This window comes from Cytobacillus oceanisediminis (assembly GCF_007830235.1).
GTDB classification, from domain to species: domain Bacteria; phylum Bacillota; class Bacilli; order Bacillales; family Cytobacillaceae; genus Cytobacillus; species Cytobacillus oceanisediminis.
In genome coordinates, this window is the sequence record NZ_VLKI01000005.1 from 172,405 (window position 1) to 287,747 (window position 115,343).

Here is a 115,343-nt window from a genome sequence, read left to right on the forward strand (position 1 = left end):
CCCAAGCAGCATTTTACCCAGCCTCCTCCAAGGTATACGGAAGCAAGACTGGTAAAGACTCTTGAAGAGCAGGGCATAGGACGTCCGTCAACCTTCGCTCCGACGCTGGATACGATTCAAAAACGCGGATACGTCGCTTTGGATAACAAAAGGTTTATTCCCACTGAGCTTGGTGAAATTGTCCTCGAGCTTATCCTGGAATTTTTCCCGGAAATTCTTGATATAGAGTTTACGGCCAAGATGGAAAAAGACCTGGACCATGTTGAAGAAGGCAAAGTAAATTGGGTGCAGATTATCGATGAATTCTACGGGGATTTTGAAAAGCATCTGGAAAAAGCAGAAAAGGAAATGCAGGAAGTTGAGATCAAAGATGAACCTGCTGGAGAAGATTGCGAGAATTGTGGAAGCCCTATGGTTTTCAAAATGGGGCGCTACGGAAAGTTCATGGCCTGCAGCAATTTCCCTGACTGCCGCAATACAAAACCAATCGTTAAGGATATTGGAGTCAAATGCCCGAAATGCAAAGAAGGAAATATAATAGAAAGAAAAAGCAAGAAACGCCGGATTTTCTACGGCTGTGACAGATTTCCTGAGTGTGACTTCCTTTCATGGGATAAGCCGCTGCCAAGAAACTGTCCGAAATGCGACAATCTTCTTGTTGAGAAAAAGCTCAAAAAAGGTGTCCAGGTTCAATGCGTTGAATGCGACTACAAAGAAGAAAAGCAAAGTTAAGGGTGGGCTTAATGCTCACTCTTTTCTATTGCAGGGTGTGGAATCCAGATTCATTCCAGATGACGTTTGTGCCTTTTTATAATGCTTGAAACTTTTTTATTTTTAAAACGTATTGTAAAATAGCAAAATGAATAAGAACAGGGTAAAGTAAGAGAGACTGTTTTTAAATAATAAATTTTTAATTCGTAATGATCATAAGTATTTGTGGAGGTTCGTATTATGACAGATATAGCAGTAAATGTAATAGGTGCAGGACTTGCAGGCAGTGAGGCCGCATGGCAGCTTGCAAGCAGGGGCATTCAAGTTCGTTTGTATGAAATGAGGCCTGTCAGGCAGACTCCTGCACATCATACAGATAAATTTGCAGAATTGGTTTGCAGTAATTCACTGCGTGCCAACACTTTAACAAACGCTGTTGGAGTACTTAAAGAAGAAATGCGTAAGCTAAATTCAGTTATCATTCATTCAGCAGACAGCAGTGCGGTACCGGCTGGCGGAGCGCTTGCTGTTGACCGCCATGATTTTGCCGCACGCGTAACGGAACAAGTTAAGAACCACCCGAATGTAACAGTAATAAATGAAGAAGTAACAGATATTCCAGAGGGCCCGACAGTCATCGCTACTGGCCCCCTTACTAGTGAAGCTTTATCTGTAAAATTGAAGGAGCTTTCCGGGGAAGATTATCTTTATTTCTACGATGCAGCCGCACCAATCATTGAAAAAGACTCGATTGATATGGACAAAGTCTATCTTAAATCCCGATATGACAAGGGAGAAGCTGCATATTTGAACTGTCCGATGACAGAAGAAGAGTTTGACCGTTTTTATGGAGCTTTGACATCTGCTGAAACGGTGCCATTAAAAGAGTTTGAAAAAGAAATCTTTTTCGAAGGCTGTATGCCAATCGAGGTAATGGCAAACCGGGGAAAGAAGACCATGCTATTTGGCCCAATGAAGCCAGTAGGTTTAGAAGATCCGAAAACAGGAAAAAGACCTTATGCGGTCGTTCAGCTGCGCCAGGATGATGCCGCCGGAACGCTTTATAATATTGTTGGCTTTCAGACGCATTTGAAATGGGGACCGCAAAAAGAAGTAATCCGCCTCATACCAGGACTTGAAAATGCAGAAATTGTGCGGTATGGAGTCATGCACCGCAATACTTTCATCAACTCTCCAAAAGTGCTGCGTGCAACGTATCAGTTTAAAAACCGCGATGATCTCTTTTTTGCGGGACAAATGACTGGTGTAGAAGGTTATGTGGAATCTGCAGCAAGCGGACTCGTTGCAGGCATTAATGCGGCAAGGCTTGTAAAAGGGGAAGCTCTTATAGAGTTCCCTCACGAAACGGCGATTGGAAGCATGGCACGATACATTACCACGGCAAATCCAAAAAGCTTTCAGCCGATGAATGCAAACTTTGGTTTATTCCCTGATTTGCCTGTAAAAATAAGAGGGAAAAAAGAAAGAAATGAAAAGCATGCTGAAAGAGCATTAGAAACAATTCAGAACTTTATGAAAAATTTGTAAATTATGTTGCGTGGGCTATTGAATTGTGATACTATTTAGTAGCCCTTGCGAGGTGGATATATATGAATCAAAATGTGAACGTTTCTTTAAAGTTGTTTATTGAATATTTACAAATTGAAAAAAACTATTCACAATATACTCTTGAACATTATCAACATGACATTAAGGAATTCCTTATGTTCATGTCTGAACAAGCGATACCAGATTTGAAAACGGTAGAATACCCTGATGTCCGGGTATTCCTGACCATGCTTTTTGAAAAAAAGCTGGCCCGCAAATCGGTAGCCCGAAAGATTTCAAGCCTAAGAAGCTTTTTTAGATTCCTGCTGAGAGAAGAATTTGTGGCTGAAAATCCTTTCGCACTTGTTTCCATTCCAAAAGCTGAAAAAAAGCTGCCTGAGTTTTTCTATGAAGAAGAATTGCAGCAGCTGTTTGAGGCCTGTGATGAAAGCACCCCACTTGGGCAAAGAAACAAAGCGCTGCTGGAACTATTGTATGCAACAGGTATGCGTGTAAGCGAGTGCAGCCAAATTCGGATTAAGGATTTGGATATGTACTTATCTACTGTTTTAGTGCATGGCAAGGGTAGCAAAGAACGGTATATCCCATTTGGCAGCTTTGCGCAAGATGCACTCGAAACATACATAACCAATGGGCGTAAAGAATTATTGTCCAAAGGGAGCTCTACAGAGAATTTATTTCTGAATGCACGCGGAGGACCGCTAACAGCAAGAGGCATCAGGGAAATTCTTAACAAGCTTATTGAAAAATCAACTTTAACAGGCAAGATTCACCCTCATATGATGCGCCACACATTTGCGACACACTTGATGGCAAATGGAGCAGATATGAGAACAGTTCAGGAATTGCTTGGACACGCATTTTTATCTTCAACCCAGGTATATACGCATGTTACAAACGAATATTTAAAGAAAACATATATGGCCCATCATCCGCGGGCGTGACAATAAACGCATTATATAGCTGATGGATTGGCAGAAAGAAAGCTGTGTTAAAGCTAAATGTTGATTTAGCACTGTGTTTGATTGGAGCGGAAGGCACGAACTCCTCGAAAATGCATTCGCATTTTCTTCGTGCGGTGTTTATTCGAAGAGGTTTGCTCTAAGTCCTGCGGAGAATAGCTTACCATGGGAGACGCCGCAGGGCGGAGGGCGCGGAGAAGCGTCGAAAGCCCGGAGTTCGCTGAGTGCCTGCAGCGGAAATTAACACACAAGTTTAAACAGAGCCAAAATAATAAGCTAATGCTCCAAAGGAGGAGTCTTTCATGTCTGAATTTCATGCTACAACCATATTTGCTGTGCATCATAATGGAGAATGTGCGATGTCCGGTGATGGCCAGGTAACCTTTGGCAATGCAGTTGTGATGAAACACACAGCAAGAAAAGTGAGAAAGCTTTTTAATGGTAAGGTACTGGCAGGATTTGCAGGATCAGTGGCCGATGCATTTACATTGTTCGAAATGTTTGAAGGAAAGCTGGAAGAATACAATGGAAACCTGGAGAGGGCTGCTGTTGAGCTTGCTAAACAGTGGAGGAGCGATAAAGTTCTGCGCAAGCTTGAAGCGATGCTTATCGTCATGAACACGGATAGCTTGCTGCTGATTTCAGGTACGGGTGAAGTCATTGAACCGGATGATGGGATATTGGCAATTGGATCAGGTGGCAACTATGCTCTGGCAGCTGGGCGCTCTTTAAAGAGATTTGCGGGAGAACATTTATCTGCAAAAGAAATTGCAAAGGCGTCACTTGAAATGGCTGCTGAAATATGTGTATATACAAACAACAATATCATTGTGGAAGAACTCTAACAAAAGGAGTGCTGTTACATGGGTAAAGGAACAAATTTAACTCCCCGCCAGATCGTTGAACGATTGGACCAGTATATCATTGGACAAAAAGATGCAAAAAAGGCTGTTGCCGTGGCTCTTCGAAATCGCTATCGCCGCAGCTTGCTGGAAGAAAAGCTGCGTGATGAAATCAATCCAAAAAATATTTTGATGATTGGGCCTACTGGTGTAGGTAAGACTGAAATTGCCCGCCGTATGGCAAAATTGGTTGGTGCCCCTTTTGTTAAAGTCGAAGCAACGAAATTTACAGAAGTAGGGTATGTGGGAAGAGATGTTGAATCAATGGTCAGAGATCTTGTGGAAACATCCGTGCGCCTTATTAAAGAAGAAAAAATGTCCAGTGTAAAAGAAAGAGCGGAAGAGAGTGCAAACCGCCGAATTCTTGAACTGCTTGTGCCTGGTGCTAAAAAGGCAGCTAACTATAAAAACCCTCTTGAAATGCTATTTGGAGGCGGAAATGATCAGCAGCAGCAACAGGAATCTTACCAGACAGAAGATTTTAACCTGCAGGAGAAGCGTAAGATTGTAAAAGAAAAACTTGCGCTTGGTGAACTCGAAGATGAGGTTATCACTGTTGAAGTGGAAGAACAGCAGCCTTCCATGTTTGATATGCTGCAGGGCTCCGGAATGGAACAGATGGGTATGAATATGCAGGATGCTCTTGGCAGCCTGATGCCTAAGCGCAGGAAAAAGAGAAAACTGACGGTGCGTGAAGCAAGAAAGATATTAACAAATGAAGAAGCCCAAAAGCTTATAGATATGGATGAAGTCAGCCAGGAGGCGGTATTCCGTGCTGAACAATCCGGAATTATCTTCATTGATGAAATCGATAAGATCGCAAGCAAAAACAGCGGAGGTTCTTCAGCGGACGTTTCAAGGGAAGGTGTTCAAAGAGATATTCTGCCTGTAGTAGAAGGTTCTACAGTGGTAACTAAATATGGTTCTGTCAAAACAGACCATGTTCTATTTATTGCTGCTGGAGCATTTCATATGGCAAAGCCTTCTGACCTCATCCCTGAATTGCAGGGCCGTTTTCCAATCCGTGTAGAGCTTACTAAGCTTACCGTGGAGGACTTCTATAAAATTTTGGTAGAGCCTGATAATGCTCTTATAAAACAATATGAAGCTTTATTGGTAACTGAAGGTATACAAATTGAATTTTCTGACGATGCTATTCGTAGGATTGCCGAATTCGCATTCGACGTTAACCAAAATACGGATAATATCGGAGCAAGACGTCTTCATACCATAATGGAAAAGCTTCTGGAGGATTTGTCCTTTGAAGCGCCAGATATCACAATGGAGAAAATCACAATTACTCCTCAATATGTTGAGGATAAGCTGGGGGTCATTTCACGGAATAAAGATTTAAGCCAATTTATTCTTTAATGGGTTTGTTTGAAGAGGCAATTCATAGGGTAGACGAAAATAGAATCCTGAATGTTAGTAATAATTTTTGAAGCAATAAGATAATTAATCTTAACAAAATAAATGTTTATTGTTTGTAGCAAATAGGAGGAAATACAATGGATTTATTAACAAAAACAAGAAAAATTAATGCAATGCTCCAAAAAGCAGCCGGAAAACCGGTTAACTTCAAAGAAATGTCAGAAACTCTAAGTGATGTAATTGAAGCGAATATTTTCGTAGTCAGCCGCAGAGGAAAACTGCTTGGATTTGCTGTAAATCAGCAAATTGAGAACGAGCGAATGAAGCAAATGCTGGCAGACCGCCAATTCCCGGAAGAGTATACGAAAAATCTATTTAACATCCAGGAAACTTCTTCTAATCTGGATGTGGATAGTGAATATACTGCATTTCCTATCGAAAACAAAGATCTTTTCGCAAACGGTTTTACTACAATTGTTCCGATTATCGGCGGTGGTGAGCGTCTAGGAACGCTTATCCTTGCAAGATTGCAGGAGCAATTCCATGATGACGATTTAATTCTTGCTGAATATGGTGCAACCGTAGTTGGTATGGAAATTCTTCGTGAAAAAGCGGAGGAAATTGAAGAGGAAGCGCGCAGCAAAGCAGTCGTTCAAATGGCTATTAGCTCCCTTTCTTACAGTGAACTTGAAGCGATTGAACATATTTTCGAAGAGCTTAATGGCAACGAGGGACTTCTTGTTGCATCAAAAATTGCCGATCGTGTTGGAATTACGCGCTCTGTAATTGTAAATGCTCTTAGAAAACTTGAGAGTGCAGGAGTAATCGAGTCCCGCTCACTTGGAATGAAGGGTACTTATATTAAAGTATTAAACGATAAGTTCTTAGTTGAACTAGAAAAACTTAAATCAAACTAAACTGCAAACCCGTCAATATTGACGGGTTTTTTTTGTTACAAATATATTACAAATACAGTTGGTAAATATATGTAATTGTGTATAAATTGGTAAGTAAAACGACTCATCCTTTGTATTGTTCGAAATTTAGAAAATACAACTATGAGTCAAAAGTCTTATATAATATTCAGGTTCAAAATTAATTAAAGCCAATAAGGAATAGGAAGAACAAACATTGGTAATATTTTGAAAATATAAATAAAACTTTCAGCATATTTTAAAAATTTGCCGAAAATAGGACTAAAGAATCATTAAAATTAACCTGATGTACATAGACATATTATTTCATATTCATTACAATAATGTTTATGATGACATAATTTGTCCATTATCACCAAAATTCTACAAGAATTACCAGGTTTTTAGAGTTTCTAAAATTTGAGGTGTGAGCATTGAAACTGTTTTCAGGAACCATATCCACAATTGAACATGCTTTAGATTACTCATCACTTAAGCAAAAGGTAATATCGCAAAATATAGCAAATGCCGATACACCAAATTATAAAGCGAAGGACGTTAGCTTCAAAGAAGTCTTCCAGCAGGCGGTTAATGGATCTTTGGAAGCGAATAAAAGCGGTTCCAGACATTTTGATTTTAAGGGAAGACCATCTTCTGCACAGGGTGTAGTGACAAAAAGGAATGTTTCGTATAACCATAATGGAAATAGCGTGGATCTTGATAAAGAAATGTCGGATTTAGCAACAAATCAAATTTATTATAATGCAATGATTGAAAGAATGAGCGGGAAATTTTCAAGTCTGCAGAATGTTATAAGGGGAGGAAAATAAGAATGTCCATATTTCACAGTATGAATAACACAGCATCGGCCCTAACAGCCCAAAGGCTTCGTATGGATGTGATTTCATCCAATATGGCAAATGCAGATTCCACCAGGAGTGTAAACGGGGAAGGACCTTATAGAAGAAAATCAGTTATTTTAGAGCCTAAAGAAGGGCAATTCTCCTCCTTTTTGAATAAGGCAATGAGTAAAGGCGGAGGAACCTCCATCGGGAATGGAGTAAAGGTGTCCAGAATTGTGGAGGACAGGGAAACACCGACTAAACTGGTCTACGACCCCACTCACGCTGAAGCGGATGAAAATGGCTACGTTGAGATGCCAAATGTGGATCCGCTAAGAGAAATGGTGGATCTGATAAGCACAACAAGATCTTACGAAGCGAATGTAACTGTTTTCAATGCCTCAAAAGGTATGATGATGAAGGCGCTAGAAATAGGCAAATAGGGAGAGTATTGAATGAATAAAGTAACTTTTATGCCTGTACATACTTTAAAACCGGCTGAAAACGCAAAGACCCATACACATACATCATACGCAGCACAGCAGAGTTTTTCGTCGGTATTAAAGCAAACAATTGAAAAAATTAATGAAGCCCAAATCCAGTCAGATGTTATGACAGAAAAACTGGCAAGGGGAGAGAATATTGATCTCCATCAAGTAATGATTACTTCGCAAAAAGCGAGCATCACCATGCAGGGTGCGCTTGAAGTTAGAAATAAAGTAATTGAAGCTTATCAGGAAGCAATGAGAATGCAAGTTTAATAGTAAAACAGAAGCAGCATCGGCTTCTCGGAAAGCTAAAAGCTGTGTAAATTGAAAAGCTGAAAAAGTCCAATTTATGGGCGAGCTTTTCAATTTTTTAATGTGGTACATACGATTAAAGCTAAAAACTAGTGAATTGCGGTTATTAGCTTAGACAGAATAACCGGGGGATTGTGATGAATGAATCGTTTCAAAGAAATGTAGTAAAAGTGAAAGAATATTGGGGCAGCAGAACAAAAAAACAGAAAAACATTTTAATCAGTTCCGTTGTTTTCTTTATATTGCTGATTATAGTTGCTTCTATTCTAGCAACCAGGACAACTCTCGTTCCTTTATACAGTAACCTGACTCCATCTGAAACAGGCACTATCAAAGAAAGCTTGGATAGCAGAGGGATCCAATCAGAAATAACAGATGGCGGTACAACCATTAAAGTACCAGAAGAGGTAGTGGATACTCTAAAAGTTGAGCTTGCTGCCGAAGGAATCCCTAAATCAGGGAGCATTGATTATTCATTCTTCAGCCAAAATGCCGGAATCGGCATGACGGAAAACGAATTTAATGTCCTGAAACTGGATGCCATGCAATCTGAGCTTGCCAATTTGATGAAAGGAATCGACGGAGTCAATGATGCAAAAGTAATGATCAACCTTCCTGAGAAAGGGATTTTCGTGAATGACCTTTCTGAAGAGGCATCTGCATCCATCGTCCTTAACACCAAACCGGGTTATCAATTTGAGGAATCACAGATTCAGGCGCTATATCACCTAGTGGCGAAAAGTATACCAAATCTTCCCACTGATAATATCGTCATTACGAACCAGTTTTTTGAGTACTTTGATTTAAAAAATAATCAAAATTCTTCACCTGGCAGCACGTTTGCGGCCCAGCATGAAATAAAAAAGGAGATTGAAAGAGATGTCCAGCGCCAGGTCCAGAATATGCTGGGCACCCTGATGGGGCAGGACAAAGTCGTTGTCTCAGTAACAGCCGATATTGACTTTACCCAAGAAAACAGAGAAGAAAACCTCGTTTCGCCGGTTGATGAAGAAAATATGGAGGGCATAGCGATCAGTGCCCAAAAGATTACTGAAACGTTTACTGGTAATGGCGAAGCAGTTGGAGGTAATCCTCAAGGAGAAAGTCCGGCAGATTCACTCGGCTCGGAATACCTGGAAGGAAACACCTCTAACGGTGACTATGAACGGATAGAAGAAACCATTAACAATGAAGTGAATAAAATCAGAAAAGAAATTGTGGAAAGCCCGTACAAAGTAAGGGATCTGGGGATTCAGGTAATGGTTGAGCCGCCGGCAGCGGATGATCCAGCCTCACTTCCACAGGAAAGAATCAACGATATTACACAAATTCTTGGAACCATTGTCCGTACGACTATTAATAAAGATGCTGCTGAAGCTGAATTAACAGACGAGGCTATTCAGGACAAAATTGTCGTCTCGGTCCAGCCGTTTAACGGCAAGGTCGAATTCCCGAACGAAACTGTTCCTGTACTGCCATGGTGGATTTATGCTGTGGGAGGCATTTTGCTGTTAATAATTGCCCTTTTAATTCTCCTTTTTGTAAAAACCAGAAAAAAACAGCAGCAGGAAGAGAAAGCGATAGCGGCAAAAGTACAGGAAACCTTCAATGTTCCTGATGTAAATGAAGAACATGAAACAGAAAGTACAATGAGGCGCAAGCAGCTGGAAAAAATGGCGAAGGAAAAACCTGAGGATTTTGCGAAACTGCTTCGCACCTGGATTGCTGAAGACTAAGGAGGAATAAAAAATGCCAAAAAGAGAGCAAAAAGAGTTAACAGGTAAACAAAAGGCGGCTATTCTTCTTATTTCCCTTGGTCCTGATGTAGCTTCCTCCGTTTATAAACATTTAAGTGAAGAAGAAATTGAAAAATTGACACTTGAAATATCGGGTGTCCGCAAAGTTGATTCTATTGCCAAAGAAGAGATACTTGAAGAATTTCATCAAATTGCTTTGGCCCAGGATTATATATCACAGGGCGGAATCGGATATGCGAAAACAGTTCTTGAAAAAGCCCTGGGAACAGAGCAGGCTTCAGCCATCATCAATAGGCTTACGTCTTCTCTGCAGGTCAGGCCGTTTGATTTTGCCAGAAAAGCGGATCCTGCGCAAATCTTAAATTTTATACAAAATGAACACCCGCAAACAATTTCTTTAATCCTGTCTTACCTTGATCCGCCGCAGGCAGGCCAAATTTTATCAGAACTGCCGCAGGAAATGCAGGCGGATATTGCCAGGAGGATTGCCGTAATGGATAGCACTTCTCCTGAAATTATTAATGAGGTTGAACAGATTCTTGAGCGAAAGCTTTCTTCGACTGTTACTCAGGACTATACGCAAACAGGCGGGATCGAATCGGTTGTCGATGTGCTTAATGGTGTTGACCGCGCTACAGAAAGAACCATCTTGGATGCATTGGAAATTCAGGATCCTGAACTAGCTGAGGAAATCAAGAAAAGAATGTTTGTATTTGAAGACATTGTTACTCTCGATAATCGTGCAATACAGCGTGTGATTCGCGATTGTGAAAGTGAGGATCTCCTGCTTTCACTGAAGGTCTCCAGTGATGAAGTGAAAGAAATTGTCTTTAAAAATATGTCCTCAAGAATGGTTGAGACTTTTAAGGATGAAATGGAGTATATGGGTCCTGTAAGACTGAGGGATGTTGAAGAGGCGCAATCAAGAATTGTCGGCATCATCCGCAGACTGGAAGAGTCAGGCGAGATCATCGTTGCCCGCGGTGGAGGGGATGATATTATTGTCTAGGTTAATAAAATCATTTCCACCCAAGCTGGTCCAAGAGGAAAAGAAAGTCATCTCTATAAAAATACTGAAAAATCATCAAAATACGGCAGATCATGAGCCAGAGGAAAATTTTAAAAGAACAGATGAGCAAATCGAAGCAATGCTGCAGGGAGCACGCCAGGAAGCTGAGGCCATTGTTGAGGCTGCTAGATCAGAAGCCGAAAAAAACTATCAGCATATTAATCGGCAAAGGGAAGAGCTTGAACAAGAAAGGCAATCTGTCTTCGAGGAAGCCCGCCAACAGGGCTTTGCCGCTGGGGTTGATGAAGGAAGGCAAAGCGGCTTCGACGAATATAGGAGCGTGATTCAATCAGCTAAAGAGGTTGTTCATTCAGCAAAACATAACTATCACCAGCATATTGAATCGTCAGAACGGACGATTTTGAATGTAGGAATGAAAGTTGCAGGAAGAATTCTTGGTCAAGTTTTAGATCAAAACAGCGAGCAATTTCTTTCCGTTGTGAAAAGGGTGCTTAAAGAAGCAAGGGAGTACAGAGAAATTCAACTCCATGTAAATCCTGTCCATTATGATCTATTACTGTCACACAAGGAAGAGCTGATTATGGTCTTTCCAAAAGAAACGGATTTATATATCTATCCAGATGAGGAACTCAGCCAAACAAGCTGCATTATAGAATCTGCCAACGGAAGAATTGAAGCCAGCGTAGATAGCCAGCTTGAGGAAATTAAAAGAAGGCTTTTCGAAATGCTGGAGAGTGAAGAACAATGAAGCTGGAGGAACTGATCGATCAGATTGAAAAAATTGATAGCTATAAGAGGTTTGGGAGTGTAAAGAGAGTAGTAGGGTTAATGATTGAATCGCAAGGGCCGGAAAGCTCGGTTGGAGATGTGTGCTGCATCCATATTGGAAAGGGCCGCACAAGAAAAATTCAAGCTGAGGTTGTAGGATTTAAAAATGAAAGTGTGATTCTCATGCCCTATACAGATGTTCAGGATATATCTCCCGGCTGTCTGGTAGAAGCATCCTCCAAGCCTCTCGAGGTGAAAATCGGAACGGCTTTAATTGGTCAGGTTATTGATTCCCTGGGGCAGCCTCTCGATGGCTCACAGCTGCCTAAAGGCCTCACGCCTGTACTAACCGAACAATCACCGCCTAACCCATTGAAACGGCCTCCAATCTCAGAACCTATTGAAGTTGGAGTACGGATGATTGATAGTATGCTGACTGTAGGGAATGGCCAAAGAGTTGGAATTTTTGCGGGAAGCGGAGTCGGTAAAAGTACACTTCTCGGAATGATCGCCCGAAATACCAATGCAGATTTAAATGTTATAGCTCTAATAGGGGAGCGGGGCAGAGAGGTACGTGAATTTATTGAGAGGGATTTGGGTCCTGAAGGCTTGAACAGATCAATCGTTGTGGTGGCTACATCTGACCAGCCAGCACTCATGAGAATTAAGGGCGCCTATACAGCAACTGCTATTGCAGAGTATTTCAGGGATAAAGGCTTGAATGTCATGCTCATGATGGATTCGGTTACACGGGTGGCCATGGCGCAAAGGGAGATTGGCCTCGCAGTCGGCGAGCCGCCAACCACAAAGGGCTATACACCTTCCGTATTTGCTGTCCTCCCTAAGCTTCTGGAGAGAACCGGAACAAATGAACATGGTTCCATTACTGCATTTTATACTGTGTTGGTTGACGGGGATGATATGAATGAGCCAATCGCAGATACAGTCAGGGGAATTCTTGATGGCCATTTTGTTTTGGATAGGGCGCTTGCCAATAAAGGCCAATATCCAGCTATAAATGTACTTAAAAGTGTAAGCAGAGTAATGAACCATATTGCAGATTCTGATCATATCAAATCAGCTGAAAAAGTGAGAGAAATGCTGAGCACTTATATAAATGCTGAGGATTTAATAAATATTGGGGCCTATAAGCGGGGGTCATCCATAGAAATCGATGAAGCGATCCGGTTATATCCTTCGATTATCTCTTTCTTGAAACAAGAAACGCATGAAAAAATTTCTATCTTGGAAAGCGTTGGCCAATTGAAAGGAATAGCTGGAAAAGGAGAATAACAAATGCAGTATCAATTTAAATTCAACAAAATTCTTCATATAAAAGAAAGAGAAAAAGATCAGGCATTTGATGTATATAGTCAGGCAGTCAAGCGTTTTGAAGAAGCAGCAGGGAAATTATACGAGCTTCTTAAAAAAAAGGAAGATCTGGAGGCCTATCAGCAATCAAGGCTTACGATGGGACTGCCAGTGCAGGAAATCAGGCATCATCAGCACTTTGTAGATAGCCTTGAAAAAACGATTGATCACTATCAAAAAATGGTAGCCAATGCACGCAGCCAGATGAACTTTCAGCAAGAAAAGCTACTGGAAAAGAATATAGAAGTAAAAAAATATGAAAAAATGAAAGAAAAAGATTTAGCCAGCTTCATGGAAAGTATAAAGCAAACAGAAGGCAGGCAAATGGATGATATCTCGATTCAGCATTTTATGAATCGAGGAAATTAGGTGGTTAAATGGAAAGAATGCCAGAAGAACAAGGATCTCAAAAAGCAAGTAAGTTTCAATGGTTTTTATTTGCTTTCTTTATTCCAATTTTATTTGCTGTAACTGTAGCACTCTTGGTTTTTACATTATCAGGAAATAACATCTTTGAAACAGCTAAAGAGTATGGCCAAAAAATACCTTTACTTTCTTCTATTATAAATGGAGAAAGGTCTATTTCAGAAGAGGTTATGGAATCACAGCTTATTGAATTGGAAGCAGAAATCAAAGATCGTGAAGCAAGGATATCCCAGCTGGAAAGCCAGCTTGACAGCAAGAAACTGGAAATTGAAAGAGCGGGGCTGGAAAAACAGCGCCTGGAACAGGAAATTGAAGAACTGACAGCTATCAAGGAAGAAAATAAACGGGCTTTTAAAGATATAGTGAAAACCTATGAATCAATCTCTGCCAAAAAAGCAGCACCTATCCTGACAGAAATGAAGGATGAAGAAGCTGTAAAGATTTTATCAAATGTTAAGGCAGATACTTTGGCTGCGATTATGGAGAAGATGAATCCTGAAGATGCAGCGCACTATACGGCACTTCTCACTGCAGCTAAAGAGAGTGATGTTCAAAATAATTGATTTAAGACTTAATAAGAGGCTTGAAAGGAGGTGAAAAAGTGGAAATTAGCGGATTAGGATTAATACATTCACAGTATTCCCCGGAAAGCAAAGCTTCTCTTCCAGGAATAGGGACCAGCGGTTTTGCCAGTTTGTTTTCAAACCTGGTAGGTGGCGGGGAAAGCATAGCAGCTCATTCAGCAGAAAAGGGAATGACAAGTGAGGAAGTAGAAGAAATAAGCCACTTTCTGGGGCTTATCGATTTATCCCAATTGGAAAATGGGCATGAACTCATTGAGAAAGCTGTTCTGCAAACAGAAACAAGTAATGTGAGTATAATAGCTGAACAATTAAACCTTTCAAAGGAAGAGCTGCTTCAGATGCTGGAAAGGTTTGCAGTAAAGCTTAGTCCTAACATTAGTTTAGAGAATTTATATCCTGATGAAGCAATTGAGAGTAATTCGTTAGAATTAAAGATCGATGCCCTGATTGCAAATATCTCATTGCTGGATGTACAGGAGTTCAGCCTGATAAAAGGAAAAGAATCAGGACAGATATTAAAAGCCTTAAAACTTTTTGACATGCTGACAGCACACCAGGATACTTTCGGCAGCAGGATTGACTTAAAAGATTTTTTAAAAGATGTTCAGGCAAAGCTCGAGGGGCTACTAAAGAATAGTAATGGATCATTTGATAAAGCTGAAACATTACAAAAAATTTTCACCCCGCTTATTGATGAAATAAACCTGCTTAAGCAAAAAAAATCTGCCGGCACTGAAAACTCTGGAGATTCATTTTCAAAAATGCTCTCAAGATTTGATGGTGGCTCACAGGGACATATTCAAATCCAGCAATTCTCAAAGCCTGAACAGCTTATGATGATGAACCAGCAGGGAAAGACTCTTACTGCAGACCAATTGATTAAGCAATTTGAAAGCATTTTATCGAAAAGCAGTTTCCTGAAAACGGGTGGAACGCAAAAGCTGTTTATAAAGCTGAATCCAGCCCATCTAGGAGGCCTTCGTATAGAGCTAATCCAAAAGGATTCGACAATGATCGCGAGAATTCTTACATCGACTGCATCAGCAAAAGAGATTTTGGATTCACAATTAAATGGGCTTAAACAGGCATTCAGTTCACAAAACTTACAGGTTGAAAAAATTGAAATCTCACAGCAAATGACCCAGGAGCGAGCATTTAATAAAGATCCAAAGCATCAGGGACAGGGACAGCAGCAAAACCAAGAAGATAAAAACCCTCAGCCTGACAGCAAATTTAATAACTCATTTGAAGAAGCACTTCTCAATACTGAAGTATAGGTGTGATGGTGAATGGCAAACATAATTGACTCATCTTTAATGCTATCAAACTATCAAAGCAAAAGTCGCAAGACAGGCTCGGATATTTTAGGCAAAGATGATTTTCTTAAAATACTTATGACGCAGCTGCAAAATCAGGATCCGATGAATCCTATGCAGGATAAGGATTTTATTGCTCAAATGGCAACCTTTTCATCTCTGGAGCAAATGACTAATATGAATAAGACAATGGAAAAATTTGTGATGTTCCAGGAGCAAAACCAGCTGATGTCTTACAATCAATTTTTGGGCAAGAATGTAACCTGGCATAAATTGGCTGAAGCAAGTGATTCAAATCAGACTCCAAGCATTGAAGAAGGGAACGGAAGAATCGTTTCCATTCAGTTTAAAGACAATAGAGCAGTTTTTATACTGGAAGATGGAACTAAGCTGGAACCGGCAAATATTTCGCAGGTGAATGAATCGTAAAAAAAGATTAGGAAATATGTTGTCCAGTTGGGTGATGGATTAAAGCGTTACATCCTCACGGAAAATAGGAAATCAATAAAAAAACAAGGAAGCGATTGGATGGATAAATTTATGTTTCGTCCGATTCACACACAGCCAGTAATCACGCAAAAGGCAAATGCCATCCATTCAGGAAAAACAACACAAAATCGTTTTTCAGCGCATTTGCAAACAGCCTTGGAGACTGACAGTAAGCTAATAGTCAGCAAACATGCCAAACAGAGGCTCCACCAGAGAGGAATACAAATAACTGATGAACGGTGGCAGCAAATCGAAAAAAAGCTGCAGGAAGCCAAAAAGATGGGCGTAAAGGAATCGCTTGTACTTCTAAAGGATGCGGCACTTATTGTCAGTGCAAAAAATAATACCGTGATTACGGCGATGGATCGCGAAGAAGCCGGAACGCAAATATTCACAAATATCAATGGAACAATTATTCTGGACCAATAAATTTAAGGCTGGACCTTCACAGGAAGCCTAAGCTGCGGACTGACAGAAGCGGCATAAACGAGAGGAGCAAACAATAAATGCTACGTTCAATGTATTCAGGAATAAGCGGAATGAAAAACTTCCAAACAAAGCTTGACGTAATTGGCAATAATATTGCGAATGTGAATACTTTTGGGTATAAGAAGGGCCGTGTGAATTTTAAGGATATGGTAAGCCAGTCTATTTCGGGGGCAACAGGAAGCGGAGATAATTCAGGTGGTATTAATCCTAAACAGGTGGGATTAGGATCACAATTATCATCAATTGATACTATCGATACACAAGGCAGTTTGCAGACGACTGGTCGTGTATTAGATATAGGTATTCAAGGTGATGGCTACTTAATGGTAGAAAGAGGAGATACAACATACTATACAAGAGCTGGAAATCTATACCTTGATGATTCAGCTAACCTTGTAACCGCTTCGGGTGACTTGGTCCTCGACAAATCTGAAAATCCTATTAACTTGGGGGATGCAACAAAGATAAAGAGTTTAAGTATTGCTAATGATGGAACGATAAATTATTTAATTGATGGTAATGATACATTACAAGAAAAAGGGCCCATCGGTGTAGCACGTTTCAATAATAATGGCGGTTTAGAAAAAATTGGAGACAACCTATATAAAAACACTGTCAACTCTGGAGAAGCAACAGAATTAAATCCAGGGGAAAATGGTGCAGGGGTACTTGTTTCGGGCACACTCGAAATGTCCAACGTAGATCTATCTGAAGAGTTCACTGAAATGATCACCGCTCAGCGCGGTTTCCAGGCTAACACAAGAATCATTACAACATCAGATGAAATCCTGCAGGAACTTGTTAATTTAAAACGATAAGTTAAGGGAGGGACAGGGCTGAGGGCCATAGCTTTTAGCCCTGATAAAGACATTGATTAAAGTATCTCGCCTGAACGGCAAAGGTTTTATTTTAAATGCCTTGTACATAGAAACAGTAGAGTCTTTTCCAGATACGACGATTACGCTCACAAATGGGAAGAAGTATGTTGTAAAGGAATCTGAAGATACGGTTTTGCAATTAATTATAAAATTCTATCAATCTGTCAATCTTCTGGGGCAACAGCTGGTGGAGGGAAATGAAAATGAAGAATAATAAGCTGTTAATGATTATGTTAATTATGCTTGTTGCGATCACCCTGGTAGGAGCTATTGCCCTAGTGGTAGTGATGAAATTTACGGGGGATGAAGGGACTAAAGAACCGACTATTGATGAAGTGCTTGAGGCTTCGGTTGATATTCCGCAAGTTACAGGGAACCTGGCAAGTGATGATTATATCAGGATCTCTTTCAAAATCCAGACTGAAAGTAAAAAAGCCAAAGAGGAACTGGAGAAAAGAGATTTTCAGGTGAAAAATCTAATCATTCAGGAATTATCTGAAATGAAAGCTGAGGATATTCAGGGGAAACAAGGCCAAATCAAGCTGCAGGAAGATTTGAAAAACAAGATTAACGGCTTAATGCAAGAAGGAAAGATCGTTAAGGTGTACATTACCGAGTCTCTCCTCCAGTGATACCCAAAAAAGAAACTGCAATTGACGGAGGTGAGGATTCATGTCGGGTGAGGTTTTATCACAAAGTGAAATAGATGCTCTTTTATCAGCACTATCAACCGGTGAAATGGATGCGGATGAGCTGAAAAAAGAGCAGTCAGAGAAAAAAGTAAAAGTATATGATTTTAAGAGAGCGTTAAGGTTTTCAAAGGATCAGATCCGGAGTTTAACGAGAATACATGAGAATTTTGCCCGTCTCTTAACAACCTTTTTTTCAGCACAGTTAAGAACCTATGTGCAAATTTCGGTCGCTTCTGCTGATCAGATACCATATGAAGAATTTATTCGGTCCATTCCGAAAATGACGGTTCTGAATGTGTTTGAAGTTCCGCCTTTGGATGGAAGAATCCTTATGGAAGTAAATCCGAACATAGCCTACGCCATGATGGACAGGCTGATGGGCGGCAAAGGTTCGAGCATTAACAAAGTGGACAATTTAACTGAGATTGAAACAAAAATTATGTCGGCTACGTTTGAAAGGGCTTTTGAAAATCTTAGGGAAGCTTGGAGTACAATAGCAGATATTGATCCGCTATTGGCTGACTTCGAAGTGAATCCGCAATTTTTGCAAATGGTATCGCCTAATGAAACAGTTGTGGTCATTTCATTAAATACGACCATTGGGGAAACAAGCGGAATGATCAATATCTGTATTCCGCATGTCGTGCTCGAGCCCATTATTCCTAAGCTGTCCGTCCATTACTGGATGCAGACCGACAAAAAGGAAAGAGAGCCTGAAGTAATCGCCAAGATTGAGCAGAACATACACAAAGCAAAGGTTCCTGTCATTTGTGAACTCGGAAGCTCAGATATAGCCATCCAGGACTTTTTATCCCTTGATGTGGGTGACGTCATTGAATTAACACAGGCGATTGACCAGCCTCTTGTCATAAAGGTCGGCGATATTCCGAAATTTTTGGGGCAGCCTGGTAAAATGAACAAAAAATTAGCGATACAAATTTTGGATACCGTGAAAGGGGGAGACGGGGATGATGAGCGATGATATGCTTTCACAAGATGAAATAGATGCTCTTTTAAGGGGAGCCGATGACAATGATGATGATTTAACAAGTTTTAAAGAGGAGTTTTTTCAAACTGAAGATTACCTGTCCCATATGGAGCAGGATGCATTAGGGGAAATCGGCAACATCTCTTTTGGAAGTTCTGCAACGGCATTATCTACTTTATTAAATCAGAAAGTGGAAATTACAACACCTGCCGTTTCAATTGTCCTGCGTGGAAAATTGTCCGAAGAGTTTCCGCATCCTTATGTGGCGATCCAGGTGAACTATACGGAAGGATTCTACGGAAGCAATTTATTAGTGATTAAACAATCAGATGCAGCAATTATTGCAGATCTGATGCTTGGCGGAGATGGAACCAATCCCTCCGAACTCATGGGAGAAATCCAATTAAGTGCCGTCCAGGAGGCCATGAACCAAATGATGGGTTCCGCAGCGACTTCGATGTCTACCATTTTTGGCAAAAAAGTAGATATCTCACCGCCTGCTATTGACATCCTTGACGTACCCCAAGGAGAAGGCACGGAGAGATTGCCGTCAGATGACAAACTTGTCAGGATTTCTTTCCGGCTGAAAATAGGAAGTTTAATAGACTCAAATATCATGCAGCTTCTTCCACTTGATTTTGGAAAAAGCCTTGTAAACGAATTATTGAATCCAGGCCAGGAAATAGAAGGTGCAACATCAAGCACTATGTCTGAAGAGCAGCCAATGCCAAAAACTCAACCGGAAGCAAACCAACATCATCAAGGTTTCGAAAAACAACCGGAAATATATGCAGGCGGCAATGAACAGACCTATCCCCAAGCAGGAAATGCAGCTGGGCAGGCATCCTATTTACAGCAGGCTATGAATCAGGCGCCGTATCCACAGCATCGGGCAGCAGTACCCAATACAGCCCAGCATACGAGCCCGCAGCACTTCGGAGGGGCCTACCAGGGCGGTGAACAGCCGAATGTCCAGCCAGCGGTATTCTCGAGTTTCGAACCATACCAGATGCAGGAAACTGGAACGAAAAATTTGGATATGCTTTTAGATATTCCACTTCAGGTAACGGTTGAGCTCGGGAGAACAAAACGCTCGGTAAAGGAAATTCTTGAACTGGCCTCTGGATCAATTATTGAGCTGGACAAGCTTGCGGGTGAGCCAGTAGACATTCTGGTGAATAACCGGTTAATCGCCCAGGGCGAGGTTGTGGTCATTGATGAAAACTTCGGTGTCCGCGTTACAGATATTATCAGCCAGAGCGACCGTATTAAAAAACTCAGATAACTCATGGAGGTAGTAAAGAAATATGGCACACAAAATTTTAATTGTAGATGACGCAGCTTTTATGCGAATGATGATAAAAGATATCTTATCAAAGAATGGCTACGAGGTAGTAGGCGAGGCTGCTGATGGTGCCCAAGCTGTTGAAAAGTACAAAGAAACACAGCCGGATTTGGTCACTATGGACATTACAATGCCTGAGATGGATGGGATAACAGCATTGAAAGAAATAAAAAAATTAAATCCGAATGCAAAAGTCATCATGTGTTCTGCAATGGGGCAGCAGGCAATGGTTATTGATGCGATCCAGGCAGGAGCGAAGGACTTTATCGTTAAACCGTTCCAGGCAGATAGAGTACTGGAAGCGATCGGCAAGACGTTGGGCTAGTGACTAATATTTTTAGAGGGTGCAAAATTGTGTTGAATATAAGAAAAATGCTTGCTTTGCTGCTTCTTATATCAATTGTTCTGCTGGGTATGCAGCCGCTGGCCCACGCAGAACAATTAAATAATAGTGTAAAGGAATGCATGGAAAATCCGGAGGAATGTGGAAAAGAAGGAATCACAACAGAAGACGAAACACCAGTACAGCAGGAAGGCGGAACGGTAGGCCTGACATTTTGGGACTTCTTTAAGATGATACTGGCTACGATCTTTACTGTGGGCCTTCTATATGTACTTCTTAAATTCATTAATAAAAAAAGCAAGGTATACAATCGTTCGCAGATTGTTGAAAATTTGGGCGGTACTGCTTTGGGTTCCAACAGATCTATTCAGCTAATAAAAGTCGGCAACCGGATTCTTGTAGTGGGGGTAGGAGAAAATATACAGCTGTTAAAGGAAATTGACGATTCGGAAGAATACAGTCAGATCATCACAGAGCACAATGACAAAATGGAACAGCTTATCCGCCCAAGCGATATTGTGACAAAGGTGATGAAAAGAACAAAACAATCAGAGGGGATCAATCAAAATACCCCTAAATTCAGTGCACTGCTCGGACAGCAGCTGGATGAAATTAAAAAGGGCAGAAGAAAGCTGTTTGATGAGATAGAGAGGAAAGGGCCAGACGAACGATGAATGAATTCATGGAATTTTTCAATAGCAGTTCTCCAGAGAATGTTTCAACATCCGTGAAGCTGTTTTTATTGCTGACAGTTCTCTCCCTTGCACCCAGTATTCTCATCTTAATGACCAGCTTTACAAGAATTGTAATTGTTCTTTCCTTTGTCAGAACGGCGCTTGCTACCCAGCAAATGCCACCGAACCAAGTATTGATCGGATTGTCCCTGTTCCTGACATTTTTTATTATGGCACCCACACTCCAGGAGGTAAATGAGCAGGCTCTTACACCATTATTTAATGAAGAAATTAATCTGGAAGATGCGTATGAAAAAGCTTCCATGCCTTTTAAAGAGTTTATGAGTGCACATACGAGACAGAAAGACTTGGCTTTGTTTCTCGAATACTCCAAGGCAGAAGCACCTTCTTCCATTGAAGATATTCCCTTAACGGCACTTGTGCCCGCTTTTGCCATTAGTGAGATTAAAACCGCTTTTCAAATCGGATTTATGATTTTTATTCCGTTTCTTGTCATCGATATGGTGGTCGCAAGCGTCCTCATGTCAATGGGGATGATGATGCTTCCGCCAGTCATGATTTCATTGCCGTTTAAAATCCTGTTATTTGTGCTGGTAGACGGCTGGTATCTTGTAGTTAAATCTCTTTTACAAAGCTTCTAAGCAGGTGAACTTTCATAATGACTCCAGAAACAGTAATATCCATTGCAGAAAGAGGGATCATCACCGTACTTTTAATTTGCGGCCCCTTGCTTATCCTGGCGCTAGTGGTTGGCTTGATCGTCAGTATCTTTCAGGCTACAACCCAAATACAGGAACAGACATTGGCATTTATACCGAAAATTGTAGCAGTCCTTGTGGGTGTCGTTTTTTTTGGCCCGTGGATGCTAAGTCATATGCTTTCGTACGCGAATGAGATTTTCTCTAATTTGACCAGGTTTGTAGGTTGATAGCATGTTAGATTTTTTGCCTGCTTTCCCTGCTTTTTTACTAATTTTTATGAGGGTGACATCTTTCTTTTTGATGATGCCCCTTTTTTCATACAGATCCATACCCGCTTCACATAAAATAGGCCTGGGTTTCTTTCTGGCCTGGATCATGTTTTTGGGAATGGAAGTGCCGTCCCTGGAAATCAGCGGAACGTATTTTCTCTTGATTATAAAAGAAGCCTTGGTCGGGCTGATGATCGGTTTTATTGCTTATTTAATGCTTTCTGCTATCCAGATAGCAGGAGGTTTCATTGATTTCCAGATGGGGTTTGCGATTGCAAATGTGATTGATCCGCAAACGGGTGCGCAAAGTCCTCTGATGGGACAGTATTTATATACGATTGCCCTTTTCTTTTTATTGACGGTAAATGGCCATCATCTCATGCTGGATGGAATATTTTACAGCTATCGTTTTATACCGTTGGAGCACTGGATTCCCTTTGGGGACGAAAATATGGCTGAGTATATAATAAGGGCTTTGAATACCATGTTCATCATTGCTTTTCAAATGTCCATACCTGTTGTCGGAAGTCTTTTCCTTGTTGATGTTGCACTTGGAGTTGTAGCCAGGACAGTGCCGCAGCTAAATGTATTTGTGGTGGGGCTTCCCTTGAAAATTGGTGTTAGCTTCATTATCCTCATCGCCGTCATGAGTGTATTGCTCTTTGCAGTTTCTCAAGCTTATGAAACGATGCTGGGCACGATGAGGGGTCTAATGGATCTAATGGGAGGTTCATGATGATATGAAGTTATTGTTATCTTTGGATCTGCAGTATTTTGCTGGAGAAAAAACAGAAAAAGCAACACCTAAAAAGAGGCAGGATTCCAGGAAGAAAGGGCAGGTGGCCAAAAGCCAGGATGTTAATACAGCAGTTGTTTTATTGGCTGTATTTCTATTTCTGCTATTTGCAGGCTCGTATTTGAAGGGGATCATTCTCTATATTTTCACGCATTCATTTAACGATTATATGATGATGGAATTAACGGAAGCGAACATCCAGGTGATTTTTCTTGATATTTTAAAAGAACTGGTGCTATTCCTGGGGCCAATTATGCTGATTGCCATGATTGCCGGTGTTGCAGCAAACTTTATGCAGGTTGGCGTACTTTTTTCAACAGAAGCAATACAGCCAAAGCTTGAAAAGTTGGACCCGATTAAAGGCTTTAAACGAATTTTTTCCTTGAGGGCCATCGTAGAGCTCCTGAAATCCATCTTGAAAATAGCCTTTGTAGGTATGGCTGCCTTCACAATTTTATGGCTGAGGATAGAGGAGATCCTTATTCTCTCTCAAAAATCAGTGGGGGCTGCGATGGCTACGATTGCAAGCCTGACAGTCCAAATGGGCCTAATAGCTTCTGCTGCCCTTTTGTTTCTGTCGGTATTGGATTACCTCTACCAAAAATACGACTTTGAAAAAAACATCCGCATGTCCAAGCAGGATGTGAAAGACGAGTACAAAAACATGGAGGGAGACCCCCTTATAAAGTCCAAAATTAAACAAAGGCAGCGGGAAATGGCGATGAGAAGAATGATGCAGGAGGTTCCCAAAGCGGATGTTGTGATCACCAACCCTACTCATTATGCCATTGCCCTAACTTATGATGAAACAAAGGGCGATGCACCCATTGTTGTAGCAAAAGGGGTAGACTTTGTTGCACAAAAGATTAAATTAATTGCAAAAGAACACGATGTCATCGCAGTGGAAAACAGGCCGCTTGCCAGGGCGCTTTACAGCCAGGCGGAGATAGGGGATGCAATCCCTGAAGAGTTTTTCAAAGCGGTCGCAGAGATTCTTGCTTATGTATACAGAACAAAAAACAAAATTTGATTCTAGTAAATATATCCCCAAGTGATCTTTAAGTAATAGCTTGTCTTTGGAAGCATGAAAAATGGCGGCCAAGGCGCTTCTGTGTAAATATATATAGTTTGAGTTTTTAGACTATGAGAGCTGTCTAGCTTCAGCGCCTACCCCCTCGAGATCACAAGCCAATCCCTTTCAGAAGGAGCACCTTCTTACAGGTCTCGACTTGTGCTTGAGGCCCGCACGATGCGGGTTATGGACGTTGCCGCAGGACAAGGAAAGCTCCGTCAGCGATACATCGCACGACCAAAAGCGGCAGCTTTTGGGAGGACGTGGCGTCTTTAGTCTGCGCTCCTCGTGAACGAGGCGCTTCCGCTTTTCTTATAAGGAGAGAAATTCTATGCCACTAAGAGATTTATCAGTTTTGATGAGTGTAATTTTAATTGTAGCCATGCTTATTATTCCTTTTCCGCCTTGGCTTTTAAGTGTACTGATTATTATTAATATTGCACTTGCGCTCATGGTTCTATTAACAGCAATGAACATGAAAGAAGCGCTTGAGTTTTCAATTTTTCCTTCCTTGATATTGTTAATGACTTTATTCCGTCTGGGCTTGAATGTATCAACAACCCGTTCGATTCTTTCTGAAGGGGAAGCCGGGAAGGTCGTTGAGACATTTGGTTCTTTTGTTACGGGGGGAAATGTCATTGTCGGGCTGGTTGTATTTTTAATTCTCGTCATCATTCAGTTTGTTGTTATTACAAAGGGATCTGAGAGGGTTTCTGAAGTTGCAGCACGTTTTACACTTGATGCTATGCCCGGAAAACAAATGAGTATTGACGCCGACTTAAATGCAGGGATGATCTCAGAGCACGAAGCTCGTGAACGGCGTGACAAAATTAGCCGAGAATCCGATTTTTACGGTTCCATGGATGGTGCGAGCAAGTTTGTAAAAGGGGATGCCATTGCGGGGATCATCATTACCCTCATTAACCTAATGTTTGGAATTATCATTGGCATGATGCAGCAGGGGCTTCCGATTGCAGAGGCAGCTGTAAAATATTCGATGCTAACGGTTGGGGACGGAATTGTCAGCCAGATACCAGCACTTTTAATTTCTACTGCAACAGGGATAGTTGTTACGAGGGCAGCATCTGATGGGAACATTGGCAAAGATATTACTTCACAGCTGTTTGCGTATCCTAAAATGCTATATGTAACTGGCGGAACCATTATTCTTTTAGGATTACTCACCCCAATTGGCATTGTTCTAACATTGCCAATCGGCGGCTTATTGATTTTTGGAGGTTATATGATAGCCCGAACTCCTGAGCCAGACAAAGAACAATTGCTGGAAATGGAAGAGGAACTTGAAACCGATGAAATGAAAAGCCCTGAAAGTGTGGTTAACTTGCTGAATGTTGATCCGATCGAATTTGAATTCGGATATGGCCTTATTCCGCTTGCTGATACGAATCAGGGCGGAGATCTCCTTGACAGGATTGTCATGATCCGCCGTCAGCTGGCTATCGAACTAGGGTTGGTTATTCCTGTTGTAAGGATTCGCGATAATATCCAGCTCCAGCCGAATGAATATAGGCTTAAAATTAAAGGGAATGAAATGGCGCGCGGGGAGCTTTTGCTTGATCATTATTTGGCGATGAGCCCGGGAATTGAAGACGACAGCATTGAAGGAATTGATACGATAGAACCTTCTTTCGGCCTTCCCGCTAAATGGATCACAGAGGAAATGAAGGAACAGGCTGAAATTTTTGGCTATACGGTCGTTGATCCTCCTTCCGTAGTTTCGACTCATATTACAGAAGTGATCAAAAGCAATGCCCATGAACTGTTAGGCCGACAGGAAACGAAACAGCTGATTGACTATGTGAAAGAAAGCTACCCGATCCTTGTGGAAGAGGTTACGCCAAACCCATTGTCGGTGGGTGAAGTCCAAAAGGTACTGGCTAAGCTTTTAAGGGAAAATGTATCAATCCGGAACCTTCCTGTAATTTTTGAAACGCTTGCTGATTTTGCTAAAACGACAAGCGATACAGACTTGCTGACTGAATATGCCCGCCAGGCCTTGGCAAGGCAAATCACTAACCAGTTTTCACAGCAGGGTGACTCGATAAAAGTGGTGACTCTTTCCGGAAAAGTTGAAAAATTAGTTGCTGATGGCATCCAACAGACGGAGCACGGAAATTATTTATCCATGGACCCAGCAGTATCACAGAATATACTGGAGTCCATTGCCTCACAGGTGGAGCAGCTTTCGCTGATGGAGCAGACACCGATCGTGCTATGTTCGCCGGCTGTAAGAATGTATGTAAGGCAATTAACTGAAAGGTATTTTCCGCAAATACCGATTCTATCCTATAATGAGCTTGAAGCAAATGCGGAAGTTCAAAGTGTTGGGGTGGTGAATGTCTGATGAAGGTAAAAAAATATATAGCATCTTCAATGCCTGAAGCAATGAAACAAATTCGGGCAGAGCTTGGGAATGAAGCTGTTATTTTAAATTCAAGAGTTGTTCATACTGGCGGAGTATTCGGCTTTTTTAAAAAAAGAAGCATAGAAGTGATGGCGGCTGTAGATCCGAAACTTGAAATAGAGAAGAAGCCTCTAACAAAGCCTGCTTCTCCACAGAAAAGGACTCCTGCTTTCCATTCGCCGAAGAAAGCAGAAGAACCAATAAGGGAAGTTACCCTGCAATCAGACATCAAGCCATCGGCTGAACTGATAAAGGAAATAAGCGACCTTAAACGAATGATGACCAATTTGGCTAACACCCAACAAAGTGGACCATCCTATCCTGAAGCAATCAAGAAATTTCAAGCTCTTCTTAATGAGCAAGAACTAGATAAAAACCTTCAGGATCAAGTTCTTTCCGTATTGCTTGAAAAATGGTATCTGAGCGGAGGAGGTGCTGTGGATACCGAATTGCTTGCATGTCTGGAAACTGAGCTAGAAAAAGAGATAGATGGAATTCCTTTTGGGGGAATATCTTTTAACAAAAAATATATCAATGTTGCAGGGCCTACAGGAGTGGGCAAGACTACCACACTGGCAAAAATGGCAGCGGAGTGTGTAATTAAGCATAAAAAAAAGGTTGCGTTTATCACAACAGATACTTATAGAATAGCAGCTATCGATCAATTAAAAATATATGCCAAAATATTATATGTCCCCCTGGAAGTTTGCTATACAATAGAAGATTTCAAGCAAGCGGCAGAAAAGCTAAAGGATAATGATCTAATTTTAATTGATACAGCAGGCCGGAATTTCCGGAATAAACAGTATGTGGAAGATTTGCAAAATGTCATTGATTTTGAAAAGGATATGGAAACCTTTTTAGTCCTTTCACTTACAGCGAAGCAGAGGGACATGGAGGATATTTACAGCCAATTTTCTATCATCGATATTGATAAACTGATCTTTACGAAAGCAGACGAAACCTCAACCTATGGAGCAATGTATAACATAATCCATAAATACAGAAAAGGTGCAGCATATATAACAAATGGCCAGGATGTCCCGGATGATATCCTTGCTGCAGAGCCGGATGTGATTGTAAAGCAACTATTGGGGACGATAAAATGAACGACCAGGCAGAGAGGCTGAGAGCCAGGCTGCTCAAAGATGACAGCCAACAACCTATGCCCAAAACATTAGCAGTCGTCAGCGGAAAAGGGGGTGTGGGGAAATCAAACTTTTCTTTGAATTTTTCTATTTCCCTATGCCAAAAAGGCGATAAAGTTTTATTATTTGACATGGATATTGGAATGGGCAACCTTGATATCCTGATGGGAAGTACGTCCAATTATTCAATCGCGGATTTCTTTGAAAAGAATAGATCTTTAAGCGATATTGTATCGGAAGGTCCCAATGGGCTCCGCTATATTGCCGGGGGGACAGGACTTTCCCATATAGTAAAGCTGGAGGATGGACAAATTGCCAGATATACTGAGGAGCTGGCTGTGCTCATGGGAAACTATGATTATGTGATTTTTGATATGGGGGCGGGAATTACTGAGGAATCCGCAAAATTCATCCTTTCAGTCCAGGAAATTGCAGTGATTACAACACCTGAACCTACCTCGATTACGGATGCCTATTCGGCTATGAAGCAAATACATCTTCTGGATGACAGTATCCCTTTTTATTTAGTCATAAACAGGGCACAAGGAGAAAAGGAAGGACAGGATACATTTAAAAGAATTTCTGATGTTTTAAAAAGATTCTTGGGAAGAGAGTCTGTTTTAATTGGCATTCTTCCTGACGACCGTAACATCCAGCAGGCGGTTAAAAGACAAATTCCTTTTATCCTCTACCAGGAAAAATCTCCTGCTTCAAAAGCTATTCATCTTATGGCTGATAAAGTCCGCAGCCGGCAAGTCCATCCGGCAGCAGGAAATAAGCATTCCTATCAATTTATATCAAAACTGAAGAGATTTCTTTTTGAAAGGCAGTGAATCAGCATGAAGAGAATCAATGTGCTTATCGTAGATGATTCGGCCTTTATGAGGAAACTTATTGCCGATTTTTTATCTCAAGATACCCGCCTGCAAGTTGTGGGAACGGCAAGAAATGGAGAAGATGGTTTAAGGAAGATAAAAGAACTAAATCCGGATGTTGTAACAATGGACGTTGAAATGCCAGTCCTTAATGGGCTGGAAGCTTTAAAAATGATTATGAAATCCAAGCCAGTCCCGGTTGTGATGCTTTCCAGTACAACGAGGGAAGGCGCTGATCATACATTTGCCGCCATGGAATATGGTGCAGTGGATTTTATTGCGAAGCCATCAGGCCCAATCTCTCTGGATTTACATAAAATAAAAGCCGAATTAGCAGAGAAAGTCGTCTCGGCCAGCAATGCCAATATAAAGAATCTGGGTAAAATTTCCTCATTTGGAAAAAAACACACGAAACTCCGACAAAATTATAGTAAAATAGAACTAAATAAATCTATTGATCAATCAAATGGTCCTGCTTTCAAAACAAATACACACGACAAACGAATTATTTGTATAGGCACATCTACCGGCGGTCCAAGAGCCCTTCAGAGAGTGTTAACAGAGCTCCCCGGAAATCTTAATGCTCCAGTCCTAATCGTTCAGCATATGCCAGCAGGATTTACCAAATCACTGGCCAGCAGGCTGAATGGCTTGTCCGAATTGACTGTAAAGGAAGCAGAGGAAGGAGACGTACTCGAGAAAGGCACAGCCTATATTGCTCCGGGTGGATTCCATCTGAAGGTGGGGAGGTCAGGGCGAGACCTGGTACTTCACTTGGATGAATCTCCTCCTAAAAACGGACATCGCCCTTCAGTGGATATCATGTTTGAATCTTTGAGTGAGCTAAAGGATTTTCGGAAGATTGCAGTTATTATGACTGGAATGGGAGCAGACGGGAGAGAAGGCCTAGCTGCAATTAAAAAAAGCGGCGAAGTAAAAGCGATTGCTGAATCTATGGAAACTTCAATTGTTTTTGGGATGCCAAGAGCCGCAATCGAGGCTGGATTAATAGATGATGTGCAAAATGTTGAACGAATTGCAGAATCCATATTGAAATTTGTTTAAGGCCGAGGGGTGCAGGCGCATGGAGATGAACCAATATTTAGAGGTATTTATTGAAGAAAGCAAGGAGCATTTGCAGGCATGCAATGAACAGCTACTTGAATTAGAGAAAAAGCCTGAAGATATTAAAATCGTTAACGAGATTTTTCGATCCGCACATACACTGAAAGGCATGTCGGCAACAATGGGATACGAGGATCTTGCAAACCTTACCCACCAAATGGAGAATGTTCTTGATGCCATCAGAAATCAGAAAATAAAAGTGAATGCAGAAATACTGGATGTTGTTTTTTTGGCGGTTGATGACCTTGAAGCAATGGTCCATTCCATTGCAGAAGGCGGAGACGGCAAAAGAGACGTTTCAGAAGCTGTTGCGAAATTAAAACTGATTGAAATGGGGCAAAACCCTGCACAGGCTGAAGCAAAAGCAGAAACTGCTGTGGCAATGGCAGAACCGTCAGCTGCTGTTAAAAGTACCTATGATGAGTTTGAATGGACAGTCATCCAGCAATCAAGGGAGCAAGGGTTTGAAATATATGAAATATCGGTTGCATTGCGGGAGGATTGTTTACTGAAGGCAGCAAGAGTTTATATGATTTTTGAAGTGCTGGAGAAAATGGGGGAAGTAATTAAAGCAACTCCTTCTGTAGATCAGCTCGAAGAAGAGCAATTTGACCAGGAATTCTCTATCACAATTGTGACCCAGGAATCTCGGGAGGATGTCCAGCAAAAGCTCTTGAAAGTGTCTGAAGTTGAAAAAGCGGACGTTGTGCCGCTTTCTCTTGATGACCTGCGCCAGCAAGAGCCTGAGAAAGAGGAAGAAGTTCGGACCCCTTCTGCAGGTTCCATAGTGGCTGAAACCCTGTCAAACGAAGGAAAGAAAGCGCCTGCAGCCAAGCAGGCAAGCAATAAAACGATTAGGGTAAATATTGAAAGGCTGGATATCCTGATGAATTTGTTTGAGGAACTTGTTATTGACAGGGGGCGGCTTGAGCAAATATCCCGGGAAGTAAACAATCAGGAGCTGCATGAGACTGTAGAACACATGTCAAGGATTTCGGGTGATTTGCAAAATATTATCCTTAACATGAGAATGGTTCCAATCGAAACAGTATTTAATCGCTTCCCAAGAATGGTAAGACAGCTGGCAAGGGATTTGAATAAAAAAATCAACCTTGAAATTGTGGGTGCAGAGACTGAGCTTGACCGAACTGTCATTGATGAAATCGGTGATCCGCTTGTTCATTTAATCCGTAATGCGCTCGATCATGGGGTCGAAACGCCTGAGATTCGTAAAGCGAATGGAAAAAGTGAAGAAGGAAGTGTCATTCTAAAGGCTTATCACAGCGGCAATCATGTCTTCATCGAAATTGAGGATGATGGGGCTGGCATTAACAAAGAAAAGGTGATCAGTAAAGCGCTTAAGAACGGCATTATTACTGAGCAAGCCGCTGCCGCTTTATCGGACAAGCAGGCTTATGAGCTAATATTCGCATCCGGTTTCTCTACTGCCGAAAAAATATCAGATGTTTCCGGGCGCGGAGTCGGCCTGGATGTTGTGAAAAATACAATCGAATCATTGGGCGGTTCAGTATCCATAGATTCAAAAGTTGGCCAGGGATCCATTTTCTCTATCCAGCTTCCGCTAACATTATCAATTATTTCTGTCATGCTGGTTGAGATTGAGGAAGAAAAGTTCGCCATTCCTCTTTCCTCCATCATCGAAACAGCCATTATTAAAAAAGGTGATATCCTGAGTGCCCACAACCAGAAAGTGATTGACTTCAGAGGAAAGGTTGTCCCGCTTCTTTCATTAAAAGAAATTTTTAATGTTCCTTCGGAGCACCAGGAAGGCGAATTTTTATCTGTTGTCATAGTAAGAAAAGGCGAAAAGATGGCTGGGCTGATTGTAGATTCCTTTATCGGTCAGCAGGAGGTCGTTTTAAAATCGCTTGGAAACTATCTAACCAATGTATTTGCCATTTCTGGAGCGACCATCCTTGGAAATGGCCAGGTTGCTTTAATTGTAGACTGTAATGCATTGATTAAATAGGACATTATGGCCCTGATTGTCCAATTATCATCGTCGTTTTTACTAATTTGAACGTTTATTAAAGGAGTGACCAGTATGACTGAGGCGGCAGCGGCAGATTTAAAATTAATCGTGTTTCAATTGAAAAATAAGGAGTATGCTATTCCTGTTAACCAGGTACGTTCTATTGAAAAGGTGCAGCATATAACAAGAGTTCCGCGAACAGCCGGCTTTGTGAAAGGGGTTATAAATCTGCGGGGGGTTGTTACACCAATCATCAGCCTTAGAAGCAGGTTTAATCTTGAGGAGGCTGAATATACCGACCAAACACGAGTCATTATTTCTGTTTTGGAAGATATGGAGGTAGGCCTGATTGTTGATTCTGCCAATGATGTAATCGATGTTTCTGCAGAATCAATTGAACCTCCACCTGAAGTTGTCGGTGCCGAAGAGGCAGATTTTATTAAAGGCGTTACAAAAATTGAAAAAAGATTAATGATATTAATAGATTTGGAAAAAGTTCTTAACCCGGATGAACTGGCAATCCAGAGCGGAACAGAAGGAATGTAAGATGAATTTTATTAAAAAAAATATCAGCGCGATGCATTTGGATGTTTTAAAAGAAATCGGCAATATTGGTGCAGGCCATGCAGCGACGGCTCTTTCTACTTTGCTGAATAAAAAAATAGATATGACTATTCCCGATGTCCGGGTCGTTTCCTTTGAGGAAATGATGGATATGGCTGGGGGTTCGGAGAATGTAGTGGCCGGGGTGTTTCTGAGAATTGAAGGAGATGCGCCGGGCAGCATGTTCTTTGTCCTGCCGCTAAAGCAGGCAGAAACTTTTATTCGTGCTTTGCCTGGATGCATTGTTTTTAAAGCAGAAGAAACACCGTACAGTGAACTAGCTTTATCTGCCCTGCAAGAGCTCGGGAATATCCTTTCAGGTTCATATTTATCTTCTTTATCAGATTTCACAAATTTGTCACTTTTTCCATCTGTGCCCATGCTTAGCATTGATATGGCAGGAGCGATTATTGGCACGGGTTTGCTGGAAATTTCCCAAGTAAGCGATTATGCCATCGTGATCGATACGGCCTTGAACGAAGAAAGCCAATCTGACGGGGATTCCGTTAAAGGCCATTTCTTCCTGCTTCCGGACCCTGAGTCCTTTCAAATCATTTTTAAAGCATTGGGAGTTCTGGATCATGGATAAGCTGCTTGAAACCGTAAAAGTTGGTATAGCTGATATGAATATCGTTAAAACGCCGAATTTAATCAGGACATCAGGATTAGGATCATGTGTAGGGGTTGTCGTATTTGATCTTAGCTTCGGGATTGCTGGGCTTGCCCATGTGATGCTCCCTGATTCATCTCTTGCTAAAGGAGCTGCCTTTAACTCAGCTAAATATGCGGATACAGCAATCAGGGAACTCGTCAGCTGCATGTCGAAGAACGGCGCGAGGTCTTCCTGTTTAAAAGCAAAGATTGCTGGTGGAGCCCAGATGTTCCAGTTTTCTTCCGGCAGTGATTTAATGAGGATCGGGCCCAGAAACGTGGAAGCTGTAAAAAAGGAGCTGGCCATTTTGAAAATTGCCATTTTAGCAGAAGATGTAGGCGGAAACAGCGGGAGAACCATTGAGTTTAACCCGAAAACAGGCAAATTAAATATCAGGACTGTCAATAAAGGTGAATTCGTGATTTAAGGGTTGCCGAAGTCCTCTTTATAGGTTACCTAATTACATCAGCTTTTAATCCATATAAGCTGATGTACTTTTATTAGTCTATCCGCTCCTGGTAAATGCCTCTCTCGATCCCCTTATTTATAAGCTGGAGACAGCCTAAATTTAATATTAATAGAGGAAATATTTTGATATAATAGCGATAATTAATAGAAATGGAAACGTTTGAGGAGGATGGCCATGGCAGAGCTAACGATTGAAGAAAATACATACTGGGCTAAATGGGTCGATTCTCGTGATGCTCAAGCGGGGAACTTTCTTGTAAAGAGATATATGCCTCTCGTAAGCTATCATGTGCAGCGAATATCAGTGAATCTTCCTAAAAGTGTTTCAAGAGATGATATTCGAAGCCTTGGTATGATGGGCTTATACGATGCTCTGGAAAAATTTGATCCTAAGAGAGATTTAAAGTTTGATACCTACGCTTCCTTTCGTATTCGGGGTGCGATTTTAGACGGATTAAGAAAAGAAGATTGGCTGCCCAGAAGTACAAGGGAGAAAGCCAAGAAAATTGAAGCAGCTATAGAAAGGCTGGAACAGCGGCTGATGCGATATGCCACTGCAGAGGAAGTTGCAAACGAGGTTCAGATGGGGGAAGAAGAAGTCTACTCTGTTATGAATGAACATTTTTATGCAAACGTATTATCAATCGATGAACAGCCTGGCGATTCTGAGGATAAAGAAGGCGGTTCATTTGCCATAAAGGATGATAAAGCGGTTATTCCGGAAGAGAAGGTTTTGAAAAACGAGATACTGGAAGAAATGGCCGAAAGAATTTCGCAATTGAATGAAAAAGAGCAGCTGGTAATCAGCTTATTTTACAAGGAAGAATTAACTTTAACGGAAATCGGCGAAGTGATGGGATTGTCAACTTCGCGAATATCCCAGATTCATTCCAAAGCTATTTTTAAGCTCAGACAGTCGCTGGAGAAGGTTTTATAAAAACTCTGCCAAGCCGCTATCTGCAGAAAGAAGGAATCAGTATGGAACTTCAGTTTCAGATTTTAGTTGATGGAAATCGCTTATCTGCCATGCTGCAGCCCTTAGACTGCAATGAAATAAAAGGGACCATTTCATCAGGAATTATAAATTCGCTTCTTGCCAGGGAGAAGATAACCTTGGAATTAATGAGGAAGCAATAAAAAGGATATGCCAAGACCCCCTTCCGGTGCAGGATCCTATCCTCATCGCTGAAGGGGTTAATGCAGAAAACGGCAGTGATGCGTATTTACTGAATGAAGTCCGCTATGAGAAAAAAACAAAAAGAGAAAAGTTTAACTTCAGAGATGTCCTTCATATTCCTTCTGTACAAAGAGGACAGATTTTAGCGTCCATTATTCCCCCAACACCTGGCACACCCGGAAAGGATATTTTTGGTAATTCCATCCCTGCAAAGAATGGCAAGCCATTAAGAGTTAAGCCAGGTAAAAATGTTATTTTAAATGGTGAGAGATTTTACTCTTTAATGGATGGCCAGGTAAGTTTCACCTCAAATTGCATTTCTGTGAATCCGGTTTTTGAGGTAAAAGGAGACTTTAACTTAAAAACAGGGAATATAGATTTTGTCGGAAATGTTTTAATTAGAGGAAATGTCCCAGCGGGTTATGAGATCAAAGCTGGCGGGGATATTATCGTTTTTGGCCTTGTGGAAGGTTCCGTTCTGAAGGCAGACGGAAATATAATTGTTTCCGGAGGAATTTCCGGCAGCCATAAGGGATCAGTTACAGCGGGAGGGAATGTTCAGGCAGCTTATCTTAACCAGGCAAGAATCAAAGCTGAACAGGATATTGTAATAAGAAAGTTTGTACTTCATAGCCAGCTGCATGCCGGAGGAGCAATCCGCTGCAGCCAAGCAATGGTGATTGGAGGAGAGCTTGTGTCCGGGACCGATATCGAAATTAAAGAATCCGGGAATCATTTATTCACTAAAACAGAGCTTCATGCCGGAATGGATACTGCTTTGGCAGAAAAGGAAAAAGCGCTTATGAATGAATATCTCATGCTGCGCAATAACCATACAAAACTGGAAAGCATTGAGAAAAAGCTTTTGGAAATGGGCAGGCTGACAGGAAGACTGACAGAGGAGCAAAAATCGATCATCCTCAAACAGCGAACGACCAAGGCCCATATACAAAGTGAACTAAAAAAAATGACTGAAAAGCTTGAAGCCCTTGAAAGGGAGAAAGAAGAAAAAATGTGCGCCTCTGTAATGATTCATGAGAACGTCTTTCCCAATACAGCTTTACATTTTGGAAAATACTCAAAGGTGATCCATCAAAGAAACAGATGTGTAAGATTCTATTTCTCAAAGGGTGAGATTTGGTTTGACCCCCTGGGCAAGGAGAAGTCTGAGCTTAATAAAGGAAGTGGCTGGACATGAGCTTGAAATCAGGTTGCACTTCCGAGAACCATTGAAGCCGGCAAGATTCAGGAACAACTCCAGCAAAGAGGCCAGGCGATGGGCGAGATTGCGGCTGAAAAAACTCGCAAGGATGAAGTAAAGAACCGCCACACTGTAATAAAACAGGAACAAAAACAAAACGTGAGCCTCGCTAAAGAAGAAAAAAACAATCACAAAGGCCGGGACGAACCTGACCAAAAAGAAAAACGAAAAAAGACAGCAGTAGAGAACAAAGCCACCCTTTTAAAGGGAAGGTTATTGATTACAGCGGATAGAGGGATCGTATGACTGCTTTTCTGTTAGCGTTAAGCCTGTTATTGAATATCATTGCACTTTTGGCATTCACCCTGCTGTTTCTCCGGCAAAACAAGCTAATGGAAACAGAGAAAAAACAGGAGAAAATGTTTAATGAAATGGAAGAGGTCATTTCCACTTACCTCGTGCAGATGAAGGAAGAAAACGATGATTTTATTAATAGGGTTTCACAGCTTAAAATAAATGCATTGCGTTTAAAAGATGAATCGAAAGAGAAACTCGCTAAAACTCAAGAAAATATGGAAGAAAGTGAAAAGCCTAACCGCCTTGCAAAGGCATCAGCCTACCAGGCAGTGAGAGCTTATAAAAAAAATACGCAGCCCGATAGTCAAGCAGATGAAAAAATGGAATTAAAGGCTGAATCTGATTCTGGTTCTGTAAATGAAGCATCTGCATTGAAAGTGGAAAAGCAGAGAGAATCTGAAGGCCAAAAACACCATGCGCCATCTCTTCTTGATAACGTTCTTTTATTGAGAAAGCAGGGGCTGACGGAGGACGAAATTGCCAAAACATTAGGCAAAGGCAGAACGGAAGTTGCATTAATGCTTAAATTTCGCCAAAATCAGCAAGAATAGCTTGATTGTCAAAAACACTTGTGCTATATTAACAAATGGTGTTAATACACACGCTTATGGATTTAGCCGGATGGTGCTGTTCACATGCAGTTGCCGGTTAAAAATGATATGAGCGGAGGAAAAAAAACCATTAGGAGGAAACACAAAATGTCAGTAATTTCAATGAAGCAATTGCTTGAAGCTGGTGTACATTTCGGACACCAAACTCGCCGCTGGAACCCTAAGATGAAGAAGTACATCTTCACTGAGCGTAACGGCATCTACATCATCGACCTTCAAAAGACTGTTAAGAAGGTAGAAGAAGCTTACAACTTCGTTAAGGAGCTTGCTGGAAACGGCGGTACAATCCTTTTCGTAGGAACTAAGAAACAAGCTCAAGATTCAGTTAAAGAAGAAGCGATCCGTTCTGGTATGTTCTATGTAAACCAGCGCTGGTTGGGCGGAACTTTAACAAACTTTGAAACAATCCAAAAGCGTATTGCGCGTTTAAAGGATATCGAAAGAATGTCTGAAGACGGAACTTTCGAAGTTCTTCCTAAAAAAGAAGTTGTTCAATTGAAGAAAGAGCAAGAGCGCTTAGAGAAGTTCTTAGGCGGAATCAAAGACATGAAGAGCCTTCCAGATGCTCTATTCATCATTGACCCGCGCAAAGAGCGCATTGCTGTTGCAGAAGCACACAAATTAAACATCCCTATCGTTGGTATTGTTGATACTAACTGTGATCCGGATGAAATTGATGTTGTAATCCCTGCAAACGATGATGCTATCCGCGCTGTTAAATTGTTAACAGGCAAAATGGCAGATGCTATCCTTGAAGCTAAACAAGGTGAAGAAGTTACAACTGCTTAATAGAAAAGCGGAAGCCCCTAGTGGCGCTGGAGCTGTACAGCTCCAGAGTGCTTTTTCTTGATTTAAAGAAGGTGATAAGAGGGAGCACCCTTTATCACCTTTTTTTAAAGAAAAGGCTGAGTTTAGTTTTCCATACAGCAATAAATGGTAAAGATATTATTACATAACTCATTAAGGAGGATCTTATAATGGCAATTACTGCTCAAATGGTTAAAGAACTTCGTGAAAAAACAGGCGCAGGCATGATGGACTGCAAAAAAGCGCTTCAGGAAACTGAAGGGGATATGGAAAAAGCAATCGACTTCCTTCGTGAAAAAGGAATCGCTAAAGCTGCTAAAAAAGGTGACCGCATTGCTGCTGAAGGTCTTTCTTCAGTTAAAGTGGACGGCAACGAAGCAGTTATCCTTGAAGTAAACTCTGAAACAGACTTCGTTGCTAAGAACGAAGGATTCCAAACTCTTGTAAAAGAATTAGCTGAGCATTTGCTTGCAAACAAGCCAGCTTCTGTTGAAGAAGCAGCAGGCCAAACAATGGCTAACGGTGCTACTTTAGAGTCTCACATTAATACTGCAATCGCTAAAATCGGTGAAAAGCTTTCTCTTCGCCGTTTTGAAATCAAAACAAAAACTGACAGCGATGCTTTCGGTGCTTACTTGCACATGGGCGGACGCATTGGTGTGTTAACTGTTCTTGAAGGAACAACTGATGAAGAAGCAGCGAAAGATGTTGCCATGCACATTGCTGCCCTAAACCCTAAATATGTTTCCCGTGATGAAGTATCGCAGGAAGAAGTAGAGCGTGAGCGCCAGGTATTGACTCAGCAGGCTCTTAACGAAGGCAAGCCAGAAAACATCGTTGCTAAGATGGTTGAAGGACGTCTAGGCAAATATTTCGAAGATGTTTGCGTAAACGACCAAGCTTTTGTTAAAAACCCTGACCAAAAAGTTGGCAAATTCGTTGAATCAAAAGGCGGGAAAATCCGTGAGTTCGTTCGCTATGAAGTTGGAGAAGGCATCGAAAAGCGTGAAGACAATTTCGCTGAAGAAGTAATGAACCAGGTTAAAAAATAATAGTAATTAAAAAACAGCGATAACAGCTATGATTCAGGGAACACTTTGTGTTCCCTGTTTTTCAAGAAAAGATTAAATTATTGTCTAGCCCGGTGCCTTTCAATGGCGCTTGCGCTTGATAACTATCTAGTTCCAGTGCCTACCCCCTCGAGGTCACAAGCCAAGCCTCTCTGAAAGGCAAAGAACGCCTTCCCGTAAGGCTAGTCTTGTGCTTGTCGGGGGTGACCAAGGCGCTTGCGCTTTTCTAATTCTACATATGGAGGTTCTTATGAGCAGCCCTAAATACAAACGCGTGGTCTTAAAATTAAGTGGTGAAGCTTTAGCAGGAGAGCAAGGTTTCGGAATAAACCCTTCTGTAATTAAATCGATTGCTGTTCAGGTCAAGGATCTGGCTGAATTAGGTGTTGAGGTTGCCGTAGTGGTTGGCGGCGGAAATATCTGGCGCGGCAAAATCGGAGAGGAAATGGGGATGGACAGAGCAAATGCCGACTATATGGGAATGCTTGCTACTGTCATGAACTCCCTTGCATTACAGGATAGCCTGGAAAATATCGGGGTAGAAACAAGAGTTCAAACTTCTATTGAGATGAGACAGGTTGCTGAACCATATATCCGCAGAAGAGCGATCCGCCATCTTGAGAAAAAGCGGGTTGTGATCTTTGCTGCAGGAACCGGTAACCCTTACTTCTCAACTGATACAACAGCTGCATTAAGAGCGGCCGAAATTGAAGCAGAAGTGATTTTGATGGCTAAAAACAATGTGGATGGAGTCTACTCTGCAGACCCTCGCATTGACAAAAATGCCAAGAAATACGACGAGCTTTCCTATCTTGACGTATTGAAGGAAGGATTGGCTGTCATGGATTCTACAGCATCCTCTTTATGCATGGATAACAATATTCCGTTAATTGTATTTTCAATCATGGAAGAAGGCAATATTAACCGCGCCGTATTGGGTGAAACAATTGGAACAATCGTTAGGGGGAAAAAATAATGCCAAAACAAGTTATTGCAGATGCAAAAGAAAGAATGACAAAAGCAATTTCAGCTTACACTCGTGAGCTTGCAAGTATCCGTGCCGGTAAAGCAAATGCTTCATTGCTTGATCGAATCACTGTAGATTACTATGGTGCTCCGACACCTGTTAACCAGCTTGCTGGAGTCTCTGTTCCTGAAGCACGTCTTTTAGTTATTACGCCATATGATAAATCAATTCTTGGCGAAATTGAGAAGGCGATCCTTAAATCTGATATTGGCTTGAATCCTTCCAATGACGGCAGTGTGATCAGGCTGGCTATCCCTCAGTTGACTGAAGAGCGCCGCAAAGAGCTTGTAAAGGTTGTTAAAAAGGAATCAGAAGAAGCTAAAGTGGCGATTCGCAACGTGCGCCGAGATGCCAATGATGATCTTAAAAAGCTTGAAAAAAATGGGGAAATCACAGAAGATGATCTTCGCGGATTCTCAGATGATATTCAAAAGCTTACTGATGAACATATTAGCAAGATTGATGCGATCACGAAGGATAAAGAAAAAGAAATCCTTGATGTTTAATTCAGTTATATATGATGAACCCTCTATCAATAGGGGGTTTTTTTACACTTTGGGAATATAAACTTTACATAATGAAGCCGGGTTTTTTGAGATGGGGAATGGAACGGCACGCGAACCATTCATATGAGGTTTACCAGTCTATTCTTAATTTTGTTTTGAATACATACTCTTTTATAGAGATATATTTTTTTATTTTTGGTATGATATTAGCATGCGGAAATAGGAAATATCATAATTTTACCAGTTAAAAATAATCTCTAAAAGATACAATTAATCTTAATTAAGCAGGACAGATGTCCAGCTTAGAGCGCACCTGCGCTTTTCTGATTTATCTTTTATCGGAGGATTAACCTATTTTAAAGGAGCAGTCATATGTTTGATAAAATGAAGTTATGGAAGTCCCAAAACAGTTCTTCCGATCTCCGAGAGAGAGTTGAAAAAATGAAGGAACTGCAAATTCCTGAACATGTCGCCATTATAATGGACGGGAACGGCAGATGGGCCAAAAAAAGAGCCCTGCCAAGAATTGCGGGCCACCATGAAGGTATGAAGGTTGTCCGGAAAATCACAAAGTTTGCCAATGAAATTGGTGTGAAAACCTTAACGTTATATGCTTTTTCTACGGAAAATTGGAAGAGGCCCAAAATGGAAGTTGATTTTCTTATGAAATTGCCTGAGGAATTTTTAGGGACTTTCCTTCCGGAGCTGGTCGAGGGAAATGTGCAGGTGAGGATGATTGGTTACATGGATCACTTGCCTTCCCATACCCGTAATGCAGTAGCAAGAGCGATGGAAGAGACAAAAAATAACACAGGGCTAGTATTAAACTTTGCGCTTAATTACGGCAGCAGGGCAGAAATACTTGAAGCAGTCAAACATGTCTTAAAAGATTGCAAAAGTGGTATAATGAATGAAAATGACTTAAACGAAGAAAAGTTTTCATCGTACCTAATGACAAAAGGGCTTCAAGATCCCGATTTGTTAATTCGTACAAGCGGTGAAATCAGGCTTAGCAATTTTATGCTCTGGCAGCTCGCATACACTGAATTTTGGTTTACAGATGTTTTGTGGCCGGATTTTGATGAAGAGCAAATGCTGGAAGCGATTGAAGTATTCCAAAACCGCCAGCGGCGTTTTGGGGGAGTACAATAAAGGTGTTGAAAATTTAATGAAGCAACGAGTTATCACAGCGATCATTTTTGGGGCGGTCCTGCTCCCGGTAATTATATATGGCGGAATGCCGATGATTATACTGGCATATTTGCTGGCGTCCATTGCGCTGTATGAATTATTAAGAATGAGGAAATTAAGTTTGTTCTCTATTCCGGGAATTATTTCTTTGTTTTTATTATGGGTTTTTCTTTTGCCTAAAGAATTCCAGCCGATCCTTGATGATTTCAATTATACTAAAATCGAGGTTGCCCTTTTTGGTGTTCTTTTATTTTTAACTTATACTGTTGCGACGAAAAATAAGTTTACGTTTGATGATGTAGCCTTCTCCATCATGTCTACCCTATATGTAGGGATAGGGTTTTATTACTTTATGGAAACCCGGTTTGCAGCCGAAGGATTGACTTATATCTTTTTTGCGCTGTTTCTCATTTGGGCAACAGATTCAGGGGCCTACTTTATAGGAAAGGCTATGGGCAAACGAAAGCTATGGCCTGAAATAAGTCCTAACAAGACAGTGGAAGGCTCACTGGGAGGAGTGATTTGTGCTCTTGCCGTTGCGGCAGTGTTTATTATTTTCACAAATATAAACGAGTCCCTGATCGGGCTTTTAATTATTACCGCAATACTATCTGTGTTTGGGCAAATAGGCGATCTGGTAGAGTCTGCTTTAAAGCGCCATTATAATGTAAAGGACTCTGGAAATATCCTGCCTGGCCACGGCGGTATCCTGGACCGCTTTGACAGCTTATTATTTGTATTGCCATTGCTCCACTTTTTTCACTTGCTGTAAACTATAGATTAACAAAATCTTTCAATCGGCCCTAAAGCATAAATTGAAAGATAAGAGATTTTATATTTTTTAATTTAGATAACTGTCCAGCTCCAGCGCCTACCCCCTCGAGGTCACAAGCCAATCCTCCCAGAAAGGTAAAGAACACCTTCCCGGGAGGCTCGTCTTGTGCTTGTCGGGGGTGAGCAAGGCGCTTTCGCTTTTCTAACAGGAGGAGACTATGAAACATATTAGCTTAATGGGTGCGACAGGTTCAATTGGGACACAGACCCTTGATATTATTAAGGGACACCCTGAGGATTTTAAGCTTGCAGCAATGTCTGCCGGCAGGAATATAGATTTGGCCAGGAAAATGATCCGGGATTTTAAGCCGGAACTTGTATCAGTTTCAGAAAAAAAATTCGCAGATACTCTTAAAGCTGAATTTCCCGGCATAACATTTACATATGGACACAATGGTTTGATAGAGGTGGCAGTTTACCCGAAATCAGATATTCTAGTTAATGCAGTATTGGGAAGTGTGGGACTTGATCCGACATTGCAGGCGATCGAGGAAAAGAAAACAATTGCAATTGCAAACAAAGAAACCCTTGTAACAGCCGGCCACCTTGTAATGGAAGCAGCAAAGCGGAATGGTGTTCAGCTTCTTCCGGTAGACAGCGAACACTCTGCTATTTTTCAATCCTTGCAGGGAGAGAAGGAGAAGAATATTGAAAGGCTAATTTTGACTGCTTCTGGTGGAAGCTTCAGAGACCGTACCCGCAAGGAACTTGAAAATGTTACGGTTGAAGAAGCGCTTAATCATCCAAATTGGTCAATGGGAGCGAAAATCACCATTGATTCTGCGACAATGATGAATAAAGGGCTTGAAGTAATTGAGGCCCATTGGCTTTTTTCCATGGAGTACAGCAAAATAGATGTTTTGCTTCACAAGGAAAGCATTATTCATTCAATGGTAGAGTTCCATGATAGCAGTGTTATTGCACAGCTTGGTACCCCGGACATGAGAGTCCCCATTCAATATGCCTTAACTTATCCTGACAGGCTGCCGCTGCCTTCAGCTACCAGGCTGAACCTTGCTGAAATTGGAAAACTCCATTTTGCAGAAATGGATTTCGGGCGTTTCCGCTGTCTGCAGTTTGCTTATGAAGCGGGCAAAGCTGGCGGTACGATGCCAGCCGTACTTAATGCAGCAAACGAAGCTGCTGTTGCTGCCTTCTTAGATGGAAAGATAACATTCCTGCAAATAGAAGACTTCATCGAAAGAGCATTAAACAACCATGATAAAATCTCCAATCCAAGTCTTGCCCAAATTCAGGAGACAGACTTGGAAACGAGAAAATATGTTAACTCGCTTCTATAAGCTTGAGTTCAAACGCTGAAAGCTGCTTCTAGGAAATTTCTCAGCCGAATGGGTGGCTGGCACGATGCGCCATGTGTTTTTTTCAGCATAATTTGAACAACCTCTAAACAAAGGTGGTTAAAACTTGAGTACAGTAATAGCCTTTATCGTTATATTTGGGGCATTGGTATTTTTCCATGAACTTGGACATTTAATTTTTGCTAAAAGAGCTGGAATCCTATGCCGGGAATTTGCTATAGGCTTTGGACCGAAAGTATTTTCATTTAAGAAAGATGAAACAGTATATACAATACGCCTTCTTCCGATCGGCGGATTTGTGCGCATGGCCGGAGAGGACCCCGAAATGGTGGAAATCAAGCCTGGATATCGCATTGGTTTGATCCTGGATGGAAGCGAAGAAGTAAGCAAAATTATTTTAAATAATAAAGAAAAATACCCGGAAGCAAGAATCATTGAGGTTGAACACGCTGATATTGAGCACGACCTTGTGATTAAAGGGTATGTGGAAGGCGAAGAGGAAGAAACACTCAAAGTGTTTAAGATCAGTCCTTCCGCCGTCTTAATTGAGGATGGGGCAGAAACACTTATTGCTCCATATGACCGCCAATTTGCTTCAAAGACATTGGGGCAAAGGACGATGGCGATATTCGCCGGCCCTATGATGAATTTTGTGCTTGCCTTTATCGTTTTTGTGTTAATTGCCTTATTGCAAGGGATTCCAACAAATGAGCCTGCACTTGGAAAATTGACTCCTGATGGTGCAGCCTATGAGGCTGGCCTAAAGGAAGGGGATATTGTCCACAGTGTTGATGGAGCTGAAATTTCAAGCTGGTCCGACGTTGTTGAAATCATCCGCCAAAACCCGAATGAAGAGCTTGAATTTTCGGTGGACAGAAATGGTGAAGAGCTAAACATTCCGGTTACACCAAAGGTTCAGGATGTTGAAGGCGAAAAAATTGGGATTATCGGTGTTTACAGCCCCATGGAAAAATCACCGTTAAAAGCCATTACCTATGGAGCAAAAGAAACATATTTCTGGACAAAAGAAATCTTTATCATGCTAGGAAAGCTGGTAACAGGGCAATTCTCTATTGATGCCCTATCAGGTCCTGTCGGCATTTATGTTTCTACAGATACAGTCGCTAAGTCAGGCATCTATTATCTGATGAAATGGGCGGGCATTCTGAGTATTAACCTTGGGATTATGAACTTGCTTCCTATTCCTGCTCTTGACGGCGGAAGATTGATGTTCTTTGCTGTTGAAGCTGTAAGGGGTAAACCAATTGACCGCCATAAAGAGGGAATGGTCCACTTTATTGGCTTTGCCCTTCTGATGCTTTTAATGCTTGTGGTCACTTGGAACGATATCCAGAGATTTTTCCTGTAAAATTCACAAACGTTTCATGAAAGAGAAGGGTAAAGTCTTCGGCCATCCGGATAGCAGCCAATGCCGATTTCCGGAAGGACAGGGATTGCCCTTCTTTTATTCAAAAACAGGTTGCAGTTGGATGCCAGTTAAACTGGCTTACATATTTGATAATAATAAATAGAGGTGCTATTAAATGAAACAGAGCATGACGCTTATTCCTACTCTTAAAGAAGTACCAGCAGATGCAGAAATACGCAGCCATCAATTATTGCTTAGAGCGGGATTTATCCGCCAAAACGCAAGCGGAATATACAGCTATATGCCATTGGCTAAAAAAGTCCTGCAAAAGGTTGAAGCGATTGTTAGAGAAGAAATGGATAATGCCGGAGCTGCTGAGCTTCTAATGCCAGCTCTTCAGCAGGCTGAATTATGGCAGGAATCGGGACGCTGGTATACATACGGACCTGAACTTATGAGAATGAGAGACCGCCATCAGCGTGAATTCGCATTGGGTGCTACCCATGAAGAGGTGATAACAAGCCTTGTTCGTGATGCGGTAAAATCTTATAAGAAATTGCCATTGGCGCTTTACCAGATCCAGACTAAATTCCGTGATGAAAAGCGCCCTCGCTTCGGACTTCTCCGCGGTCGTGAATTTATAATGAAGGATGCATATTCCTTCCATTCATCTGCGGAAAGCCTTGATGAAATGTATGACAAGCTATATACAGCATACTCCAATGTATTTAGACGCTGCGGCTTGAATTTCAGAGCAGTTATTGCCGACTCTGGCGCAATGGGCGGAAAAGACACACATGAATTCATGGTCCTATCAGATGTAGGGGAAGATACAATTGCCTATTCTGATACATCGGATTATGCAGCCAATATTGAAATGGCTCCGGTCATTGCTGAATACAAGAAGAGCGATGAGGGAGCTAAAGAACTTGAAAAGGTTGCAACAGAAAACCAGAAAACAATTGACGAGGTTTCGTCTTTCTTGAACGTTGCCAAAGAGCAATGCATTAAGTCACTTCTTTTTAAAGTAGATGAAAAATATGTTCTTGTTCTTGTGCGCGGAGACCATGAAGTGAATGACATCAAGTTGAAAAATCTGCTTGAGGCTGCCGCGGTAGATCTTGCAGGTGCCGAAGAAACAAAGCAAGTGCTGGGTTGTGCGGTAGGTTCAATAGGGCCAATCGGTGTGAAAGATATTGATGTCGTTGCCGATCATGCAGTGGAAGCAATGATTAATGGAGTATGCGGTGCCAATGAAGAGGGTGCCCATTATATAAATGTTAATCCTGACCGGGACTTCAATGTAAGCCAGTATGCAGACCTTCGATTCATTCAAGAGGGAGACCCTTCACCAGATGGACAAGGGGTAATCCAATTTGCCAAAGGAATTGAAGTTGGCCATATCTTTAAGCTGGGCACACGGTACAGCGAAGCGATGGAAGCGACTTACTTAGATGAAAACGGCAGAACCCAGCCGATGATTATGGGATGCTATGGTATAGGTGTATCACGGACAATGGCTGCGGTTGCTGAGCAATTCAATGATGAAAATGGGTTTGTTTGGCCGAGTGCGCTTGCGCCATTTGACCTTCACCTGATTCCTATTAATATGAAAGATGAAGCTCAAGCCGCCCTTGCAGAGGAATTATATTCTACGTTGAAGCAAAATCGCTATGAAGTGCTAATGGATGATCGCCAGGAACGTCCAGGGGTCAAATTTGCAGATTCTGACCTTATTGGTTTGCCAATCCGTATTACAGTGGGCAAAAAAGCTTCAGATGGCATTGTTGAAGTAAAGGTAAGGAAAACAGGCGACATGCAGGAAATCCATAAAGATCAGCTTGCAGAAAAAATTACTGAAATAATGTCAGCATTATAAACTGGACTGCTTATGTAATCTGGGCTTAAGCCAGCTGCCCTTTTTACAATAGCATTCAATCGCTAATCCTGATAAACGGGTTCCAAAACGGAATCCGTTTTTTCAATCACTAGAAAATAAATGAAGTTTTTTAGCAGAGTCTATATGTTATAATTAAGTTCGTCTGTCATTTTTGCTATGGCAATAGCGTATGTGACATTAAAACTTAACTGATATAACAATTAAAAATAGAGAACTAGATTATTGAATGGATGGGAGAGAGAAAGATGAGCGAACCGTCTAGATTCCAGCTCTTGCTCCAGCAGATGCAGCTTACCGAAGATGCCTTTGTTCAACACTTTCATGATGCCCAGATTGAAAGGGTTGTAGTGGAAAGGCATTCACGGAAATGGCATTTTTATTTTGTCTTTCCGCGCATTTTGCCTTGCAGTGTCTATAGCCGCTTTACAGATCAGCTGGAAAAGTCATTTTCCCATATTGCAGAAATCTCCTATAGCATTTCTGTGCAAAATCAGGATTTTACTGAAAAGCTTGTTCTTGAATACTGGCACAGCTGTATTCAGGAGATGGATGGCATGGCACCGCCGCTAATCAAGCTATTGAATGAACAAGTTCCTTCTGTACAGGGCAATAAGATTATCATCAAGGTGCGAAATGAATTGGAAGGCCTCTCAATTAAAAAGAAATATGCTGGCACCATTTCAGATGTACTTCAGCTATTTGGATTTCCTGCATTAGTAATTGATACAGAGGTTTCTGCAGAAGGCTCTAATGAAGAATATGAAAAGTTCATGGAGGCAAAACGGAAAGAGGACCACGAGCGCGGACTTCAGGCAGCGATTGAAATGCAAAAGAAAGAAGCCGAAGCAGAATCAGCTGACAATTCAGCTCCTCAAGGCCCTCTAACAATCGGTCTTACGATTAAAGATGATGCCGATTACCGCAAATTGATCGATATCGTAGATGAAGAGCGGCGTGTTGCGATTGAAGGATATGTTTTTGCTGCCGAAACAAGGGAGCTTCGCAGCGGCAGAACATTATTAACTTTTAAAGTTACCGATTACACTAGCTCCATACTTGTAAAAATGTTCTCGCGTGACAAAGAGGATGCGGCCCTTTTCCAGCACGTTCAAAAAGGTATGTGGCTTAAGGTCCGCGGCAGCGTACAGAATGATACCTTTGTCCGTGACCTGGTCATGATTGGCAATGATATAAATGAAATTAAGCCTATACAAAGGCAGGATACTGCTCCTGCTGAAGAAAAAAGGGTGGAATTGCATCTTCACACCCCAATGAGCCAAATGGATGCCGTTTCATCTGTGAGCGCTTTGGTTTCCCAAGCAAAAAAATGGGGGCATAAAGCAGTCGCCATAACGGACCATGCAGTAGCCCAGTCATTTCCTGAAGCATTCGGTGCCGGGAAAAAGAATGACATCAAAATTCTATATGGAATCGAAGCCAACCTTGTAGATGATGGGGTGCCAATTGCTTATAATGACGCCCATCGCAGGTTGACTGAAGATACCTATGTGGTTTTTGACGTTGAAACAACAGGTTTATCAGCCGTTTATGATACGATCATCGAGCTTGCGGCTGTAAAGATACATGATGGTGAAATCATTGACCGGTTTGAATCCTTTGCAAATCCTCATCATCCGCTGTCAGCAACGACCATTAATTTGACAGGTATAACGGATGATCTAGTTGAAAATGCACCAGAAGTAGAAGAGGTTCTGCAAAAATTCCATGAGTGGGCAGGGGACGCCGTTTTGGTAGCCCATAACGCATCCTTCGATATGGGTTTCCTTAATGTCGGCTATAAAAAGATCGGCATAGGAAAGGCCACTAATCCTGTTATTGATACGCTGGAACTTGCCCGCTTTTTATATCCGGACATGAAAAATCATCGTCTGAATACATTGGCGAAAAAGTTTGATGTTGAACTTACCCAGCATCACCGTGCCATTTACGATGCAGAAGCTACTGGTTATCTGCTTCTAAAGATGCTGAAGCATGCAGACGAAAAAGGGATTGAATTCCATGATCAATTTAATGATAATATGGGCCAGGGCAATGCTTATCAGCGTGCCAGACCATACCATTGCACGCTTCTTGCCCAATCAGAAGCAGGCCTGAAAAACCTTTTCAAGCTTGTATCGATTGCTCATCTTGAGTACTTTTACAGAGTTCCCCGAATTCCCAGATCCGTGCTGCAAAAGCATCGTGAAGGAATTCTGGTGGGATCTGCCTGTGACAAAGGTGAAGTATTTGAAGGTATGATGCAGAAATCACCTGATGAAGTGGAAGATACGGCCCAATTCTATGATTATCTTGAAGTCCATCCGAAAGATGTATATGCCCACCTCTTGGAGCTTGAACTGGTAAGAGATGAAAAAGCCCTGGAGGAGATTATCGGCAATATTGTAAAGCTTGGGGACAAGCTGGGACTTCCGGTGGTGGCTACTGGAAATGTACACTATCTTAACCCTAATGATAAAATCTACCGAAAGATTCTCGTAAATTCCCAGGGAGGCGCTAATCCGCTTAACCGCCATAAGCTGCCTGATGTTCACTTCAGGACAACAAATGAAATGCTTGATGCCTTCTCTTTCCTTGGAAAAGAGAAAGCGAAGGAAATAGTCGTTGAAAATACCAATAAAATAGCAGATATGATTGATGAAATAAAACCGATTAAAGATGATTTGTATACGCCTAAAATAGAAGGCGCAGATGAAGAGATGCGAAGTATGAGTTATGGTATGGCCAGAAAAATTTATGGAGATCGGCTTCCGGAAATTGTTGAAGCCCGCCTTGAAAAAGAGCTGAAGAGTATTATCGGGCATGGGTTCGCGGTTATTTACCTGATTTCCCACAAGCTTGTAAAAAAATCACTGGATGATGGCTATCTTGTTGGTTCGCGTGGATCAGTCGGATCCTCATTTGTCGCAACCATGACTGAAATTACAGAGGTAAACCCGCTCCCGCCGCATTATGTATGCCCTGAATGCAAAACTTCAGAGTTTTTTAATGACGGATCAGTCGGGTCCGGTTTCGACCTGCCTGATAAGGATTGCCCGAATTGCGGAGCAAAATATAAAAAAGATGGCCATGATATCCCCTTCGAAACCTTCCTCGGTTTCAAAGGGGACAAGGTTCCCGATATCGATTTGAACTTCTCGGGTGAGTACCAGCCAAGAGCCCATAACTATACCAAAGTGCTGTTCGGGGAAGATTATGTCTATCGTGCAGGAACTATTGGCACTGTTGCAGATAAGACGGCTTACGGTTATGTAAAAGCTTATCAGCAGGACAACAACCTGCAAATTCGGGGCGCGGAAATTGATAGGCTGGCTTCCGGCTGCACCGGGGTAAAACGGACAACCGGACAGCATCCGGGCGGTATTATCGTTGTTCCAGATTACATGGATATTTACGATTTCTCGCCAATCCAGTTCCCTGCAGATGACCGGACATCTGAATGGAAGACAACTCACTTTGACTTCCATTCCATTCACGATAACCTTCTGAAACTGGATATACTGGGACACGATGATCCGACGGTCATCAGGATGCTGCAGGATCTTAGCGGCATCGATCCAAAAACAATTCCTACTGACGACCCTGAAGTGATGAAGATTTTTAGCGGTCCAGAGTCTCTGGGGGTAACAGAAGAGCAAATCATGTGTAAAACTGGAACACTTGGAATCCCTGAGTTTGGTACACGGTTTGTCCGACAGATGCTTGAAGACACAAAGCCAACGACTTTCTCAGAGCTTGTCCAGATTTCAGGCCTTTCACATGGTACAGATGTTTGGCTAGGAAATGCCCAGGAATTGATCCATAATAATATTTGTAACTTGAGCGAAGTAATCGGCTGCCGTGATGACATTATGGTTTATTTGATTTATCAAGGTCTTGAGCCTGCTTTTGCTTTTAAAATAATGGAGTCCGTCCGTAAAGGTAAGGGCCTTAGCGACGAAATGGAAGCAGAAATGAGAAAGAATGAAGTGCCGGAATGGTATATTGATTCCTGCAAAAAGATAAAATACATGTTCCCTAAAGCCCATGCCGCAGCCTATGTATTGATGGCTGTCCGGATCGCGTACTTTAAGGTCCACCATCCGCTGATGTACTACGCTGCATACTTTACTGTCCGCGCAGAGGACTTTGATGTAGATGCCATGGTAAAGGGATCACAGGCCATCCGGGCTCGCATTGAAGAAATCAATGCAAAGGGACTTGATGCTTCAACAAAAGAAAAGAATCTTTTAACCGTAATGGAGCTGGCCTTGGAAATGAACGAAAGAGGATTTAACTTCCAGAAGGTAGACTTATACCGGTCAAGCGCCAGTGAGTTTATTATCGATGGAAATTCATTAATCCCGCCTTTTAATTCAATTCCAGGCCTGGGAACGAACGCGGCCTTCAATATTGTTAAATCAAGAGAGGAAGGGGAATTCCTTTCTAAGGAAGATTTGCAGCAGCGCGGTAAAGTATCCAAGACCATTATTGAGTATTTAGATAATCACGGATGCCTGGAATCCCTTCCTGAGCAAAACCAGCTGTCTCTTTTCTAGCTTAAAGAACAGGAGAAAAAATGACTTGGTATGGTCCAAACCCTTGTGCTGACAGCTATTCCATTTGCATAAAAAATTTGGTTATGGTATAGTTTTATTGGAAATACTAAGAATAACTCTCGCAAAAGGAAGAGTGGGGCAACCCACTCTTTCGTGTTGTGTACGGTTTTTTCCTAATAACTTATATAAATTTTGAAAAAACAAGAGCTAAGAATCCAAGTTAAAGGAGGGAAATGAATGAGCAAAGTGACTGAAACGGTAGAAGAATTAGTCACCCCTATAGTGGATGAGCTTAATTTAGAATTAGTCGACATTGAATATGTTAAAGAAGGGAAAGACTGGTTCCTTCGCGTATTTATTGATAAAGAAACTGGTGTTGATATTGAGGAATGCGGACTGGTAAGTGAAAAATTAAGTGAAAAACTTGATGCTGCAGATCCGATTCCTTACAACTATTTCTTGGAAGTTTCATCGCCGGGAGCTGAACGCCCTCTAAAAAAAGACAAAGATTTTGTAAAAGCAGTCGGCAAAAATGTTTTCATTAAAACATACGAGCCGATTGATGGAGAAAAGACGTTCGAAGGTGTTTTAACACAATTTGACGGCGAGACCGTTACGGTTGAAGTAAAAATCAAAACCAGAAAGAAAAGTGTGGAAATTCCTTATGAGAAGGTAGCCAATGCCCGTTTGGCCGTTATTTTTTAATGACGGCCTATTGCGGGCTTGCTTATTAAATGAAAGAAAATTGCTGTTCGGCATAAGAGGACTTCGCTTTTCCTTATCATTTTTAAAAGAGAAATAAAGGGGGATATAAATCTCATGAGCAGTGAACTTTTGGATGCTCTGACATTGCTTGAGAAAGAAAAAGGCATTTCTCGCGATGTGATTATCGAAGCAATTGAAGCGGCGTTGGTGTCAGCCTACCGCAGAAACTTTAACCAGGCGCAAAATGTGCGCATCGATTTAAACCTTGGAAATGGAACAATGAGAGTATTTGCCCGCAAAGAAGTAGTAGACGAAGTGTTTGATCCTCGTCTTGAAATCTCTGTGGAGGACGCTCAAAAAATCAATCCTAACTACCAGGTGGAAGATGTTGTAGAAATGGAAGTAACACCTAAGGATTTTGGGCGTATTGCTGCCCAGACTGCCAAGCAGGTCGTTACACAGCGTGTCCGTGAAGCGGAAAGAGGCATCATTTATTCTGAATTTATCGACCGTGAAGAAGATATCATGACGGGAATTGTCCAGCGTACAGATCCTAAGTTCATCTATGTGAGCCTTGGTAAGATTGAAGCGATCCTTCCCGCGAATGAACAAATGCCGAATGAGCACTACAAGCCCCATGACCGCATTAAGGTCTTTATCACAAAAGTTGAAAAGACAACTAAGGGACCGCAAATCTTTGTAAGCAGAACACATCCTGGACTGCTAAAAAGATTATTTGAAATTGAAGTTCCTGAAATCTATGATGGAACTGTAGAAATCAAATCTGTTGCCCGTGAAGCCGGAGACCGTTCCAAAATCTCTGTACATTCCGACAATGAAGAAGTTGATCCGGTAGGCTCATGTGTAGGGCCTAAGGGAACACGTGTCCAGGCGGTAGTAAACGAGCTAAAGGGCGAAAAAATCGATATCGTTAAATGGTCTTCAGATCCTGTCGTTTTCGTTGCTAATGCCCTGAGCCCTTCAAAAGTGCTTGATGTCATTGTGAATGAAGTTGATAAAGCGACAACTGTTGTCGTACCTGACTACCAGCTTTCATTGGCAATCGGCAAGCGCGGCCAGAATGCAAGGCTGGCAGCTAAGCTTACAGGCTGGAAGATTGACATCAAATCAGAAACAGAGGCTCGCGAATCCGGCATTTATCCGCGTGAAGAAACTTTGTTGAACTTTGACAATGATGAGTATGAAAACGAAGAGTATGATAGTGATGCAGACTTCGCTTTTCAGGATGACCTTTTAGAGGAGAAAGAATAGGGAAAGAGGTGGATGATCGTGAACAGCCGTAAAAAAGTTCCTTTGCGAAAATGTGTCGCTACCGGTGAAATGAGACCGAAAAAAGAACTCGTTCGCATCGTTCGCTCCAAAGAAGGAGAAGTTTCTGTAGACCCGACCGGAAAAAAATCAGGGCGCGGCGCTTATCTTTCCAAAGAAAAGGAAGCAGTGTTACTAGCCAAAAAGAAGAATATCTTAGCCAATCAATTAGAAGTTTCCATAGATGAATCTATTTATGAAGAACTTTTGGAGTTAATAGAGAAGGAGAAACGGCAATCCAAATGAACTCAAATAAATGGATGTCATTGCTTGGCTTAGCCAATCGGGCACGGAAAATTACTTCGGGAGAAGAGCTTGCTGTTAAAGATATCAGAAACGGCAAAGCAAAGCTTGTTTTGCTGTCTGCAGATGCATCCGCAAATACGACAAAAAAGGTTACAGATAAATGTAAATCATACGGGGTTCCTTATAAGCTTATAGAAAACCGGGAAATGCTCGGCCAAGCTATAGGGAAAGAAGCCCGCGTTGTTGTGGCAGTATTAGATGCCGGATTTGCAAAAAAGCTGTTAACGTTGCTCGATTAATACTAGCGGGGGTGAAAGTATGAGTAAAATGCGCGTTTATGAATATGCGAAAAAACATAACATTTCAAGCAAGGATGTTATTACTAAATTAAAAGACATGAATATTGAGGTTTCAAACCATATGACAACAATAGAGCCGGGTGCTGTACAAAAGCTTGACGGCATCTTCAGCAAAAAAGAGGGCCAACAGCCTCAAAACCAGCAAAAACCACAAGGGAGTCCAAAACCGGCTTCCAACAAGACTGATGATAAAAATTCATCAGGCCAAAAAGGAAAGCCTCAAAATAAATCAGGTGAAGGCAAAAGCCAGGGACAGGGCAGCCAGTCCAAAAACTTCTCCGGAAACAACCGAGGCAATAACAACAATAATAGAAACAATAATAACAACAGAAATAATAACAGAAACAACAATAAGAACAAAAACAACAAAGGTAAGCAACAGCAGCAGACACAGGCAGCCCCTGCTCCTAAGAAAGTGAAGGAGCTTCCTTCAAAAATTACTTTCAGCGAATCACTGACAGTAGCGGAACTGGCAAAGAAGCTGCACCGCGAACCTTCTGAAATTATTAAAAAGCTTTTCATGCTTGGTGTTATGGCAACCATTAATCAGGACCTTGACAAAGATGCCATCGAATTGATTGCTGGTGAATATGGCGTTGAAGTAGAAGAAGAAGTATTAGTTGATACAACTGATCTTGAAGTATACTTCACAGAAGATGAAAATGCGGAATTAATTGAACGTCCATCTGTTGTTACAATCATGGGCCACGTTGACCATGGTAAAACAACATTGCTTGACTCCATCCGCAATACGAAGGTTACTGCGGGTGAAGCTGGAGGCATCACTCAGCATATTGGTGCATACCAGGTTGAAGAAAACGGCAAAAAGATTACATTCCTTGATACACCAGGACATGCTGCATTTACAACAATGCGTGCGCGCGGTGCGAAAATCACAGATATCACGATTCTAGTAGTTGCAGCCGATGACGGTGTAATGCCTCAGACAGTTGAAGCAATCAACCATGCAAAAGCAGCAGAGGTGCCAATTATCGTGGCTGTAAACAAAATGGATAAAGAAGCAGCAAACCCGGATCGAGTTATGCAGGAACTAACTGAGCATGGCCTTGTTCCTGAAGCTTGGGGCGGAGATACAATCTTTGTTCCGATTTCAGCTATTACTGGCGAAGGAATTGACGCGCTTCTTGAAATGATTTTGCTTGTCGGTGAAGTGGAAGAATACAAAGCAAACCCGGACCGCAATGCAGTTGGTACAGTTATCGAAGCACAGCTAGATAAAGGCCGCGGTTCAGTCGCTACACTTCTTGTGCAGAACGGTACATTGAAGGTAGGGGATCCGATCGTTGTTGGAAATACATTCGGCCGTGTTCGTGCAATGGTGAATGATCTTGGCCGCCGAGTTAAAACTGCCGGACCGTCAACACCTGTAGAAATTACGGGCCTAAATGATGTACCGCAGGCTGGGGACCGCTTTGTTGTTCTGGATGATGAAAAGACAGCCCGCCAGGTTGGTGAAGCTCGTGCGTCACAGGCTTTGCAGGCTCAGCGCAGCGAAAAAACCCGCGTAAGTCTTGATAACTTGTTTGAACATATGAAACAAGGGGAAATGAAAGACTTAAACATCGTAGTAAAAGCCGATGTTCAAGGTTCAGCTGAAGCTTTAACTGCTGCCCTTCATAAAATTGACGTAGAAGGCGTAAATGTACGTATTCTTCATACGGGTGTAGGTGCGATCAATGAATCCGACATTACATTGGCAGCAGCCTTCAACGCTATCGTAATCGGATTTAATGTTCGCCCTGACAATAATGCGAAACGTGCAGCAGAAGCAGAAGATGTCGATATCCGCTTGCATCGCATTATCTATAAAGTTATTGAGGAAATTGAATTGGCGATGCAGGGTATGCTTGATCCTGAGTTTGAAGAAAAAATTATCGGTCAAGCTGAAGTCCGCCAGACTTTCAAAGTTTCCAAAATCGGTACAATTGCCGGTTCCTATGTAACGGACGGAAAAATTACGCGTAACAGCGGAATCCGCCTGATCCGTGACGGCGTTGTTATCTTTGAAGGGGAAGTTGATGCGCTGAAGCGTTTCAAAGATGACGCCAAAGAAGTAGCACAGGGCTATGAATGCGGTATTACCATTAAAAACTTCAATGACGTAAAAGAAGGCGACGTTATCGAAGCATATATTATGCAGGAAGTGGAACGTTAATGGTAATTGGCCTTGCTGCCTGTGAATGTATTATTTATGACACACATTCATTAAAAGAAAAACGGGCTGTTTTGCAGCGAATACTTACCCGCTTGAAGCAAAGATACAATGTTTCTGTATCAGAGGTGGATTACCAGGATCTATGGCAAAGAACCAAAATTGCCATTGTGGCTGTCTCGTCCACCCAGGTTTCAACGGAACATGAGCTGCAAAATGCGCTGAAAATGATTGATTCGTTCCCTGAAATTGAACGGACAATTACTGATTTAGAGTGGCTTTAAGAAGAGGTGAAATAGAAATGAGCCTTAGAGCAAATCGAGTTGGAGAACAAATGAAAAAAGAACTGGGCGAAATCATCGGCCGGAAAATAAAGGATCCGCGGGTTGGATTTGTTACGGTAACAGATGTTCAAGTTACCGGTGACCTCCAGCAGGCAACTGTATTTATTTCTGTTTTGGGTGATGAGGAGCAGAGAGAAAATACACTTCGCGGACTGGCTAAAGCAAAAGGATTTATCCGATCTGAAATCGGCCAGAGAATTCGGCTTCGAAAAACACCGGAAATCCTGTTTGAATTTGATGAATCCATTGACTACGGTAACCGTATTGAGTCATTGCTTCATCAGATTCAGGATGAAGGCCGTTCCAAAGACGAAGATTCCGCCAAAGATGAAGAATAATTTTTAATGGATAGACAATTGTCTATCCATTTTTTTCTAAAATGAGGTGATACATAAATGGAAGGAATTTTACCGCTTTTTAAACCAAAAGGAATGACATCCCATGATTGTGTCTTCAGGCTGCGTAAGATTTTAAGGATGAAGAGAATCGGCCATACTGGAACACTGGATCCTGATGTAACAGGAGTTCTGCCTATTTGCCTTGGCAGGGCAACGAAGGTGGCAGAGTACATAACAGATGCAGGGAAGTCCTATGAAGGTGATGTAACGATTGGCTTTTCCACTACAACGGAAGATGCATCAGGTGAAGTGGTGGAGCGGAAAGATGTAAATGCACCAATTACCCGAGAGCAAATACTGGCTGTATTGAAAAGTCTGACCGGTGAAATTACACAGACTCCGCCAATGTTTTCAGCTGTTAAAGTGAATGGCAAACGGCTATATGAATATGCAAGACAGGGAATTGAAGTGGAAAGGCCCTCAAGGCAAGTCCATATTTATTCGATTGAACTTTTGGATGATAGAGCTGTTTTCACAGGTGAGAACATCACCTTCCGATTCCGGGTGGCCTGCAGCAAAGGGACATACATCCGGACACTCGCTGTCATGATCGGAAGTGAACTTGGTTACCCGGCACATATGTCAGAGCTTGTAAGAATAAAGTCTGCAACTCTTACACTGGAAGATTGCCTTACTTTTGAAGAGATTGAAGATCGGGTGGAAAAAGAAACTTTTACTGAGGTTCTCCGGCCTATGGAAGCCGCGCTTTCTCATTTGCCGAAATTTCAAATAAGTGATAAAGTAGCAGAGAAAGTAAAAAATGGGGCTGTATTAACTATCCCTGATCATTTGCTTGACACCAAAGGTCCCATAGCCGTTGAAACCCTTGGCGGTGTGGTGTTAGCTATATATGAACATCACTCTCGGAAACCGGGTTTAATGAAGCCAGTAAAAGTGTTAAGAAATGATATATAAAGTCCTTGTTCAAAAAGAGGGTCTTTTTGGGCATTCTTGAAGGTCTAGGCTCTGTAGAGAAAAGGTGAAATAAACGCATGGAAGTAATTCATATTCAACACCCCCATAATATAGAAAAAAATGATATGCCTGAGATGGCAATAGCACTTGGATATTTTGATGGAGTGCATCGCGGGCACCAAAAAGTCATTCTCCAAGCAAAAGCAATTGCCGGACAAAAAGGTTTAAAAAGTGCGGTTATGACATTTGATCCCCATCCTTCAGTAGTATTGGGCAAAAGTGTTCAGCATATAGAATATATTACGCCTCTCCAGGATAAAATCAGCATTATGGCAAATTTGGGTGTCGACTATTTATTTGTCGTCCATTTTTCAAGAGAATTTGCAAATCTTTTGCCACAGGAATTCGTGGATCAATATTTAATCGCCCTTAATGCAAAACATGTGGTTGCAGGCTTTGATTATTCATATGGCCGCATGGGCCGCGGTACAATGGAAACACTTTTGTTTCATTCAAGAGGCCAATTCGAATATTCTGTTATTGAAAAGCTTTCCAATGGAGATGAAAAAATAAGCTCCACGCTTATACGAAAATACATTCGGGAAGGGAAAACAGGTGAACTTCCAGAGCTATTGGGGAGGCATTATACAACTTCCGGAGTTGTCGTCCATGGCGATAAAAGAGGGCGGACAATCGGTTTTCCAACCGCGAATATCGACCTTATAGATGAATATATCATTCCGCCGGTCGGTGTATACTCCGTAAGGCTTTTAACGGACGGCAAATGGCATGAAGGTGTATGCAATGTTGGCTATAAACCCACTTTCAATAAAGAAAAAGGGGACAAGCCATCGGTAGAAGTCCATATATTTGATTTCTCTGAAGATATTTATGGCCGGAAAGTTACCGTTGAATGGCATAGGCATCTGAGAAGCGAGCAAAAATTTTCGGGTGTTCAGGAATTGATCGGCCAAATCGGAAAAGATAAACAACAGGCACTGCAATATTTTGAGAAAAACAGGGTTTAGCCTTGCTTTTTGTCACAAAAAGTTGTATTCTTAGTAACGTACCAAATGAACCTTTGCTTGGCAAGTCGAGTCACCGACGCTTGCTCAGTAACAGGGGATTGAAAAATTAGGAGGTGAACCGGATGGCAATCACAAAAGAACGTAAAAATGAGCTAATCAATGAGTTCAAAACTCATGAAAGCGACACTGGATCTCCAGAAGTTCAAATCGCTGTCCTTACTGAAGAAATCAACAATTTGAACGACCATTTACGTACTCATAAGAAAGACCACCATTCACGTCGCGGTCTTTTGAAAATGGTTGGTAAGCGTCGTAACCTATTGACTTACCTTCGTAACAAAGATGTTGCGCGTTACCGTGAGCTAATCAATAAGCTTGGCTTACGTCGATAATCAACAGAAGCGGGATTTTTTCCCGCTTTTTTATTAGCTTTAAAAAGTTGAATTTTGTTCCAAATCATGTGCTTTTTACAAGAACTGTCTAGCTTCACAAGTAAGGCTTTGACAGAATTTCCTTCGCACGACTAAAAGCGGCAGCTTTTAGGAGGAGGCCCCATCAGCTCGAGGGACTTGTCGCCGATAAGCGGGCGCCTTACACCTTTCTTTTTGTACATACATAATCTATTCTTATTTTAGCGGACGGGAAAACTGTGCATACTATAATATGCATATTTTAATTATGATTTAAGAGCATCTAATGCTTTTCTATATAAAAAACTAATTCTGCTGCAGGTAATACTACAGCCAGGAGTATTGGCGGGTAACGCCAGTACAAGGAATCCAAGTGCTTTTGCAGGATTACTGGAAGCCAATGCAGGATAAATAATGATTGAATTGACCAGGCAGATGAGACGCCGGTCTTCAAGTGAATTGCAGAGAGGGGTAAAAATATGGGACAAGATAAACATGTCTACAGCCTTGACTGGGCTGGGCGCAAATTGACCGTTGAAATTGGCCAGCTAGCTAAGCAGGCTAACGGTGCGGCTTTAGTGCGCTATGGAGATACTGTAGTTCTTAGTACAGCCACAGCATCAAAAGAACCGAAAAACCTGGATTTCTTTCCACTGACAGTGAATTACGAGGAACGTTTATATGCTGTAGGTAAAATACCAGGCGGTTTTATCAAGAGAGAGGGCCGTCCAAGCGAGAAAGCTATTTTGGCAAGCCGCTTAATTGACAGGCCGATTAGACCATTATTTGCTGACGGATTCAGAAATGATGTACAAGTAGTCAGCATGGTAATGAGTGTGGACCAAAACTGTTCATCCGAAATGGCTGCAATGTTTGGTTCGTCATTGGCGCTTTGCGTCTCTGATATACCTTTCGGAGGACCAATCGCCGGTGTAAGTGTCGGCCGGATTGATGGCGAGTTCATCATCAACCCATCTGTGGACCAGGCAGAAAAGAGCGACATCAGCCTTGTTGTAGCCGGAACAAAGGATGCGATCAACATGGTTGAAGCTGGCGCTGAAGAAGTACCTGAAGAGATAATGCTTGAAGCTATCATGTTCGGGCATGAAGAAATTAAGCGCCTGATTGCCTTCCAGGAAGAGATTGCGGCTGAAATTGGCAAAGAGAAAATGGAAGTGGTTTTATACCAAGTTGACCAGGATCTCGAGGCTGAAGTGCGCGGCATCTGTGAGAAGGATATGATTGCTGCAATTCAAGTACAGGAAAAACATGCTCGTGAAGCTGCCATAAAGGCTGTAAAAGAAGAAATTACAGCTAAATATGAAGCAGAAGAAGCGGATGACGATAAGCTTAAGCAAATCAAGCAAATCCTTGATAAAATTGTCAAAGCAGAAGTGCGTCGTTTAATTACAGAAGATAAAGTACGCCCTGACGGCCGCGGCCTGGATGTAATCCGCCCTCTATCTTCTGAAGTTGACTTACTTCCTCGTACCCATGGCTCAGGATTATTTACGCGTGGACAAACCCAGGCGCTGAGCATTTGTACATTGGGTGCCCTTGGAGACGTTCAGATTCTGGATGGTTTAGGAATTGAAGAAGAAAAGAGATTTATGCACCATTATAACTTCCCTAACTTTAGTGTGGGTGAGACAGGGCCTATTAGAGGACCGGGCCGCCGTGAAATCGGTCATGGTGCTCTGGGCGAGCGTGCGTTGGAACCGATTATTCCTTCTGAGAAAGACTTCCCATATACAATCCGTCTTGTTTCAGAAGTATTGGAATCAAACGGTTCAACATCCCAGGCAAGTATCTGTGCAAGTACTTTAGCGATGATGGATGCTGGTGTTCCGATTAAGGCTCCAGTTGCCGGTATTGCAATGGGACTTATTAAATCAGGTGAGCATTACTCCATTTTGACTGATATCCAGGGCATGGAAGATCACCTTGGCGACATGGACTTCAAAGTTGCGGGGACTTCCAAGGGTGTAACTGCCCTTCAAATGGATATTAAAATTGAGGGCTTATCCCGTGAAATCCTTGAGGAAGCACTGCAGCAGGCGAAAAAAGGCCGCATGCAGATTCTTGACTCCATGCTGAGCACGATTGAACAGCCGAGAAATGAACTTTCCAAATATGCTCCTAAGATTTTAATGATGTCAATCAACCCTGATAAGATTCGTGATGTTATTGGGCCAAGCGGTAAGCAAATTAATAAGATCATTGAAGAAACAGGCGTTAAAATCGATATCGAGCAGGATGGAACAGTGTTCATTTCATCTGTAGATGAAGCAATGAACCAACAAGCTAAGAAAATTATCGAAGACATTGTTCGTGAAGTTGAAGTTGGACAAATGTACCTTGGCAAGGTAAAACGCATTGAAAAATTCGGTGCATTTGTTGAAATCTTCTCTGGAAAAGACGGGCTTGTCCACATTTCCGAGCTTGCTGAAGAGCGCGTTGGAAAAGTGGAAGACGTGGTATCCATTGGCGACGAACTTCTTGTAAAAGTAACTGAAATTGATAAGCAGGGCCGAGTAAACCTTTCCCGCAAAGCGGTGTTGCGTGAACAGCGCGAACAAAAGGAAAAAGCTCAGCAATAATACAGGAAGCTGTTAGTTTGTATTGGCTTAACTTCCTATAGAGCCAGGGGGAACCCTGGCTTTTTACATATTTAAATTCTTGAGGCTTCGTCTGCCCATTACATATCTTTGCGAAACCCTTTCGTTCTACCTTGTCCCTTCAAATCATAATATGAATTGAAGGAGGCATGCAGAATGAGGAAGTTTATCCATATTGCTATCATGTTTGTTATTGCATTAGTGTTTGTCAATAATCCGCTTACAGATCAATACATTGCAGGATTGAAAGGGGATTCAGGGGTTGTTGCTGTGTCAGTGTCAAAGCCTAAGAACTCCCCCCTTTATGATGAAATAGCGGCAAAAGCAGCTGAATACAGCATACCTGCCCAGGATGCAAAAATAGATCCTGTCTGGAAAGCCATACCAGGCTACAATGGAATAGCGGTTGATGTTGAGGCATCCTATAAAAAAATGAAGTCAGGGAATAAGTTTAACGAAGAAAAGCTTGTTTTTAAGCAGGTTGAACCAAAAGTAAAGTTAGGCGATCTGCCTCCAGCACCTGTATATAAAGGCCATCCTGATAAGCCGATGGTCAGTTTCATTATTAATGTTGCATGGGGAAATGAATATTTATCGGGAATGCTTGCCACTTTGAAAAATCATAATGTATCTGCGAGTTTTTTCCTTGAAGGAAGATGGGTAAAGAATAATCCAGAGCTTGCCAGATTAATCATGGATGCCGGCCATGAAGTTGGCAATCACTCATATACTCATCCAGATATGAAGGTAATTTCTTCTGCAAAAGCTAGAGAAGAAATCCTGAAGACCAACGATGTGATTGAAGCGACAATGTCTGAAAAAGTGCTCAAGCCGATAACATGGTTTGCCCCGCCGAGTGGCAGCTATAGAGACGAAATTGTCAAAATTGCGGCACAAGAGAACCTGGGGACGGTTATGTGGACAGTCGATACGGTAGATTGGAAAAAGCCATCACCCGAGCAGCTAATCAATCGGGTTTTAAGCAAGGTCCATAATGGCGCTTTAATTTTAATGCATCCGACTGATTCAACTGAAAAATCGCTGGATCAATTAATTATGGGACTAAAGCAGAAGAATCTCCAGATTGGGACGGTTTCTGAACTATTAAGTGAAAAGAGAATCCAGAATCGGGAAAATAATAATCAGGGTTTTGGAAAAAATAACAATAATGATATAAACTAATGGAAGCATATGTCTAGGGATTCAGAACAGGAGGAATTTATTTGATAAAGAAATATACTTGCCAAAACGGAGTAAGAGTCGTACTAGAAAATATTCCAACCGTCCGTTCCGTTGCGATAGGAGTTTGGATCGGAACAGGCTCACGGAACGAAGATACTGAAAATAACGGGATTTCCCATTTTCTCGAGCATATGTTTTTCAAAGGAACGAAAACAAGATCTGCCCGGGAAATTGCAGAGAGTTTTGATAGCATTGGGGGCCAGGTTAACGCCTTCACTTCAAAAGAGTATACCTGCTACTATGCCAAGGTTCTTGATACACATTCGGATTTTGCCCTTGAGGTACTCTCGGATATGTTCTTTAACTCCACTTTTGTTGATGAAGAACTGAATAAAGAAAAAAATGTCGTTTACGAAGAGATCAAAATGTATGAGGACACACCGGATGATATCGTTCACGATCTTTTAAGCAAAGCGATCTATGAAAATCATTCCCTTGGTTATCCGATACTTGGAACTGAAGGAACACTTGCTACTTTTAACGGCGATACATTGAAACAATACATGCATGAAACGTACACACCTGAAAATGTCGTTATCTCCATTGCCGGAAATATTACCGAATCCTTTATTAAGGAAGTAGAAAAATATTTCGGTTCCTACGAAGGCGGCAATAGAGAAAGAACAGAACAGAAACCTGAATTCCATTCAAACCATAGTGCCCGCAAAAAGGACACTGAACAAGCACATCTATGCCTTGGATTTGAAGGCTTGCAGGTGGGGCATAAAGATATTTACAACCTTATTGTCTTAAATAATATTCTGGGCGGAAGCATGAGCAGCCGTCTGTTCCAGGATGTCAGGGAGCAAAGAGGATTGGCTTATTCAGTCTTTTCCTATCATTCAGCATTCCAGGATAGCGGCATTGTGACGCTTTATGGCGGAACGGGCGCAAAACAGCTTGATGTCCTGTTTGATACAGTCCAGGAAACCCTTGCCACCCTTAAACAAGATGGCATTACTGACAAAGAGCTGAACAACAGCAAAGAACAGCTTAAAGGCAGCTTAATGCTGAGCCTTGAAAGCACAAATAGCAGAATGAGCCGAAACGGCAAAAATGAACTTCTGCTTGGACGCCACCGCTCTATGGATGAAATTGTGGAGGAAATTGATGCCGTATCCATGCAGGGTGTGAACAATATGGCGAACACCATATTTACGGATAAATACTCTGTCGCTTTGATCAGCCCGGATGGCGAGCTTCCTAAAAACCTTTAAAATCAATATAAATATACTTAAAAACAGCCTATGCCAATGACAGGCTGTTTTCTTTTGTCCAAGACTTCTAAAAACGGCGGAAGAGCGATAAAGATATATAGAGGAAGAAAAGGAGGGCTGATCATGAGATTAAGTGAGTTAAGCGGAAAAGAAATTGTTGATGTAAAAAGGGCAGAACGGCTGGGAGTCCTTGGGCAGACAGATCTAGAGATTAATGAAAAAACCGGGCAGATTCAGGCTTTGCTCATTCCCTCACTGAAATGGTTTGGTTTCAAGCGTCAGGGAGATGAGATCAGGGTTTCGTGGCAGCATATCAGAAAAATCGGCAATGACATGATTATTATCGATATCCCGGAAAATGAAGAAGAAATTGAATAATACTGATGAAGAAGGGCCGGGAAGGGTCCTTTTTTATTTCTGCTTAATGCAGTTTAGCGGTAAATTATGCGACATATTAGATAACATTTAGAACTTGCTGGATAAAACTTAAATCGGGTTAGATAAATTCAAAAAACTGCTAGATAAAACCTAAATCATGCAAGGTATTTCCCGCAAACCGTTACATAAGGGTATTTCCGGTTTGAAAAGCATGCATTTAAGGAAGACAAAAAGTTATGGATTTTTCCATTTTGCTTTCTCCTTTTTCATTTTCTGTAATTACCCTCCCCAAAAAGCTTCTTTTCGTATATAAACCCATTTTCTTTTAGGTGGAAAACTCACCTAATGCGCCGTGCGTACATAAGATGTTGAAGTAGTTCAATATAACAATTCCTATATGGTATTTACATGAAATTGCCGGCCATGAAGTACGCCACATTTCATTCAAAGGTAAACCTGCTTATGCAATTGCTGTCTCGTGCCGCAGCTATTGTACAGTGGCGTTGCCGGTGCGAGGACATTTTTACCCGAAGCCAGGCGAATAAATGGCTTCAAAAATATATGCTTTCTTCAAAAAAGAAAGAAAAAAGAAGGTGAGTGTTGCATGCTGACAGGAACCCAAATTGCAGTTATCGGCGGTGATGCAAGACAGCTGGAAATCATCCGGAAACTAACCGAGCTTGATGCAAAGCTCTCATTGATTGGTTTCGAGCAGTTGGATCATGCGTTCTCTGGTGCGGTAAAAGAAAAAATAGATGAAGTGGATTTTTCCAATATAGACGCCATTATCCTGCCAGTGCCTGGCACGGGTCTGGAGGGCCAAATTGAGACGATTTTCTCCAATGAAAAGGTGGTTTTTGAGGAGGAAATTCTTTCGCAAACCCCGCCACATTGTACGGTTTATTCAGGCATCACGAATTCTTATTTAACAGGAATTACAAAGCAGGCGGACCGCCGCCTTGTGCAATTATTCGAGAGAGATGACGTGGCTATCTACAATTCCATTCCGACTGTTGAAGGAACGATCATGATGGCTATCCAGCATACGGATTTTACCATCCATGGTTCCAATATTGCAGTTATTGGGCTTGGAAGAGTAGGGATGAGTGTAGCCAGAACATTCCATGCATTAGGAGCAAAAGTGAAAGTCGGGGCAAGAAAGAGTGAGCATATTGCCCGGATTACAGAAATGGGACTTACTCCATTTCACTTAAAAGATATCGAGGATGCGGTAAAGGATACAGATATTTGCATCAATACAGCACCCCATTTAGTTGTAACAGCTTCTGTTATTTCCAAAATGCCGGCACATACCCTCATTATTGATCTTGCTTCCAAGCCTGGAGGCACTGATTTCCGCTATGCGGAAAAGCGCGGAGTTAAAGCTCTGCTTGCACCAGGATTGCCTGGAATTGTCGCCCCAAAGACAGCTGGGCAAATATTGGCGAATGTTCTTTCTCAATTGATTAAGGAAGATTTGCAAAAGAGAAAGGGGAATACAATATGAGTTTAAAAGGGAAAAGAATCGGATTTGGATTAACAGGATCCCATTGTACGTATGATGCAGTGTTTCCAGAAATAGAAAAGCTGGTTAACGCAGGCGCAGAGGTGCTTCCTGTTGTTACCTTTACAGTAAAAAATACGGAAACAAGGTTCGGCAAAGGGGAAGATTGGGTACAAAGAATTGAAGATTTAACAGGCAACAAGGTGATAGATTCAATCGTAAAGGCGGAGCCGCTTGGACCTAAGATTCCGCTTGATTGCATGGTAATTGCACCATTGACAGGAAACTCCATGAGCAAATTTGCAAATGCCATGACCGATTCACCGGTGTTAATGGCGGCAAAAGCGACACTTAGAAATGGAAAACCTGTTGTTCTGGGAATCTCCACAAATGATGCGCTTGGCCTGAATGGTGTAAACTTAATGAGACTGATGGCTACCAAAAATATTTATTTTATCCCTTACGGCCAGGATGACCCTCTGAAAAAGCCAAATTCAATGGTAGCAAGAATGACTGCATTATCAGACACAATTCTGCATGCGATGGAGGGCAAGCAGCTGCAGCCTGTTGTGGTGGAAAGGTATAAAGACGATCAATAGCCCCTATTTTTTCTAGTAAAAAAATTTAGTCCTTTAGTGAACGAATATGTTAGAATAAAGGTTATTAAGATAACCAACCTCCAAGCTATGTTTAAAAAAGATATAATAACACTTTGGAGATATGGCCAATATGCTGTTAATATAAATGGATACCTGCCATTCTAAACATTAAAGGCAGGAAGGCGGCTGCCAATTTACTTTGGCCGCCGTTCTATTAAATTTTAGGCATATTGCTCGTTCATTAAAAACTAATTTTGCTAGAAAAATATATTGGTACTGGAAGGGGAAAACGAAATTGGAACAGAAAAAAGGATTTCATGTAGCCGTAGTAGGTGCGACTGGCGCAGTTGGCCAGCAAATGATTCAAACACTTGAAAACAGAGATTTTCCTATCTCGCAATTCACTCTTTTGTCATCAGCGCGTTCTGCAGGTTCAAAGGTAACTTTTAAAGGCCAGGAGTATACTGTTCAGGAAGCAAAGCCTGAGAGCTTTGAAGGTGTGGATATTGCCTTATTCAGTGCTGGAGGCAGCGTTTCACAGGAACTTGCTCCCCATGCGGTAGAACACGGTGCAATCGTGGTAGATAATACAAGTGCCTTCCGTATGGATCCGAATGTGCCGCTTGTTGTTCCTGAGGTTAACGAAGACGATCTTAACAAGCATAATGGCATTATTGCGAATCCAAACTGTTCTACAATCCAAATGGTTGTTGCCCTTCAGCCGGTTAAGGAAAAGTACGGCTTGAAAAAAGTGATTGTATCTACTTACCAGGCTGTATCAGGTTCAGGAGCAGCAGCTGTGGAAGAGCTTAACGAGCAGACAAAGGCAATTATTAATAATGAAGAGTTTGAGCCGGCAATACTTCCGGTCAAAGGCGATAAAAAGCACTATCAAATTGCTTTCAATGCCATTCCGCAAATTGATAAGTTTCAGGATAATGGATACACTTTTGAAGAGATGAAAATGATTAATGAAACGAAGAAAATTATGCATATGCCGGAACTGCAAGTGGCAGCTACCTGCGTGCGCCTTCCGGTGGCAACTGGCCATTCGGAATCACTTTATTTCGAAGTGGATTCAAATGGTGTTACGGCAAATGAAGTAAAGAGCCTTCTTGAAAATGCTCGAGGCGTTGTCCTGCAGGATGATCCGGAAAACCAGATCTACCCAATGCCTGCTGATTGTGTTGGGAAAAATGATGTATTCGTTGGCCGTATCCGCAAAGACTTGGATGAGGATAAAGGCTTCCATATGTGGGTTGTTTCTGATAATCTTCTAAAAGGGGCAGCATGGAACTCTGTGCAAATTGCCGAGAGCTTAATTAAACTTGGTTTAGTCAAGTAGTTAACGAGTTTCTCTTCATGTAAAGAGAAGTTAGAGGTGTTTTAATGAATATTATCGTTCAAAAATATGGAGGCACATCAGTACGCGATGAAAATAGCCGTGAACATGCGCTTAAGCATATTCAAAAAGCGCTGGCTGATGGATATAAGGTTGTAGTTGTCGTTTCAGCAATGGGGCGAAAAGGTGACCCATATGCAACAGATACCTTGCTTTCCCTTGTAGAAGGAAGCAGCAGCAAGATAAGCAAGCGGGAAACAGACCTTCTTTTATCCTGCGGTGAAGTGATTTCGAGTGTGGTTTTTTCAAACATGCTCAAAGAAAACAGCATTAATGCGGCAGCCTTAACGGGCGCGCAGGCAGGGTTTAGGACAAATAATGATCATACAAACGCAAAAATTATTGATATGAAATGTGACAGGCTCCTAAAAGAATTAGAAGAGCATGATGTAGTCGTCGTGGCAGGCTTCCAGGGATCTTCGAAGAACGGTGATGTTACCACAATCGGCAGGGGAGGCAGCGATACCTCCGCAGCTGCACTCGGTGCGGCACTAAATGCAGAGTGGATTGATATCTTTACAGATGTGGAAGGCATTATGACAGCTGACCCGCGAATTGCAGAAAATGCACGGCCGCTGTCAGTTGTGACGTACACTGAGGTCTGCAACATGGCATACCAGGGTGCGAAGGTTATTCACCCTCGCGCAGTAGAAATTGCAATGCAGGCAAAGATTCCAATCCGGATCCGGTCTACTTATTCGGACAGTCTCGGAACTCTTGTCACAACTCTTAATAAAAATAGACGGGGTACAGATATTAAGGAACGGTCTGTTACCGGAATCGCACACCTTTCCAATGTAACCCAGATTAAGGTTCTTGCTAAGAAAGACCAATATGATCTTCAATCAGAGGTATTTAAGGCAATGGCAACCCAGGGGATCAGTGTAGACTTTATCAACATCTATCCAAATGGTGTAAATTATACGGTAACCGAAGAAATGACCGATAAAGCCATTGGTATCCTAAAGAGCCTTGGCCATGATCCGCTAGTGGAAAGAGAGTGTGCCAAAGTATCTGTTGTCGGAGCAGGTATGCAGGGGGTTCCTGGTGTGGCCTCACGAATCGTGACGGCACTATCCGAGCGGGGCATCCGCATTTTGCAATCCGCAGACAGCCATACAACCATCTGGGTTTTAGTTAAGCAAGCAGATCTTACAAAAGCTGTGAACGCATTGCATGATGCTTTTCATCTTGAAGAGGATCTGACAGAATATGAAAGAACAGATATTTAATTTTTGATAAAAATAAATGTTTAAAAAGGGGAAGAAAAGCCGCTGCTGCGGCGAACGACGGATCAGCATTATGAGCGGCAGATCCGACCGTTTCTTCCCGAACTTTTTGAACAAATGCAAGGAGTGTAAAAATGGTTCTATTTGGTCGAGTATCCACAGCAATGGTAACGCCGTTCGATCACAAGGGACATATTGATTTCCCTAAAACGACGCAGCTTATCAACCATCTTATCGAAAACGGTACAGATTCAATCGTTGTCGCCGGAACAACCGGCGAGTCGCCAACACTGTCAAAAGAGGAAAAGCTGGCACTTTTCCAGCACGCAGTAAAAGTGGCTGACAAACGTGTACCCGTTATTGCCGGCACTGGCAGCAATAATACCTATGAATCAATTGAATTAACAAAAAAAGCAGAACAAATTGGTGTAAATGCGATCATGATCGTTGCGCCATATTACAATAAGCCAAATCAGGAAGGGCTGTATCAGCACTTCAAGGCAATCGCAGAAAATACGAAGCTTCCATTAATGGTATATAACATTCCTGGTCGTTCTTCCGTAAATATTCTGCCTGAGACGGTGATCCGCCTCTCCAAAATTCCAAACATCGTTGCAGTGAAGGAAGCGAGCGGTGATCTGAATGCAATGGCAAAAATCATTGCCAATACAGATGACGATTTCTTGCTTTATAGCGGTGATGATGGCCTTACCCTTCCATGCATGGCAATTGGAGGAACAGGTATCGTATCTGTTGCTTCACATGTGATTGGAAATGAAATGCAGGAAATGGTTAATGCCTTTCTTAACGGTGAAAATGAAAAGGCTGCAAAAATGCACCAGCAGATTCTTCCTATTATGGAAGGACTTTTCGCTGCCCCAAGCCCAGTGCCTGTAAAAACAGCGCTTCAAATAAAGGGACTTGATGTCGGATCTGTCCGCCTTCCGATGGTTCCATTAACTGAGCAGGAGCGAAGTGCAGTAGCTGCTTTATTTAAATAATAAATTAAGAGTTAAGCCAATCAGACATTAAGCTGATTGGCTTTTCTTCTATAAAGCAGGCCTATAAAGACCAGTCCCCTTTTGCACATGGAAATATCGTCTTCATGAAGGCTCTATGACGACCATATTTCGCTAGTACTAGGAAAAATCGTCTTCATGAAAGCTCTATAACGCCCATAACCTTCAACCATGGAAAAGAATCGTCTTTATAAGCGCTCTATTACGCTCATAATCCTCAATTAAAGAACAGAACTGTCTTTATAAACCGCTTCTGTGAAATCTAGAAATGTAAAAACTGCACCTTTCAAAAAGCTGCCGTTATATCAGCTGTGCGACCTATATCCAAAGTGCACTGAGCATTTCCAGTAATGGCAGCGCTTATCCTATGTATAAATTTGGTTGTCATGGTTTTAGGACTTCAAGTATAATATGGATAACTGATCTTGATCGGCTGAACATGCATGGGAGGAAACGTACATTGAAAAAGAGACAGAATGAAAGCATCAAGGTAACAGCACTTGGAGGAGTCGGAGAACTAGGAAAAAATATGTATTTGGCAGAGGTAGACGAAGACATTTACGTTGTCGACGCCGGATTAATGTTCCCTGAAAATGAAATGCTCGGAATTGACATTGTTATACCGGATATTACATATTTAGTCCAAAATAAAGAAAGGGTACAGGGAATCTTTTTAACACATGGACACGAGGACCACATCGGTGGCCTTTCTTATATTTTGGCTAAGGTCAATGTACCTGTTTATGGGACAAAGTTGACGCTTGCTCTTGCGAAAGCAAAACTGAAGGAACAGGAATACAAAGGCAAGGCCCAGTTTATTGAAATTGATTCGGATTCAAAGCTTCAGTTCGATTCAGCGGAAGTAACCTTTTTTAGGACTAGTCACAGCATTCCAGACAGTGTGGGAGTTGCCATCCATACTTCAGAGGGAGCTATTGTATATACAGGCGATTTTAAGTTTGATCAAGCAGCAGCTTCACTGTATAAGCCTGAAATAGGAAAAATGGCACGACTAGGCGAAGAGGGTGTACTTTGCCTTCTATCCGACAGTACTGAAGCAGAAAAGCCAGGATATACAAATTCAGAAGCTAAAGTAGCTAGAGAAATGACAGCTGCCTTTTATGCTGCAAAAGGAAGGGTAATTGCTGCTTCCTTTGCTTCCGACCTGATTCGCATCCAGCATATTTTTGATGCTGCCATGGAAACCGGCAGAAAAGTGGCGGTTGTCGGAAGAAGCCTTCAAAAAATCTATGATATAGCACTTCAATTGGGGTATCTGCAAGTTGGGGAGGACTTAATCATCCCCGTTTCGGAAAGTGGAAAATATCCGGACAATGAAATCACTGTACTCACGACTGGATCCCAGGGGGAACCAATTGAAGCTCTTCAAAAAATGGCGAAGCAGTCCCATAGGCAGGTCAATATTAAAAAAGGCGATACGGTCCTGCTTGCCGCATCTCCATTAAGAGGAACGGAAGTCTTTATTTTCAAAACGGTTGACATGTTATTCAGAGCTGGTGCTGAAGTGATTTCAGGCAAGGGTACTTTTAATACCTCTAGCCATGGAAGCCATGAAGAACTTAAATTTATGATCAATCTGATGAATCCGAAATTCTTTATCCCGGTGCATGGTGAATACCGTATGCTAAAAGCCCACGCTGGCATTGCTAAGGAGTGCGGATTATCCAATGAGCAAATTTTTATCCCAGATAAAGGCGATGTAGCTGAAATCAAAAACGGCAAAATCGTATCCGGCGGAAAAATCCCTTCCGGAAATGTCCTGATTGATGGAATTGGAGTAGGCGATGTTGGAAATATCGTATTAAGAGACCGGAAGCTCCTCTCACAGGATGGAATTTTATTGGTTGTGGTCACCTTGAATAAGAGGGAAAAGAAGATTTCCGCTGGCCCTGAAATCATTACAAGAGGGTTTGTTTATGTAAGGGAATCAGAAAAGCTTCTTGAAGAATCAGCCAAAATAGTCAAAGAAGCGGTCGAGCAGAATTTGGCCCGAGAATCGTTTGACTGGTCTGGTATAAAACAGGATATGCGAGACAGCCTGAATCAATATCTTTATGAAAAAACCAAACGAAGGCCGATGATCCTGCCAATCCTTATGGAAGGGTAAATGCCTAATAAGCAGCCTGGGAATGCCAGGCTGTTTTTTTAGATGGCTCTTTTCTAAAAGATTGTTGTTTTTGAATAAGTTCATTGAGATAAACGAGGTTGGTTGATTGGAGCTAAAGGTGCGAGATCCTCGAAAATGCATTCGCATTTCCTTCGTGCGGTGATTATTCGAGGATGCTTATTTAAAGTCCTGCGGGAGGAGCGGGACAGGTGAGACCCCACAGGTGCGGCGCGCCGAGGAGGCTCACCGCCCGCCCCGCGGAAAGGGAGCATCCTGGAGCGGAAATCAACCACTTCTCATTACTTTTAAAAAGCAACAATGATTGCGAAAACAGCCTTTTAGATTAACTTGTTCTTTCTCCTTTTGAATCTTCCTCAAACAATATCACGCATGAAAAACTATCCAGTGTTCATACTAACAATATATTGCTTGAAGGGAGAAATAAGGATGGAAAACGATATAAAAAATAACGGTACTGAGAGCGGAGAAGGGCAAGAACAGCCTAAAGAGGATAAGCCGTCAGGCCTGATGGAGAAAATCCAGCAGCTTGGCCAAACGAATGTCCCGCAGCTGTCACAGGATTCCAAGATCCATTGCTTAACAATTGTTGGGCAAATCGAGGGGCATCTACAGCTCCCTCCGCAAAATAAAACCACAAAATATGAGCATTTAATTCCTCAAATTGTGGCGATTGAGCAAAACCCAAAAATTGAAGGTCTGCTTGTTATCTTGAATACTGTGGGGGGAGATGTGGAAGCAGGGCTGGCCATTTCAGAAATGCTTGCTTCCTTATCCAAGCCAACAGTCTCCATTGTCCTTGGGGGAGGCCATTCTATTGGTGTGCCTATTGCTGTGTCATGTGACTATTCGTTTATAGCTGAAACAGCAACGATGACCATTCACCCAATCAGGCTGACTGGCCTTGTGATTGGGGTTCCCCAAACCTTTGAATATATGGATAAAATGCAGGACAGGGTCATTAATTTTGTAACCAAGCATTCAAATGTTTCCGAACAGAAATTTAAAGACCTTATGTTTGACAAAGGCAACCTTACACGCGATATTGGAACGAATGTTGTTGGAAGGGATGCAGTTGAATACGGCTTGATTGATGAAGTTGGCGGTGTAGGGCCAGCACTCGCAAAGTTAAATGAATTAATTGAAATAAATAAGCAAAAAGAAGAAGTGATTGTCCAATGATCTTGTATACAATGATGCCGCAGGAACTGATTTATCAAACTGAGAATGATGATTTTGGCAAACAGAAGATTGTGTCTTACGAAGGAATCCCGCTTCTTGTAGAAATGAATGCAGGGCAGGAATGCCGAATCTTACGGGTAATGAGCAGTGACCCATCCCACTATATGGATGAAAGATACACGCCGGGATCCATGATCACTCTTTCCCAGCTATCCTGATAAGACCTTTTTAAATTTTTAACATCACCTTCTCAAGAAGCATTGTGCTATAATATAAGTAACTATAGAAGCAGCCAAAAAATGGCTGCTTCTTCTTTCATAGCTGGCAAAGCAGGAATGTATTACATAATTGAATTTGGATGATGCTGTTAATAAGAAAAATGATAAGGTGATAAAATGGCCAAAAAAAAGAGAAGAAAATCTAGAAAAAAAGAAACCTTAAAACAAACGATGAAATTTGAACTGATTGCGCTGGTCTTATTGGCGCTTGCAGTTATTTCAATGGCTAAGCTGGGGGCAGTCGGCAAATCGACCGTTCTATTTTTCCGTTTTTTTATGGGAGAATGGTACATGCTCAGCCTTATAGGGCTAGTAATTTTTGCAGGGTATCTTATGTGGAAGAGGACTCTTCCCTTTTTATTTCATACTAAACTAATCGGTACGTATTTAATCATTAGCTCCCTGCTGTTATTAAGCCACGTTACGCTATTCCAGCTTCTTTCAAATGGCGGAAAGTTTGATGATCCAAGCGTAATAGCCAATACATGGGAACTGTTCAGAATGGAAGTGGGAGGCGAAACGAGCACGACTGATCTGGGCGGCGGAATGATTGGGGCAATCCTTTTTGCGCTTTTTTATTATCTATTTGATGAAGCTGGATCAAAGATCGTTGCCTTTTTATTAATTATTATTGGATTTGTCCTGCTAACAGGAAAAACATTTGGAGATGCTGCAGGGAAGATGATGGCTGCGATCGTAAATTTCTGCAAAAAACAATGGGCGGCTTTTGTTTATGATATGAAAGAATGGGCGCAAAACCGCAGAGAAAAGCGGGAAGAGAGGCGCGCCCGAAGAGAAGAGGAACAGTCACAAGCTCAGGATGAAGAAGAAACAGAGACGGTTATTACGATTAACAATTCCTCCGAAACAGCTGCTGAACCGCTTCCGGAGCCGATTATTTCAAGCTTTGCTGAAAGGGCTTATCAGGAGGAACCTCAGGGGACTGCTGACCCGCAGCCGGTTGAAAATACAGGGAACCCTGAACAAGATGAGGAAAATGCACCGCCGATTACGTTTACTGAAGTGGAGAATAAGGATTACGAGCTTCCTCCAATCAGACTTCTTAAATTGCCAAGGCAAACGGATCAAAGCGGTGAATATGAACTTATACATGCCAATGCAGCAAAGCTTGAGAGAACTTTTCAAAGCTTTGGTGTAAAGGCGAGAGTGACCCAGGTTCATTTAGGGCCAGCTGTAACGAAGTATGAAGTCCATCCTGACGTAGGTGTAAAAGTAAGCAAGATTGTCAGTCTTAACGATGATTTGGCACTTGCGCTTGCAGCCAAGGATATCCGGATCGAAGCTCCTATTCCGGGAAAATCTGCAATCGGAATTGAGGTGCCGAACTCGGAAGTAGCCATGGTTTCCTTAAGGGAAGTTATTGAATCCAAACAAAATGACAAGCCAGACTCCAAGCTGCTGATTGGGCTGGGCCGTGATATTACAGGTGAAGCTGTACTTGCTGAATTGAATAAAATGCCCCATTTGCTTGTTGCCGGTGCAACAGGAAGCGGTAAAAGTGTGTGCATAAACGGAATCATCACAAGCATACTGATGAGGGCGAAACCGCATGAAGTAAAATTAATGATGATTGACCCCAAAATGGTTGAATTAAATGTATATAACGGGGTGCCCCATTTGCTTGCGCCAGTTGTGACAAATCCAAAGAAAGCGGCACAGGCTTTGCAGAAGGTTGTCAGTGAAATGGAAAGGCGGTATGAGCTTTTCTCCCATACCGGCACAAGAAATATTGAAGGCTACAATGAGTATGTGAAAAGGCATAATGCCGAGGAGGAAGCTCAGCAGCCGCTTCTTCCGTATATCGTTGTCATAGTGGACGAGCTTGCAGACTTAATGATGGTCGCTTCGTCAGATGTCGAGGACGCAATCACTCGCCTGGCGCAAATGGCGCGTGCAGCAGGAATCCATTTAATTATAGCGACCCAGCGTCCGTCAGTAGACGTTATCACAGGTGTAATTAAAGCGAATATCCCTTCAAGGATTGCATTTGCTGTTTCTTCAATGACCGATTCAAGAACTATTTTGGATATGGGCGGGGCCGAAAAGCTTTTGGGCAGAGGGGATATGCTCTTCCTGCCAGTTGGTGCCTCCAAGCCAGTCCGCGTCCAGGGTGCCTTTTTATCAGATGAAGAGGTTGAAGAAATAGTCGATTTTGTCATTGGTCAGCAAAAAGCCCAATACCAGGAAGAAATGATTCCAGAGGATATTCCTGAAGCAACCGGAGAAGTGGATGATGACCTGTATAACGAAGCGGTTGAACTCATTCTGGAAATGCAAACAGCTTCCGTCTCCATGCTTCAGAGGAGATTTAGGATTGGTTATACCAGGGCGGCAAGACTGATTGACGAAATGGAAGCAAGAGGCATTGTCGGCCCTTATGAAGGAAGCAAGCCTAGAGCCGTTCTGCAAGGCAAGCCTTCTGAAGAAGCAAGTTCATAAAGTTAAATAGGATAACATAATTAAAAATGGCCAGTCCTTGGACGGCCATTTTTCTATTTGCAATTTTGTTTCTGGGCGGGGGATAAGAGTGAAAATAAAATGTGGCATAAAATTATGCCATACTATTTAAAACGTTTTCAAAAATGGAAAGAGGTATGGTACTTCCATCCCACGGAAATTCCTTGTTTCCTCGACCATTAGTTTTTACATTGTTTTGCTAAAAAGATCCGATGTAACCGTTTTCAAATAGGTATTATACCAGAAAAGAAGGATTGATACATAAGGGAATTATAACAATTTTTTTCTTTTCAGCTTTTTTCGACAAATTCATGAAATTCTATTTCTTTATTGGGTAAAAAGTGTTATAGTATTTTCGATTAGTAGGAATGATTGAACATCAGAGGTCTGATGTCTTGAGAACTTAGGTTGGAGGAACCCTGCATGTCTATTAAGTCAGATAACCGGCATTTATATTTGCAAGTCATCGATCGATTAAAGCAAGACATTGAAGATGGAGTTTATAAAGAAAAAGAGAAGCTTCCATCCGAATTTGATCTTGCCAAACAACTTGGTGTTAGCAGAGCTACACTCCGGGAGGCATTGCGTATTCTTGAAGAAGAAAACGTGATTATCCGCCGCCATGGGGTAGGGACCTTTGTAAATGCAAAGCCGCTATTTACATCAGGTATTGAACAGCTTAATAGTGTGACGAATATGATTTTGCAGGCAGGCATGAAGCCAGGAACCATTTTCTTAAGCTCAGTGACAATGGGTCCGACTGAAGACGATATCCGCCGCTTTTCATGTTCATTGGATCAGGAAATAGCCGTGATTGAGAGGGTAAGAACGGCCAATGGTGAACCGGTAGTATATTGCGTGGACAAGGTTCCGGAGAATATTCTTCCAGATACTTTCTCGCATGAACAAGAATCCATCTTCAACATGCTTGAAGAAGAAGCAAACCGGAAAATCACATACGCAGTAGCCCAAATCGAGCCAATTGGCTATCACGAGAAGATTTCCCCTATCCTGGAATGTGACCCTGAGACTGCACTGCTTGTTTTAAAGCAGATGCACTTCGATGAAGCGGATATGCCGATTCTTTATTCTGTCAACTATTTCAGAGCTGATAAGTTCAGTTTCCATGTTCTCAGAAAACGAATATAAAATTTTTATGGAGCATGTAAACGCAATCATTCATTCCGCTAATGCAAAAACAAATTCTTAGGGGGTACCAACCTTGAAAAAGCGTAAATTTGGATTGGCGCTATCTTTAGTACTTGCAGCTGGAACACTTTTAGGTGCTTGCGGCAAAAGTGAAGAAAACGGCGGAGGAGCAGCTGGCGGAGACGAAAAAGAAAAAGCATTCTCCGTTGCGATGGTAACTGATGTCGGCGGTGTAGATGATAAATCATTTAACCAATCTGCTTGGGAAGGTTTACAGGCATTTGGTGAAGAAAACGGCCTTGAAAAAGGCAAAGGCGGCTTTGACTACCTTCAATCACAGTCAGACGCTGACTACTCTACTAACCTTAACACTCTAGCACGCCAAGATTTTGATCTTGTTTTCGGTATCGGATTCTTGATGGAAGGTGCAATCAATGAAATCGCCCAGCAGCAAAAGGATTCTCATTTCGGAATCGTTGATGCTGTTGTTGACCAGCCAAACGTAGCAAGCATCATGTTTAAAGAGCAAGAAGCTGCATTCCTTGCAGGTGTTGCTGCTGCAAATGCTACTAAAGCTAACAAAATTGGTTTCATCGGCGGTATGGAAATTCCGGTTATCGAACGTTTTGAATCTGGATTCCTTGCTGGTGTACAAGCGGTAAACCCTGATATCAAAGTTGAAGTTCAATATGCCGGTGCATTCGATAAAGCTGAACTTGGCCAAACGATTGCTTCTAAAATGTACTCTTCTGGTGTTGACGTGATTTTCCACGCTGCTGGCGGAACTGGTAACGGTCTATTCAAAGAAGCTCGTGACCTTAAGAAGAAAGACCCAGCCAGAGAAATCTGGGCAATCGGTGTTGACTCTGACCAGACTGCTGAAGGTGTAGTTGAAATCGATGGCAAAGAGCACAATGTAATCATCACTTCTGCTCTTAAGCGCGTTGACAATGCAGTAAAAGATCTTTCTACAAAAGCTCAGGAAGGTAACTTCCCTGGCGGAGAAACAACTACTTACGGATTGGCTGAAGAGGGTGTAGGCCTTGCTCCAATCAATGAGGAAGTTACTAACAAAGCAGACATCGAAGCTGCTGTTCAAGAATGGCAAGAAAAGATCAAGAACGGTGAAATCACTGTTCCATCTACAAAAGACGAGTTAGCTTCATTCTCAGCTGAATAATTAATTAGAAAAGGAATAAGCAGGGTGCACTGCGGCCTCTTATTCCTTTTTTTAAAAGATTAAAAGTTTAATTGAAACGCAGAAAGGTTTCTGCTTTTCACTTAGCGTTTTAATAGTTTAGATTTTATTTCCTATATCATTCACTATTTAACACAGGAAGCTTGGCGTACAGCCAAGTTTTTCTAAGAATTTCCAAGGTCTGACCTCTTACTACTAATGATTTTCCTTTTATTTTGAGCAAGGAGTGAAACAGATGGAATATGTTATTGAAATGCTCAACATTCGCAAAGAGTTCCCTGGGATTGTAGCAAATGATAATATCACGCTTCAGCTGAAACCAGGTGAAATCCACGCATTGCTTGGAGAAAATGGTGCGGGCAAATCAACACTTATGAATGTCCTTTTTGGTTTATACCAGCCAGAAAAGGGTGAGATAAAGGTTAAAGGCAAACCGGTTCGCATTACTGATCCGAATGTAGCAAATGACTTGGGAATCGGGATGGTTCATCAGCACTTTATGCTAGTAGACCGGTTTACTGTCACTGAAAATATCATTCTCGGAAAAGAAACGACTAAAGGCGGTAAAATCGATATTAAAAAGGCCGAAAAAGAAGTTAGAGAGATTTCTGAGCGATATGGCCTTGCTGTCGATCCTCAAGCGAAAATTTCGGATATCTCAGTTGGGATGCAGCAGAGGGTAGAGATATTAAAGACCTTATACCGCGGTGCAGAGATTCTCATTTTTGATGAACCTACTGCTGTTTTAACACCGCAGGAAATTAAAGAACTTATCCAGATCATGAAGACCCTTATTAAAGAAGGGAAGTCCATTATCCTTATTACACACAAATTGAAGGAAATTATGGAGGTTTGTGACCGGGTAACCGTCATCCGCAAAGGTGTCGGAATCGGGACAGTAGATGTCAGCGAGACAAATCCCAATGAACTTGCCAGCTTGATGGTAGGAAGGGAAGTCACTTTTAAAACGGATAAAACGGAATCAAGTCCAGCGCAGGATGTACTGGAAATTAAAAATTTGAAAGTGAAAGATTCCCGCGGCCTTGGCGCCATCAAAAATCTTGACCTGCAGGTAAGAGCAGGGGAAATTGTCGGGATTGCCGGAGTGGATGGGAATGGACAGACTGAATTAATTGAAGCCATAACAGGTTTGAGAAAGTCTGAAAGCGGTTCAATCAAATTGAACGGGAAAGAAATTATCAATATGCCTCCAAGAAAAGTGACGGAGACCGGGGTCGGCCATATCCCTCAGGACCGCCATAAGCATGGTCTTGTTCTTGATTTTCCGATTGGAGAAAATATGGTACTTCAAACCTATTACAAATCTCCTTTCTCAAAAAGAGGCGTCCTGAATTTTAAGGAGATTTACAGTAAGGCAATGACCCTTATTAAAGAATTTGATGTGAGAACACCTAGCGAATTTACGCTTGCAAGGGCGTTGTCGGGTGGTAACCAGCAAAAGGCAATTATCGGGCGGGAAATTGACCGCGATCCGGACCTGCTTATCGCGGCACAGCCGACTCGGGGCTTGGACGTTGGTGCGATTGAATATATCCATAAGCGCCTGATCGAACAGCGTGACCATGGTAAGGCAGTTCTGCTCATATCGTTTGAGCTGGATGAAATTATGAATGTCAGCGACCGAATTGCCGTTATTTATGAGGGTGAAATTGTAGCAGTAGTAGACCCGAAACAAACAACTGAACAAGAATTAGGTTTATTGATGGCCGGTTCTAAACGGAAGGAAGCGGGTGGCGAAAACCATGTCTAATCGCATGAAAAATATTATCGTACCTCTAGTCGCCGTTCTGCTCGGCGTGCTCGTCGGTACAATCATCATGATCGCAACTGGGTATAATGCCGGAGCAGCATTTACTGCCCTTTGGAACGGTGCTTTTGGAGAAATCTACTATACTGGTGAAGTTGTAAGGCAGGTTACTCCATATATTTTAGCCGGGCTGGCAGTTGCATTTGCTTTCCGGACAGGCTTATTTAACATCGGAGTGGAAGGACAGCTAATCGTAGGCTGGCTTGCCTCTGTATGGGTAGGGGTGGCATTTGATCTTCCAAAGATCATCCATCTGCCACTGGCTGTTCTAGCAGCTGCAGCAGCTGGAGCTTTATGGGCATTTATACCTGGCTTGTTGAAAGCAAAGTTCAAGGTCCATGAAGTAATTGTTACGATCATGATGAACTATGTTGCTTTGCATGTGACAAACTACATTATCCGTACTGTCCTTTCAGAAAAGAGTGACCGTACAGAAATGATTGCAGAATCATCTACATTGCGTTCTGTTTTTCTTGAAGGAATAACAGACTACTCTCGTCTTCACTGGGGAATTTTAATTGCTTTGGCATGCGTATTTTTCATGTGGTTCTTATTGGAAAAGACTTCAAAGGGTTACGAACTGAGAGCTGTTGGGTTTAACCAGCATGCTTCTGAATATGCAGGTATGAATGTAAGCAAAAACATTATTCTTTCAATGGTTATTTCAGGCGCTTTTGCTGGTCTGGCGGGAGCTATGGAAGGATTGGGGACATTCGGTTATGCAGCCATTAAAGGCGGATTTACCGGCGTTGGATTTGATGGTATCGCAGTTGCTCTTCTTGGCGGAAACGGACCGGTTGGTATTATTTTTGCAGCATTGCTGTTTGGAAGCTTAAAGGTAGGAGCATTAAATATGCCGCTTGAAGCTGGAGTTCCAAACGAATTAGTAGATATTATCATTGCACTCATTGTTTTCTTCGTAGCAGCAAGCTACATGATTCGCATCTTTATTGACCGTATCAGCAAAAAGGGGGTGAAGTAAGTGGGCTTAATGGAGATTTTATTAATTGTCATTCCATCAACTTTGCTTTGGGCTGCCCCGCTTATTTTCACTGGACTAGGCGGAAACTTTTCCGAAAGCTCTGGAGTCGTAAATATCGGTTTGGAAGGCTTGATGGTTATTGGAGCTTTCACGGCGATTGTTTTTAACCTTACATTCGTTGATGTACTTGGTAACTGGACACCTTGGGTTGCCCTTCTTGCAGCCATGGTTGTCGGTGCCCTTTTGTCCATTATGCATGCGGTTGCTTCCATAACATTTAGGGCAGACCAGGTAGTTTCCGGGGTAGCGATAAACCTGTTTGCGATTGGAGCTGCGCTATTCCTTGTTAAGTTCATTTATGGAAAAGGCCAGACAGATATTATTCAAAAAGGTTTCAGCAAAGTCGATATTCCGTTTTTAAGTGACATACCGGTGATTGGAAAGCTGCTATTCTCAAACACTTACTATACATCGTTTGTGGCGATTGCTGTGGCATTCCTTGCTTGGTTTGTCATGTTTAAAACACCATTCGGACTAAGATTGCGTGCTGTAGGTGAGCATCCAATGGCTGCAGATACGATGGGGATTAATGTTACAAGAATGCGCTATATCGGTGTTCTCCTTTCCGGTGCACTTGCTGGAATCGGAGGCGGTGTTTACGCACAGTCCATTTCTTCAGACTTCGGCCATGCTACAATCAGCGGACAGGGCTTTATGGCTTTGGCGGCATTGATTTTTGGTAAATGGCATCCGCTAGGAGTTATGGGAGCGGCATTGTTCTTCGGATTTGCGCAAAGCTTAAGTATTATTGGCTCAAACTTGCCATTCCTCGAGAATATTCCGAATGTGTATCTTCTCATTGCACCATATGTATTAACAATTTTAGCTTTAACAGGCTTCATTGGACGTGCCGATGCTCCGAAGGCTTCTGGTACACCATATATAAAAGGAAAACGCTAAACAGCAGAGCCTCATTTCTTTTGAAATGGGGCTTTTTAATAGTTAGAAAGAAAAATTGCATTCTTAAACTGGATAATTGTCTAGCTCCAGGGCCTAGCCAGTTTTTATCCTGAGTTTACTTCCTGAATATCTTGCGAGGAGCATGATTCGCAGAATGATGCTTCGAGCAGCTCACGGTTATAAGCCGAATCACTCTAGAAATCAGGACAAGGGAACGCTTCGGCAGCGATACATCGCCCGACAAAAGCGCGCTTTGGGAGGTTTCTAGCGTGATTCGGCTTATGCTTGTCGCACAGGATGTGCCGACTTCAACGTTCGCCACAGTACGTGGCGTTATTTGGTGAAGTTCATTACTCTAAAGCGTTTCCACTATTCATGGCGAATCCTGTCTGATTTTATTGTGTGTTCTGCCGCTTTAAATGTGATAATATTTTGTTAATTGGAAAAAGCCTTTCTATATCGTTATGGGAGATATCGATCAATTTAAACCTATTAATGATGAATATGGCCATTTGGCAGGGAACGAGGTATTAAAAGAGATTGGCGGCATTTTTGCAGAAGCAGCGAAAAAATACGGTGGACAAGCTTTTAGATATGGCGGTGAAGAATTTGCCTTTTTGATGCCTGACTTAGATGAAAGAAAGCTTGAAGCCTTTTTCAGTCAGATATATGAAATGATAAATAAAAAGCAGTTCACTTCAGAAAATATCCAAATTACAATGAGTTTTGGAGTAACAGTCTACGATTCAAGCCGCCCAAAAAATGAAAGCCTTGAAATAGCCGACCAGCTTTTGTATCTGGCGAAAAACAGCGGAAAAAACCAGGTGCGTTTTGAGAGTGGAAAAACTTTAAAAAATCAGCCATTAATAGGTACCATCGCCTCCGGAAATTAAAATCCCTTCAGAAGGGATTTTTTATTTTTCTAATTATATATACCTTCCAGCTTAGCCAATAACTTGAAATAGAGAAATAGGGCAAGTTATAGTAAGAATATGATTTAAAACAAAGGAGATTATAGAGATTAGCATCAAAGTGTTTACATAGTGATAGGGAACGTACTTGATTCACAAAAGGGTTAACAGCTATGGACTCTTCAATATCTCGACAGGAGGAAACCAAATGGATGTAATTTCTGAATCGGTTAAATCAATGAACGGCTATAATCTTCATGTTGTAAAAACGGAAAAATATAAAACCAATACTTTGGTTTGGAAAATGAAAGCTCCCCTCAATAAGGAGACGGTAACGCTTAGGTCGCTTTTGCCGCATGTCCTGCAAAGCAATAGCGCCGCATACCCTACTACTGGAAAGCTGCGCTCCTATCTTGATGAATTGTATGGGGCAACCCTTTTTGTGGATTTGGCAAAAAAAGGGGAATACCATGTCATTACGATTTCAGTTGAAATTGCCAATGAAAAATTTCTTTCTGATAATACCCCTTTATTGAAAAAGGCTTTCCAGTTCTTATCGGAGATTTTAACCAAGCCGAATGTACAGGGGAACGCGTTTGACCAGGAAACAGTGGAAAAGGAGAAAAGGACTCTAAAGCAGCGAATTCAATCTGTATATGATGATAAAATGCGTTATTCTAATTTTCGCCTCGTACAGGAAATGTGCAACGGTGAACCATATTCATTGCATGTCCATGGGGAAAAAGAGGATGTTGATCAAATCACTCCAGAAAGCCTTTATCAATATTATCAAAATGCACTTTCGCAGGATGAGCTCGATTTGTATGTAATAGGCGACGTTAACGAAGCAGATGCAGAAACGTTTGCAGGAGAACTTTTATCCTTTGAAGAAAGAACACCGCAGTCTTTGCCATCTGGAACAGATAATGGCAAGGAGCGTGTAAACGAAGTCAGGGAAGAACAGGATGTAAAACAAGGGAAATTAAATATCGGCTACCGTACAAATGTGGTGTACGGTGATCCTGATTACTACGCCCTCCAGGTTTTTAATGGGATTTTCGGCGGCTTTTCACATTCCAAGCTTTTCTTGAATGTTCGTGAAAAAGCAAGTCTTGCCTATTATGTAGCAAGCCGTCTTGAAAGCCATAAAGGCTTGATGATGGTTATGTCCGGAATCGATAACAGCAATTATGATCAGGCCGTAAATATTATTAAAGAACAATTGGAAGCAATGAAAAACGGCGACTTTACCGATCAGGAAATTGAGCAGACTAAAGCTGTTATTAAAAATCAGCTTCTTGAAACGGTAGATACGGCCCGTGGAATTGTTGAAGTGCTTTACCATAATGTCGTATCCGGAAAAGACATTACACTTCAAACTTGGATGGATGAAATGGATAAGGTTAAGAGTGAAGAAATTGCAGAAGTTGCAAAGAAAGTCCATTTAGATACAGTGTATTTCTTAACTGGAAAGGAGGCGGGCAAGTAATGGAAAAAATCACGTTTGAACAGCTTCAGGAAGAAATGTACTATGAAAAGCTTGGCAATGGCCTGGATGTGTACATTCTGCCGAAAAAAGGATTCAATAAAACATACGCTACTTTTACTACAAAATATGGTTCAATCGACAACCATTTCTTGCCGCCGGGCAAAGATGAATACGTTAAGGTCCCTGATGGCATCGCCCACTTTTTGGAGCATAAGCTCTTTGAAAAAGAAGATGGGGATGTGTTCCAGCAGTTCAGCAAGCAGGGTGCATCCGCTAATGCCTTTACATCTTTTACGAGAACAGCCTATTTATTCTCCAGCACGTCCAATGTGGAAAAAAACCTAGAGACACTGATCGATTTTGTCCAGGAACCTTATTTTACAGAAAAAACTGTGGAGAAAGAAAAAGGCATTATCGGACAGGAAATAACGATGTATGATGACAACCCGGATTGGCGCTTATATTTTGGCTTGATTGAAAATATGTATAAAAACCATCCGGTGAAAATTGATATTGCTGGAACTATTGAATCCATTTCACATATCACAAAGGATATGCTGTATGAGTGCTATGAGACTTTTTATCATCCGAGCAACATGCTGCTGTTCATTGTCGGTCCTGTTGAGCCGGAACAAGTCATGAATTTGGTGAGGGATAACCAGAATAAGAAGGATTACAAGGAACAGCCGGAAATCAACCGCCAGTTTGAAGAAGAGCCGATGGAAGCTGCTGAGAAGAAAAAAGTTCTGGAAATGAATGTCCAGACATCCAAATGCCTGGTTGGAGTGAAGAGCAAAAACGTGAATCAAACAGGCAAGGAAATGCTGAAGATCGAGCTCAGCGTAAATGTTTTGCTGGATATCTTATTTGGCAAAAGCTCCGATCATTACAGTTCTCTTTATAACGAAGGCTTAATTGATGATACCTTCTCTTTTGATTATACCCAGGAACAAGGATTCGGTTTTGCCATGGTTGGCGGGGATACAAATGAGCCTGACAAATTGGCAGAAGTCCTGAAAAAAATGCTATTGGACTCCAGGGAAAAAGGGGCAATCTCTCAGGAAACGCTGGACAGGACGAAAAAGAAGAAAATTGGGGCTTTCCTGCGTGCTGTGAACTCGCCTGAATATATTGCCAATCAATTTACACGATATGCTTTTAATGAAATGGATTTATTTGATGTTGTGCCAACACTTGAAAGCATTACTCTTGATGATGTGGAAAATGCAGCCGGTGATTTAATAAGCGAAGACCGTTTTACGGTTTGCCAGGTTGTACCGAAGCAATAGACAATATTTAATTCAGCAGAGCGCCGATCAAAGGCGCTTTCTGCTTTTTACAGAGACGTAATGGAGTGTGTAAAATGAGTAAATTTGCATTAATTACGGGCGCAAGCGGAGGAATTGGCCAAGCGATCAGCCTAAAGCTTGCTGAGGAAGGCTATTCGCTTTATCTGCATTACAATAAAAACCAGCAGGCGATCAATTTTCTGCTGGATCGTTTGCAGCCCTATGACGGTGAATATATGCCGATACAGGCAGATTTATCGACAAAAGCTGGTTATAAAAAAGTCGTTCAAAATATCTTCTCAATAGATGCCATTGTACATAACAGCGGGTCTGCGCAATATGGGCTGCTGACTGAGCTCACGGAAACGGAAACAGATAAGCTGATGAATTTGCATGTGACATCACCTCTCCTCCTTACGAAAGAGCTGCTGCCGAAACTGCTTGCGAAAAAAAGCGGAAATATTGTTGTCGTTTCATCCATTTGGGGCCAAACGGGTGCAGCATGTGAAGTAGCCTATTCAACTGCAAAGGGGGCTCAAATTGCCTTTGTAAAAGCATTAAGCAAGGAAGTGGCCCTGAATGGCGTCAGAGTCAATGCCGTTGCCCCGGGTGCCGTTCAGACTGCCATGCTTAATGACTTTACCGAAGAAGAACTTGAGGCAGTGAAAAGCGAAATTCCCATGGGCAGGCTGGCCCTTCCAGAAGATGTCGCTAACTCAATCTCCTTCCTTTTATCAGAAAAAGCCTCCTACATCACTGGACAGGTTCTCGCTGTCAATGGGGGATGGTATACCTAAAACGGTAACAGGTAGCGATACCGCTTCGGCCAACTGGTATAGTTACCTGGTACTTTTGTTCAAAGAAGTGTCACATATTTTTTGACTGACGGCTAATTGTTCATGCATATTTTATTTGGCTCCTAAGCACAATATAATTGTACAACATTTAAAGGAGGCAATAATTATGTCTGTACTAGATAACTGGCAGCAGTGGAAAGACTTTCTTGGAGATCGTCTTCATCAGGGAGAAGCGCAGGGAATGAACAAGGATACTGTTAATGACCTTGCTTACCAAATCGGCGATTATTTAGCCAAACAAGTGGAGCCTAAGAATGAACAGGAGAAAATCCTTGCTGATCTTTGGTCTGTTGCAAGCCCTGAAGAGCAGCATGCGATTGCCAATATGATGGTCAAGCTTGTCCAAAACGACGGCACCCGCTAAGAATTTAAATAGCACTGAACGAAAAGAGAGGGTAACCTCTCTTTTTCGTTTTTTACTCCATAAAAGATTTCCATTCAACGATACGGGTTTTTCCTTTCATCTTGATAAAAAATCATATATTATAGAACCTAGATGAAAAATTAGGATATGCTTAATAAAAGTTTACATTATAGTTTTGTTTTAAAGCGCATTATTGATATCTGCACGTTGATTGAAGTGTCACGAGATCCTTGAAAATGTATTCGCATTTTCTTCGTGGGATGTTAATTCGAGGCTGCCTATTTAGAGTCCTGCGTGAGAAGCGAGTCAAGGGGAGAACTCAAAGGCGCGCCAGCGGCGGGGAGGATCCCGGACCGCCCGCGGTACGCTGAGTGCCAGGAGCGGAAATCAACAAGCAAATATATCAGTTGGATATGAATTAACAGGTAGAGTTTTGATAGCCATACATATAAAACAAGGTGCATAGGGCGCAATTATGCCGGAGGAGGTTTTTCTGGTGGAGGAAAAAACAGAATGGTATTTAGAATATGAAATTCAAAAGAACCGTCCAGGTTTGCTTGGTGATATTTCTTCCCTGCTGGGGATGCTTTCGATAAATATCGTAACCATTAATGGCGTTGATGAAGGACGCAGAGGATTGCTTATTTTAGCGAAAGACCATGAACAAATTGAGCGTCTAAAGTCGATCCTCAATACAATGGACACCATAAAGGTAATCAAGCTTCGCGAACCAAAGCTGAGAGACCGTCTCGCTGTACGCCACGGAAGGTATATACAGAGAGATGCCGACGATAAAAAAACGTTCAGATTTGTCAGGGACGAGCTTGGCCTTTTAGTAGACTTCATGGCGGAATTATTTAAACAGGAAGGGCACAAGCTAATTGGCATAAGGGGAATGCCAAGGGTTGGCAAAACTGAATCGATTGTTGCCTCAAGTGTTTGTGCGAACAAGCGCTGGCTATTTGTTTCATCCACTCTTTTGAAGCAAACGATCCGCAACCAGCTGATTGAGGATGAATATAATGAAAACAATTTGTTCATAATTGACGGAATTGTCTCAACCAGACGCGCGAATGAACGGCACTGGCAGCTGGTCCGTGAAATTATGCGCCTTCCTGCAGTAAAGGTAGTAGAGCATCCGGATATATTCGTACAAAACACTGAATACACCCTTAATGATTTCGATTATATAATTGAGCTTCGCCACGATCCTGATGAAGAGATTAAATATGACATTGTGGAGAAAAACAACATGTTCTCTGAATCCGATTTTGGAGGCTTTGATTTTTAGTAAGTTGGAAGGTGTTGCAAATTGACAGAACTAGGTAATCGTTTAAAAGAAGCACGTCTGGCAAAAGACATGAGCCTTGATGACCTGCAAAAGGTCACTAAAATACAAAAACGCTATTTAATAGGAATAGAAGAGGGCGACTACAGTATGATGCCCGGCAAGTTTTATATCCGGGCATTTATCAAACAATATGCAGAGGCGGTAGGGATTGAACCAGAAGAGATCTTTGAGCAATACAAAGATGATATTCCAACAACCGTGAACGATGATATACCCGAAAAGCTTTCACGTGTCCAATCGAGGAAAGACCTTTCCGGCAGGACATCAAAGGTATTTGATATTTTGCCCAAGATTCTTATTGGTGTCTTTATTATTGGCCTCATTGCAGTCCTTTATAATTTCCTTGGAGCCAAAGATCAAACTGAGGATGCTGAGAAGCCTGCAGATCTTACAGAGGGGCAAACGGTCATTGAAGAGTCAGAAGGTCTATCTGAAGGAAAAGATGCTGAGGAAGATGGCAACAATGAGCCAGCCGGCGATCAGGAAGAGTCTGCTGGTGAAAATGGAGACGCTGATGAAAATGCTGAGGACCAAGAAGCAGAGGAAGAAGCGAAGCAGGAAATTGCAGTTGTGCAATCCAGCGGCAAAAATACGGTTTACGAATTAAAAAATGCGGAAAAGTTTGAATTAGAAGTCGTTTCTACCGGAGAGACCTGGGTAAATATCCAGAATGGGAAGGGATATTCCTTCTTCCAGGGAATGCTGACTGCAGCTGGCAAAAAAAGCGAGAAAGTCGATTTTTCAAAAGAGACTGAAGCCTCCATTGTAGTGGGCAATTCAACACAAACGGAACTCTACGTAAACGGCGAAAAAATTGAGTATCAGGTGCCTCCTTCTCAATCTGTCCGGCAGGATATAACCATCCGGTATGCGCCGAAGACCGAATAGTCATCTTAATTAGATGACTATTTTCGCTTTTAATGTAAAAATTAACCTTAAAAGGCCTTTTGAGAGGCTTATTTACACGGAGGTAAATCATGAATCTGCCAAATAAAATTACTGTTTCACGCATCATGCTGATACCGATTTTTTTACTTGTTATGCTTGTTCCTTTTTCATGGGGAGAAGTAGCGCTGCTTGGAACTGAACTGCCGGTTACCCATCTTGTCGGAGCGCTTATCTTTATCCTAGCTTCCGTTACCGACTGGGTTGACGGCTATTATGCCCGCAAATACAATCTTGTCACCAATCTGGGGAAATTCCTCGATCCGCTTGCAGACAAACTCCTTGTATCTGCAGCCTTGATTGTACTGGTTGAATTAGGGCTTGCTCCCTCATGGATTGTCATCATCATAATAAGCCGCGAATTTGCAGTGACAGGTTTAAGGCTTGTCCTGGCGGGGGAAGGAGAAGTAGTCGCTGCAAACCAGCTGGGCAAAATCAAAACCTGGGCTCAGATCGTGGCCATTTCTGCATTGCTTCTACATAATATAATCTTTGAAATGGCTTCTATACCGTTTGATGATATTGCCCTATGGGTGGCTATGTTCTTTACAATCTGGTCCGGCTGGGACTATTTCGCAAAAAATAAACAGGCCTTTATCAACTCAAAATAAACAGGCTTAAAGGGGTCTTTTGAATGAACGCAGAAATTATAGCTGTCGGGTCTGAGCTTTTGCTCGGGCAAATTGTAAATACAAATGCCCGCTTTCTTTCCCGGCAGCTTGCTGAATTGGGCATCAATGTTTTTTATCATACAGTAGTTGGAGATAATCCTGAACGCCTGAAGTCAGTGATTAAAATTGCTGAAGAACGCTCAAATCTGGTCATCTTTACAGGTGGCCTCGGTCCGACGAAGGATGATTTAACAAAGGAAACGATTGCCCGCCATCTTGGCAAAGAACTCGTTATGGATGAGCAGGCTCTTGAGTCCATTAAGCTTTATTTTGAACGGACGAACCGGGAAATGACTGAAAACAATAAAAAACAGGCGCTTGTTTTCGAAGATGCCCAGGTTCTACCCAATGAACATGGGATGGCACCGGGAATGATCTCTGATTCGGGCAAGCATGTATATATGCTTCTGCCAGGGCCCCCAAAAGAAATGGAGCCCATGTTCTTGAAGCATGCTTATCCTGCCCTCCAATCTAAGCTCGAAACGGATGATGTAATCATCTCCCGTGTATTGCGCTTTTTTGGCATTGGAGAAGCTATGCTGGAAACTGAAATTGAGGATATTATCGATGCACAAAGCAATCCTACCATTGCCCCGCTCGCATCTGATGGGGAAGTTACACTCAGGTTAACAGCCAAACACAGCCAGGCCGATACTGCCATGATGCTGATCGATGAGGCAGAATCCAAAATAAGGGAACGTGTTGGCGAATTCTTCTATGGGTATGATGAAACTTCCCTTATGCACGAACTCACCAAGCTGATCAAGGAAAAAAACATGACCATTTCAGCTGCGGAAAGTTTGACAGGAGGCATGTTCCAAGAGGAGTTTACATCCATTCCGGGTGCCGGAGGCCTTCTGAAGGGCGGAGTTGTCTGTTATACAAATGAAGTGAAGGCCGAAGTTCTTAAAGTGCGCAAAGAAACAATTGAAAAAGAAGGGGTTGTCAGTGCCCAATGCGCAGCTGAACTTGCTGAAAATGTTGCCAGCCTGACAAACGCAGACATCGGCATCAGTTTTACTGGTGTAGCAGGACCGGATGAACTGGAAGGCGAACCTGTCGGAACCGTTTATATTGGAATTTGGATAAAAGGCAAGCCTGTCAAGACGGAAAAGCTGAATCTTGGCGGTTCAAGAGCGGCCAACAGAGTCCGTACTGTAAAATATGGCTGCCATTTTCTCATAAAAGCTTTAAAAGAAGATCAGAGTGCCTGAGAAGGCGTTCTGATTTTTTAATAGTAAAAAATATAGACAGACTTCTTTAGGGAATTCTATATTCGGCTTTATTTTGTACTCGAAAATTCTATTTTCTCTAAAAGATTTTGCTATTTTCAGGCGGGAAAGGCGCCTTAAAAAAATCGAATGGATGTTCGACTTTTTGCTCGACAAATGGTTTGAAAAGGTTTATAGTAGAGATAGGTTTTGAGATGAGACAAACGAATCTAAGCAAAAGATAGATTCGTCTATATAAAAGGAGGAACTATTAGTGAGTGATCGTCAAGCAGCCCTTGAAATGGCGTTAAAACAAATAGAAAAGCAATTTGGTAAAGGTTCTATCATGAAGCTCGGAGAACAAACTGACCGCAAGGTTTCTACTATTCCAAGCGGATCCCTGGCACTTGATGCAGCTCTTGGGGTAGGCGGCTATCCAAGAGGCCGTATTATCGAAATCTACGGACCTGAAAGTTCAGGTAAAACAACTGTAGCCCTTCATGCTATCGCAGAGGTTCAGGCTGGCGGCGGACAAGCAGCGTTTATCGATGCTGAGCATGCTTTGGACCCTGTTTATGCACAAAAGCTTGGTGTAAATATTGATGAGCTTCTTCTTTCCCAGCCGGATACAGGCGAGCAGGCCCTTGAAATTGCAGAAGCGCTTGTACGAAGCGGCGCTGTTGATATTCTTGTAATTGACTCTGTTGCAGCCCTTGTGCCTAAGGCTGAAATTGAAGGGGAAATGGGCGACTCCCACGTAGGTTTGCAGGCTCGTTTAATGTCCCAGGCGCTTCGCAAACTATCAGGTGCCATCAACAAGTCTAAAACAATTGCGATTTTCATTAACCAGATCCGTGAAAAAGTAGGAGTTATGTTCGGAAACCCTGAAACGACTCCTGGTGGACGCGCATTGAAATTCTATTCTACTATCCGCCTTGAAGTGCGCCGTGCTGAAACACTAAAGCAAGGCAATGAAATGGTCGGAAACAAGACGAAAATTAAAGTTGTCAAAAACAAAGTTGCTCCTCCATTCCGTGTAGCTGAAGTGGATATTATGTATGGTGAAGGAATATCTAAAGAAGGCGAAATCATTGACCTCGGTTCCGAGCTGGACATTGTCCAAAAGAGCGGTTCATGGTATTCATACAATGAAGAGCGCCTTGGCCAGGGCCGTGAAAATGCCAAGGTATTCCTGAAGGAAAATCCGGATATCCGCCTGACTATTCAGAAGCAAATCCGTGAGCACTATGGCCTTGATGAGGAAAAGGTGATCAGCGGCGACGAAGGGCAAGAAGAATTCGAGCTAGCCGATTAATACAGCTGCAGGAAAGCAAAGCCAACAGAAGGACGGCTTTGCTTTTTTTATGGATACAGTTTTTTGAGACTTATATAGCAGCTGTAAACATCAAGAGTTCTAATCAATCAAAATATTAAGAAAAGCCCTTTGTACAACCCCTTGACAATAAAATTCCACAGCTTTACAATTAAACATGTATATTTTACATTTTATATGTAAGGAAATATTTTTTTTGAGCTAGACTTTTGTCTGGCTTCAGGCTCCATCGGTCCTGAGTTTATAAGCTAATCGCTCTTGAACGCGATGCGTTACGAGAGCGGCAAATTTATGCTTGCCGCCGATAGGGGTGCCCAATGTTTTTTTAAGATTGAAACGTTTAAAAGCCTTAGTGCTGTATATTGAATTGGACAATGTACATGCCGACACTTTAAAAAACGTAACACAAACAAGTTCATAGCAAGAGGAGGTGAAATGATGGATCTTTTAACAGCAATCATCTCCATTTTGCTTGGCCTAATCGTCGGTGCTTTTGTTGGCTATTTTGTTCGCAAATCCATTGCTGAAGCTAAAATCGCAGGAGCTAAAGATGCTGCTGAACAGATTTTAGAAGACGCAAAGCGGGAGGCAGAGGCTACTAAGAAAGAAGCTCTGCTTGAAGCGAAGGATGAAATTCACAAGCTTCGCACAGATGCGGAAAGTGAAATTCGTGATCGAAGAAATGAACTGCAAAAACAAGAAAATCGTTTAATGCAAAAAGAAGAGAACCTTGATCGCAAAGATGAAACGTTAGATAAACGTGAAGCACTTTTAGAAAAGAGGGACGATTCTCTTAGCAAAAGACAACAGCATATTGAAGAGATGGAAAGCAAAGTGGACGAGATGGTTAAAGAACAACAAGCTGAGCTGGAACGCATCTCAGGCTTAACTCGTGAAGAGGCAAAGTCCATCATTTTAGAGCGCACGGAGCAGGAAGTGGCTCACGATGTCGCCATTATGGTAAAAGAGAGCGAGATTAGAGCGAAAGAGGACGCAGATAAGAAAGCGAAAGAAATCTTGTCACTGGCTATCCAAAGATGTGCAGCTGACCATGTTGCAGAAACAACGGTTTCAGTTGTCAACCTGCCAAATGATGAGATGAAAGGACGCATTATTGGCCGTGAGGGCCGTAATATCCGGACTCTCGAAACTCTGACTGGAATTGATCTCATTATCGATGATACACCGGAAGCAGTTATTTTATCCGGTTTTGATCCGATACGCCGTGAGACAGCACGCTTAGCTTTAGACAAACTGGTTCAGGACGGTCGCATCCATCCGGCACGGATTGAGGAAATGGTTGATAAAGCCCGCCGTGAAGTGGATGAGCACATCCGTGAAATTGGTGAACAAACAACTTTTGAGGTTGGCGTTCACGGTCTCCATCCAGATTTGATCAAAATCCTTGGCCGTTTGAAATTCCGTACAAGCTATGGCCAGAATGTGTTAAAGCATTCAATGGAAGTGGCACAGCTTTCAGGTTTGCTGGCTGCGGAATTGGGACAAGACGAAACATTGGCTCGCCGTGCAGGCTTGCTTCATGATATCGGTAAGGCGATTGACCATGAAGTGGAAGGAAGCCATGTTGAAATCGGTGTGGAACTTGCTACCAAGTACAAGGAGCATCCTGTTGTCATCAACAGTATCGCTTCCCACCATGGCGACACAGAGCCGACATCGATCATTGCCGTACTTGTCGCTGCAGCTGATGCTTTATCAGCAGCAAGACCAGGAGCAAGAAGAGAGACACTTGAAAACTATATTCGCCGTCTTGAAAAGCTTGAAGAGATTTCCGAATCCTACGAGGGCGTTGAAAAATCATTTGCCATTCAAGCTGGACGCGAAATTCGAATTATGGTTAAACCCGAACAAATTGATGACCTTGAAGCGCATCGTTTGGCCAGGGATATCCGTAAGAAGATTGAAGAAGAACTTGATTATCCAGGTCATATTAAAGTCACGGTTATCCGTGAAACAAGGGCCGTTGAATATGCAAAATAAAGCGATGCACATGCATCGCTTTATTTCTTTTTATGGGACTGTAGTGCATAATGCAGGAGTAATCTGTGTTACACTTATAAGAAAGCGAAATAAGGGGCATGCAAATGGCAGGCCTATCATACATACATTATTATAATCAGAAAAGCAGAAAGGGAAATGATATGAATATTTTGTTTGTCGGAGATGTAGTAGGCTCCCAGGGACGCGATATGATACGTGAATATGTCCCTAAACTTAAAGAGAAATACCGTCCGCAAATCACCATTATTAACGGGGAAAACGCGGCAGGCGGAAAAGGAATCACCGAAAAAATTTATCGCGGCTTTTTGGAGGCAGGCGCACAAGCTGTCACACTCGGAAATCACACATGGGATAACAAGGAGATCTTCGAATTTATTGACCGCGCCAAGTATATGGTGCGACCGGCCAATTTTCCTGCGAATAACCCGGGAAAAGGCATGGTATTCTTAAAATATAACGCAGAAGAAGTGGCGGTCATCAGTTTGCAGGGCAGAACATTTATGAATACAAGTGATTGCCCGTTCCAGAAAGCAGATGAATTAATTAAAGAAGCCCGGGAAAGAACTCCATATATATTTGTTGATTTCCATGCGGAAGCAACCAGTGAAAAGCAGGCAATGGGCTGGTACTTGGACGGAAAAGTGTCTGCCGTGATTGGAACGCACACGCATGTACAGACAGCAGATAACCGCATTTTGCCTGGCGGGACAGCCTTTATGTCTGATGTAGGCATGACAGGACCTTATGATGGCATTCTGGGTGTTGAAAAAGAAGCTGTGATCAAAAGATTTCTAACCGGACTGCCGGTCCGCTTTGAAGTTCCTAATGAAGGCAGGACACAACTAAGCGCAGCTATCATTGAACTGAACACAAAAACTGGATTGGCCAAAAAAATCGATCGAATTTTAATCAATAATGACCATCCTTTTTATTCTTAAAAAACTGACTGCATTCGGATTCCTTCCGGATGCAGTTTTTATTTTGGCTTCCTGAAAGGCGGTCAGATTGGGGAGTTGTGCAAAAAAGTGCAAAAGTGGTTCATATAATCAAAAAGTTGAACGTAAAATGGATGAAGTGGTTCATTTTTTTTTAAGTTGAACGTAAATTGGCTGAAGTGATTCATAAATTTTAAAAAGTGAAACGATTCCGGCTCGAATGATGCAAAAACGTGAAAGACAGATTCAAAAGACTGTTAAAGACACGTGATACACAGCTAATTTCCTGAAAGGGGCATAAGATTTAAAAAAACAGCTTAAAAATTTGATTTCATGAATTTTCTAGATTGAAACTTAAATGGGCTGCCAGTTATTTTTATTCAGCATGTAACTTACCGATTTACAGTTTACCTAGCAGTTCCAGGAATTATCTAAAACCTATTTCTCATTATATTGGACATCTGCACTTTTCGCCGAAAAATCACCGCTGACATCCCACCCCAAAAAATAAAATAAGCCTAAATCTTTGCTTTTTTTGTCCAAGCCGGAATATGTGTTTTCAATACTGAATATAGTAGCAATGGAATGATATATATACCTGATGCTAAATTCCATCAAAGCAATCGTGTGTAAGCCCGAATAGAAAGATTAAAGGGTATAAGCCCTTAAGTAAGGCTTTTAGCCTAATTGAAGGGCAGCCAGCGCTTTGAGCAGGGCATGCAGGAGGGGTAAAACGAGGAGGAGCTAGGAATGGAAATATTAAAAGTTTCAGCAAAATCTAATCCTAATTCTGTAGCTGGTGCGCTTGCTGGGGTTCTTCGCGAAAGAGGAAGTGCAGAAATCCAGGCAATTGGTGCGGGTGCATTGAACCAGGCTGTTAAGGCAGTAGCGATCGCAAGAGGATTCGTAGCGCCTAGCGGAGTGGATTTAATTTGTATCCCGGCATTCACGGATATTCTGATTGATGGTGAAGAGCGGACAGCAATCAAACTGATTGTGGAACCACGGTAGCCAAAAGGCTGCAGAATTAGGAGTCATCCATTGTCATAAGCATAAGTTAGCATTGTATAAGGTGAAACGTCCATCAGTGAGGTTTTTTCACTGATGGTTAGTTGAGGCCCGCACGATGCGGGTCACTCAGACGTTGCCGCAGGACGTGTCGTTTTTAGTCAGAGTTCTGATAATGGGACATTTACAGGCAGTTGATCCCCCTATTTTATTCTTAATGGAAGTGCAATACTTTAATGGGGTCATACTGCCCGTAAATGCGGGATAATTTCAGGCTAATCAATAAAACCTGTTTGCAGCATAGGCAAACAGGTTCTTTTTTTAATAAGATAAGGCTATTGAGAAAAAGGAGAGGAAGACAGCTAATGAAAATCTTTGATGCGCATTGTGATGTCCTTTATAAAATGTTTATGGATCGGGAGATAGATTTTAAGGATTCAGGCAAGCTGCAGGTAAATCTTGAAGGGCTGCAGGGTTCGCAGCTAAAGGTCCAGTGCTTTGCCATATATGTTCCGGAGTCTGTCCATCCTGAAATGAAATTCAATGCTGCTTTGTATATGGTCGATCTATTTTATGAAAAAGTGCTTAAAGCTTATCCGCAAGTGAAGCTTATTTCCAGCCGCCAGGATATCGACAGGTTAAAGGATGATGAGATAGGAGCTGTACTCACATTGGAGGGGTGTGACGCGGTCGGGTGTGATCTTCTTAAGTTGAAAACACTTCTCAGGCTGGGCGTTTCATCAGTGGGCTTGACTTGGAATTATGGAAACTGTGCAGCGGACGGCGTCATGGAAGAAAGGGGAGCCGGATTGTCCTCTTTTGGCAAGCAAGTGGTCTCTGTATTAAATGCTGCTGAAGCTTGGTGTGATGTATCGCATCTTTCTGAGCGGGGATTCTGGGATGTGATGGAATGGGGCGATTTTCCTTTTGCATCCCATTCGAACTGCTATTCGCTTTGTCCTCACCCCCGAAATTTAAGTAATGAGCAAATTGAAGCACTGATTGAAAGAGATAGTGTCTTGGGGATCACGTTTGTGACCGAATTTTTATCAGGCAAACAAACTGCAACGATTACAGATATATTAAGGCACCTTGAACATGTGTGTTCACTTGGGGGAGAAAACCACGTCGGCTTCGGTTCTGATTTTGACGGTACAGATGGGCGGGTGCAAGGGTTGGAGAATGCAAGAAAATACGATTACCTGATGAACGAACTCACAAAATACTATACTGATATACAGGCTGAAAAGTTTTTATTTCTGAATTTTTATAACCGGTTTCCAAGGTGAAAATATTAAAAAAACAGTATTACAAGGGTTTGCATGTGCCAGTCCAACCTGAAAAAAATCAATCTATTTATCATTTTTCAAAAAATAAAAAAATATTCATCTTTTAGCCAATAAATATTCAGAAAGGGTTGCTTTTTTAGACACATAGGTCTAGAATTGAAAGCGTTTAGTACCCATTCATCTTCCAAAAAATAGCCGAAACATAAGGGTTAAACCATCAGGAGGACTGGACAAGTACTACACTTATATTAATGAAACGTTTTTACATAATTTCTTAACGTAACTAAAGGGGTGTAAGACATGATCAATCAACTTTCATGGAAAGTTGGAGGACAGCAAGGGGAAGGTATTGAGAGTACCGGAGAAATTTTTTCCATTGCATTAAATCGTTTAGGCTACTACCTGTACGGTTACCGCCACTTTTCATCACGCATTAAGGGCGGGCACACGAATAATAAGATTCGCGTAAGCACGTCACAAATTCGCTCAATTTCGGACGATTTAGATATTCTGGTAGCTTTTGACCAGGAAACAATTGATTTAAACTACAAAGAACTTCATGATAAAGGGATCATGATTGCAGATGCAAAGTTTGATCCTAAACAGCCAGAAGATACGAAAGCAGCATTGTATGCGGTTCCATTTACAGAGATTGCTACAGAACTAGGAACATCCCTAATGAAAAACATGGTTGCCGTTGGAGCAACATGTGCAGTGCTAAACTTAGATATTAAAGTATTTGAAGAAGTTGTTCAAGAGATTTTTGGACGCAAGGGACAGCAAGTTGTGGACAAGAACATGGAAGCAATCCAGGCTGGCTTTGACTTCATGAAAGAAAAACTTAGCGATGATGTAGAATTAATGGAGCTTGAAAAAGCAGATGGCATGAAGCGTTTATTCATGATCGGAAACGATGCGATCGCTCTTGGAGCACTTGCAGCTGGATGCCGTTTCATGGCAGCTTATCCAATCACACCTGCTTCCGAAATCATGGAATATTTGATTAAGAAGCTTCCAGCGCTTGGCGGATCTGTTATCCAGACAGAAGACGAAATCGCCGCAGCTACTATGGCAATCGGTGCCAACTACGCGGGAGTTCGTGCTCTTACAGCATCTGCTGGTCCTGGTCTTTCTCTTAAAATGGAAGCAATCGGCCTGTCAGGCATTACAGAAACTCCGCTTGTCATTGTTGATACTCAGCGTGGAGGCCCTTCAACAGGACTTCCTACTAAACAGGAACAATCAGACTTAATGGCAATGATTTATGGTACACATGGTGAGATTCCAAAAATCGTTCTTGCTCCAAGTACTGTACAGGAAGCATTCTATGATACTGCAGAAGCATTCAACCTTGCTGAAGAATATCAGTGCCCTGTTATTGTTCTTTCAGATTTGCAGCTTTCTCTTGGAAAGCAAACAGTGGAGCCGCTTGATTTCAGCAAAGTGGAAATCCGCCGCGGAAAGCTTGCAACAGAAGAGCTTCCTGAAATTGAAAACAAAGGCTACTTCAAGCGTTTTGAGGTTACAGAAGATGGAGTTTCTCCTCGTGTAATCCCTGGCATGAAAAACGGTATCCACCATGTTACCGGTGTTGAGCACGACGAGACTGGAAAACCTTCAGAATCAGCTGCTAACCGGAACGCGCAAATGGATAAGCGTTTCCGTAAAATTGAAAACATCAAATTCAATACACCAGTTCACAAGAATGCTCCTCACGAAGAAGCAGACTTGTTAATCGTAGGTTTCAACTCAACTCGCGGCGCTATTGAAGAAGCAATGGGCCGCCTGGAAAAAGATGGCGTTAAAGTTAACCATGCACAAGTTCGCTTAATTCATCCATTCCCTGCAGATGAATTATTGCCGCTTGTGAAATCTGCTAAGAAAATCGCTGTAGTCGAAAACAATGCTACAGGGCAATTAGCAAATATCATGAAGATGAACGTCGGACATGCTGAGAAAGTTCACAAGCTATTAAAATACGACGGAAATCCATTCTTGCCACATGAAATTCACACAAAATGCAAGGAGTTGTTCTAGATGGCCACATTTAAAGATTTTAGAAATAATGTAAAACCAAACTGGTGCCCAGGCTGTGGGGACTTCTCCGTGCAGGCGGCGATTCAGCGTGCGGCAGCTAATGTTGGTTTAGAGCCTGAAAACTTAGCGGTTGTTTCTGGTATCGGGTGTTCCGGACGTATTTCCGGTTATATAAATTCATACGGCTTCCACGGCATCCATGGACGTTCATTGCCAATCGCCCAGGGTGTTAAAATGGCTAACCGCGATCTAACTGTTATTGCTTCCGGCGGTGACGGGGATGGATTCGCAATCGGTATGGGCCATACGATACATGCGATCCGCCGTAATGTAAATATTACTTATATCGTTATGGATAACCAGATCTATGGTTTAACAAAAGGACAAACTTCACCGCGTTCTGCGGCTGGTTTCAAAACGAAGTCAACACCTCAAGGTTCCATTGAGCAGGCTATTTCTCCAATGGAAATGGCGCTAACAGCAGGGGCGACTTTCGTTGCTCAAAGCTTCTCAACAGACTTAAAAGATTTGACTGCATTAATTGAAGCAGGAATCCAGCATGATGGATTCTCTTTAATCAACGTATTCAGCCCATGTGTTACTTATAACAAAGTAAACACTTATGACTGGTTCAAAGAGAACCTTACTAAATTAAGCGACATCGAAGGCTATGACAATTCCAATCGTGAATTGGCTATGCAGACGCTTATGAAGCACGACGGCTTATTAACAGGCTTAATCTATCAGAATACTGAGCGCAAATCTTACCAGGAATTGCTTTCAGGATACTCTGAAACTCCTTTATCAAAAGCTGACCTTAACCTTGACCAGGCTCACTTTGATAAACTTGCAGCTGAATTTATGTAATAAGATGAAGTCCGGGTTCCCGGGCTTCTTTTTTATGTATCTCAATTTTTTAGTATATGTGACGATTATCACGCCATAAAAACCAAAATTAGTCTACTATTAGTATTTATGCAGGATTAAAAGTATCCCTGATTGTACATAGATGTAATAGCTGCCTGATGAGAGGCAGGATACGGTTTTCTATTGTTTTAACCGGGCGGAACCCTTATACTATAATAATGTGCATATGTATAAATTCCATTGCTGCACATTCCATTAATATGGCTGAAAATTGAGTTGAAATGATAGATGCTTACTCAAAGAAAGAGAAAGGGGATAAATGATGAACGAAAAACAACGTTTAGAAGGTCAGCAAGTGCAAACAGCAAATCCTTCGGACAAAAAATCCGAGAAGGATTACAGCAAGTACTTTGAAACAGTTTATACTCCTCCTTCCTTAAAGGAAGCGAAAAAACGCGGAAAAGAAGAAGTTAAATACCATAAAGATTTTGACATTCCGGAAGAATTTCTTGGAATGGGCAAAGGCCGCAGATTCTATATCCGCACGTACGGCTGCCAAATGAATGAACATGATACAGAAGTTATGGCTGGGATTTTCCTTGGCCTTGGCTATGAACCAACAGATACAGTGGAAGACGCCAACGTAATCTTGCTTAACACATGTGCAATACGTGAAAATGCAGAGAATAAAGTGTTCGGCGAGCTGGGTCATCTTAAGCATTTGAAAAAAGAAAACCCGGATGTCCTGATAGGTGTTTGCGGATGTATGTCCCAGGAAGAATCCGTTGTGAATAAAATTCTTAAAACCTATAACCAGGTTGACATGATTTTCGGAACTCACAATATCCACCGCCTGCCAAACATTCTTCAAGAAGCCTATATGTCCAAAGAGATGGTTATTGAAGTATGGTCTAAAGAGGGAGATGTTATTGAGAACCTTCCGAAAGTACGCCGCGGCAATATTAAAGCATGGGTAAACATTATGTATGGCTGCGATAAATTCTGTACGTACTGCATCGTCCCTTATACACGCGGTAAAGAACGCAGCCGCCGCCCTGAGGATATTATACAGGAAGTGCGCCAATTGGCCGCGCAGGGCTACCAGGAAATTACCCTTCTTGGGCAAAACGTAAACGCGTACGGCAAAGATTTTGAGGACATGAAATACGGCCTTGGCGATTTAATGGATGAAATCCGCAAAATCGACATTCCGCGCATCCGCTTTACAACAAGCCATCCTCGTGACTTTGATGATCATCTGATTGAAGTGCTCGCAAAAGGCGGCAATCTTGTCGAGCACATTCATCTGCCTGTACAGTCAGGTTCAACAGATGTATTGAAAATCATGGCACGGAAATATACAAGGGAACAATATTTAGAGCTTGTTCGTAAAATAAAAGCAGCTATTCCTGAAGCAACTTTTACAACCGATATCATTGTCGGCTATCCAAACGAAACAGAAGAGCAATTTGAAGAAACACTTTCCCTGTATCGTGAGGTAGGTTTCGAATCTGCTTATACGTTCATTTACTCACCGCGTGAGGGCACGCCTGCTGCCAAAATGGTGGATAATGTGCCTATGGAAGTGAAAAAAGAGCGTCTACAGCGCCTGAATGCTCTTGTTAATGAACTTTCTGCTGAAGCGATGAAAAAATATCAGGATCTGGTTGTCGAAGTTCTTGTTGAAGGGGAAAGCAAAAACAATCCGGATATTCTTGCAGGCTACACAAGAAAGAACAAACTGGTTAACTTTAAAGGGCCAAAAACAGCCATTGGCAAGCTTGTTAAAGTAAAAGTAACAGATGCGAAGACATGGTCCCTAAACGGAGAAATGATTGAAGAACTAGACGCGGTTGAGGTGAAGTAATATGGCAAAGTACACAAAAGATGAGATCGTAGAACGTGCGAAAGAATTGGCACGCATGATCGCAGAAACAGAAGAAGTAGAATTTTTTAAGCGTGCAGAAGCACAGATTAATGGAAACGAAAAGGTTAGCGTAACAATTACAACCATTAAAGGTTTGCAAAAGCAGGCAGTAAATCTTCAGCATTATGGTAAAGCAGAAGCGTTAAAGAAAACCGAAGACAAAATTTCTGCTCTTGAAAAAGAACTTGATGAAATTCCGGTAGTCCAGGAATTCAAGCAGTCCCAAGTTGATGTAAATGAATTGCTTCAAATTGTAGCAAATGCTATTTCGAACACTGTAACAGACGAAGTCATTACATCTACAGGCGGAAATCTGTTAAGCGGGGAAACAGGCTCAAAAATTAAAAACAGCAGCTGCTCCCACTGATAAAAGGAACCGAAACACCCTGCACCTAAGAAGTGCAGGGTGTTTATTTACGTTCTATTTTAAGGGAGGAAAATCGTTTTTGCCATGGGTTGTGGGGCCGTTTACTGGTTTCTCAGTAATTCTACTGCTTTTAAAAACTCTTTGCGGTATTCCTGCTGCTCTATTAGGGCAGCATTTAATGTTGATAAAAGAGATTGATTTAGCATTTTGGTTCCTGTATCGTCTGATTCTTTGTCCAAAAAGTTCAGGAGAAAGGTGTATACGAGAAGCAATGTCGAGTAGTTATCGACATACGTGAGGTTAATAGCCCGTCCTCCCGTACCGCCTGCAGCATGGTTATTGATTGACGGAATTCCAGCTTCGGCAGCCATATCTATGAGCTCCTTTGGAATACCCAGCTGCTTGAGTACTTCTGGATCTAAATCCAGCTTATTCGTGTTGTTATTTAGCATGGTACTCCCTCCCTTCTTTTTGGACAATTTTTTTCTCTAACATAGATCATTAGTAATCTTTTTTATACCAGCCGCATAACGATGTTACGCTTTGTTGCTTTGCTGCTGAGTTGTGCCATTAACAGCAATAGCTGTGGAGTCGCCGCCATTTGCAATGTTATATTGTGCTGAAAGAATTGGAATGTTGATCAAAGCTGCATTGATGGCAAATCCGCCTACAGAAATTGGCAGCTGGCCGTTTAAATTAGTTTGTGGAAGGTTTGCTTGTGCAGCAAAAGTAAATGCTTCAGCTTCGTCACCGCTGTCGGCTCCATTTACATTATCGCCAAATGGCAATACGCTGTTATTTTCCTGGTCGTCATAGCATCTTCCTGATAGCATGGATGTTCACCTCCTCCAAATAGTTGAAGTGGCATAGTTCTTCTTGAAATTCTGTCTAAGAATCCTTTTTCGTTAGGTTTGAAAGGTCCATATCTAAAAGTTTTTGTCCATTTACAGATAATTTAACCTGTTTATAATCCTCGGATGTTTCTACAACAGGCAGCAGATTTTTTAGTGCAGGAATCATATTGCCGATCCCGGAGGAATTTTTCGAGCAGAGCCCTTCCAAGTTTTTCAATGGCTTAAGTGCGTCTTTAATACTTTCTCTTAACTCATCTGACTGGATTTTTTCCAGCCCTTTGGAGTAAAAACCGCCCAATGAGTCTGTTAATTTGGCAACCACATTTTCTGCATATTCCTTCGCTTCTTCTCCTGTCAGCTCTTTTCCATTGATTGAAACCTTATAACTGGAGTTCTCCTTGTCTGCCATTCCTGTTCACCTCCTTCTCGTTAGTTTATTATATTGATCCATGAGCCAAGCTGTATCCGCATATGCAGTAGGACAAACGTGCAATTTTTATATACATACCTATTAGAGATAACAGCAGCCCAAATATGAGATGGGTATTTGCCCATTTACTGCAGAAAATTAGAAACATACCATTGGAGCGATTAATTCCTCTGATTCAAAATGCTGAAACCGGAACATTCGCCCGGTCCCGGCATACTATAAATCATGCCAATACTTTTGCCTAACATTCATCAAAAATTATCGCACACTAGTCTAATATCCCGCATAGGATGAATTGAAAATGAATGAGGAGGGTTCGCTCGCAATGGGAGACTACAGAGAGATTATAACGAAGGCAGTCGTTGCGAAAGGACGTAAATTTACACAGTCCAATCACACGATTTGCCCATCACACCATCCGTCAAGCATACTTGGCTGCTGGATCATAAACCATACGTACGAGGCGAAAAAGGTTGGAAAAACAGTAGAAATCTGCGGCCGTTATGACATTAACGTTTGGTACTCTTTCAATAATAATACAAAAACTGAAGTTGTTACCGAACGGGTTGAGTATACAGATGTCATTAAGTTGAAATACCGTGATCCGGACTGTTTGGATGACCATGACGTCATCGCCCGCGTACTGCAGCAGCCGAATTGCTGTGAAGCAGTCATTTCCCCGAACGGAAACAAAATTATCGTCACTGTTGAAAGAGAGTTCATGGTCGAAGTGATCGGCGAAACAAAGGTTTGTGTAGCCGTTCATCCAGACAAATGTGACTGCGACGATGACGAAGTTTGGGGCCTTGACGTAGATGATGAAGAATTCGAGGATTTAAATCCAGATTTCTTAGTAGGAACTGAAGAAGAATAAACGTTAACTAGGAGGTTTTGCTTCCTAGTTTTTCTTTTTGTATGGCTCGTTAAATTTGTGTGTTGATTTCCGCTGCAGGCACTCAGCGAACCGCGGGCTACCAACGCTCCTCGAAGTTATACGCCTGCGGGGTGGTCTCCCTTCGGTGCGCTTTTCCAGCAGGACTTTGAACAAGCATCCTCGAATAAACACCGCACGAAAAAAATGCGAATGCATTTTCGAGGATTGGGCGCCTTCCGCTCCAATCAACACAATGTTAAATCAACAATTAGCTTTTACATAGCCTTTTGTAAAAAGGATTTTGCATCAGTCCATTATCAAGCAAAATGCCGATGTGTTCTTCCGTCTTTAGGCTGAATTCAGCTCCTTATTCTTTCTTTAAAATGAAGATACAAATCCATGAAGGGAAGATGGAAAGATGAAGATATATCAGCTGAATTTAAAATGCCATGATTTAGATAGTATGAAAGTTTTTTATACAAAAGTCTTGGAGATGGAGTTAATGGCAGAAACGGAACATTATTTTACTATAATGGCTGGCACAACTAAAATCCTGTTTGAAAAAGATGAAACAAGTCCTTTTTATCATGTGTGTTTCCGAACAAATGCCGATTACTATGAACACATGTATCAAAAATTGGGCCAGGAAAGTGTGCTGATTTCAAATGAGAAAGGCGAATACAGCATGTTTTGGAAAGGCAAGCAGGCCTATTTTGTGGATCCGGATGGAAATATCTTAGAAATGCTGGAACGGCCGTTTAATGGAGAAGAGGAAGAAGGGCTCGGCTGGCATGATGTCGGTGAAATTGGCTTGCCCGTCCCTAATATTGCAGATATGGAGCGGGAATTAAATAAGATTTTGCGAAATGAACAAATCGATTCCAGTGAGACGTTTGCTTTTTATGGGGACACCCAGGGAGTTTTTGTCCTCGTGAAGGAGGGTCGCTATTGGTATCCCACTGAAAGGCCGGCTGTTAGTTCTCCTATAAAAATATTTGCTTCAGGTGATAAAGATGCAACGTTTAAGCACATAGAATGTCCATATGAAATCATCGTAAGAAAGGAATGGAAAGGAAGTGTGCCAGCGGTTCAGTTTCGCATTGCCCGGCCGACAAACCAGCTGGAAAAGCTCATTGACTTTTATGAAAAGGGATTGGGGCTCGAGCGAATCGGCGAGTTTTGGCAGCATGAAGGCTATGATGGAATTATGCTGGGCCTGCCTGACAATCAATATCATATAGAATTCACACAATCGGAAGAAATAATGGAGCTCCCCCATCCAACAAAAGAGCATCTCTTCGTCTTTTATGTTGCCAACCGGTTTGAACGGGAAAAGATTGTTAACAGGCTTGCCTGCATGGGGTATCGAGAGGTGGAACCGGAAAACCCATACTGGGGAAGGGGCGGAGTAACGATTGAGGATCCGGATGGCTGGCGGATTGTTTTGATGAATACGGCAGGGATATAAAGCCTTTTTTTGAAGGCTTTTCTTTTTTACTTGGCTGTGTTAAAGCTCCCTCTAGATTGGAGCGGAAGACGCGAGCTCCTCGTAAATGCATTCATATTTCCTTCGTGCGGTGTTTATTAAAGGATGTTTGTCGAAAGTCCTGCGGAAGGAGTGTGTCAAAGGGAGACCCCGCAGGCTCGCGCGCCGAGGAGCGTCGGACCGCCCGCGGTTCGCTGAGTGCCTGTAGCGGAATTCAACAGGCAAGGTTATCAGAGTCTTTTACATAAAAAACATAAACTATCTTTTTCCTAAATATGTTAAAATAGGACTGTGGCAAAATGAAAATTGAAAGGTTGAGAGTTTATGTTTAAAAGAGTTGCCTCTGATGTATTAGGGCTTAGCGATGTAGGAAGCGTAATCCAGCCGGCAGATTATGATAAAGTCGATGCGGATGATTATGTGCTTCATGAAGATAATGAAAAGATCTATTTCCTGATTAAATCCAAAACAGATGAATATTGCTTTACGAACAAGGCGCTTATTCATTTGGATGGAACAAGTGCAGTCAGCAAAAAACGTACCCTTAAGCGCTACAGCTATAGAGAATATAGTATTTCCAACGTGATGCTCGAAACAGCAGGAACGGTCGATTTGGATATTGAAATCAAATTTGTCATAGGATCTGAGGCATTTTCAATCGATGTACATAAAAAGCATATTGAAGAATTGAAAGATTTATATAAAGCCTTAATCCGCATCGCCGAGATTTGCCGTGAAAATGAAGTTTCAATGGAGTATGCTGAAAAAAGTTTGAATTTGGCTGCCAGCACATTGGGCCGCTCAGCCTCGAATCAGGATTCAAACGTTGTGGACAATTTCCGTGTATTAAACGAAACAGCTTTCAACTGGCTGATGAACAGCCGCAAGAAATACAATGTAAAAGATTTCGGCTATGTTTTTGAAAAGTATATTAATAACTAAGCAGTAGTGCAGCTTTCCGAATGGGGAGCTGTTTTTTTGCTCCCCAAATTTTGCCCATCTGAGTCATCAAACAATCTATGATATAATGAAAAAGACGTTCTCAGAGTGAAACTTTGAAAACTGGCATAGAAAATAATAGATTATTTGACGTTGGAGGAAGTTATGGCAGCAGCATACACGCCTATGATACAGCAATATTTACGAGTAAAGGCAGAATACCAGGATGCCTTTTTATTTTTTCGCCTGGGCGATTTTTACGAAATGTTCTTTGATGATGCGCTTAAGGCATCACAGGAACTGGAAATCACGTTAACCAGCAGGGAAGGCGGCACGGAAGAGCGAATTCCGATGTGCGGAGTTCCATATCATTCGGCACCGGTCTATATTGAACAACTGATCGAAAAAGGCTATAAAGTCGCAATCTGCGAGCAGACTGAGGATCCCAAACAGGCAAAAGGCGTTGTGCGGAGGGAAGTTGTCCAGCTGATTACGCCTGGGACGATGATGGAAGGCAAAGGCCTCCAGGAAAAAGAAAATAATTACATTGCCTCTATCTCTGCATTTGAGGATGAAACGTTTGGATTTGCCACAAATGATTTATCTACAGGTGAAACGAAGGTAACGATGCTGAGCGGCGGTTTTGAGGAAGTTTTAAATGAGCTATCTTTGTCAGGCGCAAAGGAAGTCGTTATTTCTTACGATTTTAACGGAGAATGGCAGCGGAAAATGAAAGAGCGCTCTGTCATGGCCATTTCATTTGAGGACGATTGCGAGATTGGCGATTCCTATGAAAATCTGCTTTCAGACCTAAACCAGGACAAGCTTAGACTCACGTCGTCCAGATTAATAAACTATCTGTATCGGACTCAAAAAAGAAGTCTTGATCATCTTCAAAAAGTAGCTACCTACCAAATCAGCCAATATATGAAGGTCGACTATTTTTCAAAAAAGAATTTGGAGCTGACGGAAACGATTCGCAGCAAAGGGAAGAAAGGCTCACTGCTCTGGCTGTTGGATGAAACAAAGACGGCAATGGGCGGAAGGCTTTTAAAGCAATGGATTGACAGGCCGCTTATTAATGAAAAAGAAATCAAGCGCCGCCATTCCATTGTGGAAACATTGATCGGCTCTTATTTTGAACGCGAAGAAATCCGGGAAAAGCTGAAGGAAGTCTATGATCTTGAGCGCCTTGCCGGGAGGGTGGCATTCGGAAATGTGAATGCACGTGATTTGGTGCAGCTGAAACGGTCACTTCAGCAGATTCCCATTTTAAAAGAAATGGTCAGCGGGCTGCCAAATGATGAGGCAGTAAAACTGGCTGAACGGCTTGATGCCTGTGAAGAGGTAGCCGATACGCTGGAATGTGCAATCATGGAAAATCCGCCGCTTTCACTTAAAGACGGCAATATCATTCAGGATGGCTACCACGAAGAATTGGATCAATACCGGGATGCCAGCCGGAACGGGAAAACCTGGATCGCCCAGCTTGAGAAGCAGGAACGGGAGAAAACAGGCATTAAGTCGTTAAAGATCGGCTTTAACCGTGTGTTCGGCTATTATATTGAAGTAACGCGCTCCAACTTGCACCTCTTGAAGGAAGGGCAATATGAACGCAAGCAGACGCTGACAAATGCGGAAAGATTCATCACGCCTGAATTGAAAGAAAAAGAAGCGCTTATCCTCCAGGCACAGGAAAAGTGTGTTGAGCTGGAGTATGAGCTTTTTACCAATGTCCGCGAGTATGTAAAAGAATATATTCCTAGATTGCAAAAGCTGGCTAAAACGGTAAGTGAGCTGGATGTATTGCAGTGCTTTGCCGCTGTCAGTGAGCAAAGGCATTACACCAAACCAGCTTTTTCAGACGAAAGACGAGTTTATATAAAAGACGGCCGCCACCCAGTGGTTGAGAAGGTCATGAACGCACAAGAATATGTGCCGAATGATTGCTACATGGATGCAGACAGAGAAATGCTGCTCATTACGGGGCCCAATATGTCCGGTAAAAGTACGTATATGCGCCAAATCGCGCTGACAGCTATTTTAGCTCAGATCGGCTGCTATGTGCCTGCTTCAGAAGCAGTTCTGCCAATCTTTGACCAGGTATTTACGAGAATCGGGGCTGCAGATGACCTGATTTCAGGCCAAAGTACTTTCATGGTTGAAATGCTTGAAGCAAGGAATGCAATAGTCAATGCCACTCAGAATAGCTTGATTTTATTCGACGAAATCGGCCGTGGTACTTCGACCTATGATGGAATGGCGCTGGCACAAGCTATTATCGAATACATCCATAACCGGATTGGTGCGAAAACGTTATTTTCCACTCACTATCATGAGTTGACTGTACTTGAAGAAGAGCTGGAAAAAGTGAAAAATATCCATGTCAGCGCGGTCGAGCAGAACGGCCGAGTGGTCTTCCTTCATAAAATTAAAGAAGGGGCAGCTGATAAGAGTTACGGGATCCATGTTGCCCAGCTTGCCGAGCTGCCGAATGAGCTGATTGTAAGAGCGAATGAAATTCTGACAGGGCTTGAGTCCAAAGAAGCCGAGGCAAATAATGTTCCCCGGCAGGAAATTCAAACACCTGCTGCTGAAAAAGTAGAAGAGCCTGCTGCCCAATTATCATTTTTTGAAGAACCGGAAGATGTGAAAAAATTGCCGGCCAGCTCCAAGGAAAAGAAGATAATCGAAAAAGTGAAAGGTCTCGATATTCTTGATATGACGCCAATGCAGGCGTTAAATACATTATATGAGCTGCACAAAAAACTAAAGAACTAGCAAACAGGGGGTGACGAGATGGGGAAAATCATACAGCTGGATGACTCGCTTTCAAATAAAATTGCAGCCGGTGAGGTGGTTGAGCGGCCTGCATCAGTAGTTAAAGAATTGATGGAGAACTCGATTGATGCCGGGAGCACAATTATTGAAATTGAAGTGGAAGAAGCTGGCCTGGCAAAAATCCGGATCATCGATAACGGCGACGGAATTGAAGAAGATGATGTCCTTAACGCTTTCCATCGTCATGCCACAAGTAAAATAAAGGATGAAAATGACCTTTTCCGCATCCGCACGCTCGGATTCCGCGGAGAGGCATTGCCGAGTATTGCGTCCGTTTCGCGGATCGAGATGAAAACCTCGACTGGCGAATCCGGCACACGCTTGGTCACTGAAGGCGGAAAAGTAGAAGTGGTGGAAAAAGCTCCTGGCAGAAAAGGGACCGATCTCACCGTGACCGATTTATTTTTCAATACGCCGGCCCGTCTGAAATATATGAAGACGATCCACACCGAGCTAGGCAATATTACCGATGTGGTGAACCGGCTGGCGCTTGCCCATCCAGAGGTCGCCATCCGCCTGATCCATAATGACCGCAAACTGCTGCAGACGAACGGGAACGGCGATGTTCGCCAGGTGCTTGCAGCGATTTACGGGCTGAACATCGTAAAAAAGATGGTTCCAATCGAAGCGAGCTCGCTTGATTTTAAAATAAACGGCTATGCAGCATTGCCGGAGATTACAAGAGCATCACGCAATTATATCTCCACTATGATCAACGGCCGTTTTATTAAAAACTATTCGCTTGCAAAGGCGATTCAGGAGGGCTATCATACCCTTCTGCCGATTGGACGCTATCCAATTGTGCTGTTAAATATTGAAATGGATCCTTTGCTTGTTGACGTCAATGTCCATCCATCCAAAATGGAAGTGCGCCTGAGCAAGGAGCATGAATTGAATGAGCTTGTATCAGGTGCACTAAAGGCAGCATTTAAAAAGGAAGAGTTGATTCCGTCCGGATTTACGCAGCCGAAGAGCATGAAGCCAAAGTCGGAGCAGACTGCTTTGGAGCTGGATCACTTGCCGGAGAAGGAAGAGCGGCCTGATCCTGTTCATTCTTATGTTCGTGAAAATAGGGAAGAGATTGTTCAGGATAGCCCGAGGAGTTTTTCAGCGGAAACCGTTGTTTCTGATCCCGTATCAATCCAGAAAACTCCGCACGAGGAAAAGCCTCCAGTAGAAGTGTTTCCAAAAGAAGGTATGCATCTTTTCCAGCAAGAAGAACCGAGGGCTTCAGGTTTAAATTCATTTTTTTCCGAACCTCCTAAAGAGCAGGAACCATCCAGAGTTCCGCCGCTCTATCCGATCGGGCAAATGCATGGGACCTATATTTTTGCCCAAAATGATAGAGGTTTGTATATTATCGATCAGCACGCCGCCCAGGAGCGGATCAAGTATGAGTACTTTAAAGAAAAAGTCGGCCAGGTTGAAAGCGAATTGCAGGAAATGCTTATTCCGCTGACGTTTGAATACTCGACTGACGATTATATAAAAATAGATGAACATAAAGCTGAGCTTGAGAAAGTCGGAGTCTTCCTGGAGCCGTTTGGTTATAACAGCTTTATCATCCGTTCTCATCCGCAATGGCTGCCAAAAGGCGAGGAACAGGAAATCATTGAGAATATGATTGAACAGCTTTTAGCGATGAAGAGAGTCGATATTAAAAAGCTGCGAGAGGAAGCTGCAATCATGATGAGCTGCAAAGCTTCTATTAAAGCGAACCAGCACCTGCGCAATGATGAAATTCAGGCACTGCTGGATGAATTGCGCCGGACATCCGATCCTTTCACATGCCCGCATGGCCGCCCGATTATTATTCATTACTCTACTTATGAAATGGAGAAAATGTTCAAGAGGGTAATGTAGAGAAGACGCTGAACCCAAATGGGTTTGGCGTTTTTTTTGTATGGTTGGACAATAATCATATTATGTAAACAAGGGTGGATGGAAAGAGGTACAACTACCCATTTCAGGGGATTAGCGGCGAAAAGTCCTCAAGGCAAAAGAGAAAGGTAGTTAATCGGAGTGATTAACGACGAAAAGTGCTCTAGGCAAAGAGAAAAGGTAGTTAATCGGGTGATTAACGACGAAAAGTGTTTGTACTAAAGGAAAATGGTAGTAAATCCGGGGGATTCACTACGAAAATTGCTCTTGATAAGCAAAAATGGCATATTCCTCAAATTCTCCAGCACTATTCCGTCCGATTAGTTCCCATTAGAAGCCATTTCCCCAGCTTTTTCACTATTCCATCTGGTTGATTCCGGTTAAAACCAATTTGCCGAGTTCAACTGCACTTTTCCCTTCCGATTGATTCCCGTTTCTCCTTATATCTAACAACGAAAAGTGTTCTAAATAAAAAAAACACCCATTTCGCAAAATGGATGCTCTTCCTTTAAATTATCTTACCAATGTATGCAGCTTATCAATATATTTTAATGCAACCCCTGTACCAACTGCTACAGATTCAAGGGGGTTTGGAGCAAGGTGTACTGGCACGACGATTTCTTGTGATAGCCAATCCTGCATGCCATTAAGCAGAGCGCCGCCTCCGGAAAGAATAACACCGCGGTCAACGATGTCACCGCTCAGTTCAGCAGGACTGTCCTCTAAAGTGGCACGGATGGCTTCAAGAATATGCAGGAGAGCTTCCTTCATTGCATCGCGTACCTCATATGAAGACAATGTGATCGTTTTTGGCAAACCAGTCACAAGGTCCCGGCCGCGCACTTCCATTGTCAATTCTTCGTGGTCGACTAATGCATAGCCAATTTCCATTTTAACTTGTTCCGCTGTTCTTTCTCCAATAAGGACATTGTATTCTTTGCGTACATGCTGAATGATGTCATCATCGAGTCTGTCGCCGCCGATGCGGATGGAGTGGCAGGCTACGACGCCGCCAAAGGAGATGATGGCTACTTCAGTTGAACCGCCGCCAATATCTACAACAACGTTTGCTACCGGCTCATCAACAGGCATGCCTGCACCGATTGCAGCTGCTACGGGTTCTTCAATAAGATGTACCTTTTTTGCCCCAGCATTTCGCACTGCGTCCTGAATCGCTCTTCTTTCTACAGAGGTAGATCCAGAAGGAGTACATACAACCACGTTAGGCTTTCTGATCGCAAATCCGACTTTTTTCGATGCTTTTCTCATTACTTGGCGAAGCATTTCTGTTGTTGTATCATAATCTGCAATAACCCCATCTTTAAGTGGACGGATTGCGACAATACGTCCTGGTGTTTTACCGATCATTTCTTTGGCTTCTTTACCAACTGCTAACACTTTTTTCGTTTCTGTGTCAATTGCAACAACAGAAGGTTCATTTAAGATAATACCCTTTGTTTTACTATAAACAAGGATATTTGCTGTTCCTAAATCAATACCAATTTCAGATGTATTTATCATGAATTATTCACCTATTTTCAATTTATAAAGTCACAATATAACCTTCTAATAAATTAACATGAATTTGGGGGCCAACCTTCGTTTGTTATGGAATCGTTAAAAAAATGTAATCTTTCATGAAAATTTTAGGAAACTTGTCGAATAGGAAGGGTGAAATCTGTTTATACTGCTTAGATGTTCTGTTTTTATCAAGAATGGTAAAATGATACCTGAAAAATTTTCCTGCATTATGGTAGGATAGTGAATAGAACGGCAGTAAAGGCAGTGAACAGATGAGTGAAAAAGAAAAGCTTGTAGTGCTGATTGGCCCTACAGCAGTCGGTAAAACAAAATTAAGCATTCTTCTTGCAAAAAGGTTTAATGCTGAAATTATCAGCGGCGATTCCATGCAGATATATAAAAGTATGGATATAGGCACCGCCAAGATTACAAAAGAAGAAATGGAAGGTATTCCACATCATCTCATTGATATCAAAAATCCGGAAGACCCTTTTTCTGCAGCAGAGTTCCAGGAGCTGGTCCGCAGAAAAATCTCTGACATCACTTCCAGAGGTAAACTTCCGATGATCGTAGGGGGCACCGGGTTATATATTCAGTCAGTCATTTACGATTATCAATTTTCGGATGCTCCTTCAGATGACGAGTTCAGACAGAAGCTGGAGGAACGCGCGGAAGGAGAAGGAAACGAAGCGCTTTATAAAGAGCTTATGGCAATTGATCCGGAAAGCGGAAGCAAAATCCATCCCAACAATATCCGCAGGGTGATCCGGGCACTGGAAATTTATCATTGTACAGGAAAAACAATGTCGGATTATCAGGAGAACCAGAACCCTGAACTTCTTTATGACACTGCACTGATCGGGCTAACCATGGATCGGGAAAAATTGTATGAGCGCATTAATCTGCGCGTCGACATCATGATGAAGGAAGGGCTGCTGGAAGAGGTGAAATCCCTTTATGAACAGGGATTAAAGGATTGCCAGTCCATTCAGGCCATCGGATACAAAGAGCTGTATGAATACTTCAATAGGCGT

Annotated in this window: 107 protein-coding genes and 2 pseudogenes (2 of these 109 only partly in view); 105 read left to right on the forward strand and 4 right to left on the reverse strand. The window is 42.1% G+C overall.

Translation table 11 applies throughout. From position 1 onward, the window contains the following. The 98 genes and pseudogenes from topA to IQ19_RS11590 form a co-directional block, all read left to right on the forward strand. Positions 1 to 732: the 3' portion of a type I DNA topoisomerase gene (gene topA, locus IQ19_RS11110; protein WP_144542487.1), read on the forward strand. The gene continues 1,344 nt to the left of window position 1, outside the view; only the last 732 of its 2,076 coding nucleotides appear in the window; its start codon lies beyond the left edge, outside the window; it ends in the stop codon at positions 730 to 732. A 219-nt stretch (positions 733 to 951) separates the two neighbouring features. Then, a complete protein-coding gene (trmFO, locus tag IQ19_RS11115; RefSeq protein ID WP_144542488.1) occupies positions 952 to 2,259 on the forward strand; it encodes an FADH(2)-oxidizing methylenetetrahydrofolate--tRNA-(uracil(54)-C(5))-methyltransferase TrmFO in 1,308 nt (435 codons plus the stop codon). Between the two features lie 62 nt (positions 2,260 to 2,321). Then, the gene (gene xerC, locus IQ19_RS11120) at positions 2,322 to 3,224 is read left to right on the forward strand and encodes a tyrosine recombinase XerC (protein WP_144542489.1); all 903 of its coding nucleotides are present in this window, start codon (positions 2,322 to 2,324) and stop codon (positions 3,222 to 3,224) included. 320 nt (positions 3,225 to 3,544) lie between these two features. Then, positions 3,545 to 4,087 (forward strand): ATP-dependent protease subunit HslV, encoded by a 543-nt coding sequence (gene hslV, locus IQ19_RS11125; protein ID WP_110065700.1) that lies wholly within the window; start codon positions 3,545 to 3,547, stop codon positions 4,085 to 4,087. 18 nt (positions 4,088 to 4,105) lie between these two features. Further along, the gene (gene hslU / locus IQ19_RS11130) at positions 4,106 to 5,515 is read left to right on the forward strand and encodes an HslU--HslV peptidase ATPase subunit (RefSeq protein ID WP_144542490.1); all 1,410 of its coding nucleotides are present in this window, start codon (positions 4,106 to 4,108) and stop codon (positions 5,513 to 5,515) included. 137 nt (positions 5,516 to 5,652) lie between these two features. Further along, positions 5,653 to 6,432 carry a GTP-sensing pleiotropic transcriptional regulator CodY gene (gene codY, locus IQ19_RS11135; RefSeq protein WP_144542491.1) on the forward strand — a complete coding sequence of 260 codons (780 nt, stop codon included), beginning with the start codon at positions 5,653 to 5,655 and terminating at the stop codon, positions 6,430 to 6,432. A 431-nt stretch (positions 6,433 to 6,863) separates the two neighbouring features. Continuing rightward, the gene (gene flgB / locus IQ19_RS11140; RefSeq protein WP_144542492.1) at positions 6,864 to 7,259 is read left to right on the forward strand and encodes a flagellar basal body rod protein FlgB; all 396 of its coding nucleotides are present in this window, start codon (positions 6,864 to 6,866) and stop codon (positions 7,257 to 7,259) included. A 2-nt stretch (positions 7,260 to 7,261) separates the two neighbouring features. Further along, a complete protein-coding gene (gene flgC / locus IQ19_RS11145) occupies positions 7,262 to 7,714 on the forward strand; it encodes a flagellar basal body rod protein FlgC (protein WP_144542493.1) in 453 nt (150 codons plus the stop codon). A 12-nt stretch (positions 7,715 to 7,726) separates the two neighbouring features. Then, entirely contained in the window at positions 7,727 to 8,032 is a 306-nt protein-coding gene (fliE, locus tag IQ19_RS11150) for a flagellar hook-basal body complex protein FliE (protein ID WP_144542494.1), read from the forward strand. A 176-nt stretch (positions 8,033 to 8,208) separates the two neighbouring features. Continuing rightward, positions 8,209 to 9,807, forward strand: a complete 1,599-nt coding sequence (fliF, locus tag IQ19_RS11155; protein ID WP_144542495.1) for a flagellar basal-body MS-ring/collar protein FliF — start codon at positions 8,209 to 8,211, stop codon at positions 9,805 to 9,807. A gap of 13 nt (positions 9,808 to 9,820) precedes the next feature. Beyond that, positions 9,821 to 10,837 (forward strand): flagellar motor switch protein FliG, encoded by a 1,017-nt coding sequence (gene fliG / locus IQ19_RS11160; RefSeq protein ID WP_144542496.1) that lies wholly within the window; start codon positions 9,821 to 9,823, stop codon positions 10,835 to 10,837. Next, on the forward strand, positions 10,821 to 11,606 hold the full coding sequence (fliH, locus tag IQ19_RS11165; RefSeq protein WP_144542497.1) for a flagellar assembly protein FliH: 786 nt from the start codon (positions 10,821 to 10,823) through the stop codon (positions 11,604 to 11,606). Before fliG ends, fliH begins: the two co-directional genes overlap by 17 nt. After that, complete coding sequence (gene fliI / locus IQ19_RS11170; RefSeq protein ID WP_144542498.1) at positions 11,603 to 12,919, forward strand: flagellar protein export ATPase FliI; 1,317 nt, start codon at positions 11,603 to 11,605, stop codon at positions 12,917 to 12,919. Before fliH ends, fliI begins: the two co-directional genes overlap by 4 nt. 3 nt (positions 12,920 to 12,922) lie before the next feature. Further along, positions 12,923 to 13,366, forward strand: a complete 444-nt coding sequence (gene fliJ / locus IQ19_RS11175; protein WP_144542499.1) for a flagellar export protein FliJ — start codon at positions 12,923 to 12,925, stop codon at positions 13,364 to 13,366. A gap of 8 nt (positions 13,367 to 13,374) precedes the next feature. Continuing rightward, a complete protein-coding gene (locus IQ19_RS11180) occupies positions 13,375 to 13,986 on the forward strand; it encodes a MotE family protein (RefSeq protein ID WP_144542500.1) in 612 nt (203 codons plus the stop codon). A 38-nt stretch (positions 13,987 to 14,024) separates the two neighbouring features. Further along, positions 14,025 to 15,284, forward strand: coding sequence for a flagellar hook-length control protein FliK (locus tag IQ19_RS11185; protein WP_144542501.1), 1,260 nt, complete (start codon positions 14,025 to 14,027; stop codon positions 15,282 to 15,284). A gap of 12 nt (positions 15,285 to 15,296) precedes the next feature. Beyond that, complete coding sequence (flgD, locus tag IQ19_RS11190; RefSeq protein ID WP_144542502.1) at positions 15,297 to 15,752, forward strand: flagellar hook assembly protein FlgD; 456 nt, start codon at positions 15,297 to 15,299, stop codon at positions 15,750 to 15,752. A 99-nt stretch (positions 15,753 to 15,851) separates the two neighbouring features. Then, positions 15,852 to 16,241 carry a TIGR02530 family flagellar biosynthesis protein gene (locus tag IQ19_RS11195; protein ID WP_144542503.1) on the forward strand — a complete coding sequence of 130 codons (390 nt, stop codon included), beginning with the start codon at positions 15,852 to 15,854 and terminating at the stop codon, positions 16,239 to 16,241. Between the two features lie 77 nt (positions 16,242 to 16,318). Beyond that, the gene (flgG, locus tag IQ19_RS11200) at positions 16,319 to 17,119 is read left to right on the forward strand and encodes a flagellar basal body rod protein FlgG (protein WP_144542504.1); all 801 of its coding nucleotides are present in this window, start codon (positions 16,319 to 16,321) and stop codon (positions 17,117 to 17,119) included. Positions 17,120 to 17,171: 52 nt separating this feature from the next. After that, entirely contained in the window at positions 17,172 to 17,393 is a 222-nt protein-coding gene (locus IQ19_RS11205) for a flagellar FlbD family protein (RefSeq protein WP_110065684.1), read from the forward strand. Beyond that, positions 17,383 to 17,811 carry a flagellar basal body-associated protein FliL gene (gene fliL / locus IQ19_RS11210; protein WP_144542505.1) on the forward strand — a complete coding sequence of 143 codons (429 nt, stop codon included), beginning with the start codon at positions 17,383 to 17,385 and terminating at the stop codon, positions 17,809 to 17,811. Before IQ19_RS11205 ends, fliL begins: the two co-directional genes overlap by 11 nt. 40 nt (positions 17,812 to 17,851) lie before the next feature. After that, on the forward strand, positions 17,852 to 18,853 hold the full coding sequence (gene fliM, locus IQ19_RS11215; RefSeq protein ID WP_144542506.1) for a flagellar motor switch protein FliM: 1,002 nt from the start codon (positions 17,852 to 17,854) through the stop codon (positions 18,851 to 18,853). Beyond that, entirely contained in the window at positions 18,840 to 20,144 is a 1,305-nt protein-coding gene (gene fliY, locus IQ19_RS11220; protein ID WP_144542507.1) for a flagellar motor switch phosphatase FliY, read from the forward strand. The genes fliM and fliY overlap by 14 nt, the downstream gene beginning before the upstream one ends. A gap of 22 nt (positions 20,145 to 20,166) precedes the next feature. Beyond that, the gene (locus IQ19_RS11225; RefSeq protein ID WP_110065680.1) at positions 20,167 to 20,529 is read left to right on the forward strand and encodes a response regulator; all 363 of its coding nucleotides are present in this window, start codon (positions 20,167 to 20,169) and stop codon (positions 20,527 to 20,529) included. Between the two features lie 47 nt (positions 20,530 to 20,576). Further along, positions 20,577 to 21,221 carry a flagellar biosynthetic protein FliO gene (locus IQ19_RS11230; protein WP_394137212.1) on the forward strand — a complete coding sequence of 215 codons (645 nt, stop codon included), beginning with the start codon at positions 20,577 to 20,579 and terminating at the stop codon, positions 21,219 to 21,221. Further along, positions 21,218 to 21,883, forward strand: coding sequence for a flagellar type III secretion system pore protein FliP (gene fliP / locus IQ19_RS11235; RefSeq protein ID WP_144542508.1), 666 nt, complete (start codon positions 21,218 to 21,220; stop codon positions 21,881 to 21,883). The genes IQ19_RS11230 and fliP overlap by 4 nt, the downstream gene beginning before the upstream one ends. A 17-nt stretch (positions 21,884 to 21,900) precedes the next feature. After that, on the forward strand, positions 21,901 to 22,170 hold the full coding sequence (fliQ, locus tag IQ19_RS11240) for a flagellar biosynthesis protein FliQ (RefSeq protein ID WP_110065678.1): 270 nt from the start codon (positions 21,901 to 21,903) through the stop codon (positions 22,168 to 22,170). A gap of 4 nt (positions 22,171 to 22,174) precedes the next feature. After that, positions 22,175 to 22,948 carry a flagellar biosynthetic protein FliR gene (gene fliR / locus IQ19_RS11245; protein ID WP_144542509.1) on the forward strand — a complete coding sequence of 258 codons (774 nt, stop codon included), beginning with the start codon at positions 22,175 to 22,177 and terminating at the stop codon, positions 22,946 to 22,948. Positions 22,949 to 22,952: 4 nt separating this feature from the next. Further along, a complete protein-coding gene (flhB, locus tag IQ19_RS11250; protein WP_144542510.1) occupies positions 22,953 to 24,038 on the forward strand; it encodes a flagellar biosynthesis protein FlhB in 1,086 nt (361 codons plus the stop codon). Between the two features lie 373 nt (positions 24,039 to 24,411). After that, a complete protein-coding gene (gene flhA, locus IQ19_RS11255) occupies positions 24,412 to 26,445 on the forward strand; it encodes a flagellar biosynthesis protein FlhA (RefSeq protein WP_144542511.1) in 2,034 nt (677 codons plus the stop codon). Further along, positions 26,445 to 27,614 carry a flagellar biosynthesis GTPase FlhF gene (gene flhF / locus IQ19_RS11260; protein ID WP_144542512.1) on the forward strand — a complete coding sequence of 390 codons (1,170 nt, stop codon included), beginning with the start codon at positions 26,445 to 26,447 and terminating at the stop codon, positions 27,612 to 27,614. The genes flhA and flhF overlap by 1 nt, the downstream gene beginning before the upstream one ends. Then, complete coding sequence (locus tag IQ19_RS11265; protein ID WP_144542513.1) at positions 27,611 to 28,486, forward strand: MinD/ParA family protein; 876 nt, start codon at positions 27,611 to 27,613, stop codon at positions 28,484 to 28,486. The genes flhF and IQ19_RS11265 overlap by 4 nt, the downstream gene beginning before the upstream one ends. Before the next feature lie 6 nt (positions 28,487 to 28,492). After that, positions 28,493 to 29,593, forward strand: a complete 1,101-nt coding sequence (locus tag IQ19_RS11270) for a protein-glutamate methylesterase/protein-glutamine glutaminase (protein ID WP_144542514.1) — start codon at positions 28,493 to 28,495, stop codon at positions 29,591 to 29,593. Positions 29,594 to 29,612: 19 nt separating this feature from the next. Next, positions 29,613 to 31,643, forward strand: coding sequence for a chemotaxis protein CheA (locus IQ19_RS11275; protein WP_144542515.1), 2,031 nt, complete (start codon positions 29,613 to 29,615; stop codon positions 31,641 to 31,643). Positions 31,644 to 31,718: 75 nt separating this feature from the next. Continuing rightward, complete coding sequence (locus IQ19_RS11280) at positions 31,719 to 32,192, forward strand: chemotaxis protein CheW (RefSeq protein ID WP_144542516.1); 474 nt, start codon at positions 31,719 to 31,721, stop codon at positions 32,190 to 32,192. A 1-nt stretch (position 32,193) separates the two neighbouring features. Next, on the forward strand, positions 32,194 to 32,838 hold the full coding sequence (locus IQ19_RS11285; protein ID WP_144542517.1) for a chemotaxis protein CheC: 645 nt from the start codon (positions 32,194 to 32,196) through the stop codon (positions 32,836 to 32,838). Next, the gene (locus tag IQ19_RS11290) at positions 32,831 to 33,328 is read left to right on the forward strand and encodes a chemotaxis protein CheD (protein WP_144542518.1); all 498 of its coding nucleotides are present in this window, start codon (positions 32,831 to 32,833) and stop codon (positions 33,326 to 33,328) included. Before IQ19_RS11285 ends, IQ19_RS11290 begins: the two co-directional genes overlap by 8 nt. A 216-nt stretch (positions 33,329 to 33,544) precedes the next feature. After that, on the forward strand, positions 33,545 to 34,306 hold the full coding sequence (locus IQ19_RS11295) for a FliA/WhiG family RNA polymerase sigma factor (RefSeq protein WP_144542519.1): 762 nt from the start codon (positions 33,545 to 33,547) through the stop codon (positions 34,304 to 34,306). A 41-nt stretch (positions 34,307 to 34,347) separates the two neighbouring features. Further along, the gene (locus IQ19_RS27730; protein ID WP_158638761.1) at positions 34,348 to 34,506 is read left to right on the forward strand and encodes a hypothetical protein; all 159 of its coding nucleotides are present in this window, start codon (positions 34,348 to 34,350) and stop codon (positions 34,504 to 34,506) included. Between the two features lie 26 nt (positions 34,507 to 34,532). Then, positions 34,533 to 35,744 (forward strand): DUF342 domain-containing protein, encoded by a 1,212-nt coding sequence (locus tag IQ19_RS11300; RefSeq protein WP_242020958.1) that lies wholly within the window; start codon positions 34,533 to 34,535, stop codon positions 35,742 to 35,744. A 78-nt stretch (positions 35,745 to 35,822) separates the two neighbouring features. Then, positions 35,823 to 36,053, forward strand: a complete 231-nt coding sequence (locus IQ19_RS11305) for a hypothetical protein (protein ID WP_242020959.1) — start codon at positions 35,823 to 35,825, stop codon at positions 36,051 to 36,053. After that, entirely contained in the window at positions 36,050 to 36,655 is a 606-nt protein-coding gene (locus tag IQ19_RS11310) for a hypothetical protein (RefSeq protein ID WP_144542521.1), read from the forward strand. Before IQ19_RS11305 ends, IQ19_RS11310 begins: the two co-directional genes overlap by 4 nt. 147 nt (positions 36,656 to 36,802) lie before the next feature. After that, positions 36,803 to 37,504 carry a 30S ribosomal protein S2 gene (gene rpsB, locus IQ19_RS11315; protein WP_009330721.1) on the forward strand — a complete coding sequence of 234 codons (702 nt, stop codon included), beginning with the start codon at positions 36,803 to 36,805 and terminating at the stop codon, positions 37,502 to 37,504. A gap of 188 nt (positions 37,505 to 37,692) precedes the next feature. Further along, positions 37,693 to 38,574 (forward strand): translation elongation factor Ts, encoded by an 882-nt coding sequence (gene tsf / locus IQ19_RS11320; protein ID WP_144542522.1) that lies wholly within the window; start codon positions 37,693 to 37,695, stop codon positions 38,572 to 38,574. Between the two features lie 268 nt (positions 38,575 to 38,842). Next, positions 38,843 to 39,568, forward strand: a complete 726-nt coding sequence (gene pyrH / locus IQ19_RS11325) for a UMP kinase (RefSeq protein WP_144542523.1) — start codon at positions 38,843 to 38,845, stop codon at positions 39,566 to 39,568. Beyond that, positions 39,568 to 40,125, forward strand: coding sequence for a ribosome recycling factor (gene frr, locus IQ19_RS11330; RefSeq protein ID WP_144542524.1), 558 nt, complete (start codon positions 39,568 to 39,570; stop codon positions 40,123 to 40,125). Before pyrH ends, frr begins: the two co-directional genes overlap by 1 nt. A gap of 372 nt (positions 40,126 to 40,497) precedes the next feature. Continuing rightward, on the forward strand, positions 40,498 to 41,277 hold the full coding sequence (locus IQ19_RS11335) for an isoprenyl transferase (protein WP_144542525.1): 780 nt from the start codon (positions 40,498 to 40,500) through the stop codon (positions 41,275 to 41,277). Between the two features lie 16 nt (positions 41,278 to 41,293). Beyond that, positions 41,294 to 42,088, forward strand: coding sequence for a phosphatidate cytidylyltransferase (locus tag IQ19_RS11340; protein ID WP_144542526.1), 795 nt, complete (start codon positions 41,294 to 41,296; stop codon positions 42,086 to 42,088). Between the two features lie 220 nt (positions 42,089 to 42,308). Next, the gene (locus IQ19_RS11345; RefSeq protein WP_144542527.1) at positions 42,309 to 43,451 is read left to right on the forward strand and encodes a 1-deoxy-D-xylulose-5-phosphate reductoisomerase; all 1,143 of its coding nucleotides are present in this window, start codon (positions 42,309 to 42,311) and stop codon (positions 43,449 to 43,451) included. A 124-nt stretch (positions 43,452 to 43,575) separates the two neighbouring features. Further along, positions 43,576 to 44,838, forward strand: coding sequence for an RIP metalloprotease RseP (gene rseP / locus IQ19_RS11350; protein ID WP_144542528.1), 1,263 nt, complete (start codon positions 43,576 to 43,578; stop codon positions 44,836 to 44,838). Between the two features lie 175 nt (positions 44,839 to 45,013). Then, positions 45,014 to 46,717, forward strand: a complete 1,704-nt coding sequence (locus IQ19_RS11355) for a proline--tRNA ligase (RefSeq protein ID WP_144542529.1) — start codon at positions 45,014 to 45,016, stop codon at positions 46,715 to 46,717. Between the two features lie 266 nt (positions 46,718 to 46,983). Beyond that, complete coding sequence (locus tag IQ19_RS11360) at positions 46,984 to 51,294, forward strand: PolC-type DNA polymerase III (protein ID WP_144542530.1); 4,311 nt, start codon at positions 46,984 to 46,986, stop codon at positions 51,292 to 51,294. Between the two features lie 237 nt (positions 51,295 to 51,531). Then, positions 51,532 to 51,999 carry a ribosome maturation factor RimP gene (gene rimP, locus IQ19_RS11365; protein ID WP_144542531.1) on the forward strand — a complete coding sequence of 156 codons (468 nt, stop codon included), beginning with the start codon at positions 51,532 to 51,534 and terminating at the stop codon, positions 51,997 to 51,999. A gap of 114 nt (positions 52,000 to 52,113) precedes the next feature. Beyond that, the gene (gene nusA, locus IQ19_RS11370; RefSeq protein ID WP_144542532.1) at positions 52,114 to 53,271 is read left to right on the forward strand and encodes a transcription termination factor NusA; all 1,158 of its coding nucleotides are present in this window, start codon (positions 52,114 to 52,116) and stop codon (positions 53,269 to 53,271) included. 18 nt (positions 53,272 to 53,289) lie between these two features. Further along, positions 53,290 to 53,574, forward strand: a complete 285-nt coding sequence (gene rnpM, locus IQ19_RS11375; RefSeq protein WP_110065653.1) for an RNase P modulator RnpM — start codon at positions 53,290 to 53,292, stop codon at positions 53,572 to 53,574. Continuing rightward, positions 53,571 to 53,873, forward strand: coding sequence for a YlxQ family RNA-binding protein (locus IQ19_RS11380; RefSeq protein ID WP_144542533.1), 303 nt, complete (start codon positions 53,571 to 53,573; stop codon positions 53,871 to 53,873). Before rnpM ends, IQ19_RS11380 begins: the two co-directional genes overlap by 4 nt. Before the next feature lie 19 nt (positions 53,874 to 53,892). Continuing rightward, positions 53,893 to 56,109: a translation initiation factor IF-2 gene (gene infB, locus IQ19_RS11385; protein ID WP_144542534.1), complete on the forward strand. Its 2,217-nt coding sequence runs from the start codon at positions 53,893 to 53,895 to the stop codon at positions 56,107 to 56,109. Next, positions 56,109 to 56,390, forward strand: a complete 282-nt coding sequence (locus tag IQ19_RS11390; protein WP_144542535.1) for a DUF503 domain-containing protein — start codon at positions 56,109 to 56,111, stop codon at positions 56,388 to 56,390. The genes infB and IQ19_RS11390 overlap by 1 nt, the downstream gene beginning before the upstream one ends. 17 nt (positions 56,391 to 56,407) lie before the next feature. Further along, a complete protein-coding gene (gene rbfA, locus IQ19_RS11395) occupies positions 56,408 to 56,788 on the forward strand; it encodes a 30S ribosome-binding factor RbfA (RefSeq protein WP_110065649.1) in 381 nt (126 codons plus the stop codon). Between the two features lie 57 nt (positions 56,789 to 56,845). Further along, positions 56,846 to 57,763 carry a tRNA pseudouridine(55) synthase TruB gene (gene truB / locus IQ19_RS11400; protein WP_144542536.1) on the forward strand — a complete coding sequence of 306 codons (918 nt, stop codon included), beginning with the start codon at positions 56,846 to 56,848 and terminating at the stop codon, positions 57,761 to 57,763. A 77-nt stretch (positions 57,764 to 57,840) separates the two neighbouring features. Then, the gene (gene ribF, locus IQ19_RS11405) at positions 57,841 to 58,791 is read left to right on the forward strand and encodes a bifunctional riboflavin kinase/FAD synthetase (protein ID WP_144542537.1); all 951 of its coding nucleotides are present in this window, start codon (positions 57,841 to 57,843) and stop codon (positions 58,789 to 58,791) included. Between the two features lie 122 nt (positions 58,792 to 58,913). Continuing rightward, positions 58,914 to 59,183, forward strand: coding sequence for a 30S ribosomal protein S15 (rpsO, locus tag IQ19_RS11410; RefSeq protein WP_009330698.1), 270 nt, complete (start codon positions 58,914 to 58,916; stop codon positions 59,181 to 59,183). A gap of 497 nt (positions 59,184 to 59,680) precedes the next feature. After that, a complete protein-coding gene (gene pnp, locus IQ19_RS11415; protein WP_144542538.1) occupies positions 59,681 to 61,801 on the forward strand; it encodes a polyribonucleotide nucleotidyltransferase in 2,121 nt (706 codons plus the stop codon). A 174-nt stretch (positions 61,802 to 61,975) separates the two neighbouring features. Further along, on the forward strand, positions 61,976 to 63,001 hold the full coding sequence (locus IQ19_RS11420) for a polysaccharide deacetylase family protein (protein ID WP_144542539.1): 1,026 nt from the start codon (positions 61,976 to 61,978) through the stop codon (positions 62,999 to 63,001). A 41-nt stretch (positions 63,002 to 63,042) separates the two neighbouring features. After that, entirely contained in the window at positions 63,043 to 64,278 is a 1,236-nt protein-coding gene (locus IQ19_RS11425) for a M16 family metallopeptidase (protein WP_144542540.1), read from the forward strand. A gap of 123 nt (positions 64,279 to 64,401) precedes the next feature. Continuing rightward, positions 64,402 to 64,656 (forward strand): YlmC/YmxH family sporulation protein, encoded by a 255-nt coding sequence (locus IQ19_RS11430; protein ID WP_144542541.1) that lies wholly within the window; start codon positions 64,402 to 64,404, stop codon positions 64,654 to 64,656. A 604-nt stretch (positions 64,657 to 65,260) separates the two neighbouring features. Beyond that, positions 65,261 to 66,163, forward strand: coding sequence for a dipicolinic acid synthetase subunit A (dpaA, locus tag IQ19_RS11435; protein WP_144542542.1), 903 nt, complete (start codon positions 65,261 to 65,263; stop codon positions 66,161 to 66,163). Continuing rightward, complete coding sequence (gene dpaB, locus IQ19_RS11440; protein ID WP_144542543.1) at positions 66,160 to 66,759, forward strand: dipicolinate synthase subunit B; 600 nt, start codon at positions 66,160 to 66,162, stop codon at positions 66,757 to 66,759. Before dpaA ends, dpaB begins: the two co-directional genes overlap by 4 nt. Before the next feature lie 295 nt (positions 66,760 to 67,054). Further along, positions 67,055 to 68,104: an aspartate-semialdehyde dehydrogenase gene (gene asd / locus IQ19_RS11445; RefSeq protein ID WP_144542544.1), complete on the forward strand. Its 1,050-nt coding sequence runs from the start codon at positions 67,055 to 67,057 to the stop codon at positions 68,102 to 68,104. A 44-nt stretch (positions 68,105 to 68,148) separates the two neighbouring features. Beyond that, the gene (dapG, locus tag IQ19_RS11450; protein ID WP_144542545.1) at positions 68,149 to 69,393 is read left to right on the forward strand and encodes an aspartate kinase; all 1,245 of its coding nucleotides are present in this window, start codon (positions 68,149 to 68,151) and stop codon (positions 69,391 to 69,393) included. A 131-nt stretch (positions 69,394 to 69,524) separates the two neighbouring features. Then, entirely contained in the window at positions 69,525 to 70,391 is an 867-nt protein-coding gene (dapA, locus tag IQ19_RS11455) for a 4-hydroxy-tetrahydrodipicolinate synthase (protein ID WP_144542546.1), read from the forward strand. 478 nt (positions 70,392 to 70,869) lie between these two features. After that, positions 70,870 to 72,537: a ribonuclease J gene (locus tag IQ19_RS11460; protein WP_144542547.1), complete on the forward strand. Its 1,668-nt coding sequence runs from the start codon at positions 70,870 to 70,872 to the stop codon at positions 72,535 to 72,537. A 447-nt stretch (positions 72,538 to 72,984) separates the two neighbouring features. Then, positions 72,985 to 73,737 (forward strand): ClpP family protease, encoded by a 753-nt coding sequence (locus IQ19_RS11465; RefSeq protein ID WP_144542548.1) that lies wholly within the window; start codon positions 72,985 to 72,987, stop codon positions 73,735 to 73,737. Further along, a complete protein-coding gene (locus tag IQ19_RS11470) occupies positions 73,734 to 73,955 on the forward strand; it encodes a YlzJ-like family protein (protein ID WP_144542549.1) in 222 nt (73 codons plus the stop codon). The genes IQ19_RS11465 and IQ19_RS11470 overlap by 4 nt, the downstream gene beginning before the upstream one ends. Positions 73,956 to 74,132: 177 nt before the next feature. After that, entirely contained in the window at positions 74,133 to 76,475 is a 2,343-nt protein-coding gene (locus IQ19_RS11475) for a DNA translocase FtsK (protein ID WP_144542550.1), read from the forward strand. Between the two features lie 441 nt (positions 76,476 to 76,916). After that, the gene (locus IQ19_RS11480) at positions 76,917 to 77,642 is read left to right on the forward strand and encodes a GntR family transcriptional regulator (protein ID WP_144542551.1); all 726 of its coding nucleotides are present in this window, start codon (positions 76,917 to 76,919) and stop codon (positions 77,640 to 77,642) included. Positions 77,643 to 77,715: 73 nt separating this feature from the next. Further along, positions 77,716 to 78,822: a BMP family lipoprotein gene (locus IQ19_RS11485; RefSeq protein ID WP_144542552.1), complete on the forward strand. Its 1,107-nt coding sequence runs from the start codon at positions 77,716 to 77,718 to the stop codon at positions 78,820 to 78,822. Positions 78,823 to 79,075: 253 nt separating this feature from the next. Beyond that, positions 79,076 to 80,611: an ABC transporter ATP-binding protein gene (locus tag IQ19_RS11490; RefSeq protein WP_144542553.1), complete on the forward strand. Its 1,536-nt coding sequence runs from the start codon at positions 79,076 to 79,078 to the stop codon at positions 80,609 to 80,611. Further along, positions 80,604 to 81,650 carry an ABC transporter permease gene (locus IQ19_RS11495; RefSeq protein WP_144542554.1) on the forward strand — a complete coding sequence of 349 codons (1,047 nt, stop codon included), beginning with the start codon at positions 80,604 to 80,606 and terminating at the stop codon, positions 81,648 to 81,650. Before IQ19_RS11490 ends, IQ19_RS11495 begins: the two co-directional genes overlap by 8 nt. 9 nt (positions 81,651 to 81,659) lie before the next feature. Next, positions 81,660 to 82,610, forward strand: coding sequence for an ABC transporter permease (locus tag IQ19_RS11500; RefSeq protein WP_394137213.1), 951 nt, complete (start codon positions 81,660 to 81,662; stop codon positions 82,608 to 82,610). 455 nt (positions 82,611 to 83,065) lie between these two features. Next, a pseudogene (locus IQ19_RS11505) lies at positions 83,066 to 83,503 on the forward strand (GGDEF domain-containing protein); the annotation flags it as partial. 226 nt (positions 83,504 to 83,729) lie between these two features. Continuing rightward, entirely contained in the window at positions 83,730 to 85,010 is a 1,281-nt protein-coding gene (yfmF, locus tag IQ19_RS11510) for an EF-P 5-aminopentanol modification-associated protein YfmF (RefSeq protein ID WP_144542557.1), read from the forward strand. Beyond that, the gene (gene yfmH / locus IQ19_RS11515; protein WP_144542558.1) at positions 85,010 to 86,299 is read left to right on the forward strand and encodes an EF-P 5-aminopentanol modification-associated protein YfmH; all 1,290 of its coding nucleotides are present in this window, start codon (positions 85,010 to 85,012) and stop codon (positions 86,297 to 86,299) included. Before yfmF ends, yfmH begins: the two co-directional genes overlap by 1 nt. 74 nt (positions 86,300 to 86,373) lie before the next feature. After that, entirely contained in the window at positions 86,374 to 87,096 is a 723-nt protein-coding gene (gene ymfI / locus IQ19_RS11520; protein ID WP_144542559.1) for an elongation factor P 5-aminopentanone reductase, read from the forward strand. 166 nt (positions 87,097 to 87,262) lie between these two features. After that, positions 87,263 to 87,520 carry a DUF3243 domain-containing protein gene (locus IQ19_RS11525; protein ID WP_110065625.1) on the forward strand — a complete coding sequence of 86 codons (258 nt, stop codon included), beginning with the start codon at positions 87,263 to 87,265 and terminating at the stop codon, positions 87,518 to 87,520. 496 nt (positions 87,521 to 88,016) lie between these two features. Next, entirely contained in the window at positions 88,017 to 88,811 is a 795-nt protein-coding gene (locus IQ19_RS11530) for a YmfK family protein (protein WP_242020961.1), read from the forward strand. Positions 88,812 to 88,832: 21 nt separating this feature from the next. Then, positions 88,833 to 89,759 (forward strand): helix-turn-helix domain-containing protein, encoded by a 927-nt coding sequence (locus IQ19_RS11535; protein WP_144542561.1) that lies wholly within the window; start codon positions 88,833 to 88,835, stop codon positions 89,757 to 89,759. Between the two features lie 89 nt (positions 89,760 to 89,848). Next, complete coding sequence (gene pgsA, locus IQ19_RS11540) at positions 89,849 to 90,427, forward strand: CDP-diacylglycerol--glycerol-3-phosphate 3-phosphatidyltransferase (protein WP_144542562.1); 579 nt, start codon at positions 89,849 to 89,851, stop codon at positions 90,425 to 90,427. A 23-nt stretch (positions 90,428 to 90,450) separates the two neighbouring features. After that, on the forward strand, positions 90,451 to 91,701 hold the full coding sequence (locus IQ19_RS11545) for a competence/damage-inducible protein A (protein WP_144542563.1): 1,251 nt from the start codon (positions 90,451 to 90,453) through the stop codon (positions 91,699 to 91,701). Positions 91,702 to 91,972: 271 nt separating this feature from the next. Further along, a complete protein-coding gene (gene recA, locus IQ19_RS11550) occupies positions 91,973 to 93,013 on the forward strand; it encodes a recombinase RecA (RefSeq protein WP_144542564.1) in 1,041 nt (346 codons plus the stop codon). Positions 93,014 to 93,466: 453 nt separating this feature from the next. Continuing rightward, positions 93,467 to 95,032 carry a ribonuclease Y gene (rny, locus tag IQ19_RS11555; RefSeq protein WP_394137118.1) on the forward strand — a complete coding sequence of 522 codons (1,566 nt, stop codon included), beginning with the start codon at positions 93,467 to 93,469 and terminating at the stop codon, positions 95,030 to 95,032. Between the two features lie 161 nt (positions 95,033 to 95,193). Further along, positions 95,194 to 95,991 (forward strand): TIGR00282 family metallophosphoesterase, encoded by a 798-nt coding sequence (locus IQ19_RS11560; RefSeq protein WP_144542625.1) that lies wholly within the window; start codon positions 95,194 to 95,196, stop codon positions 95,989 to 95,991. Between the two features lie 747 nt (positions 95,992 to 96,738). Beyond that, a complete protein-coding gene (gene spoVS, locus IQ19_RS11565; protein WP_026585459.1) occupies positions 96,739 to 96,999 on the forward strand; it encodes a stage V sporulation protein SpoVS in 261 nt (86 codons plus the stop codon). 362 nt (positions 97,000 to 97,361) lie between these two features. Beyond that, on the forward strand, positions 97,362 to 98,285 hold the full coding sequence (locus IQ19_RS11570) for a dipeptidase (RefSeq protein WP_144542565.1): 924 nt from the start codon (positions 97,362 to 97,364) through the stop codon (positions 98,283 to 98,285). 300 nt (positions 98,286 to 98,585) lie between these two features. Then, positions 98,586 to 100,322, forward strand: a complete 1,737-nt coding sequence (locus IQ19_RS11575) for a 2-oxoacid:acceptor oxidoreductase subunit alpha (protein ID WP_144542566.1) — start codon at positions 98,586 to 98,588, stop codon at positions 100,320 to 100,322. After that, a complete protein-coding gene (locus IQ19_RS11580) occupies positions 100,323 to 101,189 on the forward strand; it encodes a 2-oxoacid:ferredoxin oxidoreductase subunit beta (RefSeq protein ID WP_144542567.1) in 867 nt (288 codons plus the stop codon). 319 nt (positions 101,190 to 101,508) lie between these two features. Next, the gene (gene miaB, locus IQ19_RS11585; protein WP_199749447.1) at positions 101,509 to 103,056 is read left to right on the forward strand and encodes a tRNA (N6-isopentenyl adenosine(37)-C2)-methylthiotransferase MiaB; all 1,548 of its coding nucleotides are present in this window, start codon (positions 101,509 to 101,511) and stop codon (positions 103,054 to 103,056) included. A 1-nt stretch (position 103,057) separates the two neighbouring features. Further along, a complete protein-coding gene (locus tag IQ19_RS11590; RefSeq protein WP_144542568.1) occupies positions 103,058 to 103,483 on the forward strand; it encodes a YlbF/YmcA family competence regulator in 426 nt (141 codons plus the stop codon). A gap of 101 nt (positions 103,484 to 103,584) precedes the next feature. On the opposite strand, the gene IQ19_RS11595 is transcribed toward IQ19_RS11590, so the two are convergent. The 3 genes from IQ19_RS11595 to IQ19_RS11605 all read right to left on the reverse strand — a co-directional run bounded on the left by IQ19_RS11595 (position 103,585) and on the right by IQ19_RS11605 (position 104,746). Beyond that, entirely contained in the window at positions 103,585 to 103,935 is a 351-nt protein-coding gene (locus IQ19_RS11595) for a hypothetical protein (RefSeq protein WP_144542569.1), read from the reverse strand. An 84-nt stretch (positions 103,936 to 104,019) separates the two neighbouring features. Further along, positions 104,020 to 104,316 (reverse strand): hypothetical protein, encoded by a 297-nt coding sequence (locus IQ19_RS11600; RefSeq protein WP_144542570.1) that lies wholly within the window; start codon positions 104,314 to 104,316, stop codon positions 104,020 to 104,022. Positions 104,317 to 104,371: 55 nt separating this feature from the next. Continuing rightward, positions 104,372 to 104,746, reverse strand: a complete 375-nt coding sequence (locus IQ19_RS11605; protein ID WP_144542571.1) for a hypothetical protein — start codon at positions 104,744 to 104,746, stop codon at positions 104,372 to 104,374. Between the two features lie 346 nt (positions 104,747 to 105,092). Here IQ19_RS11605 and IQ19_RS11610 point away from each other — a divergent pair, with 346 nt between their 5' ends. From IQ19_RS11610 to mutL, 6 genes and pseudogenes are all read left to right on the forward strand, one after another. Next, positions 105,093 to 105,641, forward strand: coding sequence for an outer spore coat protein CotE (locus IQ19_RS11610; RefSeq protein WP_110065608.1), 549 nt, complete (start codon positions 105,093 to 105,095; stop codon positions 105,639 to 105,641). Positions 105,642 to 106,059: 418 nt separating this feature from the next. Continuing rightward, a pseudogene (locus IQ19_RS29105) lies at positions 106,060 to 106,374 on the forward strand (VOC family protein); the annotation flags it as partial. Positions 106,375 to 106,671: 297 nt separating this feature from the next. Further along, positions 106,672 to 107,109, forward strand: coding sequence for a VOC family protein (locus IQ19_RS28455; protein WP_394137214.1), 438 nt, complete (start codon positions 106,672 to 106,674; stop codon positions 107,107 to 107,109). 342 nt (positions 107,110 to 107,451) lie between these two features. Continuing rightward, complete coding sequence (locus IQ19_RS11620; RefSeq protein WP_144542573.1) at positions 107,452 to 108,069, forward strand: PH domain-containing protein; 618 nt, start codon at positions 107,452 to 107,454, stop codon at positions 108,067 to 108,069. Positions 108,070 to 108,231: 162 nt separating this feature from the next. Next, positions 108,232 to 110,847, forward strand: coding sequence for a DNA mismatch repair protein MutS (gene mutS, locus IQ19_RS11625; protein WP_144542574.1), 2,616 nt, complete (start codon positions 108,232 to 108,234; stop codon positions 110,845 to 110,847). Positions 110,848 to 110,865: 18 nt separating this feature from the next. After that, entirely contained in the window at positions 110,866 to 112,770 is a 1,905-nt protein-coding gene (gene mutL, locus IQ19_RS11630; RefSeq protein WP_144542575.1) for a DNA mismatch repair endonuclease MutL, read from the forward strand. A 531-nt stretch (positions 112,771 to 113,301) separates the two neighbouring features. On the opposite strand, the gene mreBH is transcribed toward mutL, so the two are convergent. Then, positions 113,302 to 114,309: a rod-share determining protein MreBH gene (gene mreBH / locus IQ19_RS11635; protein WP_144542576.1), complete on the reverse strand. Its 1,008-nt coding sequence runs from the start codon at positions 114,307 to 114,309 to the stop codon at positions 113,302 to 113,304. A 272-nt stretch (positions 114,310 to 114,581) separates the two neighbouring features. Here mreBH and miaA point away from each other — a divergent pair, with 272 nt between their 5' ends. Further along, positions 114,582 to 115,343, forward strand: the 5' portion of a protein-coding gene (gene miaA / locus IQ19_RS11640; protein WP_144542577.1) for a tRNA (adenosine(37)-N6)-dimethylallyltransferase MiaA. Its footprint extends 201 nt past the window's final position; 762 of the gene's 963 nt are visible here — the first part of the coding sequence; the start codon lies at positions 114,582 to 114,584; the stop codon falls past the right edge of the window.

Bases quoted from the DNA above. Each gene is read 5' to 3' on its own strand.
- infB (WP_144542534.1), top strand. From the start codon at position 53,893: ATGAGTAAAATGCGCGTTTATGAATATGCGAAAAAACATAACATTTCA.
- IQ19_RS11475 (WP_144542550.1), top strand. From the start codon at position 74,133: ATGGCCAAAAAAAAGAGAAGAAAATCTAGAAAAAAAGAAACCTTAAAA.
- fliQ (WP_110065678.1), top strand. From the start codon at position 21,901: ATGACTCCAGAAACAGTAATATCCATTGCAGAAAGAGGGATCATCACC.
- dpaA (WP_144542542.1), top strand. From the start codon at position 65,261: ATGCTGACAGGAACCCAAATTGCAGTTATCGGCGGTGATGCAAGACAG.
- rny (WP_394137118.1), top strand. From the start codon at position 93,467: ATGATGGATCTTTTAACAGCAATCATCTCCATTTTGCTTGGCCTAATC.
- IQ19_RS11310 (WP_144542521.1), top strand. From the start codon at position 36,050: ATGACTGCTTTTCTGTTAGCGTTAAGCCTGTTATTGAATATCATTGCA.
- truB (WP_144542536.1), top strand. From the start codon at position 56,846: ATGGAAGGAATTTTACCGCTTTTTAAACCAAAAGGAATGACATCCCAT.
- hslV (WP_110065700.1), top strand. From the start codon at position 3,545: ATGTCTGAATTTCATGCTACAACCATATTTGCTGTGCATCATAATGGA.
- IQ19_RS11500 (WP_394137213.1), top strand. From the start codon at position 81,660: ATGGAGATTTTATTAATTGTCATTCCATCAACTTTGCTTTGGGCTGCC.
- IQ19_RS11335 (WP_144542525.1), top strand. From the start codon at position 40,498: ATGTTTGATAAAATGAAGTTATGGAAGTCCCAAAACAGTTCTTCCGAT.
- dapA (WP_144542546.1), top strand. From the start codon at position 69,525: ATGGTTCTATTTGGTCGAGTATCCACAGCAATGGTAACGCCGTTCGAT.
- mutL (WP_144542575.1), top strand. From the start codon at position 110,866: ATGGGGAAAATCATACAGCTGGATGACTCGCTTTCAAATAAAATTGCA.
- spoVS (WP_026585459.1), top strand. From the start codon at position 96,739: ATGGAAATATTAAAAGTTTCAGCAAAATCTAATCCTAATTCTGTAGCT.
- IQ19_RS27730 (WP_158638761.1), top strand. From the start codon at position 34,348: ATGGAACTTCAGTTTCAGATTTTAGTTGATGGAAATCGCTTATCTGCC.
- IQ19_RS11590 (WP_144542568.1), top strand. From the start codon at position 103,058: ATGGCAAAGTACACAAAAGATGAGATCGTAGAACGTGCGAAAGAATTG.
- IQ19_RS11605 (WP_144542571.1), bottom strand. From the start codon at position 104,746: ATGGCAGACAAGGAGAACTCCAGTTATAAGGTTTCAATCAATGGAAAA.
- IQ19_RS11380 (WP_144542533.1), top strand. From the start codon at position 53,571: ATGAACTCAAATAAATGGATGTCATTGCTTGGCTTAGCCAATCGGGCA.
- yfmF (WP_144542557.1), top strand. From the start codon at position 83,730: ATGGATGTAATTTCTGAATCGGTTAAATCAATGAACGGCTATAATCTT.
- mreBH (WP_144542576.1), bottom strand. From the start codon at position 114,309: ATGATAAATACATCTGAAATTGGTATTGATTTAGGAACAGCAAATATC.
- ymfI (WP_144542559.1), top strand. From the start codon at position 86,374: ATGAGTAAATTTGCATTAATTACGGGCGCAAGCGGAGGAATTGGCCAA.
- fliH (WP_144542497.1), top strand. From the start codon at position 10,821: ATGATATTATTGTCTAGGTTAATAAAATCATTTCCACCCAAGCTGGTC.
- IQ19_RS11280 (WP_144542516.1), top strand. From the start codon at position 31,719: ATGACTGAGGCGGCAGCGGCAGATTTAAAATTAATCGTGTTTCAATTG.
- IQ19_RS11420 (WP_144542539.1), top strand. From the start codon at position 61,976: ATGAGGAAGTTTATCCATATTGCTATCATGTTTGTTATTGCATTAGTG.
- pgsA (WP_144542562.1), top strand. From the start codon at position 89,849: ATGAATCTGCCAAATAAAATTACTGTTTCACGCATCATGCTGATACCG.
- yfmH (WP_144542558.1), top strand. From the start codon at position 85,010: ATGGAAAAAATCACGTTTGAACAGCTTCAGGAAGAAATGTACTATGAA.
- IQ19_RS11180 (WP_144542500.1), top strand. From the start codon at position 13,375: ATGGAAAGAATGCCAGAAGAACAAGGATCTCAAAAAGCAAGTAAGTTT.
- IQ19_RS11480 (WP_144542551.1), top strand. From the start codon at position 76,917: ATGTCTATTAAGTCAGATAACCGGCATTTATATTTGCAAGTCATCGAT.
- IQ19_RS11580 (WP_144542567.1), top strand. From the start codon at position 100,323: ATGGCCACATTTAAAGATTTTAGAAATAATGTAAAACCAAACTGGTGC.
- rimP (WP_144542531.1), top strand. From the start codon at position 51,532: ATGAGCAAAGTGACTGAAACGGTAGAAGAATTAGTCACCCCTATAGTG.
- xerC (WP_144542489.1), top strand. From the start codon at position 2,322: ATGAATCAAAATGTGAACGTTTCTTTAAAGTTGTTTATTGAATATTTA.
- IQ19_RS11560 (WP_144542625.1), top strand. From the start codon at position 95,194: ATGAATATTTTGTTTGTCGGAGATGTAGTAGGCTCCCAGGGACGCGAT.
- IQ19_RS11285 (WP_144542517.1), top strand. From the start codon at position 32,194: ATGAATTTTATTAAAAAAAATATCAGCGCGATGCATTTGGATGTTTTA.
- IQ19_RS11525 (WP_110065625.1), top strand. From the start codon at position 87,263: ATGTCTGTACTAGATAACTGGCAGCAGTGGAAAGACTTTCTTGGAGAT.
- fliP (WP_144542508.1), top strand. From the start codon at position 21,218: ATGAATGAATTCATGGAATTTTTCAATAGCAGTTCTCCAGAGAATGTT.
- IQ19_RS11595 (WP_144542569.1), bottom strand. From the start codon at position 103,935: ATGCTAAATAACAACACGAATAAGCTGGATTTAGATCCAGAAGTACTC.
- IQ19_RS11360 (WP_144542530.1), top strand. From the start codon at position 46,984: ATGAGCGAACCGTCTAGATTCCAGCTCTTGCTCCAGCAGATGCAGCTT.
- IQ19_RS11545 (WP_144542563.1), top strand. From the start codon at position 90,451: ATGAACGCAGAAATTATAGCTGTCGGGTCTGAGCTTTTGCTCGGGCAA.
- IQ19_RS11265 (WP_144542513.1), top strand. From the start codon at position 27,611: ATGAACGACCAGGCAGAGAGGCTGAGAGCCAGGCTGCTCAAAGATGAC.
- IQ19_RS11290 (WP_144542518.1), top strand. From the start codon at position 32,831: ATGGATAAGCTGCTTGAAACCGTAAAAGTTGGTATAGCTGATATGAAT.
- fliM (WP_144542506.1), top strand. From the start codon at position 17,852: ATGTCGGGTGAGGTTTTATCACAAAGTGAAATAGATGCTCTTTTATCA.
- IQ19_RS11600 (WP_144542570.1), bottom strand. From the start codon at position 104,316: ATGCTATCAGGAAGATGCTATGACGACCAGGAAAATAACAGCGTATTG.
- IQ19_RS11610 (WP_110065608.1), top strand. From the start codon at position 105,093: ATGGGAGACTACAGAGAGATTATAACGAAGGCAGTCGTTGCGAAAGGA.
- fliG (WP_144542496.1), top strand. From the start codon at position 9,821: ATGCCAAAAAGAGAGCAAAAAGAGTTAACAGGTAAACAAAAGGCGGCT.
- fliY (WP_144542507.1), top strand. From the start codon at position 18,840: ATGATGAGCGATGATATGCTTTCACAAGATGAAATAGATGCTCTTTTA.
- nusA (WP_144542532.1), top strand. From the start codon at position 52,114: ATGAGCAGTGAACTTTTGGATGCTCTGACATTGCTTGAGAAAGAAAAA.
- IQ19_RS11270 (WP_144542514.1), top strand. From the start codon at position 28,493: ATGAAGAGAATCAATGTGCTTATCGTAGATGATTCGGCCTTTATGAGG.
- flhA (WP_144542511.1), top strand. From the start codon at position 24,412: ATGCCACTAAGAGATTTATCAGTTTTGATGAGTGTAATTTTAATTGTA.
- IQ19_RS11295 (WP_144542519.1), top strand. From the start codon at position 33,545: ATGGCAGAGCTAACGATTGAAGAAAATACATACTGGGCTAAATGGGTC.
- rbfA (WP_110065649.1), top strand. From the start codon at position 56,408: ATGAGCCTTAGAGCAAATCGAGTTGGAGAACAAATGAAAAAAGAACTG.
- IQ19_RS11390 (WP_144542535.1), top strand. From the start codon at position 56,109: ATGGTAATTGGCCTTGCTGCCTGTGAATGTATTATTTATGACACACAT.
- IQ19_RS11465 (WP_144542548.1), top strand. From the start codon at position 72,985: ATGGAAAACGATATAAAAAATAACGGTACTGAGAGCGGAGAAGGGCAA.
- fliF (WP_144542495.1), top strand. From the start codon at position 8,209: ATGAATGAATCGTTTCAAAGAAATGTAGTAAAAGTGAAAGAATATTGG.
- rpsO (WP_009330698.1), top strand. From the start codon at position 58,914: ATGGCAATCACAAAAGAACGTAAAAATGAGCTAATCAATGAGTTCAAA.
- IQ19_RS11355 (WP_144542529.1), top strand. From the start codon at position 45,014: ATGAAACAGAGCATGACGCTTATTCCTACTCTTAAAGAAGTACCAGCA.
- flhF (WP_144542512.1), top strand. From the start codon at position 26,445: ATGAAGGTAAAAAAATATATAGCATCTTCAATGCCTGAAGCAATGAAA.
- dapG (WP_144542545.1), top strand. From the start codon at position 68,149: ATGAATATTATCGTTCAAAAATATGGAGGCACATCAGTACGCGATGAA.
- frr (WP_144542524.1), top strand. From the start codon at position 39,568: ATGCCAAAACAAGTTATTGCAGATGCAAAAGAAAGAATGACAAAAGCA.
- IQ19_RS11345 (WP_144542527.1), top strand. From the start codon at position 42,309: ATGAAACATATTAGCTTAATGGGTGCGACAGGTTCAATTGGGACACAG.
- IQ19_RS11305 (WP_242020959.1), top strand. From the start codon at position 35,823: ATGGGCGAGATTGCGGCTGAAAAAACTCGCAAGGATGAAGTAAAGAAC.
- IQ19_RS11470 (WP_144542549.1), top strand. From the start codon at position 73,734: ATGATCTTGTATACAATGATGCCGCAGGAACTGATTTATCAAACTGAG.
- IQ19_RS11275 (WP_144542515.1), top strand. From the start codon at position 29,613: ATGGAGATGAACCAATATTTAGAGGTATTTATTGAAGAAAGCAAGGAG.
- IQ19_RS11570 (WP_144542565.1), top strand. From the start codon at position 97,362: ATGAAAATCTTTGATGCGCATTGTGATGTCCTTTATAAAATGTTTATG.
- fliJ (WP_144542499.1), top strand. From the start codon at position 12,923: ATGCAGTATCAATTTAAATTCAACAAAATTCTTCATATAAAAGAAAGA.
- IQ19_RS11225 (WP_110065680.1), top strand. From the start codon at position 20,167: ATGGCACACAAAATTTTAATTGTAGATGACGCAGCTTTTATGCGAATG.
- flgC (WP_144542493.1), top strand. From the start codon at position 7,262: ATGTCCATATTTCACAGTATGAATAACACAGCATCGGCCCTAACAGCC.
- fliL (WP_144542505.1), top strand. From the start codon at position 17,383: ATGAAGAATAATAAGCTGTTAATGATTATGTTAATTATGCTTGTTGCG.
- flgD (WP_144542502.1), top strand. From the start codon at position 15,297: ATGGCAAACATAATTGACTCATCTTTAATGCTATCAAACTATCAAAGC.
- IQ19_RS11430 (WP_144542541.1), top strand. From the start codon at position 64,402: ATGAGATTAAGTGAGTTAAGCGGAAAAGAAATTGTTGATGTAAAAAGG.
- ribF (WP_144542537.1), top strand. From the start codon at position 57,841: ATGGAAGTAATTCATATTCAACACCCCCATAATATAGAAAAAAATGAT.
- miaB (WP_199749447.1), top strand. From the start codon at position 101,509: ATGATGAACGAAAAACAACGTTTAGAAGGTCAGCAAGTGCAAACAGCA.
- tsf (WP_144542522.1), top strand. From the start codon at position 37,693: ATGGCAATTACTGCTCAAATGGTTAAAGAACTTCGTGAAAAAACAGGC.
- flhB (WP_144542510.1), top strand. From the start codon at position 22,953: ATGAAGTTATTGTTATCTTTGGATCTGCAGTATTTTGCTGGAGAAAAA.
- rpsB (WP_009330721.1), top strand. From the start codon at position 36,803: ATGTCAGTAATTTCAATGAAGCAATTGCTTGAAGCTGGTGTACATTTC.
- IQ19_RS11195 (WP_144542503.1), top strand. From the start codon at position 15,852: ATGGATAAATTTATGTTTCGTCCGATTCACACACAGCCAGTAATCACG.
- fliR (WP_144542509.1), top strand. From the start codon at position 22,175: ATGTTAGATTTTTTGCCTGCTTTCCCTGCTTTTTTACTAATTTTTATG.
- IQ19_RS11340 (WP_144542526.1), top strand. From the start codon at position 41,294: ATGAAGCAACGAGTTATCACAGCGATCATTTTTGGGGCGGTCCTGCTC.
- dpaB (WP_144542543.1), top strand. From the start codon at position 66,160: ATGAGTTTAAAAGGGAAAAGAATCGGATTTGGATTAACAGGATCCCAT.
- fliI (WP_144542498.1), top strand. From the start codon at position 11,603: ATGAAGCTGGAGGAACTGATCGATCAGATTGAAAAAATTGATAGCTAT.
- IQ19_RS11490 (WP_144542553.1), top strand. From the start codon at position 79,076: ATGGAATATGTTATTGAAATGCTCAACATTCGCAAAGAGTTCCCTGGG.
- trmFO (WP_144542488.1), top strand. From the start codon at position 952: ATGACAGATATAGCAGTAAATGTAATAGGTGCAGGACTTGCAGGCAGT.
- codY (WP_144542491.1), top strand. From the start codon at position 5,653: ATGGATTTATTAACAAAAACAAGAAAAATTAATGCAATGCTCCAAAAA.
- IQ19_RS11620 (WP_144542573.1), top strand. From the start codon at position 107,452: ATGTTTAAAAGAGTTGCCTCTGATGTATTAGGGCTTAGCGATGTAGGA.
- IQ19_RS11230 (WP_394137212.1), top strand. From the start codon at position 20,577: ATGCTTGCTTTGCTGCTTCTTATATCAATTGTTCTGCTGGGTATGCAG.
- pnp (WP_144542538.1), top strand. From the start codon at position 59,681: ATGGGACAAGATAAACATGTCTACAGCCTTGACTGGGCTGGGCGCAAA.
- hslU (WP_144542490.1), top strand. From the start codon at position 4,106: ATGGGTAAAGGAACAAATTTAACTCCCCGCCAGATCGTTGAACGATTG.
- mutS (WP_144542574.1), top strand. From the start codon at position 108,232: ATGGCAGCAGCATACACGCCTATGATACAGCAATATTTACGAGTAAAG.
- fliE (WP_144542494.1), top strand. From the start codon at position 7,727: ATGAATAAAGTAACTTTTATGCCTGTACATACTTTAAAACCGGCTGAA.
- pyrH (WP_144542523.1), top strand. From the start codon at position 38,843: ATGAGCAGCCCTAAATACAAACGCGTGGTCTTAAAATTAAGTGGTGAA.
- flgG (WP_144542504.1), top strand. From the start codon at position 16,319: ATGCTACGTTCAATGTATTCAGGAATAAGCGGAATGAAAAACTTCCAA.
- IQ19_RS11495 (WP_144542554.1), top strand. From the start codon at position 80,604: ATGTCTAATCGCATGAAAAATATTATCGTACCTCTAGTCGCCGTTCTG.
- IQ19_RS11575 (WP_144542566.1), top strand. From the start codon at position 98,586: ATGATCAATCAACTTTCATGGAAAGTTGGAGGACAGCAAGGGGAAGGT.